Source organism: Phycicoccus avicenniae, from assembly GCF_050496545.1.
GTDB classification, from domain to species: Bacteria; Actinomycetota; Actinomycetes; order Actinomycetales; family Dermatophilaceae; genus Phycicoccus; species Phycicoccus avicenniae_A.
In genome coordinates this window covers 1-87,023 of record NZ_JBNVZV010000019.1, presented here as the reverse complement: position 1 = coordinate 87,023, position 87,023 = coordinate 1, and the positions used below count along the sequence as shown (strand labels likewise).

Genomic DNA, 87,023 nt, shown 5'->3' with positions numbered 1-87,023 from the left:
CCGGGCGGCGGCGGGGCCCGGCCCTCGGGGGTCGGCGGTCGGGCTCAGCCGAGCCAGGCGGCGACCTTGTCCGGGTTCTCCTCGACCCACTTCTTGGCGGCGTCGTCCGGCGTCATGTTCTGGTTGGCGATCATCTCGCTGACGGCGTTCTGGTCGTCGTTGGTCCACTGGAACTTCTTGATGAGGTCCACTGCGGGAGAACCGGACTCGGCGAACTTCGTCGAGATCAGCTTGTTGAGGGCGTAGGGCGGGTAGTCGCAGGCCACCTTCTTGGCGTCGGCGTCGCAGCCCTCGGTGTACTTCGGGAGGTCCACCTTGACGAGCTTCATCTCGGAGAAGAACCACTGCGGGTCGTAGAAGTACGCGAGCAGCGGGGTCTTGTTCTTCTCGGCCTGGCGGAAGCTCGTGATGAGCGCCGCCTCGGACCCTCCGGTCACGACCTTGTAGTTCAGCTTGAGGTTCGCGACGAGCGCCTCGTCGTTCGTGACGTAGGACGGGTCGCCGTCGAGCAGCTGGCCCTTGCCGCCGGACTCGGAGGTCTTGAACAGGTCGGCGTACTTGTTGAGGTTCTCCCAGTTCGTGATGTCCGGGTACTTCTCGGCCATCCACGGCGGGACGTACCAGCCGATGATGCCCTGGTTGCCGGTGAGACCGGCGTCCTGGACCGTCTTCTGCTCGGTGATGTACTTCTTCGTGAGGTCGGCGTGACCCCAGTTCTCGACGATGGTGTCGATCGAGCCCGACGCCATGCCCTGCCAGCCGACCTCCTCCTTGACGTCGGGGTAGGTGACCTTGCAGCCGAGCTTGCTCTCGGCGACGTAGCCGATGACGTGCGCGTTGCTCACGTAGCCGGTCCACGGGTTGACGGCGATGCGCAGGTCGCCGCACTCCTTGCCACCCGCCGCCCCCGTGTTCGAGCTGCCGGACTGGTCGATGTTGCCGCCCCCGCACGCCGCGAGCGTGAGAGCGAGTGTGGTGAGGGCGGCGGCCAGCGGCAGCCGGCGGAATCCTCGGGGCATGGACTTCTCTCTCTCTGTCGGTCCGCGTCCTGACGCGGGTCGGGGTGGTGCGTGGTGACCGGGTCCGGGGCGGCCCGTCACCGTCCGTAGCGCGCGGCGGCGTACCGCGCGATGCGGTCGAGCATGATTCCCAGGGCGGTGATGGCGATGCCGGCCGCGAGGCCCTTGCCGAAGAGCTGGCCCTGTACGAAGCCCTGGACGATGAGGTAGCCGAGGCTGCCGCCGCCGACCATCCCGCCGATGACGACCATCGACAGGACGTAGAGCAGGCCCTGGTTGGTCGCGAGCACGAGCGACTCGCGGGCCATCGGCAGCTGGACCTTCGAGATCATCTGCCAGCGGGTGATGCCCGTGGAGCGGGCCGCCTCCACGGTGGGGGCCGCCACGCCGCGGACCCCGTCGGCCACGAGCTTGGTCGCGATCGGTACGGCGTACGCGACCGCGGCCATGATCGCCGTGAAGCGGCTGGCGGCGAAGAGGGCCAGCGCCGGGACGAGGTAGACGAAGGCCGGGATGGTCTGGAACCCGTCGAGGAAGGGACGGATCGCCGTGTCGGTGCGCCGGCCCCGCCCCATGGCCACGCCGAGCACCATCGCGATGAGCATGACGAGCAGCGTCGCCACGAGGGTCATCGTCAGGGTGACCATCGCGTCGTTCCAGAGGCCGGTGCCGAGGATGACGGCCTCGCACACGGCGGTGATCGCCGTGGGGCGCCAGCCGCCGAGGAGGAAGGCGACGGCGAGCAGCACGAGGGCCATGACCCACCAGGGCAGGTCGGACATCAGCGACTGGAGCGGGTTGAGGAGGACCAGGGTGATGAGGTCCTTGAAGCCGTTGGTCACGCCGGAGATGGCGTTGACGACGGCGTCGGTCAGGTCGTTGATGTGGCCACCGAGCGGCCCCGCGGTCAGCTCGCCGATCACCGGCACGCCGGACAGGTCGGGGAACTGCGAGAGCTGGAGGTAGCGGGTCGAGTAGAACGCCGCGAGGAGCGCGGGGACGAGCAGCGCACCGAGCACGAGGCGGCGACCACCCGGCGTCAGCCGCTTGCCGACCTCGCCGCGCCCGGTCTCCTCGGTGGCCCAGCGCGGCAGCTTCTCGAGGACGAGGGTGCGCCCGCCGAACACGCCGGGCGACCCGACCGCGGCGACCCGCTGGCCCGCGGGGGCCGAGCGCTCGCTGGCCGCGGTCGTCGTGCGGTCGAGCATGATCGCGATGAAGACGATCCCCAGGCCGGCGACCGAGGCCGCGCCGACGTTGAGGGTCTGGAGCGCCGAGACGACCGGCTTGCCGAGGCCCGGGCCGTTGACGAGGGCGGCGATGGTGGCCATCGAGAGCGCGGCCATCGTGCACTGGTTGATGCCGACGACGATGGTGCGCTTGGCCATCGGCAGCTGGACCTGCCGCAGCAGCTGGCCCTTCGTGACGCCGAGCGAGCGCCCGGCCTCGATCGTGTTCTCCGCCACCGAGTTCAGCCCGTGCTCGGTGATGCGCACGAGCGGCGGCAGCGCGTAGACGAGGGTGAGGACGGTGGCGCAGGCGGGGCCGATGCCGAAGAACAGCGAGATGGGCGTGAGGTAGGCGAAGGACGGCATCGTCTGCATGACGTCGAGCACCGGGGTGACCACCGCCGACGTGCGCCGGCTGCGGGACATCGCGATCCCGAGCGGCAGCCCGATGACCAGGCAGATGACGACGGCGACGAGCGTGACGATGAGCGTGTCGACGCCGTCGGTCCACAGCCCGCCGATGCCGAGGTAGAGCAGCACCGCGGTGACGAGGATCGTCGAGCGCAGCCCCGCCAGCGTGTACGTCACCCACGCGGCGAGGGCGAGGACGCCGAACCAGCCGAGGTAGTCGCCCGGCGTGACGGAGCTGAGGTGGGCCTGCAGGAAGCCGACGAAGTCGTCGAGGGCGGTGGCGATCGTCCCGAGCACGCCGTGGAAGAACCAGTTGTCCTGCCCGAGCAGCTGGACCTTGTCGCGGACCTCGTTGAACCACTCGTGGAGGCCGGTGGTGTCGGCGTTGGCGAGCGTCAGGGTCTGCTTGCCGCGCAACGTGGCCCACGCGAGCAGCCACAGCGCCAGGACGACGAGGAGCTTGCGGCCGGTGCGGCGCGAGGGCGCCGGTGCGAAGTGCGGCTGCTCCTCCTTGCTGACCTTCGGCGCCGGCGCCGGTGCCGGCTCGAGGGTGGTGGTCACGACGCGCCGGCCGGGGCGTCCGCGTGCTGCTCGACGACGACCACGCGCAGGATGTCCTCGTCGTCGACGACCCCGACGACGGTGCCGGAGGCGTCGACGACGCGCACCGGGCCGTCGGCCGCGAGCACGGCGCGGGCCGCCTCACGCACGATCGTCGAGTCGGGCAGCGCCGGGACGCCGGCGCCCTCGTCGGGGGACCCGGGCGGGCGCATGACCCACCGCAGGGTGAGGACGTGGGACTTGGGGACCTCGGCGGTGAAGTCGCGGACGTACTCGTCGGCGGGGGCGCCGATGATCTCGTCGGGCGGGCCGACCTGGACGATGGCGCCGTCGCGCATGATGAGGATCCGGTCGCCGAGCTTGAGCGCCTCGTCGAGGTCGTGGGTGATGAAGACCATCGTCTTGCCCACCTCGTGGTGCAGCCGGATGACCTCCTTCTGCATGTCTCGGCGGATCAGCGGGTCGAGGGCGCTGAACGGCTCGTCGAACATCAGGACGGCGGGGTCGCCGGCCAGCGCCCGGGCCAGGCCGACACGCTGCTGCATGCCGCCGGAGAGCTGGTCGGGGTAGTTCTGCTCGTACCCGGAGAGGCCGACGAGGTCGACCATCTCCTGCGCACGGTTCCGGCGGGGGGTCCGGTCCTCGCCGCGCACCTCGAGGCCGAAGGCGATGTTGTCGATGACCTTGCGGTGGGGGAGCAGGCCGAAGTGCTGGAAGACCATCGAGACCTTGCGCCGGCGGATCTCGCGCAGCTCCTCCTCGCCCATCGTCGTGAGGTCGTCGCCGCCGAGCAGCACCGTGCCGGCGGTCGGCTCGATGAGCCGGGTGACGAGGCGCACGAGGGTGGACTTGCCGGAGCCGGAGAGGCCCATGACGACGAACACCTCGCCGGGCGCGACGTCGAAGGAGACGTCGCGGACGCCGATGACGTGCCCGCTCTTGGCCTGCAGCTCCTGCCGGCTCAGCTCGAGGTCGGGGGTGCCGACCAGCTTCTCGGCGTTCGGCCCGAAGACCTTCCACAGCCCCCGCACCGACAGCGCGCTCGAGGAGTCGTCCGTCCGGGGCGTGCTCGCCCGGTCCACGGCCAGGTCGGTCACCGTCCACCTCCGCAGTCGTTGCGCGATGTGCAACACCATGTGTGCTGCGCAACAGAATGGACCCGAGCCCCGGTGCGGTCAAGGGTGCGGACGCCCGTTGGTCGCCGGGGCCCGTCGTGCTGAGGGGACTCTCAGCGTTCGGCGGGACCGTGGGCGAGGCGCCCGGAGATCTCGGCGGTCGCCGCCGCCACGAGGGGGGCCAGCTGGGCGAGCCGGGCCTCGCCGAAGCGGAAGGTGGGGCCGGAGACGCTGACCGAGGCCACGACGTCGCCGTGGGCGTCGCGCACCGGTGCCGCCAGGGCGGTGAGCCCGACGTCCAGCTCGTCGGTGGCCACCGCCCAGCCGCGGGCGCGCACCTCGGCGAGCTCGGCGTCGAGGGCGGCGCGGTCGGTGACGGTGGCGGGCGTGTATCGCACGAGCTCGCCGAGCAGGCGCCCGAGCTCGGGCTCGGCGAGCTCGCTGACGAGCACCTTGCCGTTGCTCGTGGCGTGCAGCGGGATGTGCTGGCCGACCCAGTTGTACGACGTCAGGGTGGAGCCGCCGGAGACCTGGTCGACGTAGAGCGCGGCACCGCCGGAGAGGACCGCGAGGTTGACCGTCTCGCCGGTCTCCGAGGCCAGCCGGCGCACGACCGGGCGGGCCTCCTGGACGAGGTCGAGCCGGGCGTTGGTGGCACCGGCGAGCTTGAGGACCCCGACCCCCAGGCGGTAGCGCCCACGCTCCTCGACCTGCTCGACGAGCCGGCGGCGCTCCAGGGCCGAGACGAGCCGGCTCGCGGTGGACTTGTGCACCCCGAGCTCGCGGGCCAGCTGGGTGATGCCCGCGGCGCCGTGCAGCGCCAGCAGCTCGAGGATGGTCACGGCGCGGTCGACCGACTGCACGGTGCTCGCCCCGTCGCGGGTGGTGGTGCGCATGGCGCAACGGTAGCGAATGGCGCAACCCCCGGTGCCGGGGGCGTCCGGGTTCAGTCGCCGAGCTCGCGGCGCCGGCGCACGACGTACTCCTCGAGCTCGGCCCGGACGGCCTCGTCGAGGGCCGGCTGCTCGTACTCCTCGAGGCGCGTGCGCCAGATCGCCGCGGCGCGGGTCGCGGTGTCCTGCGCCCCGTTCCGCATCCACCGCTCGTAGTTCTCCGACGAGTTGAGGAACGGCCGGTAGAAGCAGGTCCGGAAGCGCTCCATGGTGTGCATCGAGCCGAGGAAGTGGCCGCCGTGCCCGACCTCCTGGTGCGCGTCGAACCCGAGCGACCCCTCGTCGATCTCCAGGGGCGTGAACTCGTGCTGGAGCATCTCGACGATCTGGCAGTCGATGACGAACTTCTCGAAGCCTGCGACGAGCCCGCCCTCGAGCCAGCCGGCGCTGTGCATCACCCAGTTGGTGCCGGCGAGGAAGGTCGGCAGCAGGGTCATCAGCGCCTCGTAGCCGGCCTGGGCGTCCGGCACCTGCGAGGACGTGAGCCCGCCGCCGGTGCGGAACGGCAGCCCGAAGTGGCGGGCGATCTGGCCGGTGCACAGCAGGCCGATGCCGGACTCCGGCGTGCCGAACGTCGGTGAGCCGGACTGCATGTCGATGTTCGACAGGAAGGACCCGAAGATCACCGGGCAGCCGGGGCGGATGAGCTGGGCCAGCGTGATGCCCGACAGCGCCTCGGCGATCTGCTGGACGAGCGCGGCCGGGATGGTGACCGGCGACATCGCGCCCATGAGGATGAACGGGGTGAGCACGACCGGCTGCGCGGCGGCGGCGTACTCGAAGAGCGCGTCGAGCATCCGGTCGTCCCAGCGCAGCGGGCTGTTGCAGTTGACGAGGCTGATCGACGTCGGCGTCCTCTCGATCGCCTCGCGGCCGCCGAAGAGGATCTCGGACATCGCGATGACGTCGCGGGCGTTCTCGCCGGAGACGACGTTGCCCATGAACACCTTGTCGGTGATCGTCATGAGGGCGTAGGTCATGTCGAGGTGGCGCGAGTCGAGCGGGGTGTCGTTGGGCTCGCAGACCACGCCACCGGCGGAGTCGAGGACCGAGAACGACTGTGCGAGACGGGCGAAGTTGCGGTAGTCCTCCATCGTGCCGTCGCGCCGGGTCTCGCCCTCGCGCACGAACGGTGGGCCGTACACCGCGCCGAAGGCCATCGAGTCGCCACCGATGTGGATGCTGCGCTCGGCGTTGCGGGCCTGGACGTCGAACTCGCGCGGGGCCTTGGCCACCTGCTCGAGCATGAACTCGGGGTCGAGGAAGACGGTGTTCTCCTCGACCCGCTGGCCGGCCTGCCGGAACAGCTCGAGGGCGCGCTCGCTCATGAACTCGACGCCGATCTCGGTGACCAGGCGGCGCCAGCCGGCGTCGAGCTGGGACATCGCGTCGGCCGAGAGGATCTCGTAGCGCGGCATCCGGTTCGTGAACATGCGCGGCCTCCGGGGGCTGGACAGCGTTGACGGTGAGCGGGGTCACATCCTAGCCTCATCATGTGGACCGGCAAGGCCCACATCATGAGCACCCCGACCCGCGCCCCCGACCGCCCCAGGAGACCCCGGCCGTGAGCCCCGCCAGCGCCAGCACCGGCACCCAGTCGATCGACCGGGCCGCCGACCTCGTGGCGCGCGTCGTCCGCTCCGACGGGCCGGTCGCCACCCCGGCGCTCGCCGAGTCCACGGGCCTCGCCCGCTCCACGGCGCAGCGGCTGCTCGGTGCCCTCGAGCGGGCCGAGCTGCTCGCGCGCGACGAGGCCGGGGCGTGGTCCCCCGGACCGCTGTTCGACCTCTACGCCAGCCGCCGCGCCGACGACGAGGTGCTCGTCGCCGCCGCCGGCCCGGCGATGCGCACGCTCGGGGAGGAGACCGGCGAGACGGTCAACCTCGGGGTGCCGCGGCGCGGCACGGTCGTCCAGGTGGCCCAGGTCGACGCCGCGTACTTCCTCGGCTCGCGCGACTGGGTGGGTACCGACGTCCCGGCGCACTGCTCGGCCCTCGGGAAGGTCCTCTACGCGTACGGCGCGCTGCCCGTCCCCACCGGGGCCCTCGACGCCCCCGCCCCGGCCTCCGTCACGTCCGGCGACCGCTTGGCCGAGCAGCTCCCGGGCATCCGGCGGGCGGGCTGGGCGGCCACCGTCGACGAGCTCGAGCCGGGGCTCACCGGCATCGCCGCGCCGGTGCGCGTCCGCGGAGCCGTCGTCGCCGCGCTCGGCATCTCCGGACCGACCTCCCGTCTCTCCGACCAGATCCCGTCGACCGGCGCGCTCGTCGCCACCCAGGCCGCGGCGCTCTCCGCTCGCCTCGAGAACCACCCACAGGAAGGTGCGGCATGACCCCCGACGACATCCTCAAGGGCCTGTACGACGAGACGCTCGTCGGCAACGGCCCGGCGGTCCTCGACCTCACCCACCAGGCCCTGTCGATGGACATGCCGCCGGGCGACCTGCTCTTCGACGCGCTGATCCCGGCGCTCGAGGAGGTCGGGGCGCGCTTCGAGCGCGGTGACTTCTTCGTCCCCGAGATGCTCATCGCCGGCCGCGCGATGGCCGGCTCGATGGAGGTGCTGCGCCCGCTGCTCGCCGACACCGGCGTGCAGACCATCGGGAAGTTCCTCATGGGCACCGTCAAGGGCGACGTGCACGACATCGGGAAGAACCTCGTCAACATCATGCTCGAGGGCGCCGGCTTCGAGGTGATCGACCTCGGCGTCCAGGTGGCCCCCGAGAAGTTCGTCGCCGCCATCGACGAGCACCAGCCCGACATCGTCGGCTTCTCGGCCTTCCTCACGACGACCATGCCGATGTTCAAGGCCAACATCAACGCCCTCGAGAAGGCCGGCATGCGCGACTCCGTCATCGTCATGGTCGGCGGCGCGCCGGTCACCCAGGAGTACGCCGACGCGGTGGGGGCCGACGGCTACGCGGCCGACGCCTCGGCCACGGTCAAGCGGGCCAAGGCCCTGCTCCAGGAGCGCCGCGCGACGGTCCTCGCATGAGCGCCCCCCTGCGGCACACCGTCCTCCGGTCGGCGACCAAGGAGGTCGTCATCGGGGCCGACAAGCCCTTCTGCGTCATCGGCGAGCGGATCAACCCCACCGGGCGCCCGGTCCTCCAGGCCGCGCTGCGCGAGGGCGACCTGTCGATCATCGCCAAGGACGTCGCGGCCCAGGTGGCCGGCGGCGCCGACGTCCTCGACATCAACATGGGCGTGCCCCTCACCGACGAGGCCGAGCTGCTCGTCAAGGCCATCCAGATGGTGCAGGGCCTGACCGACCTGCCGATCTGCATCGACTCCTCGGTCGTCGAGGCGCTCGAGGCCGGCCTGTCGGTGTACCAGGGTCGGGCACTGGTGAACTCGATCACCGCCGAGGACGACCGGATGGCCGCCATCCTCCCGCTGGTCAAGAAGTACGACGCCGCGATCGTCGCGTTGCCGAACGACGAGGACGAGATCCCGATGGAGGCCGAGAAGCGCCTGGCCCTCACCGAGAAGATCGTCCGGGTGGCCACCGAGGAGTACGGCATCGCGATCGAGGACATCGTCATCGACCCCCTCGCGATGCCCATCGGCGCCGACTCCACCGTCGGTCGCACGACCCTCGAGGTCATCCGCGGCATCCGTGAGCGCTGGGGCCTGAACACCACGTGCGGCGCGTCGAACGTCAGCTTCGGGATGCCCGGGCGGCACGCGCTCAACGCCGCGTGGCTGCCGCTCGCGATGTCGGCCGGGATGACGAGCGCGATCATGGACGCCCGCACCCCGCAGATCGTCGACGCCGTGCGCGCCGCCGACCTCCTGCTCGGCAACGACGAGTGGGGCATGTCGTGGATCGCGGCCCACCGGGCCCGCCAGGCGGCGGAGGCCGCGGCCGGGACCGCGTGAGCGGGGACCGGGGGCCGGGCCAGCCGTTCGAGGACGTCGTCGAGGGGCTGCGCCGCGAGGGCCTGCTCGAGCCGCCGCCGTCGGTCGGCGAGGGCGAGGAGGTGCCGGAGGGCACCGGCCGGGTCACGTTGTCCTTCAGCCCGGCCGAGCGCACCGTCCGGGTGCCGCCGGGCGTCTCGGTGTTCGACGCCGCTTCGTGGAACGGCATCGCCGTCGACTCGACCTGCGGCGGGCACGGCACCTGCCGCAAGTGCCTCGTGCGGCTGACGCGAGGGACGTCGCCGGTCACCCGGCACGACCGGCGCACCTTCACCGACGAGCAGCTCTCCGGTGGCTGGCGGCTGGCCTGCCTCGTCAAGGCGGTGCACGACCTGTCGGTCGAGGTGCCGCCGCTGGTCACGAGGCCCAAGGCCTCGACGGTGGGTGTCGGGCGGCAGGTGATCCTCCGGCCGGCCGTGCAGAAGCGGTACGTCGAGCTGACCGAGCCGACCCTCGCCGACCAGCGCACCGACCTCGCCCGGCTCCGTGAGGCCGTCGACGACCTCACCCTCGAGCCCGACCTCCACGCCCTGCGCCGGCTCCCGAAGGTGTTGCGGGAGAGCGACTTCAAGGTGACGGCGGTCGTGGTGGACGAGGTGCTCGTCGACGTCGAGCCGGGCGACACCACCGGGCGCCGTCACGCCATCGCCTACGACCTCGGGACCACGACCGTCGTGGCCACGCTGCTCGACCTCGAGACCGGCACGCCCGTCGCGGTGGCGAGCATCCTCAACAAGCAGCAGCCCTTCGGCGGAGACGTCATCACCCGCATCAGCGCGACGATGATGGACCCCGACGCGCTGCAGCGGCTGACCACGCTGGCCCGCGAGACCCTGGCCGAGCTCGCCGGTGAGGTGTGCGAGGAGGGCGGGGTCGACCCGGCCGAGGTGTACGAGGTGGCCCTCGCGGGCAACGCCACGATGACCGCGCTGCTGCTCGGCGTCGACCCCGAGCCGCTCGGGGTCGCGCCGTTCATCCAGGTGACCGCCGACTGGCCGGTGCTGCGCGCGAGCGACCTCGGGCTGACCCTGCACCCGGGGGCGCGCGCCGTCGTCTTCCCGGCGCTCGGTGCCTACGTCGGCGGCGACATCGTGGCCGGGATGCTGGCCAGCGGCCTGGACCGCGACAAGCGGGTGCGGCTGTTCGTCGACGTCGGGACCAACTGCGAGATCGCCCTGACCGACGGCGAGCGGATCGTCACGACGGCGGCGCCGGCCGGGCCGGCCTTCGAGGGCGGCGCGATCCGCTGCGGGATGCGTGCCGCCGACGGCGCCATCGAGGTGATCCGCCTCGACCCGCGCACCGAGGATCCCTCCGCCGCAGTGACGTTGGGCGTCATCGGTGACGTCGAGGCGCGGGGGTTGTGCGGCTCGGGGCTGGTCGACGCCGTCGCCGAGCTCGCCCGGGTGGGTCTGCTCGACGCCTCCGGCCGGTTCGTGCCCGAGGAGGTCGCGGCCGAGGTCGCCCCGGCCCTCGCCGACCGGCTCACGACCGTGCGGGACGGCGAGCGGGTGTTCGTCCTGCACCGGCCGACCCCCGATGCCCCCGCGGTCGAGTCGGTGTACCTGTCCCAGCGGGACGTCCGCGAGCTCCAGTTCGCCAAGGCGGCGATCTCCACCGGCTGGACCCTGCTGCTGGAGGAGCTCGGGCTCGAGGCCTCCGAGGTGCAGCAGGTGCTGCTGGCCGGGTCGTTCGGCTCCTACCTCTCGCCGGCGTCGGCGGTCCGCATCGGGCTGGTGCCGAAGCTCTCGGTGCTGCGCATCGTCTCCGCGGGCAACGTCGCGGGGGAGGGCGCGAAGATGGTGCTGCTGTCGGCGCGCGAGCGGGCCGGCGCCGACGCGCTGCTCGAGGAGGTGGCCTATGTCGAGCTCTCGGACCGTCCCGACTTCAACGACCGCTTCGTCGACCAGCTCGCCTTCCCCGTCTGAGCGCGGGGCGCCGGGCCGGGTGGCCCTCGTCGCGTGCGGGGCGATCGCCCAGCCCGCCGCCGAGGCGGTCGACCGCAACGGGTGGCCGGTCGACGTGCACCCGCTGAACCCGTTGCTGCACAACCGCCCCGAACGCATCGCCGGTGCCGTCGAGGACCTCGTCCTGCGGCTGCGGGACGATTACGACCGCGTCGCCGTCGGGTACGCCGACTGCGGCACCTACGGTGCGCTCGACGAGGTCTGCGAGCGGCTCGGGGTCGAGCGGCTGCCCGGCCTGCACTGCTACGACCTCTTCGCCGGCCCGCGGCCCGTCGAGCGACTCACCGACGACGAGCCGGGCACGTACCTGCTCACCGACTTCCTCGTGAGGTCGTTCTCCCGCACCGTGGTCCACGAGCTGGGGCTCGACCGCCACCCCGAGCTGCGCGACGACTACTTCCGCCACTACACCCGCGTCGTCTGGCTGGTGCAGACGACCGACGAGGACGAGCGGGCCGAGCTGCGTGCCCTGGCCCAGGAGGCGGCGGACCGCATCGGCCTGCCCCTCCAGGTGCGGACCACCGGGACCGGCGGCCTCGAGCGCGCCCTCGCTGCGGTGGTGGCGCCGCGACCCTAGGGTGTCCTCCGTGCCGTTCGGAGTCACCCTCGTCGAGCTGGCCGGAGGGCTCGTTCCCCTCGTGGCCGCCGTCCTCACCCTGCTCGTGTTCCGGTGGCGCCGGCGGGACGAGGTCTTCACCGGCGTCACCCCCGGCGAGGTGCCCGGGCTCGGGTCCGGCACCGGCACCGCCCGCGTGCGTCGGGGCGTCGAGTGGGCGGGCAGCGTGGCGCCCCGGTTCCACCCGCCGGACGGCTCGACGCCCGCGCTGTCCGGCACCGTCGTCGACGGCGTGGTCCACGGCCGCGACCTGACGGCCACGCTGGTCGACCTCGCCCTGCGGGGCGCGGTGCGGCTCGAGCGCGAGGGCGAGGACTGGCGGGTCACGCGCGAGCCCGGCCCCGAGCCGCTCGCCGAGCACGAGCGGGTGCTGCTCGACGCCCTGCTCGGCGGCTCCACGTCCGTGCGCCTGGGCGAGCTGCGCCGGGCCGAGGTGGCCCACCGCTGGCGGGAGGCGGAGATCGCGGTCTACCGGGCCGTCGTCGACCGACGTTGGTACACCCGCCACCCGCGCTCGCGCAACGGCCGGGTGGCGGCCCTCGGCCTGCTCCTCGTCGTCGGGGCGGCAGTGGCCGGCGTCGCCTCCGGCATCGCGGACGACCACGTGCGCTGGGTGCCGCTCGGCGTCGGGCTGGGGCTCGGGGGAGCGCTCCTCCTGCGGCTCGGACGAGGACGCACGCCCCGGACCGCCGAGGGTTCGGCAGCCCGCATCCAGGCCCTCGGCTACGAGAAGTACCTCGCGACCGCGGAGGCGGGCCGGCTCCGGTACGAGGAGCTGGCCGGCGAGGTCCGCGCGATGCTGCCGTACGCCGTGGCCTTCGGGCTCGCCGGGCACGTCGCCGGGGTGCTCGCCGAGGCGCTGCGGGCCGCCCGGATCGCCGAGGGGGCCGAGGCCGCCCTGGAGCTGGCCGTCGACGCGGCCCTCGACCCCGGCGTGTTCGACCTCGTCACCGGGCTGGTCGACCTCACCGGGGGCCTGGACGTGGGGGACCTCGCCGACCTGGTGCCCGACGACGCGTTCTCGGCGCTGCTGGAGGGCTTCGAGGGACTGGGGTCGGCCCTCGGCGACCTGGCGGAGGGGGTCGGCGACCTGGTCCCGGGTGACGGGTGCCTCGACGGCTGCGACGTCGGCTGCCTCGACTTCTGAGCCGGTCGGCTACCCGGTGGCGAGGGCGGCGGCCATCGCGCGGGTGTGCTCGGGCGAGGAGCCGCAGCACGCGCCGATGACGTCGACCCCGAGCCCACGCAGCTCGAGGGCGTGCTCGGCCATCGCCTCCGGACCCACGGTGTAGACGAACCGGTCTCCGTCCAGCTCGGGCAGGCCCGCGTTGGACTGGGCGACGAGGAGGAGGCCGTCGGGCCGGGCCGCGGCGAGCTGCTCGGCGATGGTGCGCATCTCGTCGGGTCCGCGCCCGCAGTTCGCGCCCACGGCGTCGACACCGTCCTCGGCCAGGGTGCGCAGCGCGCCCACCGGGTCGACGCCCATCATCGTGCGCAGGTTCGTGTCGAAGGAGAGCGTGACGACCAGCGGCAGCTCCGGGGCGACCTCGCGGGCGGCGGCCACGGCCGCGCGGGCCTCGGCGAGGTCGCTCATCGTCTCGACGAGGAGGAGGTCGGCTCCGCCGTCGCGGAGCCCACGCACCTGGTCGGCGAACAGCGCGGTGGCGGCCTCGGGCGTGAGGGTGCCGAGCGGCTCGAGCAGCTCGCCCGTGGGGCCGATGTCGCCGGCCACGAGCGCCCCGTGCCGGTCGGCCACGGTGCGGGTGACGGCGGCGCCGGCGTGGTTGACCTCCGTGGCCCGCCCGGACAGCCCGTGCTGTGCGAGCCGCGGCTCGGTGGCGCCGAAGGTGTTGGTGGTGACGAGCACCGCTCCGGCGGAGGCGTACTCGTCGTGGAGCGCCGCGACGGCCTCCGGGTTCTCGAGGTTCCACGACTCGGCGCACTCGCCCATCGGCAGGCCGCGCTCCTGGAGCAGCCAGCCGTAGCCGCCGTCGAAGACGGCCGGGCGCCCGGCGAGGAGGGTGGTGAGGCGGTTGGTCACGGGTCCACGGTACGAGCCGGTGGGCGGGTCGGGATGGTCGTCCCGCCCGGCGGACGCGGCGGTGTCGAGGGCCTCAGCCCGGTGGGCGGACGCGGGCCGTGGCGGCCTCCTCGAGCATCCGCTGCCGCCACGTCTCGACGACCTCGACCTGGTTGAACGTGAAGACGTGCAGCCCCTCGATGGACAGGGCCGGGTTGGCCGAGAGGGCCGCGACCCGGCTGACGAACCGGTCCGTGGAGAACCCCGGCGCGGCGATGCGCGCGAAGACGGACTTCTGCTTGCGCAGGAAGCGCAACGACTCTCCCACACCGATCTTCGTCGCCATCCCGAGCAGCTTGGTGCGCTCCACGGGTCCCGGCACGCCGACGAGCAGGGGGAGGGTCACCCCGCGCCGCCGGATGCGCTCGCACCACGTGCCGAGGTGCTCGGCGTCGAAGGTCATGTTGGAGACGACGTGGGTGGCGTACCGGCGCTTGTCCCACATCGACTGCACGGTGACGTCGTCGTCGATCGTGGGATGGGACTCGGGGTAGCCGGTGATGCCGACGTGGGTGAAGGGGTGCGCAATGCCCTCGAGGTCCTGCAGCAGGTCCAGGGCGGAGGTGTAGTCGCCGGCGGGCGGGTCGGCGTCGCCCCCGGGCACGAACACCGCGGTGATGCCGGCCTCGGCCAGGCGGGCCACGACGTCGACGAGCTCGGCGCGGCCGGTGACCATCCGGGCCGCGAGGTGCGGGACGACGTGGTGGCCCGCGGCCGCCAGCGTCGTCGCGAGGTCGAGGGTGGCGTCCAGGCCCTTGCCCGGGGCCGCGGTGACCGTGACCGTCACCGAGGGCGGGACGTGGCGCTGCACCGCCTCGGCGATGGAGGCCGTGGGCATCACCTCGTAGCGCGCGCCCTCGAGGAGGCGGGCGGTCGCGACGGTCGGCAACTCGTTGCTCATGGGGCAACCTGTCTCGTCATACGCACCGAACGCGCCCAGCGTAGGGGTCGCGGCGACGGCGCGCCAGAGCCCGTCCACGCCGCGCCTGCGCCTCTCGCACGCGTGGCAGGCTGCCGGGATGCAGCAGCGCATCTCGTTCGTCACCCTGGCGGTCGCCGACCTCGGGCGCTCGCGCGGCTTCTACGTCGACGGGCTCGGCTGGAGGCCGGAGCTCGAGGTGGCCGGCGAGGTCGTGATGTTCGCCGCCGGCGAGACCCTCGTGCTCTCGCTCTGGGACCGCGCCGCCTTCGAGACCGAGGTCGGCGGACGCACGGTCGAGGGGCCGGGCCTGCTGCCGTTCACGCTGTCCCACAACGTCGAGACCCCCGCGCTCGTCGACGAGGTGCTGGACCTCGCGCGGGCTGCGGGGGCGGGGGTGGGGGAGGCGGCCGACCGTGAGTGGGGCGGCCGGTCGGGGTACTTCGCGGACCCGGACGGCATCCGGTGGGAGGTCGCCTGGAACCCGGGCCCGATCGGGCGACGGGTGGTCCCGGGGACCCTGCCGCGGGGCTGAGGCCCCGCGGCACGGTGGCCGGGTCGGCTCAGAGGCCGGCGGCGCGGCGCACGGGGCTGTGCAGGCCGTAGTACTCCTGCAGGTTCTCGTGGAGGATCGCGCGGATGACCGGCGCCTCCTCCGCGCCCTCGCCGCTCGCCTCCTGGGCGTCGACCGCGACGAGGAGGTCCTCGATCTCGGCCGGGGTGCGGTAGTGCGAGAGGTCCGCGCGCAGGGTGCGGATCGCGGCGCGGCGCTCGCGGCGCTCGCGGAGCTCGTCCTTGACGGTGGTCCAGAGTGCGGTGGTGTTCGTCATGCATCCAGTCTCCGGCGGGCGCACTCATGCGTCCAATGAAAACGACACATACAACGTATGCAGTATCGTCATGGGATGGACACGGACGCGCTGCGCTGGTTCCAGCTCGTCGCCGACGGCTACACCGTCACCGAGGTGAGCGACGTCTTCGGCGTCAGCCAGCCGGGCGTCTCGCGGGCGCTGGGCCGGCTGGAGGCCGAGGTGGGGACGCCCCTGCTGCACCGCCAGGGGCGGGTGCTGCGGATGACGCACGCCGGCTCGGCCTTCAAGCGCCACGTCGACGCCCTCGTCAACAGCCTCGACGACGGCCTCGCGGCGGTCGGGGAGATCGTCGACCCCGAGAGTGGCGTCGTGACCCTCGCCTACCCCCTGAGCCTCGGCAGCTGGCTCGTGCCGGGTCTGGTCGGCGCCTTCCGCGCGCGGTACCCCCGCGTCCGTGTGGTCATCGAGCGCACCGCGGTCGGCGAGGACGGCCGCGTCTCGACCCAACTGGCCGCCCGGCGGGCCGACCTCGAGCTGACGGCAGCCCGCGTCGCCGGGCAGGGGGTCGTGTGGCAGCACGTGCTCGACGAGCCGTTCGTCCTCGCGGTCGCCACCGACCACCCGCTCGCCGGGCGGGCGTCGGTCGGGCTGGCCGAGGTCGCCCGCGAACCGTTCGTCCTGCGCGCCCCGCCGTCGGGGATGCGCCAGCAGACCCTCGACCTCTGCCGCGCCGCGGGGTTCATCCCGGCCGTGGCGATGGAGGCCGAGGACCTGCCGACCATCCGCGGCTTCGTCGCCGCCGGTCTCGGCGTCTCTGTCGTGCCCGCGCAGGGGCTCTCGGTCCCGGCGACCTTCGCGCGCACCCGGCTCCTGCCGCTGACCGACAAGGGGGCGCAGCGCGAGGTGGGGCTCGCCTGGGTCGAGGGTCGCCCGCTCCTGCCCTCGGCCGAGGCGTTCCGCCGCTTCGTCCTCGCGGCGGGGCGGGGCGGGCCGGATGAGAGAATCGCCGCGACCCCCTGACCCCGCCGACGGAAGGCGCTCGATGGCGCGCTCGCGCAAGGCCCCGATCATCGCCCTGGCCAACCAGAAGGGCGGCGTCGCCAAGACCACCTCCGTCGCCTCCCTCGGCGCGGCCTTCGCCGAGGCCGGCAAGCGCGTCCTGCTCGTCGACCTCGACCCGCAGGCCTGCCTGACCTTCAGCCTCGGCATCGACCCCGACACGGTCGAGGCCTCGGTCCACGACGTCCTCGTCGGCGGCGCGGACCTCGCCGACGTCGTCCACGAGTGCGAGGACGGCGTGCACCTCGTCCCCAGCTCCATCGAGCTGGCCGGCGCGGAGGCGATCCTGCTCGGCCGGCCCGCCCGCGAGTACGTCCTCCAGTCCGCGCTCGACCCGGTGCGCCGCGACTACGACGTGATCCTCCTCGACTGCTCGCCCAGCCTCGGGGTCCTGACCCTCAACGCGCTGACCGCCGCCCAGGGGCTCATCGTCCCCATGCCCTGCGAGATGCTCAGCCACCGCGGCGTCGGCCAGCTCCTCGACACCGTCGCGGACGTCAAGAAGATCCTCAACAAGAAGCTGCGCGTCATCGGCATCCTCCCGACGCTCTACGACGGGCGCAGCACGCACGCGCGCGAGGTCCTGGAGGACGTGGGCTCGCGCTACGACCTGCCGGTGCTCTCGCCGCCCATCCCGAAGACTGTGCGCTTCGCCGAGGCGCCGGCGGTCGGGCGCTCGATCCTCGCGACGGCCCGCACCTCCAAGGGTGCGAAGGCGTACCGCGAGGTGGCCGCCGGGCTCCTCGAGCGGCTCTGAGCCGCATTCCCGGGACGGCGGTGACCCTCGCCACCGTCAAATGTTTGTCGAGAGTTTGACCGCACCCCGGGGTGCGGTTCTAGCGTGGGGTCCATGACCACCACCACCCCCGCCCTCATCGCCGACTCCGCGTCCTCCGGCTTCCGCCAGGGCACGATCGAGCGGCGCGACCTGCGCCCCGACGACATCCGCATCGCCATCGCCTTCGCCGGCATCTGCCACTCCGACATCCACACGGTGCGCGAGGAGTGGGGGCCCGCGCACTTCCCGCTCACCGTCGGCCACGAGATCGCCGGCACCGTCGTCGAGGTCGGGTCCGAGGTGACCCGCCACAGCGTCGGGGACCGCGTCGGCGTCGGCTGCCTCGTCGACTCGTGCGGCGAGTGCGAGCAGTGCAAGGACGGCATGGAGCAGTTCTGCAGCAAGCCGGCCGTCGGCACCTACAACGCCGAGGGCTACGACGGCGAGTGGACGATGGGCGGCTACTCCCAGGAGGTCGTCGTCTCCGAGCGCTTCGTCCTGCGGATCCCCGACGGCATGGAGCTCGACGTCGCCGCGCCCCTGCTCTGCGCGGGCATCACCACCTACTCGCCGCTGCACCGCTGGGGTGCCGGCACCGGCAAGCACGTCGCGATCGTCGGGGTGGGCGGCCTCGGCCACATGGGCGTGAAGATCGCCGCCGCGATGGGCGCCACCGTGACGACCATCTCGCGCAGCCACGCCAAGGCCGACGACGCGAAGTCGCTCGGCTCGAGCGCGCACATCGCCTCCACGGACTCCGGCGAGATGGAGGCCGCCAAGGGCACCTTCGACATCGTCCTCAACACGGTCAGCGCCGACATCCCGATCGCCGACTACGTCGCGTTGCTCAAGCCGGCCGGTGTCGTGGTCAACGTCGGCCTGCCGCCGGCCCCGTACGAGATCCCGCCGGGCGCGCTGATCGGCGGCAACCGGGCCGTCGCCGGCTCGCAGATCGGCGGTATCGCCGAGACCCAGGAGATGCTCGACTTCTGCGCCGAGCACGGCATCGCGGCGACCATCGAGGTCGTCGACGCCGCCGACGTGAACGAGGTGTGGGACCGCGTCGTCGACGGTGACGTCCGCTACCGCGCGGTCATCGACACGAGCACCCTGACCGGCGGCTGACCCGCCGCACGCACGACGAGGGGCCGCATCCCGGGTGGGATGCGGCCCCTCGTCGTTCACGGGTGGGGGAGGGCGTCAGCCCTGCGCGCCCTCGCCGGCCGGCTTGCCGCCGCGGGTGCGGCGCCGGTTGCGGTTGCGCCGCGGGCGGTCCTGGCCCTCGCCCGCCGGCGCCTCGGACCGGCTCTCGGAGCGCTCGCCCCGGCCGCCGTCACGACCACCACGGCCGCCGTCACGACCACCCCGGCCGGCGTCGCGCCCGCCGTCACGACCACCCCGGCCGGCGTCGCGCCCGCCGTCGCGACCGCCGCGGCCACCACGGCCCGGGCCGCGGCCGCCGGACTTGCCGGTCTCGCCGAGGTCCTCGAGCACCTCGGCGTCCAGGCCCTCGCGGGTGCGCTGCGCACGCGGCAGGCGGCCCTTGGAGCCCTCGGGGATCGAGAGGTCGGAGAAGAGGTGCGGCGAGGAGGAGTAGGTCTCCACCGGCTCCGGCATCCCCAGGTCGAGGACGCGGTTGATCATGCCCCAGCGGTGCAGGTCGTCCCAGTCGACGAAGGTGACCGCGGTGCCGGTGTTGCCGGCGCGGGCGGTGCGCCCGATGCGGTGCAGGTAGGTCTTCTCGTCCTCGGGGCACTGGTAGTTGATGACGTGCGTGACGTTCTCGACGTCGATGCCGCGGGCCGCGACGTCGGTGGCGACGAGGATGTCGACCTTGCCGTTGCGGAAGGCGCGCAGGGCCTGCTCGCGGGCGCCCTGGCCGAGGTCACCGTGGATGGCGGCGGCCGCGAAGCCGCGCTCGACGAGGTCGTCGGCCACCTTGGCGGCGGTGCGCTTGGTGCGGCTGAAGATGATGGTCAGGCCGCGGCCCTTCGCCTGGAGCATCCGGGCGAGCATCTCGACCTTGTCCATCGCGTGGGCGCGGTACACGTGCTGCTCGACGGCCTTGACGGTGTGGGCGTTCTCCTGGTCGTCGCCCATCGCGCGGATGTGCGTCGGCTGGTTCATGTAGCGGCGGGCCAGCGTGACGACGGCGCCGGGCATCGTCGCCGAGAAGAGCATCGTCTGGCGACCGGCGGGGGTCATCCCGAGGATCTTCTCGACGTCGGGGAGGAAGCCGAGGTCGAGCATCTCGTCGGCCTCGTCGAGGACCACGATGCGGGCGTTGCCGAGGTCGAGGTGGCCCTGCTGGGCGAGGTCGATGAGGCGGCCCGGGGTGCCGACGACGACCTCGACGCCCTTGCGCAGGGCCTCGATCTGCGGCTCGTACGCGCGGCCGCCGTAGACGGTGAGGACGCGGATGCCGCGCTTGGCGCCCGCCCGCTCGAGGTCACCGGCCACCTGGACGGCGAGCTCGCGGGTCGGGGCGACGGCCAGGGCCTGCGGCTTGCCGGCGGCGTGCATCGTCGCGAAGGCGTCGTCGCCGGGGGCCACGACGCGGTTGAGGATCGGGATGCCGAAGCCGAGGGTCTTGCCGGTACCGGTCTTGGCCTGGCCGATGATGTCGTGGCCGCCGAGGGCGACCGGCAGGGTCATCGCCTGGATCGGGAACGGGCTGGTGATCCCGTGGCCGGCGAGCGCGGCGACGATGTCGGCGTGGATGGGGAAGTCGGCGAAGGTCGGCTCGGGGGCGGCCGGGGCGGCTTCGTCGGTGTCGGGGGTGGTCGGGGCGTCGGCGACGTCGGTCATGGACTCTCTTCCGGATCGGCAGGCGCGCGGGACGCGCGCGAGCGCAGGAGCTGCGGGCCGATCGGGGGTCTTCGAGGGCGGGCGCGGCGTCTGCGACACCTGGCGTCCACCCGGCAAGGTCACTCGTTCTGCGTGCCGACCGGGCACCGTTGACGGAGGTCATCCTACCGTTAGGCTCCGGTTCCATGGACCAGGACCCGTCGGGGAGCCCCGCCGTCGGCACCGTCGACGCCGCCGTCGTCGACCTCCTCGGGGTCCTCGCGTACGGCGAGCTGACCGCCTTCATCCGGATGGCCGCCGACTGCGACCTCGCCCCGACCCTGTCGCTGAAGTCGCAGATGGGGCAGCTCGCGACCACGGACTACCTGCAGTACCAGCAGCTCGCCGAGCACATGCGGGGACGCGGCATCGACCCCGAGGCGGCGATGGCGCCGTTCGTGGCCCCCATCGCCTCCTTCCACGAGCGCACCCGCCCGCGCGGCTGGCTCGAGGGGCTGGTCAAGGCCTACGTCGGTGACGGCATCGCCAAGGACTTCTACCGCGAGATGTCAGGCTTCGTCGACGAGCAGACCCAGGCGGTCATGCAGAGCGCCCTCGACGACGCCGGCCACGCCGACTTCGTCGTCCAGATCGTCCGCGACTCCATCCGCACCGACCGCACGGCCGCCGGACGGCTGGCGCTGTGGGGCCGGCGGCTGCTGGGGGAGGCGCTGTCGCAGGCCCAGGCGGTGGCGGTGGAGCGCGACGCGATGGCCGCGCTGCTCGTCGGCGGCGGCGTCGACCTGGGCGAGGTCGGGCAGATGTTCACCCGACTCACCGACAACCACCAGCGCCGGATGACCCGGATGGGGCTGGACTCCTGAGGGTCCTGCGCGACCCGGTCCCGACACGACGAGGCCCCCGCCGGACGGCGGGGGCCTCGCGTGCTCGACAGGTGGTGCGGGGGGTCAGCGGGTGACGGTGCGCCCGCGACCGGCGGTGACGCGCTCGTAGCCGACGATGAGGACGGCCGCGACGATGACCGAGACGAGCCAGCGGATCCAGTCGACGCCGTTGGTGGTCTGGACGCCGAGCAGGCCCGCGAGGAACCAGCCGATGACGGCACCGAGGATGCCGAGCACGATGGTCACGAGGAAGCTGATGTTCTGGCGGCCCGGCAGGACGAGGCGGGCCAGGACGCCGATGATGATGCCGGCGACGATCGAACCGATGATGGACACGAGTGGCTCCTTCCCGGGGCCGGTCGGGCCCCGGTGCGTACCGGTTCCGGTGCCGCGGCGGGTGGCCGTGGCGCGGGCGCCGGGGAACCGGCGCAGGTCCGACGCTAGACCCTCGACGAAGGTTAGGCAGACGTTAGACGCACGCGAGTTTCACCGGGGATCGCCGCAGGTCAGCGTCGGTGCGTCAGGGGGTGGCGCCGAAGCCGACCTTGCCCTTCTCGGACTCGCCGACCTGGACCCACGCGACGGCGCGGCCCGGGACGAGCACGGAGCGGCCCTTGGTGTCGGTGAGCCGGAGCACGGCGTCGGGGGAGGCGAGCGCGGCGTCGACGGCGGCGGCCACCTCGGTGGCGTCGGCGTCGGTCTCGACGGTGAGCTCGCGGGCGACGTTCTGGACGCCGATGGTGACCTCCACGGGGCACACACCTTTCGTTCTGGGGCCACGGTGGTGTCCGTGGCGGGGACGGGATCTCGCGCTCAGGCTAACGGGCGCCGCCCGGTCGCTGTTCCGGTGCTCGGGCGTGTTCGCCGAGGGCTCAGCGGTGCGGTGCAGCGTGCGGCTCAGCCGCCGACCTTCGGGAAGGACCCGAGCCCGCGCCAGGCGAGCAGGCTGATGATGCGCGCCGCCTCGCCCTCGGGGATGTCGCCGTCCTGGGCCAGCCAGTGGCGGGCGGCCACCTGGGCCATGCCGGCCAGGGCCGAGCCGAGGAGGAGGGCGCGCTCGTCGTCGACACCGGTGTCCTCGGCGATGACCTCGCTGATCGCCTCGGCGCAGGCGAGCTCGACGGCGTCGAGGCGGGCCCGGACTTGGGGCACGCTCGTGAGGTCGGACTCGAAGACCATCCGGAAGGCGGCGTCCTCGCGGCTGACGAAGTCGAAGTAGGCGGCGACCGTGGCGCGCACCCGCTGCTCGTTGTCGCCGCCGGTGTGCTCGAGCGCCTTGCGCACGAGGTCCTCGAGGGTCTCGCAGTGCGTGTCGAGGAGGGCGAGGTAGAGGTCGAGCTTGCCGGGGAAGTGCTGGTAGAGCACCGGCTTGGAGACGCCGGCGCGCTCGGCGATCTCGTCCATCGCGGCGGAGTGGTACCCCGACTGCACGAAGACGGCCTGGGCGGCCTCGAGCAGCTGGGCGCGCCGCTCGCTGCGGGGCATGCGCGGGCTGCGGGCGGTCGTGGTCGGGCTGCTCATGGGTCCTCCGGCTCGTGGCGTCGCCGGTCATCCTACGGACGGGTAGCCCTGAACCGGTGGGCGCGACGCACCGCGGTGTTAGGTTCCGGGACATGGCACGACCTCCGCTGGTGCCGCCCGGCCCGGAGCTCACCGCGGCCGAGCGCACCCGGTTCGCCCGCCACCTCCTCCTGCCCGACCTCGGCGTCGGCGGCCAACGCCGGCTGCGTGCGGCACGGGTGCTCGTGGTCGGGGCAGGGGGGTTGGGCTCGCCGGCCCTGCTGTACCTGGCGGCCGCCGGGGTGGGGACGATCGGCGTGGTCGACGACGACGTCGTCGAGGCGACGAACCTCCAGCGGCAGGTCGTGCACGGGGTGGCCGACGTGGGACGGGACAAGGTCGACTCCGCCGCGGAGGCGCTGGCGGCGATCTCCCCGGACACCGTCGTCGTCCGGCACCGCGAGCGGCTCGACACGGTGAACGCACTGTCGGTGCTCGCCGACTACGACCTCGTCCTCGACGGCGCCGACAACTTCCCGACGCGCTACCTCGTCGGTGACGCCTGCGCCCGGCTCGGGGTGCCGCACGTGTGGGGGTCCGTGTACCGGTTCGACGGGCAGGTCTCGGTGTGGTGGGCGGGGGAGGGGCCCTGCTACGCGTGCGTCTTCCCGTCGCAGCCGCCGGCCGGTGCCGTGCCGTCGTGCGCGGTGGGCGGCGTGCTCGGGGCGGTGTGCGCGTCGGTGGGGTCGGTGATGGCCACCGAGGCGGTCAAGCTGGTGACGGGGGTCGGGGAGGTGCTCGTCGGCCGGCTGCTCGTGCACGACGCGCTGCGCCAGACGTGGGATGCCGTGCCGGTGCGGCGCGACCCGGGATGCCCGGTGTGCGGCTCGGGGGCGGACGTGTCGCGTCCCCTGGGCTGGGCGACCGAGCGTGGCGCCGATGGCTCCGATGCCGTTGTCGCAGAGCCGAACCGGCCGAGCATCGACGTCGTCGAGCTGGCGCGGCTGCTGGGGGAGCGGGACGGCGGTGGGTCGTCGTTCACGCTGTTGGATGTCCGGGAGCCGGGGGAGCGGGATGTGGCGGCCATCCCGGGGTCGGTGCTGCTGCCGGTCGGCGCCGTGCGTGCGGGCGAGGACGTGCCGGGTTCTGCCGGAACGGTGTACGTGCACTGCAAGGCCGGTGGCCGGTCGGCCGAGGCGGTGGACCTGTTGCGCGCCAAGGGGATCGATGCGGTGGACGTGACCGGGGGCATCCTCGCGTGGTCGCGCGACGTCGACCCGTCGGTGCCGACGTACTGAGGCGGTGGGTGTCGATGGGGGCTGACGTGTCGCGGTTCGTCGAGGCGCAGGAGTCCGGAGGGACGTACGCGTCGGCCTTGGTCGAGCTGCGTGCCGGCGAGAAGCGTTCGCACTGGATGTGGTTCGTGTTCCCGCAGGTGTCCGGGCTGGGGCGCAGCCCGACCGCGGTGCACTACGGAGTTGACGGGTTGGGGGAGGCGCGGGCGTACCTGGCGCACCCGGTGCTCGGGCCGCGGCTGGTCGAGTGCTGCGAGGCGCTGCTCGCTCTGGACGGGTCGGACCCCGTAGCGGTGCTCGGCGGCATCGACGCGGTCAAGCTCCGCTCCTCGATGACCCTCTTCGCGCAGGCGGCCGGGGAGGGGTCGGACGGGCCGTTCCGTGCCGTGCTGGAGCAGTACTTCGCCGGCGAGGAGGACCCGGCCACGGTGGCGCTGCTGGCGGGTTGAGCCGGTCCCGGCGACCGGCGTGGGCTGCGCGACGGTGGTCGTGGCGGGGACGTCCAATTGCTCCCGATACTGGGCCAAAGAGTCTGTCGTGCAGTCGAATCGGTCTGTGGAAACTCTTGCCGATCGAACGGATGTTCGGTAGGATGAGGCATGGACAGGGGGACGATCTCGAGCCGCATCGCGGCACTCCGATCGGAGTGCGCGCGGTTGGGTCGTGAGCTGGTCGAGTCCGGTCACGGGTTGTCGTCGGAGGACGCGTTCGAGCTCGCCGGGGAGGCGCAGGGGTTGGCGAACGTGGCTGATGCGTTGGTGGCGGTGAGCGCGGCGTGGGGTGCGCGGTTCGAGACGCGGCTCTCGGGGGATGGTCCGGCGGAGCGGGTGCACCCGGTGGGGTTCGTGGACCAGATGTCTGGGGTGATGTTCTGCCTGGAGGCCGGCCTGACCGAGGGCGTGGCGGGGCGGAAGGTGACGTTGGGGGCGGTACTCGGGCAGCGATTCCCTCGTACGCGTGACCTGTTGGTCGAGGGCGCGGTGGGCACGATCGCGGCACAGAAGGTCGTCGACGCGTGCGCCGGTCTGGATGTGGAGGCGTGCGGGCGGGTGGATGCCGAGCTCGCGCCCCGGCTGGCTTCTCTGGACCCGGCCCGGGTGATGTCGGAGGCGCGGCGGGTCGCGACGCGGGTGGCGGCGGACCAGGTCGCGGCGCACTTGGCGTTGACGAAGACGGGTCGGCGGGTGGAGGTGTGCCCCGGCGCGGACGGGTTGACGGAGTGGTTCGCCTCGCTCCCGACCGCGACCTCGGCGGCCATGTGGTCGGCCGTGGAGTCCCTCGCCGGGGAGTACCGCGAGGTCGACGACTCGCTGTCGGTGCCGGAGTCCCGCGCCGATGCCCTGACCGACCTGGTGCTGCGGAACGTGACCGTGTCCGCGCAGGTCACCCTCGGGGTGCCGGTCGTCACCGACCGTCCGGCTCCGGAGCCGGCCACGGGTGAGCGGTTCCGGGTCGACTGGGACGACGACGACACCCTCATCGACCACACCACCGGTGTCGAGACCCGGTACGGCGACCTCGACCCTGCGACCCGTGAGGAGCTCTCCTGGGTCGAGGAGCCGGCCGAGGAGGACTGGAGCGACCGCGCCGACCTCATGGCCGAGGTCAGCCCCGGGTTCGCCGTCTCCGGCACCCACCTCCCGAACCTCGGCTGGGTCGACCCCGCCACCCTGGCCAACCTGCTCAGGCTCCTCCCGATGGACGTCGCCAGGGCGGTGCTCGAGGCCGAGACCGGCACCCTGGCCTCCCTGACCACCAGCGCGTACAAGCCCACGAAAGCCATCACCGACTTCGTCAAGACGAGAGACGGGACCTGCCGCATGTGGGGCTGCACGAGGCCCGCCGAACACTGCGACCTCGACCACGTCCGAGCCTGGCCCGACGGCGAAACCACGCCCACCGGCCTCGAGAACCTGTGCCGGCGGCACCACCGCTTCAAGCAGCAAGGCCGCTGGCGGCCCGTCATGTCACCCGACGGCACCATCACCTGGCACGGCCCGAACGGCCGCGTCCGCACCACCGAACCCCAGCACCGCACCGAGCGTCAGCGCCGCGTGGCGGGGTGACGTTGCCCGGACGGCGCAGAACATCCACCTTGTGCCCACCGCCCGCCGGTGCCACGCTCCCCTTCGTGGGGGAGCTCCTGGTCGCGCAGGCCATCTGGCTGCTGGGTCAGGACGAGCAGTGGATGCGACCGCGCGCAGGGACGATGCCGGTCGTGGCCGCCGCCGCTGCCGTGCTCGACGTCATCGGGTCGGGGGCGGCGCGATGGGACGAGGGGGGCGGTGGCATCGCGGTCGACACCGGTTCGGTGCCGGCGCGAGAGGGGCTGCTCGGCTGCTGGACGGAGCGCCTGGCTCGTGCGGCCGCGACCGGTCCGCTGCCGGTCATCCATTCCGTCGACGCCGTGAGCCCCGACGTCTGGGAGCTGCTCGGTGCCGACCTGGCCGCCGCGGGGCTCACCGAGGACGTGCCCAGGGCGTTGGCTCGGTGGCGGCCACCGAGGCGCCGGCCACGTCCGGAGCCCAGCCGGCGGGTTCGGACGCGGTTGCTGGACGTCGTCCACGGTCGGCGTGAGGGCACGGAATGGGATGAGGGCGTCCTCGCGGTCGCATCCTGCGCGGGGGTGCTGGAGCACGTCCTGAGCGGGAGCGCCTTCACGGACACGAGCGTCCTGGTGCCGGTGGAGCGGTACCTGAGCCGCAGCGACCTCGTCCCGCGCCTCGAACCCGCGCTCTCCTACCTGACGAGCATCGGCCCCGTCCTCGGGAGCCACGGTGAGGGCGCGAGCTAGGCCGGCGCCGGCGGGGCCCTGCCACCAGGGGCCGGTGCCGTCGAGCCCGCCGCCGCACGAGGTCCTGCAGGCCTTCGGGTTGCGCGAGGAGCCGCAACGTCTGGCCGGCGGGCAGGGGCAGAGCTGGCGCTGCGGCGAGGAGGACCCGGCCACCTTCGCTCTCCTCTGATCCCGTTCGAGGTATCCCGCTGTCACGAGACGGAGGCCGGATACCTCGACCCGAGCCCAGTGACTTGTGGTTCGAGGTGAAAGAGGACCCTGAGAAGGCCCGACATCACCTCGACCCGGCTGCGCGGCGCCCGGCCGTCGTGCCGGGTGTCCCCGCCGCGTGGTGGAATCGCGTCGTGCTCGTCCTCCGTCGTCCCGCCCCCGGTCCGACGGCCGTGCCGGAGCTCGATGCGGCACAGCGGGCGGCGGTCGACGCCACGGACCCGGTCGTCCGGGTGCTCGGCGCGCCCGGCACCGGCACGAGCACGGTCGCGGTCGAGCGGGTCGTCCGCGCGGTGGTGCAGGACGGCCTCCCCGCCGACTCCTGCCTCCTGCTCGCCCCCACCCGGCTCGCCGCCGCCCGCCTCCGCGACGTCGTCACCGTGCGGCTCGGCGGCACGACCACCACGCCGCTCGCCCGCACCCACCAGTCCTTCGGGTTCGGCCTGCTCCGCGAGGCCGCCGCGCTCGAGGGTGGTGACACCCCCCGGCTGCTCAGCGGCCCGGAGCAGGACGTCATCCTCCGCGAGCTCCTCGCCGGGCACGCCTCCGGCGACACCCCCGCGCCCCCGTGGCCGGAGTCGGTGCGGCTCGCCCTGCCCACCCGCGGCTTCCGTTCCGAGCTGCGCGACCTCCTGATGCGTGCCCTCGAGCTCGGACTCACCCCCGCCGACCTCGAGGCGCTCGCCCTCCACCACGACCGCCCCGAGTGGACCGCGGGCGCCGCCGTGCTGCGCGAGTACGAGGACGTCACCGCGCTCGGGGCGCCCGGCGCGTTCGACCCCGCCGCCATCCTCACCGCCGCCGCCGACCTCCTCGAGACCGACGACGCCGCGCTCGACCGGCTCCGGCGCCGCCTGCGCCTCGTGGTCGTCGACGACGCCCAGGAGCTGACGCCCGCCGGGCTGCGGCTGCTCCAGGTCGTGGTCGGAGGGACGGGTGTCCCGCTCGTGCTCCTCGGCGACCCGGACGCCGCCACCCAGACCTTCCGCGGCGCGGACCCCCGGCTCTTCGTCACCGCCTGGCCGGACGCGAGCGCCCACGTACTCACCACCGGGTACCGTTGCGCCACACCGGTCTCCGCGGCTGCTGCTCGTGTGGTCGGGCACGTCGGTGTCGTCGGTGGGGCAGCGCACCGCGCCCCCGCACCGGTCGCCCCCGACCGGACCGGAAGCGCCGAGGCGCACCTCCTGCGCACGGTTGCGCAGGAGGGGGCGTTCGTCGCCGGGCTGCTGCGCGAGGCGCACCTGTTCCAGGGGGTGCCGTGGTCGCGGATGGCGGTCATCGTGCGCGGTGGCTCGCGCACCGCCACGCTCCGGCGGTCGCTGCGCTCGGCCGGCGTCCCGCTCGACACCGCCGTCGCCGACCTCCCGGTGCGCGACGAGGTCGCCGTGCGGCCTTTCCTCGCGCTCCTCGCGAGCGCCCTCGACCTCCTCGCGGGCGCCGACGAGCTCGACCCCGAGGTCGTCGTCGACGCCCTCACCTCCCCGCTCGGTGGCGCCGACTCCGTGGGGCTGCGCCGCCTCCGGCGCTCGTTGCGCCGCCTCGAGCTCGACTCCGGCGGAGGGCGACCCAGCGACGCCCTGCTCGCCGAGGCCGTACTCACCCCCGCCGCCCTCGACCACGTCGGACCCGAGGCGATGCCCGCCCGCCGGGTCCATCGCGTCCTCGCCGCCGCCGTCGAGGGGCTGCGCGACGGCGACGGCGTCGAGGAGGTCCTCTGGTCGATGTGGAGCGCCTCCGGCCTGGCCGGGCCGTGGCGGGAGGCCGCGCTGGCCGGGGGGCCCGCCGGTGCGCGCGCCGACCGCGACCTCGACGCCGTCCTCGGGCTCTTCGAGGCCGCCGGGCGCTACGCCGACCGGCTGCCCGGCTCCACCCCGGCCGCCTTCCTCGACCACCTCCTGGGGCAGGACGTCGCCGGCGACACCCTGGGGGCGCGCTCCGAGCAGGGCGAGTCCGTGGCCCTGCTCACCCCGGCGGCCGCCGCCGGCCTCGAGTGGGACCTCGTCGTCGTCTCCGGTGTACAGGAGGGGGTCTGGCCCGACCTGCGCCTGCGCGGCTCGCTCCTCGGCTCCGCCGACCTCGTCGACGCCGTCACGGGCCACGACACCACGCCGAGGGCTGCGCGGGCCCGGGTCCGCCACGACGAGACGCGTCTCTTCCACGTCGCCGTCACCCGTCCCAGGCATCGCCTCGTCGTCACCGCGGTCCGCAGCGAGGACGAGCAGCCCTCGCCCTACCTCGACGTCGTCGACCCCCGCCCCGACGCCCGCCCGTTCACCGACGTCCCGCGCCCGATGACGTTGCCCGGCCTCGTCGGCGAGCTGCGGCGCACCCTCCTCGACCCCGACCCTGCGGCGCGGGGCGCGGCCGTCACCACCCTCGCGCGGCTGGCCCGCGAGGGCGTCGCCGGGGCCGACCCCGGCCAGTGGTGGGCCCTGCGCGGTACCACCGACGACCGCCCGCGCCGGGCCGCCGACGTGCCGGTCCGCGTCTCGCCGTCGATGGTCGACCGCTTCGGCCAGTGCGGCCTCCAGTGGGTGCTGCGGGCGAGCGGCGGCGACGGTCCCTCGATGGGCGCCCAGGACATCGGCACGCTCGTGCACGAGATCGCGCACGACCTCGGTGACGCCGACGCCGCCGCGTACGCCGCAGAGCTCGAGAAGCGTTGGGGCAGGCTCGGGTTGCCTCCGGGTTGGCTGTCCCGCCGCGACCTCGCGCGAGCCACCGCGATGACCGACCGGCTCGCCAGCTACCACCGCGAGGCCGAGGCGTCGGGCTGGCGGCGGGCCGCCTCCGAGCAGGCGATGCGGGTCGCGCTCGGGCGGGCCGTCGTCGGCGGCACCGTCGACCGCATCGAGGTCGGCCCCGGCGGCACAGTGCGGGTCGTCGACCTCAAGACCGGCTCCCGCAAGCCCACCAGGGACGACCTCGCCCGCCACGGCCAGCTCGGGGCCTACCAGCTGGCCGTCGAGGCCGGCGCCTTCGCCGAGCACGGCACGGGCTCCGGCGGAGCCGGGCTGCTCCAGCTCGGCCGGGCCGCCAACAAGGGGACGACCCTGCAGGTGCAGGTGCCGCTCGCCGACGACCCCGAGGACCCGGCGTGGGCCCGCGACCTCCTCGAGCGCACGGCCGAGGGGATGGCCGCGGCCACCTTCACCGCCCTGCCGGCGCGCGAGGTCTGCGGCACCTGCCAGGTCAAGGACTCGTGCCCGGCGCAGCCCGAGGGGAGGCGGGTGTGAGCACCGTTGCCGCACAGCGCTGGTCGGCCGTCGACCTCGCCCACGCCCTCGGCCAGTCCTACGCCCCCACCCCGGAGCAGGCGGCGGTCATCGAGGCGCCCCTCGACCCGCTGCTCGTCGTGGCGGGCGCCGGGTCGGGCAAGACCGAGACGATGGCCGCCCGCGTCGTCTGGCTGGTCGCGAACGGCCTCGTCCGACCCGACGAGGTGCTCGGCCTGACCTTCACCCGCAAGGCCGCGGGCGAGCTCTCCGAGCGCCTCGCCGCACGGCTCACCACGCTGCGCGAGGCCGGGCTGTGGGCCCCCGACCCCGAGGACGGCGCAGCGGTCCTCGACGACGCCCCGACCGTGTCGACCTACCACGCGTACGCCGGGCGGATCGTGCGCGAGCACGGCCTGCGCCTCGGGGTCGAGCCCGAGAGCCGGCTGCTCACCGAGGCCGCCGCGTGGCAGTTCGCCCACGAGGCGGTCGTCTCCTGGGACGGCCCGATGGACGAGGTCGACAAGGCCGAGTCGACCGTCACGACCGCCGTCGTCGACCTCTCCGGCGAGATGGCCGAGCACCTCGTCGGGCCCGAGCGGCTCGGCGCGCACCTCGACGAGGTGGTCGCCACCCTCGAGGCCCTGACCAAGCCGGACGGGTCCCGCAAGCGCGCCAACCCGATGCGCGAGGTCGTCGGTGTGCTGCGTCAACGCGCGGCCGTCGTCCCGCTGGTCGAGGCCTACCACGCGCTCAAGCGGTCCCGCGACGCGATGGACTTCGCCGACCAGATGGCCCTCGCGGCCCGGCTGGCCACGACGGTGCCGCAGGTCGGGGTGGCCGAGCGCCGGCGTTTCCGGGCGGTCTTCCTCGACGAGTTCCAGGACACCTCCGAGGCCCAGCTCCAGCTGCTGCGCGCGCTCTTCGTCGCCCCGGGGGAACCGGTGCCGGTGACGGCCGTCGGCGACCCGCACCAGTCGATCTACGGCTGGCGCGGTGCCTCCTCGACCACCCTCGACCGCTTCCGCACCGACTTCGCCGACCCCGACCCCGCGCGGGTCCTCCACCTGTCGACGAGCTGGCGCAACGACCGCGCGGTCCTGGCCGCCGCCAACGTCGTCGCCGGGCCGTTGGCGGCCACCTCGCGGGTCGAGGTCCGCGAGCTCGCCGAGCGTGCCGGCGCCGGGCCCGGCCACGTCGCCACCGCCCGCCTCGGCACCCTCGAGGACGAGGCCCGCCACGTCGTCGACTGGGTCACGCGCCGGATGGCCCGCCCCGGTCGCTCGACGGCAGCGGTCCTGTGCCGCAAGCGGTCCCAGTTCGACCCGGTCGTCGAGGCGCTCGAGGCGGCCGGTGTGCCGTTCGAGGTCGTCGGTCTCGGTGGGCTCCTGCACACCCCGGAGGTCGCCGACCTCGTCGCGCTCCTCCACGTCGTCCAGGACCCCACGCGCGGGGACCGCCTGATGCGCCTGCTGACCGGGCCGTCGTGCCGCCTCGGCGCCGCCGACCTCGACGGACTGGGGGAGTGGTCCCGGGTCCGGCAGCGGGTGCGCCGCCCGGCCCGCGGGGCCGACCTCGCCCCCGACGCCAGCGAGCAGGCGAGCATCGTCGAGGCGCTCGACGACCTCCCGCCGGCTGCGTGGGTCGGTGACGACGGGCAGCGACTTTCGCCCACGGCCCTGACCCGCCTGGCCGGGCTCGGTGCCACCGTGCGCCGGCTGCGCTCGCTCACCGGGCTCGGCCTCCCCGAGCTCGTCGCGGAGGCCGAGGTGGCGCTCGGGCTCGACATCGAGGTGCTGGCCCGGCCCGGGTACACACCGGGTGCGGCCCGCGCGCACCTCGACGCCTTCGCCGACGTCGCCGCCACCTTCGGGGCCAGCGCGGACCGCTCGAGCCTCGGCGGCTTCCTCGCCTGGCTCGAGGCGGCCGTCGACGAGGAGCGTGGCCTCGACCTCGGCTGGGTCGAGGCCCGACCCGACGCGGTCCAGGTGATGACCGTGCACGCGGCCAAGGGGCTCGAGTGGGACGTCGTGGCCGTGCCGGGGCTCGTCGAGTCCTCGTTCCCGGCGCACTCGGCGACCCAGGGCAAGGTCGTCGGCGACTCCTGGGGCCATGCCGAGCCGAACGACAAGGCGTGGCTGGTCGGCCTCGCCACGCTGCCCTACGACCTGCGCGGGGATCGCGAGGGCCTGCCCCGCTTCGGGTGGTCCGACGCGCACGACTGGGACTCGGTGGCGCTCGCGCACGAGCGGTTCACCCGGGCGGCCGCCGAGCACGGCATCGCCGAGGAGCGCCGGCTGGCCTACGTCGCCACGACCCGCGCCCGTGCCGACCTGCTGCTCACCGCGCACGTGTGGGGCACCGCCTCCACGCCGCGGGTGACCTCGCGGTTCCTCGAGGAGGTCCGCGCCGCCCTGCCGACCGTGCCCGGCCCGTGGGTCGACCTGCCGCCGGTCGACGACGGCGCCCCGCAGAACCCCCGCACCGCGCAGACCGTCGCCGTCAGCTGGCCGACCCTCGACCACGTCGAGCGCCGCGAGCGGCTCCTCGGCCCGGCGCGTGCGGTGGCCGAGGCCGCGGCCGCGCCCGTCACGACCGAGGGCACCGGGCGCTGGGAGGTCGAGGTGGCGATGCTCCTCGACGAGCGGGCCCGCCGCCGCTCGGGTGCCGACGTCGACGTGCCGCTGCCCCCGCACCTCTCGACCTCGGCCCTGGTCTCGCTGGCCGAGGACGCCGAGGCCTTCACCGAGCGGTTGCGCCGCCCGATGCCGCAGCCGCCGGCCCTCGCGGCCCGGCGGGGCACCGCCTTCCACGCCTGGGTCGAGGAGCACTACGCGCGGGCCGCCATCGTCGACGTCGACACCCTGCCCGGTTTCGCCGATGACGGCGACGAGCCGGGGGGCGACCTCGCCGGGCTGCGCACGGCCTTCCTCGCCTCCGAGTGGGCCGCCCGCACCCCCGTCGAGGTCGAGACGAGCGTCGAGACGGTCCTCGACGGCATCGCGGTGCGCGGGCGCATCGACGCGGTCTTCGAGGACCGGGGCGCCGACGGCGAGCCGGTGTGGACGGTCGTGGACTGGAAGACGGGCGCCCCGGCCACCGGTGCGCGCGGGCGGGCCCGGGCCCTGCAGCTCGCGGCCTACCGGCTGGCGTGGGCCCGGCTGCGCGGGGTGGCGCCGGAGCGCGTGCGCGGCGCCTTCTTCCATGCCGCGACGGGGGAGACGGTGTGGCCGGACCTCCCGGACGAGGAGGAGGTCAGCCGAGTCCTCGGCGCGGCTCGCTGAGCCCGTCGTCGCTGAGCCCGTCGTCGGTGTCGTCCTCGGCGCCGTCGCCCTCGACCTCGTCGGTCGCGGGCTCCGGCTCCGGCTCCGGCTCGGACCCGGTGGTCTCGACCTCGAGCCAGGCCGGCGGCGCGGGCCTGGCCACCTCGGGCAGTGGCTCGTCGTCGTCGTCCTCGTCGACCACCAGCGCCGGCGGCGGGGTGGGCCGGGTGCGCACGGTGACGGGCGCCAGCGAGGTCCGGCGGTAGTCGTCGTCGGACTCCTCGGCCGCGTGCACCGTGTCGTCGAGGCGGCGCAGCTGGGTGGCGAGCACCTCGACGGCCGCGACGTCCTTGCGGGTCAGGGCGTCCATCAGCCGGGTGAGCATCCGGAGCTCGGCGTACAGCCGGGCCCGCACGAGGAGGTTGGCGTCGGGCCGCTCGACGCGGGCGTGGGCGTAGGCCTCGAGGACGGTCTCGACGGCGTCGGGTTCGGCCTCGGAGACCAGCGCCGCGAAGTCGTCCGCAGGATCGGCGACCTTGGCGTCCTCCCAGCCGGTGACCGCCTTGACGCGGCCGGTCGAGGCGTCACGCTCGTCGTCGAAGACTGCGAGCACCTCCTCGCCGGTGAGGTCGCCGTGGGTCGGCACCGCGGCGAAGCGCCACAGCGTGACGTCCTCGAGGGCCTTCTCCCAGCGGGCCAGCAGCGAGGTCGGCACGCGCCCGGTCTCCGCCGCGCGGTCGAGCTCGGTGAGCCGGCGGGTGCGGTACGCGTCGGCGTCGTAGGAGGGGAGCCCGGCCTCCTCGAAGAGCGCCGGGTCGGTGTTGTGCAGCGCGGCCAGCGCGCGGCCGAGCTCGGCGGCCAGCCCCGGCCCGGGAGGGAGCGCCGCCAGCTCGAGCGGGTGGCCCGGCAGGAAGGGGTAGACGGCCGCCCGGCCCCCGGACCCCAGCGCGACGAAGCCCTTGGGGGCGGGGACGGCGAACGGCAGCCGGCGCGCGAGCAGGCCGAGGAGGGCGACGGCGCGGTCCATCTCGGCCCCGGCGACGTCGGTGCGCGGCGCGCGGACCACCCAGCGGCGGTGCTCGCGGTCCTGGACGAAGGCGACGTCGAAGTGCTGGCCCGGCAGGGTCGGGAGCGCCTCGACGCTCACCGGGTCCAGGCCCGGCACGGCGGCGCTGGCCAGCGCCGCGAGGAAGGAGGGGCTGCGGTCCACGACCCCACGGTATGCCGTGCGCGCCGCCTAGGCTGGGAGCCGTGCCCCGAGCCGAGCATTCTCTTCCCGACGTCGCCCTGACCCGCCGCTCGCTGGACCGCCGCAGCGACCTGCGCGAGGACCCGGCGCTCCTCACGACCCTCCTCGCCGACCCGGCCACCCGGGTCTTCCGGCTGCGGGGGGACGGCGCCGAGGTCGTCGTCGGCACCGGCGGGGCCGATGGTTCCGACGGCACGACCCGGGTCGTCCTGGCCACGCCCGAGCCCGCCGACGCCGACCACCTCGTGGTCTACCTCGGGGAGGCCGGCGGGGTGCACCACCTCGGCGTGGCCGAGGACCTGCCCGAGGGGAGCGCGCCGCCCGAGGGCCACCGCACGCTGCGGCAGGTCGGGGCGACCCTCGACGACGTCGGCGCCTCGGTCTTCGCGACCACCCTCGCCCTGGCCAACTGGCACCGGGCCCACGGCTTCTGCCCGCGCTGCGGCAGCCCCACCGAACCGGTGCTCGCCGGATGGGTGCGCCGGTGCCGCGCCGACGGCAGCGAGCACTACCCGCGCACCGACGTGGCGGTCATCATGGCCGTCGTCGACGACGACGGCCGGCTGCTGATGGCCCGCGGCCGCGGCTTCACGACGAAGGGGATGTCGGTGCTGGCGGGGTTCGTCGAGCCCGGGGAGACCCTCGCCGCCGCCGTGGCCCGTGAGGTCCACGAGGAGGTCGGGGTCGAGGTCGAGGACGTCACCTACCTCGGCGACCAGCCCTGGCCCTTCCCGTCCGGGCTGATGGTCGGGTTCACCGCCCGCGCCCGCGGCACCGAGCTGCGCCTGCAGGACTCCGAGATCGCCGAGGCGCGCTGGTGGTCGCGCGAGGAGCTCATGGCCGCCGTCGCCGACGGCTCGCTCGTGGTGCCGGGCGGCATCTCCATCGCCCGGCGGATCGTCGAGCACTGGTTCGGCGGGCCGGTGGCGGCCCCGGAGGTCGTCGACTTCCGGCGCCGGTCCTGACCGCGCCCGGCCCCGGTCAGCCGAGGCGCTCGCGGACCTCGGCGAGCGAGGGGTTCGTGGCGGCCGAGCCGTCCGGGAAGAGCACGGTGGGCACGGTCTGGTTGCCCCCGTTGACGAGCATCACGTAGTCCGCGGCGTCCGGCTTGCGCTCGATGTCGACCTCGGTGAAGGCGATGCCCTCCCGCTCGAGCTGGGACTTCAGCCGGCGGCAGTAGCCGCACCACGTCGTGGTGAACATCGTGACGGTGCCGGCGGCGGGGGCGCTGAGGGTGCTCATGCCCCCTCAACAGCGGGAGCGCCGCGGCCCTTCCCGGCCGTCGGCGCCGTCGGTGCCGCGACCTAGGATCGTCGTGATGTCCACCCTCCCCGTCCACCCCGGCGCCGACGATGTGCTCGACGCGCTCGACCCCGAGCAGCGCGAGGTCGCCGCGCACCCGGTCGGGCCCATGTGCGTGCTCGCCGGTGCCGGCACGGGCAAGACGCGCGCCATCACGCACCGCATCGCCTACGGGGTGCTCTCCGGCGCCTTCCAGCCGCAGCGGGTGCTCGCCGTCACCTTCACGGCCCGGGCCGCGGGTGAGATGCGCACCCGGCTGCGCGACCTCGGTGTCGGCGGGGTGCAGGCCCGCACCTTCCACGCGGCCGCGCTGCGCCAGCTGCACTACTTCTGGCCCCAGGCCATCGGTGGCGCCGCACCCGAGGTCATGCCGCACAAGGCCGGGGCGGTCGCCGAGGCCGGCGGCCGGCTGCGGCTGCGCCTCGACTCCCCGGCGGTGCGCGACCTCGCCTCCGAGATCGAGTGGGCCAAGGTCTCGATGCTCACCCCCGACACCTACGCGGCAGGGGCGGCCCGGGCCCGCCGCGAGCCGCCGGCCGGGCTCGACGCCACGGCGATGGCCCGGCTGATGGCCGAGTACGAGGAGGTCAAGACCGGCCGGGGCGTCATCGACTTCGAGGACGTCCTGCTCCTCACGGCCGGCATCCTCGGCGAGCACGAGCAGGTCGCACGGGCGGTCCGCGGCCAGTACCGGCACTTCGTCGTCGACGAGTACCAGGACGTCAACCGGCTGCAGCAGACGCTCCTCGACCGGTGGCTCGGCGGCCGCGACGACGTCTGCGTCGTCGGTGACCCCGCCCAGACCATCTACAGCTTCACCGGCGCCTCGCCCCAGCACCTGCTGGGGTTCCGGTCCACGCACCCGCAGGCCCGCGTCGTCGAGCTGGTCCGCAACTACCGCTCCACGCCCCAGGTGGTCGGGCTGGCCAACCTGGTGCTCCGCAGCCCCGGTGGCGGACGACGGGCCGGCTCCGTCGAGCTGCGGGCCCAGCGCGACGACGGCGTCGCGCCCGAGCTGCTCGTGGCCGACGACGACCCCGCCGAGGCCGAGCAGGTGGCGACCCGCATCGCCGACCTCGTCGGGTCCGGCCACCCGCCGGCCGAGATCGCCGTGCTGTTCCGCACGAACGGGCAGAGCGAGCAGTTCGAGTCCGCGCTCGCCGAGCGCGGCATCCCCTACCTCGTCCGCGGCGGCGAGCGGTTCTTCTCCCGCCGCGAGGTCCGCGACGCCGTCGTCCTGATGCGCGGCGCCGCCCGCTCCGACGACGGCGAGGTCGCCCTTCCCGACCTCGTCCGCGACGTGCTGCTCGGGGCGGGGTGGAGCCGTGAGGCGCCGACGTCCGGGGGAGCGGCCCGCGAGCGGTGGGAGTCCCTCTCGGCGCTCGCGTCCCTCGCCGACGACGTCGCCGCCCTCGACCCCGAGGCCCGGATGCCCGCCTTCGTCCGCGAGCTCGACGAGCGCGCCGCGGCCCAGCACGCGCCCACCGTGCAGGGCGTCACCCTCGCCTCGCTGCACGCCGCGAAGGGCCTGGAGTGGGGCACCGTCTTCCTCGTCGGGTGCTCCGACGGGCTGCTGCCCATCACGATGGCCGACACCCCCGAGGAGGTCGAGGAGGAGCGCCGGCTGCTCTACGTCGGCCTGACCCGCGCCCGCGACCGCCTCGTCATCAGCTACAGCCGCGCGCGCACGCCGGGGGCCAAGGGCACCCGGCGCCCGTCGCGCTTCCTCGACGGCACCGAGTCCGTCCTCGGCGCGGCGGCCCGCAGCCAGCCGCGCCGGAAGAAGGCGTCGGCGAAGGAGCGGGCGTCGCTGCCCACCGTGTGCCGCGTCTGTGGTGGCCCGCTCGCGACGGCCAAGGAGCGCACGATCGGGCGCTGCACCACCTGCCCGCCGTCGATGGACGAGCAGCTCTTCGAGGAGCTGCGCGCCTGGCGCCTCGAGACCGCCCGCGAGCTCGACGTCCCGGCGTTCGTCGTGTTCACCGACGCCACGCTGACCGCCATCGCCGAGCGCGAGCCCGCCGACACCCGCGAGCTGTCGCGCATCACCGGGGTCGGTCCGGCCAAGCTCGAGCGCTTCGGCGCGCCCGTCCTCGAGATTGTCAAGAATTTTTCCGAGGCACAGAACGGTTGAGCCGCAACGGAGTTCATCCTCCTGACGGCGCAGGTTCACCGACCCGCCACCGTTAATCCGTTGCCGCCGCTTCGGCGGCGGTCCTACAGTGTCGGGGAACACCTCGCGTGCCCACCCGGGCACGGACCACGACCGAGACCGCGAAGGAGGGTTGGAGACATGGACACGACGCAGTCGACGAACGGCATGCCGGCGATGGCCGCTGCCCGCACGACCCTCCTCGATGCCGTCTGGTACGGCTCCACCACGGCCCACGCGGTCGATCGAGGTCGGGTCCAGGGGCGCACTGTCTCCGCTGCCGCCTTCGGCGCGCGTGAGGCCGTCGTGGCCGGCGTGAAGACCGGCATCGCCACCGCCCCGTCCACGGGAGACGTCCGCCTCGAGGGGCCACCTGTCTAGCACCAGGTAGCCACCACCTCGAGGCCGCGGATCCCCCCAGGGATCCGCGGCCTTTCTCGTATTTCCCCCGGGCCCACCGGCCTCCACAGACCAGTACACGCGAGGACCACCAGATGAGCACCACGACCGAGCGGCGCGACCCGCACCGCCCCCCGAGTACCACCCTGCGCCACACCCGGCGCGCGACGAACGGAGGTGACACCCCCATGCAGCTGACCGACCTTCTCGACCTGCACGACACGGCCGTCATCGACGGTGAGGGGATCCCCTGCCGCGAGAACGACGCCGAGCTGTGGTTCGCGGACACCCCCGAGGGCGTCGAGTTCGCCAAGGCGCTCTGCCGGACCTGCCCGGTCCGGGAGACCTGCCTGGCGGGCGCCCTCGACCGCCGCGAGCCGTGGGGCGTCTGGGGCGGGGAGTACTTCGTCCAGGGAGCCGTCGTGGCGCGCAAGCGTCCGCGTGGCCGTCCCCGCAAGACCGAGGTCGCCGCCTGAGCGGCGTTGCGACACACCAGAACACACGACAGGAGAACGACATGTACCACCGCCGGATGCAGCGCGTCCGTCGCGTCGTGCACCAGCGCAGCGTCCACGAGGCGCAGCGTCGGGAGCGCGAGGCGGCCAACCGCGAGCAGATGCGCGCGGTCGTCCACGCCATCGTCCGATGAGCGTGCGGCCCGCAGAGCGCACCGCCCCCGACACCGCGTCGGGGGCGGTGCCCGTTCCACCCCTGCGCGAGCGGGACTTCTGGCGCGCCGTCGCCGCGAGCGTGCTGGCTACGCTGGCCCCATGGCCGCGCTGACGATCGCCCAGGACCCCGCCGCCGACCAGGTGCTCTCCGAGGACCCGTTCGCGCTCCTCACCGGCATGCTCCTGGACCAGCAGTTCCCGATGGAGCGGGCCTTCGCCGGGCCGGCCAAGGTCCTCGAGCGCTTCGGCACCCTCGACCCCTCGGCCGTCGCCGACGCCGACCCCGAGGCGTTCGCCGACCTGTGCGCCACCCCGCCCGCCGTCCACCGCTACGGCCGCTCGATGGCCGGGCGCATCCAGGCCCTGGCCGTCGTCGTCCGCGACGAGTACGACGGCGACGCGAGCCGGCTCTGGACCACGGCCACGAGCGGCCGCGAGCTCGTCGCCCGGCTCAAGGCGCTCCCCGGGTTCGGCGACCAGAAGGCGCGCATCTTCGCCGCCCTGCTCGGCAAGCAGCTCGGCGTGCGGCCCGAGGGCTGGCAGGAGGCGTGCGGCGCCTACGCCGAGGAGGGGTCCTTCCGCAGCGTCGCCGACGTCGTCGACCCCGACTCGCTGCAGAAGGTCCGCGACTTCAAGAAGTCGGCCAAGGCCGCCGCGAAGGCCAAGGCCTGAGGATGCCCGGGGCGCCCGCCGCCGACGCGGCGATGGTCTGCGCCACCTGCGGCGCCACCCCGACCCCCGAGGAGGCGGCCACCGCTGCGCTCACCTGGAGCCGCGGCACCGAGAACGGGCGCGAGGTCTGGACCTGCGCCGCGTGCAGCCGCCGGCACTTGCGCAGCATCGAGGGCAAGCTCGACTCCGCGTGGTGGTGACTCAGGCGCTGGGGTCCGGTGGGATGCGCGACTCGTCGACGCCGGGGAGGTAGGCGCAGACCATCTCGCGCAGCGGCACGGTGCCGCCGACCTGGCTGAGGACGCCGATGCCGCCGAGCCACACCCGGTGGATGAGCAGGTACTCGGGCGGCAGGTTGAGCTTGAGGCCGATGAGGAACTGCGGGCGGCGTGGGTCCTGGATCTGGGCGGCGGCCCCGCGCAGCCAGGCGCGGGTCGGGGTGAACTGCTCGTGGAGGATCGGCTCGACGAGCGGCTGGAGGTACTCGACGAGCCCCTCGGGGTCGATCTCGATGCCCGGCCGGATGAACCCGGCGCGGCGCAGCACCCGGACCAGCCCCTCGCCGTCGCCGGCCAGGGCGTTCGTGAGGATGCCGCCCATCTCCGGCGGCATGCCGCCGGGGAGGCGGTTGACCGCGCCGAAGTCGAGGACGCCGAGCCGGCCGTCCGGCGTGATGCGGAAGTTGCCGGGGTGCGGGTCGGCGTGGAGGAGCCGGGCCCGGGTGGGCGCGCGGAGCTGGAACTCGAGGTAGAGCGAGGCGGCCTCGTCGCGCTGCTCCTGGGTGCCGTCGGCGATGATCCGCGCCAGCGGCGTGCCCTCGACCCACTCGCTGACGAGCACCTGCGGGGACTCGACGAGGACGTCGGGCACGAGCACGTCCTCGTCGTCGCGGAAGGCGCGGGCGAAGTGCCGCTGGTGGCGGGCCTCGAGGGAGTAGTCGAGCTCCTCGGACATCCGCGCCCGCAGCTCGTCCATGATCGGCTTGACGTCGATGCCGGGCACCAGCGAGCCGGCCATCCGGGCCACCCGCGAGATCTGGGCGAGGTCGGAGAGCAGCGCCTTGCCCGCCCCGGGGTACTGGATCTTCACGGCGACCTCGCGCCCGTCGCGCCACACGCCCCGGTGGACCTGCCCGATGGACGCCGCCGCGGCCGGGACGTCGTCGAACTCGACGAGCTTGGTGCTGGCCCAGCGCGGCCCGAGCTCCTCGGCGAGGATGGCGTGCACCCGGTCGGCGCCCATCGGCGGGCCGGACTCCTGGAGGCGCGTCAGCGTCGCCCGGTAGGGGCCCGCGAGGTCCTCGGGCATCGCGGCCTCCATGACCGACAGGGCCTGCCCGAACTTCATCGCCCCGCCCTTGAGCTGGCCGAGGACGGAGAACAGCTGCTCGGCGGTGCGGGCCTGGAGCTCGGCGGCGACGGCCTCGGCGGGCTTGCCGCCGACCCGCTTGCCGACCCCGAGCGCCGCGCGTCCGGCGTGCCCCAGGGGCAGGCCGGCGAGCCGGGCCGCGCGCGCGATCGAGGACCCGGGGATGTCTCGTTCGCGCTCGCTCACCCCGCCATTCTCACCGACGCGCACCCGCACCCGGGACGGGAGGTCCAGACCCTGTGCAGGACCGTCGTGGCCCCGGGGCCGACCTCGGTGGAGACGGCGCCCAGCGAGAGGTCGCCCGCGAGCGCCGCGAGGACGGTGACGGCCGCGACCGCCGAGGCGAGGACCACCGCCGAGGGGTCGGCCGTGCGTGGGCCCGGCGGTGGCACGCCGGACCCGACGCAGGCGAGGCAGGGCGTGCGGTGCGGCACCACCAGCGGGCCGACGACGACGGTGCCGTCGCCGCCGGTCACCGGGAGGACCGGGACGCGGGCGGCGTGCCAGGGGGCGCCGAGCGAGGGAGCCGTCAGCCACGCCGGACGGCGGTCCTCGCAGACGAGCAGGACGACCGAGGGCCCCTGCTCGCCACCGGCCAGGGCGAGCTCGGCGGCATCGGCGGCGTGGGCCCCGGTCCGCAGCGGCACCCGGCAGCGGCGCAGCTGGGCGCCGACCTCGTCGGCGAGCCGGCCCCACCCGTCGACCACCACCGGTCCGCGCACCGTGTCCACCCGTGCCTCCTCGCTCGGCTGCGGGTCATCCTGCCCCCGAGGCCGCCGCCCGCGCGGCCGTCGTCCACAGCCCCCGGGCGCGCGGGTGCCCGGACGACCGCGCCGTCACCGTGGTGGCGCGGAAGCTGGCTGGTGACGGGGATGCATCCCCGTCCTCGATGACTTTCCGTGTCATCACCGTGACGACGCGGAAACCCATCACGCCCCGGACGCGCGGACGGCCCCGGACCACGAGGGTCCGGGGCCGTCCGCTGCCGCTCGGGGGCTCAGGCCTTCCCGAGGATGCGGTTGAGGTTCGTGCCGCAGACGGGGCACTGGCCCTTGGCCATGCGGCGCCCGTTCTCGGAGACGACGACCTTCCCCTCGGCCTCGCGCTTCTCCTTGCACTTGACGCAGTAGAACTCGCCCTTGTAGGTCTCGTCAGCCATCGACGCTCTCCTTGTCGCCGGCGTCGGGGGTCCCGGGTGCCGGAAAGAGGTGCCGCCCGGAGGCGGTCTGGACGCTCACACCCTAGCCACGCCGCAGGTCAGCGGCCCGTGGCCACGCGGGCGCACGCGGGAATCCTCGCCCAGCGCGCCCCACCCGAACCACGGGTCACATCCGTCCCGGAGGGCCTAGAGTCGGGGTGTGGGACGGCCGGACGTGGAGGTCCGCCGCAGCCGCAGACGCCGCCGCACGGTGAGCGCCTACCGGGACGGCGGGCGCACCGTCGTGCTCATCCCCGCCTCCTTCTCGGCCGCCGAGGAGGCCCGCTGGGTGGACCGGATGCTCGCCAGCCTCGAGCGCGGCGAGCGGCGCCGCCCGGTCAGCGACGAGGCCCTGGCCGCACGCGCCGCCCGGCTCTCCACCCGCTACCTCGGCGGGCACGCGCGCCCGCAGAGCGTCCGGTGGGTCTCGACGATGGACAAGCGCTGGGCCTCCTGCACCCCCGCCGAGGGCACGATCCGGGTCTCGGACCGGCTGCGCGAGGTCCCCGAGCACGTCCTGGACTACGTGCTCCTCCACGAGCTCGCGCACCTGCTCGTCAGCGGCCACGGCCCGGCGTTCTGGCGGCTGCTGGCCTCCTACCCGCGCCTCGAGCGCTCGCGGGGGTTCCTCGACGGGCTGGCGCACGCGTCGGGGATGCCGACCTCAGAGGAGCCCGAGGGCCCGGCGGGCGAGCTCGACGAGGGGTGAGAGCTCGGCCCGGGTCCCCTCGGGCAGCGCGTCCACGGGCCACCAGCGCACGTCGAGCGACTCCTCGCTCGTCACCGGCTCGGCACCCTCCGGCGCGACCGCGGCGAAGCGCACGTCGAGGTGCTCGCGGCAGTGGCCGAAGTCGCCGTCGAGGACGTGCCGGTCGAGCTGGACCGGGTCGGGCAGCGGCTCGAGCCCGGCGATGCCGGACTCCTCGCGCCCCTCACGGCGGGCCGCGGCCCACAGCGAGGTGTCGCCGACCTCGAGGTGCCCGCCGAACTGGAACCACTGGCGGGCGCGGCGGTGGTGGGTCAGCAGCACGCGCTCGCCCGCGGTGTCGAGCACGAGGCACGAGGCGGTGAGGTGCTCGGGCGGGCCGGCCTTGGCCACGCCCTCGGGGTGGGAGGCGAGGAAGGACAGGTAGGCGCGACGCAGCTGCTCCTGACCGGCGTCGGGCGCGCTCCAGGCGCCGAGGACGCGGGCGGCGTCGGCGTGCAGGTGGGCGAAGGAGCGGGCGACCTCGGCTGCCCGGGTCACCGCTCTCCCTCGTCGCGCAGCAGCGCGTCGAGCTCGGCGTCCAGGTCGTCGCGGGCCGGCTCGGCGGTGCGCTCGACGTAGCCCAGCGGGTCGTCGAGGTCGGCCGTCGAGGGCGCGAGGTCGGGGTGGCGCCAGGCGCCGTCGCGCGCGCCCGGGCCGCCGGAGTCCTCGAGGGCGCGGAACAGGTTGGCGGCGTCGCGCAGCCGGCGGGGCCGCAGCTCGAGGCCGACCAGCGAGCCGAAGGCCTTCTCGGCCGGGCCGCCGGCGGCCCGGCGGCGCCGCACGGCCTCACCGAGGGCGCCGGCCGCGGGCAGGTGCTCGGCGACCGCACGTTCGGTGACGACGTCGACCCAGCCCTCGACGAGCGCGAGCAGCGTCTCGAGCCGGGCGAGCGCCGCGACCTGCGCGGGGGAGTGGGTGGGCGCGAAGAGCCGCCCCTGCAGGGCCTCCTGGACGGCAGCGGGGTCGGAGGGGTCGATCGAGCGGACCGCCTCCTCGATGCCGTCGGTGTCGATGGTGATGTCCGAGGCGTAGTCGCGGACCGCGGCGAGCAGCCCGGCCGACAGCCACGGCACCGACGTGAAGAGCCGCACGCGGGCGACCTCGCGGACCGCGAGGTACAGCCGCGCCTGCGGCTCGTCGACCTCGAGGCCGGCGGCGAGCTCGCGCAGGGCGGCGGGCATCAGCACGACGTCGGGGGCGGTGACGAGGGGGAGCGAGACCTCGCACCCGGAGACCACCTCGCCCGCGAGCTGCCCGACACCCTGGCCGAGCTGGAGGGAGAACATCGAGCCGTGCATGCGGCGCAGCATCGGGCCGGCCTGGTCGAGCATCCCGGACATGCCCTCGGGCAGCGCGCCCTCGGGGAGGTCGGCGAGCTGGCGGCCCATCGCCTCGGTGACGGCGTCGGTGACGCCCTCGGCGACCGGCTCGACGAGACCGGTCCACACGGGCATCGTCGCCTCGACCCACTCGGCCCGGCTCCACGCGGTGCCGCGCAGCGTCGGGGCCGACAGGTCGGTGACGGCGTCGAGCCACAGGCCGGCGACCTGGACCGCCTCGGCGGCGGCCCGCTTGTCGGCCTCGGCGGCCAAGGCGTCCCCGGCGGCGGCCACCGTCTTGCGGGCGGTGTCGGTGGCCAGGGCGGCGTCGACGGTGGTGTCCCCGGCGGGTGCCGCGAACATCGCCTGCACCTGCCCCATCACCATCTGGAGCATCTGCGGGTCGACCTTGTCCAGGCCCATGCCGCGGACCATCGCGGCGAGCTGCGGGTCGATCTCGCCGCCGCCGGTCAGGCCGCGCAGCACCTGCTCGAGCTCCGGGGGGAGGTCGGGGGTCTCGTCGTCGTCGGCGTGGTCGGTCACGGCCGGTCTCCTGCGGTTCGGGTGAGAGGATGTGGTCCTGTCGTACCCAACCACGGTCGCGCGGGAATCGTTCCGGTGACCGCCCCCGGAGGAACACCTGTGCCCACCGATGACGCCGCGGTCGCGCTCGTCGCCGTCCGTGACGAGCCGCTGTCCGTCGACGAGGCGCTCGCCGCCGTCCGGCACCCCGTCTGCGGGGGCGTCGCCCTGTTCGTGGGCGTCGTGCGCGACCACGACCACGGCGACTCCGTGACCGGGCTCGAGTACTCCGCGCACCCCACCGCGGAGGAGACGATGCGAGCCGTCTGCGACGAGGTCCTCGCCTCCTCCGACGCCGTGCGCCTCGCCGCCGTCCACCGCACCGGCACCCTCGCCGTCGGCGACCTCGCCGTCGTCGTCGCCGCGGCCGCACCGCACCGCGGGCAGGCCTTCGACGCCTGCCGCGCGGTCATCGACACCCTCAAGGCCCGCACCCCCATCTGGAAGCACCAGCAGCTCGGCGACGGCTCCAGCGAGTGGGTGGGGCTGCCGTGAGCGGCGCCCCGGGGGGCCTGCGCCTCCACGAGGACGTCCCGCCGGCCGACCCCCGTCCCGCCGGCCGCCCCGGACGGCTCGCCGCCGGGCTGCTGACCACCACCTTCCTCCTCGTCGTGCTCGCGGCCGGGCTCTCGTTCGTGGGGCTGCCGTACGTCGTCCTCTCGCCGGGGCCGGCCACCAACGTGCTCGGCGACCTCGACGGTAAGCCGGTGCTCGCGATCTCCGGCACGAAGACGTACCCGACCGAGGGGGCGCTGGACTTCACCACCGTCGCCTTCGAGGGCGGCCCCGGCCGCAAGGTCACGGTGTACGACCTCGCCGAGGCCTGGCTGCGCGACGACGTCGAGACCGCCCCCGAGCGCTACTACTTCCCCGAGGACACCTCGGAGGAGGACGTCGAGGCCGAGAACGCCGAGATGATGAACGAGTCCCAGGTCGTCGCTGCCGCCACCGCGCTGCGCGCCCTGGGGCGGACCGTGGGCACCACGGTCACCGTGGCCGACGTGCCGAAGGGCGGTCCGGCGGACGGCATCCTGGCGAAGGGCGACGTCGTCGTGAGCATCGACGGCACGGCCACCACCGACTCCGCCGAGGTCCGGGCCGCGGTGCAGGAGCACGCGCCCGGCGAGCAGGTGCGCATCGTCGTGCGCCGCGACGGTGCCGAGAAGGCCCTCACGGTCCGGGCCGGGAACGCCGACGGCCGGGCCGTCGTCGGCATCCTCCTGCGCACCGACTACGACCTCCCCGTCGACGTCACGCTCAACACCGGGCAGGTCGGGGGGCCCTCTGCCGGACTGATGTTCACGCTCGCCATCTACGACCGGCTGACGCCCGGCTCCCTCACCGGGGGCCAGCGCATCGCCGGCACCGGCACCATCGCCGACGACGGCAGCGTCGGCCCGATCAGCGGGATCCGGCAGAAGCTCGTCGGCGCCCACGAGGCCGGTGCGCGCTGGTTCCTCTCGCCGGCCCAGGACTGCGCCGACGCGGTCGGGCACGTCCCCGACGGCATGACGCTGCTCAGGGTCTCGACGTTCGCGGAGGCGCGCACCGCCGTCGAGGGCATCGCCAAGGGCGACACCGACGGCCTGCCGACCTGCGGCTGAGGCGCGTTCAGTCGAACGTCGCCCGCAGGGCGTGGACGATGCCGGGCGCGATGTCCTCGCCGAGGGCGACCTGGTCGTCGCTGTCGTGGGCGCGCTGACGCAGCAGGCAACGGGCCGCGCCGTCGCGGGTGACGGCGACGACGAGGCGGACGTCGGAGCGGTCCGGGTGCTCGGCGACCGCGCGGCGCGCCTCGTCGGGGTCCTCCGGGAGGTCGCGCTCGGCCGCGGGCGGAAGCACGACGCGCTCGACCGCCAGGGCGCAGCCGGTGACCTGCTCGGGCCACGCGATGCGCGCCAGCAGGTCCTCGATGTCGTCGGCGTCGGGGAGGTCCTCCTGCTCGACGGCCGAGAGCGCGCCGGCCACGGCGTCGTGGGCCGCGAGCCCCTCGGCGAGCTGCGGCTCGCGCACCACGAGGTCGGCCGTCGGGACGAGGGCGAAGAGCCGCACCGGCTGGTCCCACCCGGACCTCGAGACGTGCCGCTCGGTGTCGAGGGCGGCGAGGGTCAGGGGGTCGGTGACGGGGCGCGGTTCGTGGCTCACGCCCCCATGGTGCCCGAGGGGACGATCGGCCCCGTCCGCGCGTTCAGGACGGCGAGGTAGGTTGACCTCCACCGCCGCACGACGACCCCGCCTGACGGGACGAGGAGAGCTGTGAGTCGCTCCGACTGGTTCGACGGACCCGACGGCCCGGGCGAGGGATCGCCGCGCCCCGCCGGTGGAGCCGGGGGAGGTGCGGGCGGCGTGCTGCGGCGTCGTCGCGGTCCGCTGCTGCCCACCGCGCTCGTGCTCATCGGGCTCGCCGTCGTCGGGGGCATCGCCGCCGACATCCTCACCGACGTCTGGTGGTACGACTCCGTCGGCTTCCGCGGGGTCTTCGTCAAGGAGCTGCTCGCCAAGACCGGCATCTTCGTGGTCGCCGGCCTGCTCACCGGTGGAGCCGTCGCGGTCTCGCTCGTCGTGGCCTACCGCACCCGCCCCATCTACGTCCCGGTCACCCCGGCCCAGCAGGTGCTCGAGCAGTACCGACAGGCCATCGAGCCGCTGCGCCGCGTGGCCGTCATCGGCATCCCGGTCGTCCTCGGTCTGCTCGCGGGCTCGGGGTCGATGGGTGCGTGGAAGACGTTCCTGCTGTGGGCCAACGGAGTTCCGTTCGGCACCAAGGACCCGCAGTTCGGGCTCGACGTCGGGTTCTTCGTCTTCACCCTGCCGTGGCTGAACTTCCTCGTCAGCTTCCTCACCGTCGTGCTCGTCCTGGCGTTCCTCGCCGGCGGCTTCACGCACTACGTCTACGGCGGGCTGCAGCTGCCGGGCCGCGGCCCGTCCACGCGCGCGGCCTACGTGCACCTCGGCATCCTCGGTGCCCTCCTGGCCCTGACGCGCGCCGCCTCCTACTGGCTCGACCGGTACTCGCTGTCGAACCAGAAGGGCTCTCTGCTCACCGGCATCACCTACACCGACGCCAACGCGGTGCTGCCGACCAAGGCGATCCTGGCCGTCGCGGCCCTGATGTGCGCCGCGTTCTTCCTCGCCGCGATCTGGAGCCGCAGCTGGCGGCTGCCGGTCATCGGCGTCGGGCTGCTCGTGGTGACGGCGGTCGTCGCCGGCACCATCTACCCGGCGCTCATCCAGTCCCTGCGCGTGCGGCCGTCCGAGCGCTCGCTCGAGGCCACGTACATCGACCGCAACATCAAGGCCACGAGCTCGGCGTTCGGGCTGGACCGGGTCGAGCGCATCGAGAACGTCGTGCCCGCGCAGGAGCCGTCCGAGGACACCCTGCGCACCGGCGCCGAGGCCATCCCCGGCGTGCGCGTCATCGACCCCAACGTCGTCGCCCCGACCTTCCGCCAGCTCGAGGGGGAGCGCGACTTCTACGCGTTCCCGGACACCCTCGACGTCGACCGCTACACGATCGACGGCAAGGTCAACGACGCCGTCGTCGCCGTCCGCGAGATGAACCTCGACGGTCTGCCGGACGGTCAGCGCAACTGGCTCAACGACCACACCGTCTACACGCACGGGTACGGCTTCTACGCCGCGTACGGCAACCAGCGCAGCCCGCAGGGCGACCCGGTCTTCTTCGAGGGCGGCTCGCGGAACAACCTGGGGGAGTACGAGCCCCGCATCTACTTCGGTGAGCTGTCGCCGAGCTACTCCGTGGTCGGGGGGCCGTCGGGCGGTGAGACGCGGGAGTACGACCGTCCGGGCAGCTCCGAGGGCTCGTCGGTGAAGAACACCTACACGGGGGAGGGCGGCGTCCCCGTCGGCTCGTTCATGCGCCGGCTCGCCTACGCCGTCAAGTACCGCGAGGCGAACTTCCTTCTCTCCGACGCGCTCAACTCGGACTCGCGCATCCTCGACCACCGCAGCCCCAAGGAGCGGGTCGAGCGGGTAGCGCCGTGGCTGCAGCTCGACGGCAACGTCTACCCGGCGGTCGTCGGCGGGCGGGTGAAGTGGATCGTCGACGGCTTCACGACGTCGAGCAACTTCCCGAACAGCCGTCTGCTCGAGCTGTCCGAGGCCACCTCGGACTCGGTGGCGCAGCGCTCCAACGTCGTGCAGGTCCGCACCGGCGAGGTCAACTACATCCGCAACGCCGTCAAGGCAACCGTCGACGCCTACGACGGCTCGGTCCAGCTGTACGGCTGGGACATGAACGACCCGATGCTCAAGGCCTGGACCAAGGCGTTCCCGGGGTCGGTCCAGCCGCTGTCCTCGATCTCCGGCGAGCTGATGGCCCACATCCGCTACCCGCAGGACCTCATCAAGGTCCAGCGCGACCTGCTCAACGAGTACCACGTCACCCGGCCGGACGACTTCTACACCGGCAACGACCGCTGGCGCGTGCCGCGCGACCCGTCGCTGGCGACGCAGGACATCCCGGTGGTCTTCCAGTCGATCGCGCTGCCGGGGGAGGAGGCGCCGGCCTTCTCCATCACCTCGCCCTTCGTGCCCGCCAGCAACAACGAGGGCGGCCGCGAGATCCTCCGCGGCCTGCTCGCCGTCGATGCCGATGCGGGGTCGACCGCCGGGAAGCCGGCGGAGAACTTCGGCAAGCTGCGTCTGGTCGAGTACTCCTCGAACCAGGCGCCGTCCGGCCCGGGTCAGGTGCGCAACCAGATCCAGAACTCGACGGCCCGCTCGCAGAACACCGCCGAGCCGCTCAACCTCGCGCAGTACATCACCAGCAACTCCGGCGAGGGCAAGACGCTGACCTTCGGCAACCTGCTGACGTTCCCGCTCGGCGGGCGGACGTTCTACGTCCAGCCGATCTACGTCCAGGCCTCCGGTGGCTCGGGGTCCTTCCCGCAGAACAAGGTGACCGTCGCCGTGTACGGCACCAACGTCGCGTGGGGCGACACGCTCACCCAGGCCATCACGGGCCTCTTCGGCGAGGGCTCGGGCGACGGCGGCGGCGGAGGCGGGGGTGACGGCGGCGGGGGCACCCCGACCCCGGAGACCTCCCTCGAGCAGCAGCTCGCCGCGGCGATCACCGAGATCCAGGCGGCGTACGCGGACGGCCAGGAGGCGCTCACCAAGCGCGACTTCGCCGCGTACGGCCAGGCCCAGGCCCGGCTCGAGCAGGCCATCCAGGAGGCCAACGACCTCGCGGCCCGGCTCGGGACGGCGGCGCCCACGCCGTCGCCGAGTGCCTCGCCGAGCCCGTCACCCTCCCCGTCGGCGGCGACGACGGCCAGCCCGGGGTAGCCGATTTGGCGGCGGCCGCCCGCGTCGCGTAACCTCGGGGACATACCGAGCACGGCCGCAAGGACGTGACTCACTCGACGCGGGGTGGAGCAGCTCGGTAGCTCGCCGGGCTCATAACCCGGAGGTCGCAGGTTCAAATCCTGCCCCCGCTACTGAATGACGAAGGCCCTGAACCGGCGAAGCCGGTCAGGGCCTTCGTCGTGGGCGGGATGCCGGGAGCGCGAACGAGCGGGCGACGAAGGAGCCCGCGCGTGAGCGCGGAGTCCTGCCCCGCGACCAGCACCTCAAGAAGAACCAGGAGCCGAGCGACGTCCTGCCCCGCGGCCAGCACGGCGAGTACCGCGGCCCCCGCTCCGTGCGAGATGCGCGCCTCCGCACCCCACCGCACCCTGACCCCCGCACCTCGTACGCACCCCGGCCCGCGACTCCCGTCACACCGGCGTGTCGGCGGAATCACCGCGCCGGGTGCTCCCGTTGGACTCGACGTGACCACCACCCCCACCGGCCGCAAGCACCGCCTCGTCGTCATCGGCTCCGGCTTCGGAGGGCTCTTCGGCACCCGCGCCCTGCGTCGGCGCGACGACGTCGAGATCACCCTCGTGGCCCGCACCGCCCAGCACCTGTTCCAGCCGCTGCTCTACCAGGTGGCGACGGGCATCCTCTCCGAGGGCGAGATCGCCCCCAGCACCCGCGAGGTGCTCGCCCGCCAGAAGAATGCCCGCGTCATCCTCGGCGACGTCACACACATCGACCTCGAGGCGCGCACCGTCACCTCCGCGCTGCTCGGCACCGAGACCGTCACCGAGTACGACTCCCTCCTCGTCGCCGCCGGGGCCGGCCAGTCCTGGTTCGGGCACGACGAGTTCGCCGAGTTCGCGCCGGGCATGAAGTCGGTCGACGACGCCCTCGAGCTGCGGGGGCGCATCTTCGGCGCCTTCGAGCTCGCGGAGATCGCGACGGACGACGAGGACGCGCGCCGCGCCCTCACGTTCGTCGTTGTCGGCGCCGGCCCGACCGGGGTCGAGATGGCCGGCCAGATCGCCGAGCTCGCGAGCCGCACGCTCAAGCACGACTTCCGGCGCATCGACCCCACCCAGGCCCACGTCATCCTCCTCGACGGCGCCGACGAGGTGCTGCCGTCCTTCGGCGAGCGGCTCGGGGGAGCGGCCCGCCGCCGGCTGCAGGAGATGGGCGTCGACGTCCGGATCGGCTCGATGGTGACCGACGTCGACGAGACCGGCCTGACCTACAAGGACCCTCAGGGCCACGTGGTCCGGGTCGAGGCGCTCACGAAGATGTGGGCCGCCGGCGTCCAGGCGAGCCCGCTCGGCCGGCAGCTCGCCGAGCAGTCCGACGCCGAGCTCGACCGTGCCGGCCGGGTCAAGGTCAACCCTGACCTGACCCTCCCCGGCCACCCCGAGGTGTTCGTCGTCGGCGACATGATCGCCCTCGACGACCTCCCGGGTGTCGCGCAGGTCGCCATCCAGGGGGCGCGGTTCGCCGCCAAGGAGCTGACCCACCGCCTCGACGGCAAGCCCTCGCAGGAGCGGTTCACCTACCGCGACAAGGGGTCGATGGCGACGGTCTCGCGCTTCAGCGCCGTGGCCTCCATCGGGCGCCTCCGCTTCCACGGCTTCATCGCCTGGCTGCTGTGGCTCGGCGTGCACATCGTCTACATCATCGGGTTCAAGAACCGGGTGACGACGTTGCTGCACTGGGCGGTCAGCTTCCTCGGCCGGGGCCGGGCCGAGCGCGTGGCCACCGAGCAGCAGGTCTTCGCGCGCCGGGCCATCAAGGCGGCCGACGACCTGCGCGACGTCGGCTGAGGCCCGCTTCCGCGACGGAGCCGCCACCCGGACCGTAGGGTGACCGCCATGCCGCTCGACTACCCGATCCACCGGCGCACGCTGCCGAACGGCCTGCGCGTCGTCGTCTCGCCCGACCACACCGTCCCGAACGTGACGGTCAACCTCTGGGTCGGCGTGGGGTCACGGCACGAGCAGGCGGGCCGCACCGGCTTCGCGCACCTCTTCGAGCACCTGATGTTCCAGGGCTCGCGCGGCGTGCGCAGCGGCGAGCACTTCGAGGCGCTGATGGCCGAGGGCGGCCGGCTCAACGCGACGACGTGGTTCGACCGCACGAACTACTTCGAGACCGTGCCCACCGGTGCGCTCGAGCTGGCCCTCTGGCTCGAGGCCGACCGGCACGGCCACCTCCTCGACGCCGTCACCCAGGAGAACCTCGACAACCAGCGCGACGTCGTCAAGGAGGAGAAGCGTCAGCGTTACGACAACCAGCCGTACGGCAACGCGCTCATCGACGTCTACGCCGCGGTCTTCCCCGAGGGCCACCCGTACCACCACCCGACCATCGGCTCGATGGAGGACCTCGACGCCGCGAGCGTCGAGGACGTGCACGAGTTCTTCCGGCTCCACTACGCCCCGGACAACACGGTCGTCACGCTCTGCGGCGACGTCGGGGCCGAGGCCGGCTTCGCCCTCGTGGAGAGGCACTTCGGCGCCCTCGACGCCCGCGCCGCCGAGCGCCGCCCGGCCCTCCCGCAGCTCGAGCCGCTCACCGAGCCGGTGCGGGTCGAGCGCCGCGAGCAGGTGCCCAACGACCGGCTCCACGTCGCGTTCCGGCTGCCCGTCGACGAGACCGACGAGCTGCTCGCGGCCACGGTCGCCCTCGACTGCCTCGGAGGGCTGTCCAGCTCGCGGCTGGTCCGCCGCATGGTGCGCCGCGAGCAGTCGGCCGTCGGGGCGCACGCCACGGCGTGGGGGTTCGTCGACGGCGTCTCGCTCGGCTTCGTCGTCATCGACGTCGCGCCCGGCGCCGACCCGGCCGCCCTCGAGACCGCTCTCGTCGAGGAGCTCGAGCGGCTGGCTGCGGAGGGGCCGACCGCCGAGGAGCTCGAGGCATCGGTCGCGCAGTCCGAGCGCGCGTGGCTCTCGGCGCTGGCCTCGCAGGAGGAGCGGGCCGACATGCTCAGCCGCAACGCACTCCTCCACGACGACCCGGCCGTCGTCAACCACCACCTCGACCGCGTGCGCGCGGTCACCGCCGAGGACGTGGTCGCGGCCACCCGTCGGTGGCTGCGGCCGGAGAGCCGGGCGGTGGTCGCCTACCTCGTCGCGGACGCCGCGGGCGAGGAGGCCGTCGCGTGAGCCGCCCCGTCGTCCTGCCGCCGGCCCCCTGGACCTTCCCCGCCGCCACCGAGCACCGCCTCCCCAACGGCCTGCGCGTCCTGCTGCACGACCTGCCCGGCCAGTACGTCGTCTCGATGCGCCTCGTCGTCCCGACGTCGCTGGCCACCGAGGAGCGGGCCGTCGAGGGCGTGTCCTCGATGATGGCCCGCCTGCTCGACGAGGGCACCGAGGACCACGACCCCGAGGAGTTCGCCGAGCTGCTCGAGCGCCACGGGATGGCCCTCGGGGCAGGGGTCTCCGACGGTGGGCTGCTGGTCGACGTCGACGTGCCGCAGTCCCACCTGGCCACCGCGACCCGGCTCCTCACCGATGCCCTGGCGAAGCCCGTCTTCCCCGAGGACGAGGTGCGTCGCATCCTGCGCAGCCGGCTCGCCGAGATCGAGCAGGAGCGCGCGTCGGGTGCCCACCGCGCCGCGCGAGAGACGGCCCGCACACAGTGGGACGCCTCCGACCGCGCCTCCCGTCCCGCGGCCGGCACCGTCGAGACGGTCTCGGCGATGACCCGCGAGGACATGGTCGCCCGGCACGCCCGCACCGTCGGCCCGCAGGGGGCGACGCTCGTCGTCGCCGGTGACCTCTCGGGCGTCCCCGCCCTCGACCTCGTCGCGGCGTCCCTGGGGGAGTGGACCGCACCCGACCACGTCGCGCCGCCGGCCGCGCTCGCCCCGGTGCCCGCACCCGACCGCGCCCGCGTGGTCGTCGTCGACCGGCCCGGCGCGGTGCAGACCGAGATGGTCGTCTCCTGCCCCGGCCCCGACCGCTCCACCCCGCACGGATGGGCGCCGCACCCGGTGCTCTCGTTCGTCGTCGGCGGCTCGCCCAACGCCCGCATCGACGCCGTCCTCCGCGAGGAGAAGGGCTACACCTACGGCGTCCGGGCCTCCTTCCGGCCGCGCGTGGCCGGTGGCTCGTTCGTCACGTCGGGCTCGGTGCGCTCGGAGGTGACCGGCGAGGCGGTCGGCATCCTGCTCGACATCCTCGACGGCGCGCGGGAGGGGTTCTCCGACACCGAGCTGCGCACGGGCGTCGACTACGTCGCGAAGACCGCGCCGGGTCGGTACGCCACGGCCGACACGGTCGCCGACGAGACGGCGGCGCTGGCGCTGGAGGGGCTGCCCCTCGACTTCACGACCCGCAACCTCGCCGCCGTCTCCGCCCTCACGCGTGACGACCTCGACGCCGCGTACCGGCGCACGGTCACGGGGGAGTGGACCGTCGTGCTCGTCGGGGACGCGGCGAGCATCGTCCCCGACCTCGAGGGCCGGGTGCCGGGCCCGGTGACCACCGTTGCCCGCTGACCCCGTCGGGGCGTCCTCGCTCGTCATGCCGTCGCCGATCGGGCGGCTGGAGCTCCTCGCCCGGGACGGGGCGCTCGTCGGCATCCGCTTCGACGCGGCATCGGACGGCACGCCCGGCACGCGGCGCGAGGGCACGGACGTCCTGCGGGAGGCCCGGATCCAGCTGGGCGAGTACTTCGAGGGGCGGCGTCGGGTCTTCGACCTGCCCCTGCGGCCGGTCGGCACCGCGTTCCAGCAGCGGGTGTGGACCGCTCTGGCCGACGTCCCGTGGGGCACCACGACCACCTACGGCGCGCTGGCCCGGCTGCTCGGCCTGCCCGCCGGCGCCTCGCGCGCGGTCGGCGCGGCCAACGGCGCCAACCCGCTGCCGGTCGTGCTGCCGTGCCACCGCGTCGTCGGGTCCGACGGCACGCTGACCGGCTACGCGGGCGGTCTGGAGCGCAAGGCCCTGCTGCTCCGCCTCGAGGGCGTGGCCACCGCGGCGGACCAGGACGCCCTGTTCTGACGGTGTGTCAGTCGCCGGAGGGGACCACCGAGGGGCGCCCGCCGCCGGCGAGCCGGGCCAGCACCTCGTCGTGGAGGATGCCGTTGGTGGCCAGGGCGTTGCCCCCGAACGGGCCGTCGACGCCGTCCACCGAGGTGAAGCGACCCCCCGCCTCGGTGACGATGGGGACGAGCGCGGCCATGTCGTAGACGGCGAGGTCGGGCTCGGCGGCGATGTCGACCGCCCCCTCGGCCAGCAGCATGTAGGACCAGAAGTCACCGAAGGCGCGCTCGCGCCAGCAGGTGCGGGCCAGGGCGAGGACGGCGTCCATCCGGCCGATGTCGGCCCACGAGGTGGTGCTCGACAACGAGAGCGAGGCGTCCTCGAGCCGGGAGACGCCCGAGACGTGGAGGCGCTTGGCGCTGGTGAGGCTGCGGCCGGCCCACGCCCCGCTGCCGAGCGTGGCCCACCACCGGCGCCCCAGCGCCGGCGCGGCGACCAGACCGAGCACCGGGACGCCGTCGTCGACCAGGGCGATGAGGGTGGCCCAGACCGGCACGCCGCGGACGAAGTTGTGGGTGCCGTCGATGGGGTCGATGACCCACTGGCGCGGGCTGGACCCGGTGGGGGGCAGCTCCTCGCCGACGACGGCGTCGCGCGGGCGGGTGCGCTTGAGCTGGGAGCGGACCAGCTCCTCGGCGTCGCGGTCGGCGTCGCTGACGAGGGTGAGGTCGGGCTTGGTCTCGACCCGCAGGTCCTCCGCGCGGAAGCGTTCGATCGTGATCCGCTCGACCGCGTCGGCCAGGACGTGGGCGAGGCGGAGGTCGTCGTCGTAGCCGGGCACGAGCCTCACCGTAGCCGCTCGCGCCGAAGATCTTCCGGCGTCGGGGACGAGTCGGTCGCACTTCGGTCACAATCGGGTATCGGCCGCTCACGGAACTTCCCTCGGGGCGGTTCGTGGTGTTGTGTGGACCGCGCACGCCGGAGGGCGCTGCCAATCGAGGTGCACCCGACCGGGGCAGCTCAGGGTTATGGCCACTCGACACCGGGTGGCGACCACTTCACACAGGAGGACATCCATGCGAGGAACTGCTCGCACGGTCGCTGTTGCGGCCATGTCCGCAGTCGCTCTTCTCGCTGCCGGTTGTGGCAGCGGGGACAGTGGTGGCGGCGAGAGCTCGGCGGCGGGTGGCAAGACGGGTGGCGAGATCACCGTCCGTGGCTGCAACCCGGAGAACCCGCTCGTCCCCAGCAACACGACGGAGACCTGCGGTGGCAACGTCATCGACGCGATCTTCTCGAAGCTGGTCCACTACGACGCGGAGACCGCCAAGCCCGAGAACGACCTCGCGGAGTCCATCGAGACGACGGACAACCAGAACTTCACGGTCAAGCTGAAGACCGGCCGCAAGTTCCACGACGGCACCGACATCAAGGCCAAGAACTTCGTCGACGCCTGGAACTACGCCGCCTACGCCCCCAACGGCCAGAGCAGCGGCTACTTCATGGAGCCCATCGAGGGCTTCGGCGACCTCCAGTGCACCGGTGAGGGCGACGACCCGTGCGCCGGCGCCGGCGTCGCGAAGGCCAAGGAGCTGACCGGCCTCAAGGTCGTCGACGACACGACCTTCACGATCAAGACCTCCGAGAAGGTCTCGAACCTCCCGGTCCGTCTCGGCTACTCGGCGTTCTCGCCGCTCCCCGACGTGTTCTTCACCGACCCGAAGGCCTTCGGCGACAAGCCGGTCGGCTCGGGTCCGTACAAGCTGGACGCGTGGAACAAGGAGCAGTCGATCGTCCTGTCCAAGTTCGCCGACTACAGCGGTGACTTCGGCGGCAAGGTCGACAAGATCACGTTCAAGATCTACCAGCAGTCCGACGCGGCGTACAACGACGTGATCGCGAACAACCTGGACATCACGGACGAGATCCCGACCAGCGCGCTGATCGGTGAGAAGTACAAGCAGGACCTCCCGGACCGCAACGCGGAGAAGGAGACCGGTGTCATCCAGACGGTCACCTTCGCGCCGACCAAGGTCGACCCGAACTACGCGGACCCGAAGATCCGTCACGCCATCTCCATGGCGATCGACCGCGACACCATCGTCAAGCAGATCTTCAACAACACCCGCAAGCCGGCCACCGGCTGGGTCTCCCCGGTCGTCGACGGCTACAAGGCCGACCAGTGCGGTGAGTTCTGCAAGTACGACGCGGCCAAGGCCAAGGCCCTCCTCCAGGAGGCCGGCGGCTTCAAGGGCGGCAAGATGACCCTGTCCTACAACGCGGACGCCGCGCACAAGGACTGGACCGAGGCCACCTGCAACAGCATCAAGCAGGCCCTGGGCGTCGAGTGCGTCGCCACCGGTGTCGTCGACTTCGCGACCTTCCGGACGCAGATCGGCGACCGCAAGATGAAGGGCATGTTCCGCACCGGCTGGCAGATGGACTACCCGTCGATCGAGAACTTCCTCGCCCCGATCTTCAAGACCGGCGCGTCCTCGAACGATGGCGACTACTCCAACCCGGAGTTCGACAAGCTCCTCGGTGAGGCGGCTGCCGAGCAGGACGCCGCTGCGGCCAACACGAAGTACCAGCAGGCCGAGGCGCTCCTCGCGACCGACATGCCGGCGATCCCCATGTGGTACGGCAAGACCACCATGGGCTGGTCGGACAAGGTCACCGGGGTGAAGATCACCGCCTTCGGCACCATCGACTTCACGTCGGTGGCGGTCAAGTGACCTGAGGAACCGTCAGGTCCCTCTCCACGCGTCGTCGGCCTGTCAGCAGCTGCTGGCAGGCCGACGGCCGTGTCCGGGCCGGGGTGCGCGAGGATGCCGGGTCCCGCTGCTACCACCGTCCGGATGCATGGTCTAGGTTCATCCCCGGTACCCCAACCCGACGCTGTCGTCCCACCACGGACGAGGTGTCCCGAGTCCTCAGGAGGTGACGATGGGCACGTACATCATCCGACGGATCCTCCAGATGATCCCGGTGGTTCTCGGCGCCACGTTCCTCATCTTCGCGATGGTCTTCGCCCTACCGGGTGACCCCGTCGCGGGCAAGTGCGGAGAGCGCCCCTGCTCGGCGGCCTTCCGCGCCGCGTACATCCAGAAGTACAACCTCGACAAGCCGCTGCCGGTCCAGTACGGCAAGTACCTCGTCAACCTCGCCAAGGGCGACCTCGGCGAGACCTCGAACGGCATCCCCGTCACCGAGCAGCTCAAGCTGCGCGTCCCCGTCACCGGGAAGCTCGCGCTGCTGGCCGTGCTCATCGAGACGGGGGTCGGCATCCTCGCCGGCGTCCTCACAGGCATCAGACGCGGAGGCTTCCTCGACAACCTCGTCCTGGTCTCCACGCTGGTGCTGATCTCGATCCCCATCTTCGTCGTCGGCAACCTCGCCCAGTACTGGCTCGGGGTCAAGGCCGGGTGGTTCCCGGTCACGGTGACCTCGGCGAACCCGACGGTCTACGAGCTGCTGCTGCCGGCCATGGTGCTCGGCTCCATCTCGGTGGCCTACGTCGCGCGGCTCATGCGCACCAACCTCGTCGAGAACCTGCGCGCCGACTACGTGCGCACGGCGGTCGCCAAGGGCCTGACCAAGCGTCGTGCCATCGGCCTGCACGCCCTGCGCAACTCGCTCATCCCCGTCGTCACCTTCATCGGGTTCGACTTCGGGGCCCTGCTCGCGGGCGCGGTCGTCACCGAGGGCATCTTCAACATCCCGGGCATCGGCGGCTACGTGTTCCGCGCGATCCGGGTCCGTGACGGCGCCTCGGTCGTCGGCGCGGTGACGCTGCTCGTCATCGTCTACCTCGTCGTCAACCTGCTCGTCGACCTCCTGTACGGCCTGCTCGACCCGAGGATCAGCCATGAGTGACGCCGCCATCGCCGAGACCACCGCCGCGGCCCCGACCGCCCCCGAGGGTGGCGACGCCGGGCCCGCACGCTCGCTCGCGTCCGACGCCTGGCGGGCCATGCGCAAGAACCCGTTGTTCTGGGTCTCCTCCGCGCTGATCTTCGTGTTCCTCCTCATGGCCGCCTGGCCGAGCCTGTTCACGAGCACCGACCCGACCGAGGCGATCCTGCGCGAGGCGCGGATCACCCCGGGCGCCGATGCCTGGTTCGGCCGCGACGGCCAGGGCTACGACATCTACGCCCGCTGCATCTACGGCGCACGTGCCTCGATCCTCGTCGGCCTGCTGACGACCATCGGCACCACGCTCGTCGGCGGCATCATCGGGGTCTTCGCCGGCTACGCCGGCGGCTGGACCGACACCCTGCTCTCGCGCATCGGTGACGTGTTCTTCGCGATCCCGCTGCTGCTCGGTGCGGTGCTGGTCCTCGTGACCCTGCCGGCCACGGACAACTACTACCTGATCGTCCTCAAGGTCGTGCTGGCCCTCGTCGTGCTCGGCTGGCCGAGCATGGCGCGCCTGATGCGCAGCAGCGTCATCCAGGTCAAGCCGAACGACTACGTCCAGGCGGCGCGCGCCCTCGGTGCCAGCCCCTGGCGGGTGGTGCGCTCGCACATCGTGCCGAACGCGCTGGCCCCGATGATCGTCGTCGCGACGATCAACCTCGGTGCCTACATCTCGGCCGAGGCGACGCTGTCCTACCTGGGCATCGGCCTGCAGCCCCCGACCGTGTCGTGGGGTGTCGACATCAGCTCGGCCGTGACCGCGCTGCGCTCCGCGCCGCACGTGCTCTTCTTCCCGAGCCTGTTCCTGTCCCTCGCGGTCCTCGCGTTCATCATGCTCGGTGACGTGGTCCGTGACGCCCTCGACCCGAAGAACCGGTGAAGGAGACGTCATGACGGTTCAGGACACCACGCGGACCGACGACGGCCGCGTCCGCTACGAGCCCCAGGACGGGGTGCTGCTCGAGGTCGACGACCTCTTCGTCGAGTTCCACACCTCCGACGGCATCGCCACCGCCATCAACGGCGTCTCCTTCGAGCTGCGCCAGGGCGAGTCCCTGGCCATCCTCGGGGAGTCCGGGTCGGGCAAGTCGGTGACCGCCCAGGCGATCATGGGCATCCTCGACATGCCGCCGGCGGTCATCCCCTCGGGGCACATCCGCTACTGCGGCCAGGACCTGCTGACCATGCCGGAGGACCAGCGGCGCAAGACGCGTGGCCCGGAGATCTCGATGATCTTCCAGGACGCGCTGTCCTCGCTGAACCCGGTCTTCCCGGTCGGCTGGCAGATCGCCGAGATGTTCCGCGTCCACCGCGGGACGAACAAGTCCGACGCGCTGCAGCAGGCGATCCGGCTCATGGAGCGGGTGCAGATCCCGGCCGCTCGCGAGCGCGTCAAGGCCTACCCGCACCAGTTCTCCGGCGGCATGCGCCAGCGCATCATGATCGCGATGGCCATCGCGCTCGACCCGGCGGTGCTCATCGCCGACGAGCCGACCACCGCCCTCGACGTCACGGTGCAGGCGCAGATCATGTCCCTCCTGCAGGAGCTGCAGGAGGAGCGCCAGATGGGGCTCATCCTCATCACCCACGACCTCGGCGTCGTCGCCGACGTCGCGGACCGCATCACGGTGATGTACGCCGGGCGGCTGGTCGAGAAGGCCGACGTCGACGCGCTGTACGCCTCTCCCGCACACCCGTACACGCGCGGGCTGCTCGAGTCGATCCCGCGCCTGGACCAGAAGGGCCAGACCCTCGCGGCGATCGGCGGGCTCCCGCCGAACCTCATGCGCATCCCGTCGGGCTGCGCGTTCAACCCGCGCTGCCGCATGGCCCGGGACGTCTGCCGCACCGACCGTCCCGAGCTGCGGGAGGTCGCACCGGGCCGGTTCTCGGCCTGCCACTTCGCCGAGGAGGTCGTCGATGCCTGAGGTCGTCCTCAGCGCCCAGAACCTGGTCAAGCACTACCCCATCAAGAAGGGGGTGCTGCGGCGGACCGTCGGGGCGGTCAAGGCCGTCGACGGCGTCAGCTTCGACCTGCACAAGGGTGAGACGCTCGGCATCGTCGGTGAGTCCGGCTGTGGCAAGTCCACGCTCGGCCGGCTGCTCATGCGTCTCGAGGAGCCCACCGACGGCAAGGTGTTCTTCGAGGGCGCGGACTGGTCCGGTGCCTCGCCGAAGGAGACCCGCCGGCTGCGGCGCAACATCCAGATCGTCTTCCAGGACCCGTACACCTCGCTCAACCCGCGGATGACGGTCGGCGACATCATCGGTGAGCCGTTCGAGATCCACCCGGACGCCGTGCCGAAGGCCGGTCGCCGGGCGCGGGTCCAGGAGCTCCTCGAGCTCGTCGGGCTCAACCCCGAGCACATCCACCGCTACCCGCACCAGTTCTCGGGTGGTCAGCGTCAGCGCATCGGCATCGCGCGCGGCATCGCGCTCAACCCCCGGGTGCTCATCTGTGACGAGCCGGTCTCGGCGCTGGACGTGTCCGTCCAGGCCCAGGTCGTCAACCTCATGGAGAAGCTCCAGGACGAGCTCGGCCTCGCGTACGTCTTCATCGCCCACGACCTCTCCGTCGTGCGCCACATCTCGGACCGGGTCGGGGTCATGTACCTCGGCCGGATGGCCGAGCTCGGCGAGGAGGACGAGGTCTACTCGCGGCCGACGCACCCGTACACGCAGGCGCTGCTGTCGGCCGTGCCGGTGCCCGACCCGACCCTGCGGGGCAAGCGCGAGCAGATCGTGCTCGTCGGTGACGTGCCGTCGCCGGCGAACCCGCCGACGGGGTGCCGCTTCCACACGCGGTGCTGGAAGGCGCAGGACACCTGCAAGACGCTCGAGCCCGAGCTCGAGCTGCGCCCGGACGGCCACGGAGAGCACCTGTCGGCGTGCCACTTCGCCGAGCCGCGGCTCATCGTCGAGACGGTCGACGTCACCGACGTCGAGCCCGACGAGCGCTTCGTCTCGAGCGAGACCGACGACCTCGTCGACGTCGGTGCCGGTCTGGGCACCGAGGGCGGTGGCGAGGACGTCGACAGCGGCCAGGCCGAGGACCGGTCTCGGCCCGCGGCCACCGAGGACGCCGTCCGGCCGTCGGACCCGACCCGCGTGGTCGAGGACACCACCGACAACCCGCGCTGACCCCGCGCCACGACGGCCGCGGGTGGGGACCTCAGTCCTCGCCCGCGGCCGTTCGCGTGCGCAGGAGGCGTCGCAGCGACTCCAGGCGCGCGGGACCCGCCGGCCCGGCGGCCCCGCTCGCCACGTACTCGTCGAGGGCGCACTCCTCCTCGTCGTGGGTGCATCCGCGCGGGCACTGCTCGGTGCCCGGTTCGAGGTCGGGGAAGTGGGTGACGATGCGGGCCGGGTCGACGTGGGCGAGGCCGAAGGAGCGCACACCCGGGGTGTCGACGACCCAGCCGTCGTCGTCGGGGAGGGGCAGGGCCACCGCGGAGGTCGAGGTGTGCCGACCGCGGCCGGTGACGTCGTTGACGACGCCGACGGCCCGCAGCGCGTCCGGCACGAGGGCGTTGACCAGGGTCGACTTGCCCACCCCCGAGTGCCCGACCAGCACGCTGACCCGGCCGGCGAGGGCGTCACGCACGGCGTCCAGGCCCTCGATGGTGCCGCCGGGGCCGCGCGAGGTGACGACGTTCGGGACCGAGAGGGGGGCGTACTGCGCGAGGAAGGGGGCGGGGTCGGTGAGGTCGGCCTTGGTGAGCAGCAGCAGCGGCTCCATCCCGGCGTCGTACGCGGCGACGATGCAGCGGTCGATGAGGCGGGGCCGGGGCTCGGGGTTGGTGAGCGCCGAGACGACGACGAGCTGGTCGGCGTTGGCGACGAGCACGCGCTCGACGGGGTCGGTGTCGTCGGCGGTGCGGCGCAGCAGGGTGGCACGCGGGGAGACCCGCACGATCCGGGCCAGGCTGCCCTCGGCGCCGGTGGTGTCCCCGACCAGGTGCACCTCGTCACCGACGACGATGCCCTTGCGGCCCAGCTCGCGGGCGCGCATCGCGGTGACGTCGACGGGGCCGGCGTCGGTGGGCACCAGGACGCGGTAGCGGCCGCGGTCGACACCGAGCACGCGCCCGAGCACGGCGTCGGCGTGCGCGGGGCGCTCCTTGGTGCGGGGGCGCGAGCCACGCCGGTTGGGACGGATGCGGACGTCGGACTCGTCGTAGTCGCGCGCTGACCTCGCCATCAGGCGTCCGCGGTGACCCGCTCGTGGAGCATGCGGTCCCAGAGCCCGGTGAAGTCGGGCATCGTCTTGGCGACGGTGCCGACGTCCTCGACGAGGACGCCAGGGACGGCGAGCCCCAGCACGGCAGCGGCCATCACCATGCGATGGTCGTGGTAGGTACGGAACTGGTTGCCGTGCAACGGCTTCGGGACGATGCGCAGGCCGTCATCGGTCTCGTCCACCTCGGCGCCGAGACCGGTCAGCTCGGTGCGCAGCGCGGCGAGGCGGTCGGTCTCGTGACCGCGGATGTGCGCGACGCCGCGGATGACGCTGGGGGAGTCGGCGAGCGCGCAGAGCGCCGCGACGACGGGGGTCAGCTCGCTGGAGTCGTGGAGGTCGACGTCGACGCCGCCGATGCCGTCGCCACCGGTGACGGTCAGCCCGGAGCGGTCGAGGACCACCTCGGCGCCCATCATGTCGAGGACGTCGCGGACGAAGTCGCCTCCCTGGGTCGTGTACTGCGGCCAGCCGGGGACGTGCACCGAACCGCCGGTGACCAGGGCCGCCGCGAGGAACTGCGCCGCGTTGGAGAGGTCGGGCTCGACCTGCACGTCGAGGGCGTTGACCTCGCTGGGCTCGACCCGCCAGGTGTGCGCGTCACCGTCGTCGACGACCACGCCGGCGTCGCGCAGCGTCTCGACGGTCATCTCGATGTGCGGCAGGCTCGGAAGGGCCTTGCCGTCGTGGCGCACGGTGACGCCCTCGTCGAAGCGCGCGGCCGAGAGCAGCAGGCCGGAGACGAACTGGGACGAGGCCGAGGCGTCGATGGTGACCGTGCCGCCGCGGACCGCGCCACGACCGTGCACCGTGAACGGCAGGCCGCCGCGGCCCTCGTCCTCGACCCGCACCCCGAGGGTGCGCAGGGCCTCCAGGACGGGGGCCATCGGGCGCCGGCGCGCGCCCTCGTCGCCGTCGAAGCGGACCGGGCCGTCGGCGAGGCCGGCGAGCGGGGGCACGAAGCGCATGACGTTGCCGGCGAGCCCGCAGTCGACGGCGCCGCCGCCGGTGAGCGCGGCCGGCGTGACGAGCCAGTCGCCGTCGTCGACGTCCTCCACGACGACGCCCAGCGACCGCAGCGCCCCGGCCATGAGGAGGGTGTCGCGCGAGCGGAGCGGAGCCCGCAGCCGGGAGACGTCGGCCGCGACGGCCGCGAGGACGAGGTAGCGGTTGGTGAGGGACTTGCTGCCGGGGAGGACGACGCGGGCGCGGACCGGCCCCTCGGCGGTGGGGGCGGACCAGTCAGGAGAAGGCATGCTGCGCCTGGGCCGCCTTCAGCTTCGCCTCGGTGGTCGCCTCGTGGACGACGTGGCGCGCCTCGCGCCGCGTCGTGCGGGCCGCGCGCTGGACGCTCTCGCCGGCGAGGTGCGCCCGGTAGGCCAGGCCCGGCTTGCCCTCGGTGTCGACGGCGGCGAGGAGGAGGCCGCCGAGCAGGCCGAGGTTCTTGAGGAAGTGGACGCGCTGCTGCGCGCGGACGTCTGCGTCCTCTTCGCGCCAGTAGCGGTGTGCCGCAACGGTGGTCGGTACCAGCGTGCCCGCGAGGACGACGGCCGACAGGCGGGGGAAGCGGCCGAGCGCGAGCAGCCCGCCGGCGGCGACCATCGCGACACCGTTGGCGCGCACGAGCATCTCGGTGTCGTCGGGGAGGCCGAGCAGCGGGGCGACCTTCTCGACGACCGGACGTGCCGTGTCGGACTTGGCCGACGGGTGCTTCAGCTGGTCGACACCGCCGACGACGAACATCGACGCGAGCAGGGGTCGGGCGATGCGGCGCACCACGGACATCCGGTACCTCCGGGTCGGGGTCTCTGCTGGTCAGGACCTCCCTGCCTACCGTAGTTGCTCGCGGTGGCCCTGCGTAGCCTGAGCACCATGTGTGGGCGCTACGCCGCGACGGCCAACCCGGACGAGCTCGTCCTCGAGTTCGAGGTCGAGGAGGACCGCACGGCCGAGCCGGCGCGCAGCGTCCTCGTCAACCCCCAGGACCCGCCGCCCGGCACGCCCGACCACAACATGGCGCCGACCAAGCAGGCACCGGTCGTCCTGGCGCGGGCGCCGCGCGAGGACCGTGACGCCGAGCCGACCCGGCAGCTGCGGCTGCTCACGTGGGGCCTCGTGCCGAGCTGGAGCAAGGACGCCAAGGGCGGGGTGCGCATGATCAACGCCCGCGTCGAGTCGGTGCGCGAGAAGCCGGCGTTCGCCCGCGCCCTGGCCGCCCGGCGCTGCCTCGTCCCGGCCCGCGGGTGGTTCGAGTGGCAGGCCTCCCCGACGGCCCTCGATGCCAAGGGCAAGCCCCGCAAGCAGCCGTTCTTCACCGAGCGGGCCGACGGCGCGAGCGTCGCGATGGCCGGCCTCTACGAGTTCTGGCGCGACCGCGCCGCCGACCCCGACGACCCGCTCGCCTGGCTGACCACCTTCACCGTCATCACGGGTGAGGCCGAGCCGGGGCTGGACCGCATCCACGAGCGGCAGCCTCTGGTCCTCGAGCGCGAGGACTGGGAGCGGTGGCTGGACCCGCACGCGGGCGCGGAGGAGGTCGCGGACCTGCTCGCGCCGCACGCCCCCGGTCGCTTCACCGCCCACCCGGTGTCTCGTGCGGTGAACGGCAGCCGGGCCAACGGGCCGCAGCTGCTCGACCCCGTGCCGGTGGAGGAGCTCGTGGGGGTCGTCGACCCGATGACCGGCGAGGTCCTCGGCGGATGAGCGAGGTCGAGCGGCTCGTCGACACCCCGCACGGCCCGGCGCGCACGACGACGACCTCGCCCGTGGGTGACGCCGCGGGGACGCTGGTCCTCGGCCACGGCGCGGGCGGGCTGCGGTGGACCCTCGACGTGCTCGCCGTCCGCGACATGGTGGTGGGGGCCGGCTGGCGGGTGGTGCTTGTCGACCAGCCGTGGCGCGTGGCCGAGCGCCGGCTCGGGCCGCGGCCGCCGGTCCTCGACGAGGCGTGGCTGCCGGTGCTCTCGGACGTCGTCGGTCGCAGCGGGGGAGGGCGGCTGGTGACCGGCGGTCGGAGCGCGGGGGCGCGGGTGGCCTGCCGGACCGCCGAGGCGGTGGGGGCGGACGCCGTGCTGTGCCTCTCGTTCCCGCTGCACCCGCCGGGGAAGCCGGAGGCCTCGCGGGCGCCCGAGCTGGCCCAGCCGGGGGCAGTGGGCATCCCGGTCCACGTCGTCCAGGGCAGCACCGACCCGTTCGGGACGCCTGCCGAGGTGGAGGCGGTGCTGCCGCCGCATGTGACGCTCGACGTCGTGCCGGGGCCGCACTCGCTGGGGCGGGTCGCGGACCGCGTGGCCGCTGCGGTGCTGCGGCGGCTTGCCCCCGGGGAATGAGACGCCACGCCCGGGGCGTTCACCTGCACGTCCCGACCCTCGACCGAAGGCGCTGCTCGTGTTCGTCCTCGACACCTCGTCCCGTCCGCGGGCCCGGCTAGGCTGGGAGGCGATGACCACCCCACCCACGCCCCTCGAGACCACCCCGGACTCCGAGGTCGACGTCGCCACCGAGACCACCGCCGAGCGTCAGGCCCGGTTCGAGCGCGAGGCCCTCCCGCTCATCGACCAGCTGTACGCCGCCGCGATGCGCACCACGCGCAACCCGGCCGACGCCGAGGACCTCCTCCAGGAGACCTACGCCAAGGCCTACGCCGCGTTCCACCAGTACCGGCCGGGCACGAACCTCAAGGCGTGGATGTACCGCATCCTCACCAACACGTACATCAACACGTACCGCAAGAAGCAGCGCGAGCCCCAGCAGTCGGACGCCTCGGACGTCGAGGACTACCAGCTGGCGCGGGCCGAGTCGCACACCTCCGCCGGGCTGAAGTCCGCCGAGGCGCAGGCGCTCGAGCACCTCCCCGACAACGAGGTGACCCGGGCGCTCCAGGAGCTCCCCGAGGACTTCCGCATGGCCGTCTACCTCGCCGACGTCGAGGGCTTCGCGTACAAGGAGATCGCCGAGATCATGGGCACCCCCATCGGCACCGTGATGTCGCGCCTGCACCGTGGCCGCCGCCAGCTGCGCTCGCTGCTCACCGGGTACGCGCGCGAGCGCGGCCTCGTCGCGGCGGAGGAGGAGTGATGGGTCAGCACACCGAGCACCAGCACGAGGGCCACACGGACTGTTCCGAGGTCCTCCACCACATCTACGAGTACCTCGACGGCGAGATGAGCCCCGACGAGGTCAAGCGCGTCGCCACGCACCTCGCCGAGTGCCGCCCGTGCCTCGCGGAGCACGATCTCGACGCCGCGGTGAAGGCGGTCGTCAAGCGCTCGTGCAGCGAGGCGCGCACCCCGGAGGCGATCCGCCTCCAGGTGGTCCAGCGGATCACCACGGTGCGCCTCGACCTCGAGGACTGAGCCGGAACGGGGCCTTTTCATCCCCTGACCGGAGAGCGACACACGGAGGCCCCGTGGTGCAGGTGCACCACGGGGCCTCCGTCGTCAGGCCGGCTCAGGCGTTGGGCTTACGGCCGTGGTTGGCCTTGTTGCCCTTGCGGGAGCGGCGCTTGCGGGCACGCTTGCTCATGTGATCCTCCTCGCGGTCGTGCTCCCGGAATCACGACACGGGAGGCACTTGGTGTCCGTGTGATTGTCGCACACCGCACCGCATGGAAGAATTCGCCCTGTCCGCAGCCGCCCCGGAGAGCCAAGGCCGCGGACATCTCACCCTCTGGAAGGAAATCTCATGCGCACCATTCGTACTCTCGCTGCTGCCGCTCTCCTCGCCGCTCTCGTCACGGTGGGGGCCACTTCCGCGTCCGCAGCCCCTCAGGACCTGAAGTCGACCAGCACCGCCCAGCTGGGTTGGGGCTACGGCGGCTGACCCCGTCGGTCAGTGACGCCGGTGAGGAACCGTCGAGAGGGGGGTGGCGCGAGCGCGACGACCTTCTACCTCGCAGTAGTCGTCGTCGCCGCCGTCGTCCTCGCCGCGGTTGCGACCCGGGTCCGGCCCATCTCGGCCGGTCCGGATCTCATCGCCGTCCTCGCCCTCGCGCTGCTCGCGGTCGCCTACCCCCGTGTGGTGGTGGGCGACCGCGTGCAGCTGGCGATCTCGAGCATCGTCATGCTCGCCGCCCAGGCCGTGGTCGGTCCGGCGGCCGTCGCCCTCGTGGGGGCGGTCGTCGGGCCGTTCCAGGGCAGCACGTGGCAGGGCCGGGTGTTCAACTCGGCGCAGTTCTCCTTCTTCGGCTGCCTCGGTGGTCTGGCCTTCCTCGGAGCCGGGGGCAGCCTGGACCCGGCCGACCTGAGCGGGGTGGGCGCGGTCGTCGTGCACCTCGCCATCCCGATGATCGTCGCTGACGTCGTCCAGGTGCTGGCCAACGCGGTCCTCCTCTCCGGCATGCTGCGCGTCGCCATGGGTATCCCCGTTCGCCTCCAGATCGGGCTTCTCCTGCGCAGCACGGGCGCCGCCGCCCTCGGCTACGGCGTCATCGCCTTCATCCTCGTCGTCCTCTGGATCCCCGCCCAGCTCGGCCCCTTCGCCGCTCTCATGGTCCTCGCTCCGTTGCTCGTGGCGCACTGGGCGTACAGCCAGCACGCGGAGGAGGTGCAGGGACAGCAGCGGGTGCTCGAGGTCCTCGTGGCTGCGGTCGAAGCGAAAGCGCCGCACCTCGTCGGCCACAGCGCGCGCGTCGCCGAGCTCAGCGGCCACATGGCCGAACGCCTCGGCCTGACTCCCCAGCAGGTGGCCGACACCCGGATGGCGGGCATGCTCCACGACGTCGGCCAGACGAGCCTCCCCACCCGAGTCGTGCGCGAGCTCGACCTCACCGGCTCGGTCATCGGTGCCGACTACCCCGCGGCCGGCGCCGACCTCCTGGGAGACCTCACCTTCCTCCACGGGGCCCTCGCACCCATCCGCGACCACCGGACGACGCCCACGACGACGAGTGAGGACTCGCTCCCGACCCGGATCGTGGCGGTCGCGGATTCCTGGGACCTCCTGACCCAGGTGGGCGCGCCTGGGCAGCGGCTGCACGCACCCGCCGAGGCCCGCGAGGCCCTGGCCGCTCGGCCGAGTATCGGTGATGACCTCCTACGGGCCCTCGACCACGCGTTGTCCCGCAACCCGGCCGACGAGGCGGTGTCGTGACGCCGTTCGTCCGTCGGCCACAGGCGCTGGGGTCCTGGGCGGTCGTCCTCGTCGGGGTGCTCGCCGTCACCACAGGTCTCCTGGGGGCCGGCAACCTCCTGCCGACGCTCGTGCGGACCCATGGGCACACCCTTCTCCTGGTGGTCGCGATCGTCGCGGTCGGCGAGCTCCTGCGCATCCGGATGCCGAGTGGTCGCGAGACCGCGCCGCTGTCCTCGGCGGCGGCCCTCGCGGTGGTCTTCCTCGGGAGGATCCAGGGAGAGCCGACGTTCGCCCTCGAGTCCGGGCTCGTCGTGCTCGTCGTCGCCGCCGGACTGGCAGGTGCCGCGGTCGTCCGCCGTCTCCGGCACGAGCGGGTCGGGGCGCCGGCCCTCGCCGCACGGGTGGTCGGGGTCTGGGTCGCGGCCGGCCTCGCACGCGGGCTCGGCCCCTCCGACGGCACCCTGTGGGCGGCCCAGCTGGACAGCACGGCCAGCCAGGCACTCGTGGCGCTCGGGATGGTGGCCGTGGCCGTCGTCGGGCTGCTCACCGAGCTGGTGCTCGTCGCCGGGATCCGGGCCGAGCAGCAGCGCACACCATGGCTCGCGGCCGTGCGCGACGAGGTCGGGGAAGCGGCTCCCCTCACCCTGGCCGTCGTCGTGACCGGGCCGATGGTCGCTCTCCTGGCGCCGGTCCTCGGGCTGCTGTCGCTGCCCGTGGCCCTCGTGCCGCTGGCGATGGCCTACTCGGCCGTCCGCCAGTACGCCCGCAACCGCGAGACCAACCGCCAGCTGATCGGGACGCTGTCGCACCTCACCGAGCACGGTGGGTACACCCCGGTGCACCATGCCGAGAGGGTCGCGGAGCTGTCGCTGCGCGTCGGCCGCGTGCTGGGTCTCGGCGACCGGCAGCTGCGGAGCCTCGAGTACGCGGCCCTGCTGCACGACCTCGGGCAGATCTCGCTGCTCGATCCCATCCCCGACGGCGCGACGGTGCTCGCCGCACCGGCGGACCAGCGCGACATCGCCGAGGAGGGAGCACGCATCATCCGGAGGGCCGAGACGCTCGACGACGTCGCGCGCTTCGTCGAGACCCAGACCACGGCCTACCGGCTGGTGCGCGAGCTGGGAGAGCCGGTGCCTCTGGAGAGCCGCATCATCAAGTGCGCCAACGCCTTCGACGACCTGACGTCCGGCTCGTCCGACCCGGTGCTCGTCAATGCGGCGATGGAACGCATCCACCTCGGCCTGGGGTACGAGTACGACCCCGATGTCGTCGACGCCCTGACCCGCGTCGTCGAGGACGCCACCGTCGGCCGGGTCGACGACCGCTCGTCGGCCGCCCGATAGAGTGCCGTACCCCGCCTCGCCGACCCGAAGGACCCCGTGGACCGCCTGACGCCCGTCGTGTTCAACGACGCCTGGGGTTCGCACGTGGCCATCGCGAGCCTGCAGGGGCGCAGCATCCCGGCGGCCGAGCCGGAGTCCGAGCTGTGGATGGGCGCCCACGAGAGCGGACCGGCCGGCACCGACCGTCCCGAGGGTTCCGACCTCGCAGCCGTCGTGGCCGCCGACCCGGCCCGCGAGCTCGGGGCGGCGTGCGTCGAGCGACACGGCGAGCGGCTGCCCTTCCTCCTCAAGGTGCTGGCGCCCGGGCGGGCCATCTCGATCCAGGCGCACCCGAGTGCGGAGCAGGCCCGGACGCTGCGGGAGAGCACGGGTGACGCCGTGTACGTCGACGACTCGGCCAAGCCCGAGCTGCTCCTGGCCATCGCCCCCTTCGAGGTCTTCGTCGGGATGCGCGACGCCGAGGAGGTCGCGGCCATCGCGACTCGCCTCGACGTGCCGGCCCTCAGCCGGGCCGTCGAGGGGGCTCGCGGTGCCGATGACCCGGCGCACGCGGTGCTCGCAGCGGTGCTCGCGACGCCGGCCGCCGAGGTGGCCGCGTTCACCCGCGAGGTCGTCGTCGGGTGCGTGCGGCTCTCCGAGGACGACGACGAGATCGGTTCCGCCGCAGCGGCCGTCGTGGCGGTGGCCGAGGAGCACCCGGACGACATCGGGCTGGTCGTGTTGCTGCTCATGCACCACCGCGTGCTCCGACCGGGGGAGTACATCGACGTCGCGGCCGGCGTGCTGCACTCGTACGTCCGGGGGCTCGGCATCGAGGTGCTCGCCAACTCGGACAACGTGGTTCGCGCGGGTCTGACCTCGAAGGAGGTCAACGTCCCCGAGCTGCTGCGCATCGTCGACCCGTCGGCCGACGGCGTCGCCGGCAGGGGAGTGGCGCTCGCCGAGGGCGTGGAGTCCTACCCGAGCGCGTCCGACCGCTTCCTGCTGCACCGGGTCGTGCCTGGTCGCGAGCTGCCGGGCGGCGCCGGGCCCCGACTGGTCTTCTGCCTGCGCGGGGACGTGCGGCTGGGCTCGGCGCGCGGTGAGCTGCGGCTCGGCGACGTGGAGTCGGCCTTCCTCCCGGCGGACGAGGGTGCTGTGCACCTCGAGGGTCGGGGCGAGGTCTACGTCGTCACCGTCCCCGGTCTCTGACCCGTTCTCGTCGACGCTCAGCGTCTATTACGGACACCTGTAACCTCCTGCGTCACAGCGGTTTTGGGTCCTGTTGCCTCTTCTCTTTCGAACGCCTGTCCGGTAGGATCGGGGGTACGAGGGGAGGGGGAGCCGATGACCACCACGACAAGTCCGCAGGAGGTCCTGGCCGTTGCCGACCAGGCGCTCGGCGTGCTGTCGGGCCTTCCCTCGCGGGCGGTGGCCGGTGCCTCGCGCGAGGAGTGGTGTGCTGCCCTGGCGGCCCTGCAACAGGTCGTGGACGTGGCGACCGCGGTGCAGGACGAGACGATCGTGGCGGTGGCGGCGCTGGAGCCGCAGTGGGCCGAGGACGGCACGCTGGTGGAGGTCCGTGAGCCGTTCGGGCACGTCGCGCTCGATGCCCCGGCGATCGTGTCGGGGGTGCTGAACGTGTCCGCGGTGCACGCCGAGCGGCGGGTGCGGGATGCGGTGCGTCGGGCTGCGGACGGTGCGGAGGGGTCGGCGTCGTGCACCGGGCTGGGTGGGCTGCACGCCGCGATGCGCCAGGGCCGGTTGGACGGGTACCCGGCGCAGGTGGTGGCGTACGAGCTGGAGGAGGTCCCCGCCCCGGTGGCCGAGACGGTGGTGGCCTCGCTGCAGGAGTGGTTCGAGGTCGAGGACGGTAGCCACCTGCGCCGGCGGACCCGGCGGCTGCTGGCGAGGATCAGCCCGGACCTGCTGCGCCAGCGGGCGGTCCGGGCGCGGGAGGCCTCCGGGTTGCGGCGGTGGGTCGACGAGCCCGGGGTCGACACGTGGCTGGGCACGTTCCCGTCGGAGGAGGCGTGCACCGCGTGGGCCGCGATCGACGCCCTGGCCCAGCAGTACGTCGCCGACGGGGTCTGCCCGCGGATCGACCGGGCCCGGGCCAAGGCCCTGACCGACCTCGTCACCGGCAACGCCACCATCGACGTCCAGGTCGTCCTGACCACCCCGGCCGACCCCGGCGCCGCCCCCGCATCCGCCGAGGACGGCAGGGTCATCGGCCTGGCGGTCACCGCCGACGACCTGTCCGACGGCGCGGCCGCCGGGTTCGCGATCACTGCCGCGGACCCGTCCGAGAACGCGGCTGCCGAGGTCGCCGGCCGGGCGGCCACCGACCTCGTCCAGGTCGACACGGGCCGCGCCGGTGAGCCGCTGCTCGTCGAGCGCGGCTGGCTCGACCGCGCTGTCGCCGCCACCGCCGTCACCGGGCGCGACCGGCTCGGCCGGCCGCGGATCCTGCCCTGCGACAACGGCACCGGCGCACCCGTCGACCCCGACGAGGACCTCACCACCAGCGCCTACCGGCCCAGCCCACGCCTCGCCGCGTTCGTCCGGGCCCGGGACCGGCACTGCCGCTTCCCCGGCTGCACCGTCGCCGCCCGCTACTGCGACCTCGACCACGTCAGACCGTTCCCGGCCGGCCCGACCAGCGCCGCGAACCTGGCTTGCCTGTGCCGGCGCCACCACCGCATCAAGCAACGCCCCGGCTGGCGAGCCGTCCTCCACCCCGACGCCACGATGACCTGGACCGACCCCACCGGACGCACCCGCACCAGCCATCCGCCCGACCAGCTCCACCCGATCGCCCTCCCCGACGCCGGGACCGACCCACCCCCGCCGGAACCCGGCAACCCCTCCTTGGCGCTGCCCGACGGACCCCACTCCACACTCGAGCACCACCTCGAACACACCGACCCCGCCGGCACGTGGACCTGCCGCGTCCACATCACCCGACCCCGCACCCCGATGACCCTCGACGCCCTCCCGAGACACGCGCGCCGGCGACCACGGCTCCGGCAGGACGACCGACCGCCGTTCTGACGCATCGTGGGAGCGCTTCCCGGGTGAAGCGCGGTCTCGTTGCCCGGCACCACACACGACGACGGCGGGTGCCCCATGGAGACACCCGCCGTCGGCGAGGAGCGTTGTGGCTCAGGCCTTCTTGGTCTCCTTGAAGATCGCGTCGATCTCGTCGATCTTCGCGAGCAGCTCGTCGGCCTTGGCGGCGTCGAACTCGCCCTTGGTGCCCGAGGCGCCCGCCAGCTTCGTCGCCTCGTTGACGAGGGTGTGCAGCTGGGGGAACTTCTCGAAGTGCGGGGGCTTGAAGTAGTCGGTCCAGAGCACCCAGAGGTGGTGCTTGACGAGCTCAGAGCGCTGCTCCTTGATGATCGTCGCGCGGACGCGGAAGTCGGGGTCGTCGTTGTCCGCGACCTTGGCGATGATCGCCTTGACCGACTCGGCCTCGATGCGGGCCTGGGCGGGGTCGTAGACACCGCACGGGAGGTCGCAGTGGGCCGAGACCTCGGTGATGCGGAACAGGGACAGCATGTGTCACTCCTCGGGGGTGCGGGCGAAGCGGTCCTCCTCAACCTACCCCAGCGCCCGCCACACGCGGCCCGCGACCACCGCCACGACGTCCTCGCTGGTCAGGGACCCGACGTCGAAGCTCGTGACCCCCTCGGCGGGGTTGTCCGAGTCCACCCACCAGCGGTCCGGGGCGTCCGGGTCCGGCCCGGTGAGGCGCTTGACGGACAGCGGCCGCGGCCGGCCCGCGGCATCGGGCGGGAGCCGCACGACGTGCGCCCGCCCCGGGCGCGGACGCATCCCGCGGACGACGAGCAGGATGTCGCCGTCGCGGTAGGTCGGGAGCATCGAGCGCCCGCGGACCCGCACGAGGGCGGGCGCACGTCGCAGGGGCACGCGCCCGATCGTGCCACCCGCGCGACGTGCGTCACACCGCGACCCGGGCGCACGGCCACGGCGCTGTGCCATGATGAGGCCTTCCGGCGGACACCCCCGCCCCGCGTGAACCGAGTGACACCCTTCCTCGGTCCGCCCCGCACCACCCCTTCCTCACGCACGCCGCGTCGTCGGCGTCGCCCCGTCGTCCCCCGAGGAGACATCGTGTCCGCGTCCCCCGTCCTGCCGTCCTTCGACCCCGAGAGCCCGGTGTTCCGCGCTCACGAGGGCGGGAAGCTGGGCGTACACGCGACGCAACCGCTGCGGGGCCGGGAGGACCTCTCCCTCCTCTACACGCCGGGCGTGGCCGAGGTCTCGCTCGCGATCGCCGCCGACCCCACCCTCTCCACCCGCTACACGGCGCGCGGCAACACGGTGGCGGTCATCAGCGACGGCACCGCCGTGCTCGGACTCGGCGACATCGGACCGCTCGGTGCCATGCCGGTGATGGAGGGAAAGGCGGTGCTGTTCAAGCACTTCGCCGACATCGATGCGGTCCCGGTCGTCATGGAGACCGGCACCGTCGAGGAGCTGGTCGAGGCCATCGTCCGGATCGCGCCGAGCTACGGCGGCATCAACCTCGAGGACATCTCCGCGCCCCGGTGCTTCGACATCGAGGAGCAGCTGAAGGACCGTCTCGACATCCCCGTCTTCCACGACGACCAGCACGGCACCGCCATCGTCGTCCTCGCCGGCCTGCACAACGCCGTCCGCGTCCTCGACCGGCGGCTCGAGGACCTGCGCGTCGTCGTCGCCGGGGCCGGGGCGGCCGGCGTCGCCGTGACCCGCCTGCTCCAGAGGGCCGGCGTGCGCGACGTCGTCGTCTGCGACTCCCGCGGCGTGATCCACCCCTCGCGCCAGGACCTCTCGGGCCACAAGAAGCTGCTCGCGGCCTCGACCAACCCGCGTGGCCTCGCGGGCACCCTGGCCACCGCTCTCGACGGCGCCGACTGCTACGTCGGGGTGTCCGGCGGCACCGTGCCCGAGGAGCAGGTGGCCTCGATGGCGCCCGGTGGCATCGTCTTCGCGCTGGCCAACCCCACCCCCGAGGTGCACCCGGACGTCGCGCACCGCCACGCGGCGGTCGTGGCCACGGGGCGCTCGGACTTCCCGAACCAGATCAACAACGTCCTCGCCTTCCCCGGCATCTTCCGGGGAGCCCTGGACGCCGGCGCGACCCGCATCACCGAGGCGATGAAGCTGGCCGCGGCGCGGGCGATCGCCGACATGGTGCCCGAGCCGACGGCTGAGTGCATCGTGCCCTCGGTGTTCGAGCCGGGGGTGGCCGACGCCGTGGCCGACGCGGTCCGGCGACTGGCCCCCACGGCGTCCGGCAGGGTGTCGCGCGGCGGTGACTAGGCTGGCGGTCGCCATGACCGTCGACCCCGCCGCCCCCTCGACCGCTCCCGCACCGGTGCGGCTGCTCACCGTGTGCACGGGCAACGTCTGCCGCTCGCCGTACGCCGCGGCGCTGCTTGCGGACGGGCTGGGCTGGGCGCGACCCGGTGTCTTCGAGGTGTCGAGCGCCGGTACGCACGCCCTCGTCGGCCGTCCGGTCGACCCCGGCTCGCGGACGCTCCTGGAGGCCAAGGAGGTCGGCGTACCCTCCGCCCTCGCCCGGACGGTCTCGCCACAGCTGCTCACCGAGCAGGCGCTCGTGCTGGTGATGTCGCCGACGCACCGCGAGGTCGTCCTGGAGGAGGCCCCCGCCGTCGTGCGCCGGACCATCGGCCTGCTCGACCTCGCCGCGGCGCTGCGCGAGGTCGGGGAGTCCTACGACTGGCCGGACCTGCTCGCCGACGTCGGGGCCAAGGAGGTGCGGGCCCGGTGGCGCGCCCTGCCCGAGGTGCTCGGTGCCCTGCGGGCCCTCCCGGAGCGCGTCACCCGCGTCGAGGACCCCTACGGGCGGGACGCGGCCGCGTTCGGGCGGATGGCCGACCAGCTCGACTCCGCGGTGCGCGGGATCGTGCGCTGGGAGGCTCAGTTCCGCCGCTGAGCGAGCTCGTCGGCGAACGCGCGGCAGGCCTCCGCAGTGGGCAGCAGGCCGGTGTCGCGCGCCTCGAGCAGCGAGGGGGCCGCGGCGTCCTTCGGGGAGAGCAGCGGCTCGATGCCCGCCGGCAGCTCGAGGCCGATCGCCGGGTCGAGCGGGTGCACGCCGTGCTCGCCGGTGGGGTTGTAGGCGGCCGTGCACAGGTACATCGCGGTGGTGTCGTCCTCGAGCGCGCAGAACGCGTGGCCCAGCCCTTCGGAGAGCCAGACCGCACGACGGTCGACGGCGTCGAGGGTCACGGCCTCCCACTGCCCGAACGTCGGAGACCCCACCCGGATGTCGACGACGTAGTCGACGAGCGAGCCGGTGAGGGCGGTGACGTACTTGCCCTGGCCGGGCGGGACGTCGGCGAAGTGGACACCGCGCACCGTGCCGCGCGCGGAGACCGAGATGTTGGTCTGGACGACGTCGGGGCGGTGGCCGAGGTGCTCGGCCAGCCGGTCGCCGCGGAAGGACTCGAGGAAGACGCCGCGGTCGTCGGGGAACTGGCGGGGCGTGACGACGAACGCGCCGTCGATGCCGAGCGGGCGGATCTCCATCAGCGCGAACCCCGCCCACGCGCCAAGCAGCTGTGCAGGTAGGCGCCGTAGCCGGACTTGGCCAGCTCGTCGCCGAGGCTCCGGAACGTGTCGTCGTCGATCCAGCCTGCGCGCCAGGCGATCTCCTCGACGCAGCCGATCTTGTGGCCCTGGCGAGCCTCGACGACGTGGACGAACTGGCTGGCGTCCATCAGCCCCTCGAAGGTGCCGGTGTCGAGCCAGGCGGTGCCGCGCGGGAGGACGGTGACGGTGAGGTCGCCGCGCTGCAGGTAGGCGTCGTTGACCGCGGTGATCTCGAGCTCGCCGCGCGCGCTGGGCGTGAGGGTGCGGGCGATCTCGACGACGTCGTTGTCGTAGAAGTACAGCCCCGGGACCGCGAAGTCGCTCTTCGGCTGCTGCGGCTTCTCCTCGATGGACAGGACCGTGCCGTCGTCGGCGAACTCGACGACGCCGTAGGCCGTGGGCTCGGCGACGTGGTAGGCGAAGATGTGCCCGCCGCGGACGTCGGTGAGCCGGCGCAGCGCCGTCCCGAGCCCGCTGCCGTGGAAGATGTTGTCGCCGAGGACGAGGGCGACCGAGTCCTCGCCGATGAAGTCGGCGCCGATGACGAACGCCTGGGCCAGGCCCTCGGGCTTCGGCTGCACCGCGTAGCTCAGCTCGATGCCCCAGCGGGAGCCGTCGCCGAGCAGCCGGCGGAACTGGTCGGCGTCCTCCGGGGTGGTGATCACGAGGATCTCGCGGATGCCGGCCATCATCAGCGTCGACAGCGGGTAGTAGATCATCGGCTTGTCGTAGATCGGCATGAGCTGCTTGGAGATGCCCAGGGTGATGGGGTGCAGCCGCGTGCCGGACCCTCCGGCGAGGACGATGCCCTTCATGGGGCCCGAGCGTATCGGTCGGGCCTTCCGGGGCGCACAGTAGCCTTGCGCGCATGAAGGTTCTCGTCACCGGAGGAGCCGGCTTCATCGGCAGCAACTTCGTGCACCGCACGCTCGCCACGCGTCCCGGGACGGAGGTGACCGTCCTCGACGCCCTGACCTACGCCGGGTCGCTGTCCTCGCTCGACGGCGTGCGCGACCGGGTGGAGTTCGTCGAGGGCGACGTCGCCGACGAGTCGGTCGTCGAGCCCCTCGTCGCCGCCGCCGACGTCGTCGTCCACTTCGCCGCCGAGTCGCACAACGACAACTCCCTCGCCGACCCGAGCCCCTTCATCCGCACGAACATCGTCGGCACCTTCACCCTCCTCGAGGCCGCGCGCCGGCACGACGTGCGCTACCACCACGTCTCCACCGACGAGGTCTACGGCGACCTCGAGCTGGACGACCCGAAGAAGTTCACCGAGGACACCCCCTACACCCCGAGCTCGCCCTACTCCGCGAGCAAGGCGGGCTCGGACCACCTCGTCCGGGCCTGGGTGCGCTCCTTCGGCCTGCGGGCCACGATCTCGAACTGCTCGAACAACTACGGCCCGCGCCAGCACGTCGAGAAGTTCATCCCGCGCCAGATCACCAACCTCATCGACGGCGTGCGACCCAAGCTCTACGGCGACGGCCTGAACGTCCGCGACTGGATCCACGTCGACGACCACAACGACGCCGTCTGGACCATCGTCGAGAAGGGCGCGGCGGGGGAGACCTACCTCATCGGTGCTGACGGCGAGGTGAACAACCGCGACGTCGTGCGGATGGTCCTCGAGCTGATGGGGCGCGACCCCGACGACTACGACCACGTCACCGACCGCGCCGGCCACGACCGCCGCTACGCCATCGAGGCCGGCAAGCTGCGCCAGGAGCTCGGCTGGACGCCGCGCTACGACACCTTCCGCGACGGCCTCGCCGCGACCATCGAGTGGTACCGCGACAACGAGGCGTGGTGGCGTCCGCAGAAGGACGCCACCGAGGCGAAGTACGCCCGCACGCAACAGGTCCTGAGCCGCTGATGGCGCGCTGGCTGGTCGTCGGCGCCGCCGGGATGCTCGGCACCGACCTCGTCGAGGTGCTGCGCGCCCACGGGCACGAGGTCGAGGGCCTGGACCTGCCCGCGATCGACGTCCTCGACCCCGCGTCGTGCGCGGACGCCGTCGCGGGCTCCGACGTCGTCGTCAACTGCGCCGCGTACACGGCCGTCGACGCGGCCGAGACCGACGAGGCGACGGCCTTCGCCGTCAACGCCGTCGGGGCCGCGAACCTCGCCCGGGCGGTGGCGGCCGGTGAGGGGTCGCTCGTGCACGTCTCCACGGACTACGTCGTCGCGGGGGAGGGGAGCACGCCGTGGCCCGCCGACTCCGTCGTCGCGCCGGCCTCCGCCTACGGGCGGACCAAGGCGGCCGGTGAGTGGGCCGTGCGCGCCGAGTGTCCCCGCACCTGGGTGGTCCGCACCGCGTGGCTCTACGGGGTGCACGGGAAGAGCATCCCCTCCACCGTCGCCCGCCTCGCCCGCGAGCGCGACACCTTCGGGTTCGTCGCCGACCAGGTCGGCCAGCCGACGTGGACGGTCGACCTCGCCGAGGGCATCGTCCGCATCGTCGACGCGGGTGCGCCGCACGGGATCTGGCACGGCACGAACGCCGGCGAGACCTCGTGGCACGGCCTGGCGCAGGCGGTCCTCGAGGAGCTGGGGATGGACCCCGCCCGCGTGTCGCCCATCGCGACCTCCGACTACCCGGCGCCCGCGCCGCGGCCCGCCTACAGCGTCCTGGACCACGGGATGTGGGCGGCGGCGGGCATCGAGCCGTTGCCGCACTGGCGTGACGCACTGCACCGTGCCGCGCCCGTCCTCTTCGAGGAGCACGCCGGTTAGGGTCGGGGGATGCTCGCCGCCTTCGCGAAGTCCCAGTCCGCCGACGACCCGCTGAGCGGTCTCGAGGTCGCCGAGCGCCCCGACCCGGTCGCGCCCGACGGCTGGACGACGGTCCGCCTGCGCACCGCGGCGCTCAACCACCACGACGTCTGGTCGCTGCGGGGCGTCGGGCTCCCCGCCGACCGCCTGCCCATGGTGCTCGGCTGCGACGGCGCCGGCGTGACCGAGGACGGTGACGAGGTGCTGGTCCACTCGGTCATCGCCTCGCCGGGGTGGACCGGTGACGAGACCCTCGACCCGCGGCGCAGCCTGCTGTCCGAGGTCCACGACGGCACGCTCGCCGAGGTCGTCGCCGTGCCTCGGCAGAACCTCGTCCCCAAGCCGGCCGAGCTGTCGTGGGAGCACGCCGCCTGCCTGCCCACCGCCTGGCTGACCGCCTACCGGATGCTCTTCACGAACGCCGGCGTGCAGCCCGGCGCCACCGTCCTCGTCCAGGGCGCCGCCGGCGGCGTGGCCACGGCTGCCGTCCAGCTCGGGTCGGCGGCGGGCCTGCGGGTCTGGGTGACCAGCCGTGACGAGGCCAAGGGCGAGGCCGCCGTCGCACTCGGCGCCGACCGCGCGTTCGGGTCGGGCGAGCGCCTGCCCGAGCGTGTCGACGCCGTCCTGGAGACGGTCGGCGCCGCCACCTGGTCGCACAGCATCAACAGCCTGCGCCCGGGCGGGACGGTCGTCATCTCCGGCGCCACCTCGGGCGACGCCCCGGCCAAGGCCGAGCTGACCAAGATCTTCTTCAAGCAGCTGCGCGTCGTCGGCTCCACGATGGGCAGCCGCGACGAGCTCGAGCGGCTCGCCCGCTTCGTCGTCGACCGCGGCATCGAGCCCCTCGTCGACTCCACGATGCCGCTGGCCGACGCCCGCGACGGGTTCGCCCGGATGGTCGAGGGTCAGGTCACCGGCAAGGTCGTCTTCACGGTCTGAGAGCCGCCGCCACCGCCGCGACCCCCGCCGCCGAGGTGCCGCAGCACCCACCGACCAGCCGTGCCCCGCGCTCGACCCAGCCACGCACGGCGCCCTCCGAGAACACCGGAGTGCCGGCGTCGGTCCACGTCTTGCCCTCCGGGTCGTAGGCCGCCCCGCTGTTGGGGTACACGACGAAGGGCCCGGGCCCGGGGGCCGACTCGAGGAGCTCGTCGACGAGGGTCGGGGCGGTGCAGTTCAGCCCGGTCGCGATGCAGTCGGCACCACCGATGGTTACGGCCTCGGCGAAGGGGGCACCCCCGGCGAGCCGGCCACCCGGACCGGCGGTGAACGAGAGCCAGTGCGGCACACCGGGAGCCATCTCGGCGAGCAGCTCGACGAGGACCTCGCCCTCCGCGAGCTCGGGCAGGGTCTCGCAGGCGACGAGGTCGGGGCCCGCGGCCAGCAGCGGCTCGAGGCGCCGGGCGTGGAACTCCCGCAGAGCGGCCCGCTCGACCTCCGGGTACCCGGTGTACTCCGAGCCGTCGGCGCGGTGCGCGCCGTACGGCCCGACCGAGGCCGCCACGAGCGCCCGTCCACCGGCCGCCTCGCGCGCGAGCCGGACGGAGGCCGCGAGGTCGGTGTCGCAGTTCGTCTCGGTGCGTCCCGCGGCGAGGTAGCCGGCGTGCGACATCTGGTACGACGCGGAGATGACCACCTGCGCCCCGGCGTCGACGAACGCGCGGTGGGCGGCCACCACCTCCTCCGGCTGCTCGCGGACGAGGCGTGCAGACCACAACGAGGTCGACAGGTCGTGCCCGCGCTCCTCGAGGGCCGTGGACAGCCCGCCGTCGAGGACGACCGGCCCGGCATCCATCAGGGAACGAACCGGGCTGTCGCTCAACCGATCTGGAGCCACTCGGTCCACCCGTTGTGCAGCACCAGCCAGGCGATGAGCCCGTAGCCGGCCTGCCCCGGGTGGTTCCGCACACCCGACGCGGCGAGGTCGGTGCGCCACTGGTCGTGGCCGAGCAGCGGGGCGTAGCAGTCGACGAAGGGGACGCCGCGGCGGGCGCAGACGTCGGCCTGGGCGTCGACGAGCACCTCGAGCCGGGCGTTCATCTCGTCGTCGTCCGACGGCGGGGGGCTGACGACGAAGGTGGCGACACCCTGGCTGGCGGCGTCGTCGAGGAGGTTGGCGAGGTTGAGACGGTGCCGCGCGAGGGTGACCCCCCGGGCGATGTCGTTGCCGCCGCAGGAGATGACCAGCCGGCGCTCGGTGCGCCCGGCCCAGCGGCGCGGGACCTCGGAGGCCCAGCGCTCGAGCAGCTCGGCGGAGGTGTCACCGCGCACGCCGAGGTTGTAGGCGGTGACGGTGACCTCGGGGTGGTGCGTGCGGCCGACGACGCGCGTCACCCAGCCCTGGCCCTTGGGGTCGCCGACGCCGGCGACCAGCGAGGCCCCGAGGAAGACGAGCGCGAGGTCGCGCGGGCCGTCGGGGACGACGACCGCCTCCGCGCTGGGGCGGAACTCGATCGAGGACGTCGTGTCGTCCCCGGTCTGCTCGTCGGCCATGGCCTCCCTCACTCGTCCTCGTCGTCCAGGCGCGCCAGCCAGGTGGCCAGCCGCTCCACGGGTACCTCGAACTCCGGGTTGAGGTCGACGAACGTCCTCAGCTGCTCGGCGAGCCAGTCGAGGGTGACCTCCTCGTCCCCCCGCCGCGCCTGGAGCTCCTCGATCCCGCGGTCGGTGAAGTACACGCCGCGAGCCTACCGGCGGCCCCGCCTCACCTGTCGAAGGCGCGGGCGACGAGGTCGGCCTGCTCCGCCTGGTGCTGCTTGGTGGAGCCGGCGGCCGGCGAGGCCGACGGCGGCCGGGAGACGACGCGCAGGCGACGCTCCTCGCCGTGGGCGGCCAGCGACTCGGGGAGGTTGAGCGCCAGGAACGGCCAGCCGCCCTGGTTCTGCGGCTCGTCCTGGACGATCACGACCTCGGCCTCCGGGTAGTCCGAGAGGGCCTTGGCCAGCTCGGCACCGGGCAGCGGGTAGTACTGCTCGAGCCGGAGGATGGCGGTCGAGGTGTCCTTGCGCTTCTCGCGCTCGGCCTCGAGGTCGTAGACGACCTTGCCCGCAGCGATCAGGACGCGGTCGACCGTGCCCTCGGTGGCGCCGGCGCGGTCGGGGAGCACCGGGCGGAAGGTGCCGGTGGTGAAGTCCTCGGCGGCGCTGGCCGCGGCCTTGAGGCGGAGCATCGACTTCGGGGTGAAGACGATGAGCGGCTTGCGCGGACGGGCGTAGGCCTGCCGGCGCAGCAGGTGGAAGTACGACGCCGGCGTCGAGGGGTAGGCGACGGTCATGTTGCCCTCGGCGCACATCGTGAGGAAGCGCTCGATGCGGGCCGAGGAGTGGTCCGGGCCCTGGCCCTCGTAGCCGTGGGGGAGGAGCAGGACGACCGACGAGCGCTGGCCCCACTTCTGCTCGCTGGCGACGATGAACTCGTCGATGATCGTCTGCGCTCCGTTGAAGAAGTCGCCGAACTGCGCCTCCCAGAGCACGAGGGCGTCGGGGCGCTCGACGGAGTACCCGTACTCGAAGCCCATCGCCGCGAACTCGGAGAGCAGGCTGTCGTAGACCCAGAACTTGGCCTGGCCCTGGCCGAGGTAGAGCAGCGGGGTCCACTCGGACGCGTTCTGCTTGTCGATGAGGACCGCGTGCCGCTGCACGAAGGTGCCGCGGCGGCTGTCCTGCCCGGCGAGCCGCACCGGCGTGCCCTCGATGAGGAGGGAGCCGAAGGCGAGCAGCTCGGCGGTGCCCCAGTCGACGCCGCCGTCGCGGGTGCTGGCCGCGCGCTTGTCGAGCATCTGGCGCAGCTTGGGGTGGACCGTGAAGCCGTCCGGCGGGGTCACGAAGGCGTCGCCGATGTGGTGCAGCGTCTCGGTGCTGATCGCGGTGTCGGTGGCGGAGTGCGTGGTGCGGTCGGCGAACGGCGCCTGCGCGGCCGGGGGCTCGAGCCCGGAGCCGCCGTCGCGGCGGCCGGACTCGGCGTCGGACTCGGCCGACTTCAGCGCCGCCTTGGTCTCGACGAAGACCCGCTCGAGCTGCTGCTGGTAGTCGCGCAGCGCGGCCTCGGCGTCGTCGACGGTGATGTCACCGCGACCGATGAGCGCCTCGGTGTACAGCTTGCGGACGCTGCGCTTGGCCTCGATGAGGTTGTACATCAGCGGCTGGGTCATCGAGGGGTCGTCGCCCTCGTTGTGACCGCGGCGGCGGTAGCAGACCATGTCGATGACGACGTCCTTGTGGAACTCCTTGCGGAACTCGTAGGCGAGCTCGGCGACGCGCACGCACGCCTCCGGGTCGTCGCCGTTCACGTGGAAGATCGGGGCCTGGATCATCCGCGCGACGTCGGTGGAGTACGTCGAGGAGCGCGAGCTGCTCGGGGAGGTCGTGAACCCGACCTGGTTGTTGATGACGACGTGCACGGTTCCGCCGGTGCGGTACCCGCGCAGCTGCGAGAGGTTGAGCGTCTCCGCGACCACGCCCTGCCCCGCGAACGCGGCGTCGCCGTGCATCAGCACGGGCAGGACCGTGAAGTCCTCGCCGGCGAGGTTGAGGCGGTCCTGCTTGGCGCGCACGATGCCCTCGAGCACCGGGTTGACGGCTTCCAGGTGCGAGGGGTTGGCCGCGAGGTAGACCTTCGTCGTCGCGCCGGACTCGGCGGTGAACTCGCCCTCGGTGCCGAGGTGGTACTTGACGTCACCGGAGCCCTGGACCGACTTGGGGTCCTGCTTGCCCTCGAACTCGCGGAAGATCTGGCCGTAGGACTTGCCGGCGATGTTGGCCAGCACGTTCAGCCGGCCGCGGTGCGGCATGCCGATGCAGACCTCGTCGAGCTCGTCCTCGGCGGCGCGGGAGAGGATGCGGTCCATCAGTGCGATGACGGACTCGCCGCCCTCGAGCGAGAAGCGCTTCTGCCCGACGAACTTGGTCTGGAGGAAGGTCTCGAAGGCCTCGGCGGCGTTGAGGCGGCGCAGGATCCGCAGCTGCTCCTCGCGCGTGGTCTTCGCGTAGCCGACCTCGATCTTGGCCTGGATCCAGCGGCGCTGCTCGGGGTCCTGGATGTGCATGTACTCGACGCCGATGGTGCGGCAGTAGGAGTCGCGCAGCACGCCGAGGATCTTGCGCAGCTTGAGGAACGGGTGCCCGCCGAACCCGCCGGTCGCGAAGGAGCGGTCGAGGTCCCACAGCGTGAGGCCGTGGTTGGTGATGTCGAGGTCCGGGTGGCGCCGCTGCTTGTACTCGAGCGGGTCGGTGTCGGCCATGAGGTGCCCGCGCACGCGGTAGGCGTGGATGAGCTCCTGGACGCGCGCGACCTTGTTGATGTCCTCGTCGTGCGTGGCCGAGACGTCCTGCACCCAGCGGATCGGCTCGTAGGGGATGCGCAGGCTCTCGAAGATCTCGTCGTAGAAGCCCTGCTCGCCGAGGAGCAGGCCGTGGACGATGCGCAGGAAGTCGCCGGACTGGGCGCCCTGGATGATCCGGTGGTCGTAGGTGCTGGTCAGCGTGAGGATCTTGCTGACGGCGTTGCGGTCGAGGGTCTCGGCGCTGGCGCCCTGCCACTCGGCGGGGTACTCCATCGCCCCGACGCCGATGATCGCGCCCTGGCCGGCCATGAGGCGCGGCACCGAGTGCACGGTGCCGATGGTGCCGGGGTTGGTGAGCGAGATCGAGGTGCCCTGGAAGTCCTCGACGGTCAGCTTGCCGCCGCGGGCCTTCTTGACGACGTCCTCGTAGGCGGTCCAGAAGTGCGCGAAGTCCATCGTCTCGGCGGCCTTGATCGACGGCACCAGCAGCTGGCGGGTGCCGTCGGGCTTGGCGAGGTCGATGGCCAGGCCGAGGTTGACGTGGGCCGGCGTGACGAGCACCGGCTTGCCCTTCTCGTCGTGCCCGAAGCCGTTGTTCATCTCCGGCATCACGGCGAGGGCCTTGACGAGGGCGTAGCCGATGACGTGCGTGAAGCTGACCTTGCCGCCGCGGCTGCGCGCGAGGTGGTTGTTGATGACGATCCGGTTGTCCACGAGCAGCTTCGCGGGGACGGCGCGCACCGAGGTGGCGGTGGGGACCTCGAGGGAGGCCTCCATGTTCGTCACGACGCGGGCGCCGGCGCCGCGGATCGGCTGGCGGGTGGACTCCTCGAGGGGGCCGGACTGCTTGGGGGCCTGGGGCTCGCGGGGGGTGGGCGCGGCGGCCTTGGCCTCGGCCGCCTTCTCCTCGGTCGGCTTCGCGGGCGCCGGCTCGCTCTTGGCCTCGGGCGTCTTCGGCGCGGCCGCCTTCGTCTCGGGCGCGGGCTCCTTGGGCGCGGGCTGGGCCTTCGGGGCCGGCGTCTCCGGCTGGGCCGCCTTCTCGGTGGCGGGGGGAGCGGAACCGCCGTTGCTCGACCCGTTGCCGGAGGAGCTCGACGGTGCGTGCTGCCCCTCACCCGGCACGTAGTCCTCGAAGAAGCTCCACCACGCCTTGTCGACGCTGTTCTTGTCCCGCGTGTACTGCTCGAACAGCTCGTCGACCAGCCACTCGTTGGGTCCGAAGGCGGTCAGGGGGTCGCTGGACGGGGACTGCTCGGCCACGGGCTATGCGCCTCTTTCGTCGGCTCGTCTGGGGGCGTCGTGGGGGTTGACGTCCAGCCTATTACGCGCAGGTTGCGCCCGCGTCACCGCACGCCGAGTGGTCCCGAACGCGCGGGGGGGGGGGGGGGGGGGGGGGGGGGGGGGGGGGGGGGGGGG

At 73.4% G+C, this 87,023-nt stretch carries 84 protein-coding genes and 1 tRNA gene; 52 read left to right on the top strand and 33 right to left on the bottom strand.

The window, feature by feature from the left end; all coding sequences use genetic code 11:
* Window positions 1-44 precede the first annotated feature (44 nt).
* The 5 genes from ACQZ2A_RS15520 to ACQZ2A_RS15500 all read right to left on the bottom strand — a co-directional run bounded on the left by ACQZ2A_RS15520 (window position 45) and on the right by ACQZ2A_RS15500 (window position 6,721).
* Window positions 45-1,019, bottom strand: coding sequence for an ABC transporter substrate-binding protein (locus tag ACQZ2A_RS15520; RefSeq protein ID WP_430212889.1), 975 nt, complete (start codon window positions 1,017-1,019; stop codon window positions 45-47).
* A gap of 77 nt (window positions 1,020-1,096) precedes the next feature.
* Window positions 1,097-3,220, bottom strand: coding sequence for an ABC transporter permease (locus ACQZ2A_RS15515; RefSeq protein WP_430212886.1), 2,124 nt, complete (start codon window positions 3,218-3,220; stop codon window positions 1,097-1,099).
* The gene (locus tag ACQZ2A_RS15510; RefSeq protein ID WP_430212883.1) at window positions 3,217-4,317 is read right to left on the bottom strand and encodes a quaternary amine ABC transporter ATP-binding protein; all 1,101 of its coding nucleotides are present in this window, start codon (window positions 4,315-4,317) and stop codon (window positions 3,217-3,219) included. The genes ACQZ2A_RS15515 and ACQZ2A_RS15510 overlap by 4 nt, the downstream gene beginning before the upstream one ends.
* A gap of 131 nt (window positions 4,318-4,448) precedes the next feature.
* Window positions 4,449-5,231, bottom strand: a complete 783-nt coding sequence (locus ACQZ2A_RS15505; protein WP_430212880.1) for an IclR family transcriptional regulator — start codon at window positions 5,229-5,231, stop codon at window positions 4,449-4,451.
* A gap of 50 nt (window positions 5,232-5,281) precedes the next feature.
* Complete coding sequence (locus ACQZ2A_RS15500) at window positions 5,282-6,721, bottom strand: trimethylamine methyltransferase family protein (protein ID WP_430212878.1); 1,440 nt, start codon at window positions 6,719-6,721, stop codon at window positions 5,282-5,284.
* 131 nt (window positions 6,722-6,852) lie between these two features.
* On the opposite strand from ACQZ2A_RS15500, the gene ACQZ2A_RS15495 reads away from it, so the two are divergent.
* From ACQZ2A_RS15495 to ACQZ2A_RS15470, 6 genes are read left to right on the top strand one after another with little or no spacing between them, the layout of a single operon-like run.
* The gene (locus tag ACQZ2A_RS15495) at window positions 6,853-7,620 is read left to right on the top strand and encodes an IclR family transcriptional regulator (RefSeq protein WP_430212875.1); all 768 of its coding nucleotides are present in this window, start codon (window positions 6,853-6,855) and stop codon (window positions 7,618-7,620) included.
* The gene (locus ACQZ2A_RS15490) at window positions 7,617-8,282 is read left to right on the top strand and encodes a corrinoid protein (protein WP_430212872.1); all 666 of its coding nucleotides are present in this window, start codon (window positions 7,617-7,619) and stop codon (window positions 8,280-8,282) included. The genes ACQZ2A_RS15495 and ACQZ2A_RS15490 overlap by 4 nt, the downstream gene beginning before the upstream one ends.
* Window positions 8,279-9,169 (top strand): dihydropteroate synthase, encoded by an 891-nt coding sequence (locus ACQZ2A_RS15485; protein WP_430212869.1) that lies wholly within the window; start codon window positions 8,279-8,281, stop codon window positions 9,167-9,169. The genes ACQZ2A_RS15490 and ACQZ2A_RS15485 overlap by 4 nt, the downstream gene beginning before the upstream one ends.
* On the top strand, window positions 9,166-11,136 hold the full coding sequence (locus tag ACQZ2A_RS15480; RefSeq protein ID WP_430212867.1) for an ASKHA domain-containing protein: 1,971 nt from the start codon (window positions 9,166-9,168) through the stop codon (window positions 11,134-11,136). Before ACQZ2A_RS15485 ends, ACQZ2A_RS15480 begins: the two co-directional genes overlap by 4 nt.
* 19 nt (window positions 11,137-11,155) lie before the next feature.
* A complete protein-coding gene (locus ACQZ2A_RS15475; protein ID WP_430212865.1) occupies window positions 11,156-11,752 on the top strand; it encodes a DUF1638 domain-containing protein in 597 nt (198 codons plus the stop codon).
* 10 nt (window positions 11,753-11,762) lie between these two features.
* Window positions 11,763-12,938 (top strand): DUF2207 family protein, encoded by a 1,176-nt coding sequence (locus tag ACQZ2A_RS15470; RefSeq protein ID WP_430212863.1) that lies wholly within the window; start codon window positions 11,763-11,765, stop codon window positions 12,936-12,938.
* 9 nt (window positions 12,939-12,947) lie between these two features.
* On the opposite strand, the gene ACQZ2A_RS15465 is transcribed toward ACQZ2A_RS15470, so the two are convergent.
* Window positions 12,948-13,832, bottom strand: coding sequence for a homocysteine S-methyltransferase family protein (locus tag ACQZ2A_RS15465; protein WP_430212860.1), 885 nt, complete (start codon window positions 13,830-13,832; stop codon window positions 12,948-12,950).
* Window positions 13,833-13,905: 73 nt separating this feature from the next.
* Window positions 13,906-14,772, bottom strand: coding sequence for a methylenetetrahydrofolate reductase (locus ACQZ2A_RS15460; RefSeq protein ID WP_430212857.1), 867 nt, complete (start codon window positions 14,770-14,772; stop codon window positions 13,906-13,908).
* Between the two features lie 118 nt (window positions 14,773-14,890).
* Between ACQZ2A_RS15460 and ACQZ2A_RS15455 the strand changes: the two genes are divergently transcribed.
* A complete protein-coding gene (locus tag ACQZ2A_RS15455; protein WP_430212854.1) occupies window positions 14,891-15,325 on the top strand; it encodes a VOC family protein in 435 nt (144 codons plus the stop codon).
* Window positions 15,326-15,353: 28 nt separating this feature from the next.
* On the opposite strand, the gene ACQZ2A_RS15450 is transcribed toward ACQZ2A_RS15455, so the two are convergent.
* Window positions 15,354-15,620 (bottom strand): hypothetical protein, encoded by a 267-nt coding sequence (locus ACQZ2A_RS15450; RefSeq protein WP_430212851.1) that lies wholly within the window; start codon window positions 15,618-15,620, stop codon window positions 15,354-15,356.
* A 75-nt stretch (window positions 15,621-15,695) separates the two neighbouring features.
* Between ACQZ2A_RS15450 and ACQZ2A_RS15445 the strand changes: the two genes are divergently transcribed.
* From ACQZ2A_RS15445 to ACQZ2A_RS15435, 3 genes are all read left to right on the top strand, one after another.
* Window positions 15,696-16,622 (top strand): LysR family transcriptional regulator, encoded by a 927-nt coding sequence (locus ACQZ2A_RS15445; protein WP_430212848.1) that lies wholly within the window; start codon window positions 15,696-15,698, stop codon window positions 16,620-16,622.
* A 22-nt stretch (window positions 16,623-16,644) separates the two neighbouring features.
* Window positions 16,645-17,418 (top strand): ParA family protein, encoded by a 774-nt coding sequence (locus tag ACQZ2A_RS15440; protein WP_430212845.1) that lies wholly within the window; start codon window positions 16,645-16,647, stop codon window positions 17,416-17,418.
* Window positions 17,419-17,511: 93 nt separating this feature from the next.
* Window positions 17,512-18,564, top strand: coding sequence for an NAD(P)-dependent alcohol dehydrogenase (locus tag ACQZ2A_RS15435; protein ID WP_430212842.1), 1,053 nt, complete (start codon window positions 17,512-17,514; stop codon window positions 18,562-18,564).
* Window positions 18,565-18,639: 75 nt separating this feature from the next.
* Here the strand turns inward: ACQZ2A_RS15435 and ACQZ2A_RS15430 are convergent, their stop codons facing one another.
* Window positions 18,640-20,247, bottom strand: a complete 1,608-nt coding sequence (locus tag ACQZ2A_RS15430; protein WP_430212839.1) for a DEAD/DEAH box helicase — start codon at window positions 20,245-20,247, stop codon at window positions 18,640-18,642.
* Between the two features lie 185 nt (window positions 20,248-20,432).
* On the opposite strand from ACQZ2A_RS15430, the gene ACQZ2A_RS15425 reads away from it, so the two are divergent.
* Entirely contained in the window at window positions 20,433-21,110 is a 678-nt protein-coding gene (locus ACQZ2A_RS15425) for a ferritin-like fold-containing protein (RefSeq protein ID WP_430212837.1), read from the top strand.
* Between the two features lie 84 nt (window positions 21,111-21,194).
* Here ACQZ2A_RS15425 and ACQZ2A_RS15420 read toward each other — a convergent pair whose 3' ends face one another.
* The 3 genes from ACQZ2A_RS15420 to ACQZ2A_RS15410 form a co-directional block, all read right to left on the bottom strand.
* Window positions 21,195-21,467: a GlsB/YeaQ/YmgE family stress response membrane protein gene (locus tag ACQZ2A_RS15420; RefSeq protein WP_430212834.1), complete on the bottom strand. Its 273-nt coding sequence runs from the start codon at window positions 21,465-21,467 to the stop codon at window positions 21,195-21,197.
* A 184-nt stretch (window positions 21,468-21,651) separates the two neighbouring features.
* Window positions 21,652-21,882: a DUF3107 domain-containing protein gene (locus tag ACQZ2A_RS15415; RefSeq protein WP_430212831.1), complete on the bottom strand. Its 231-nt coding sequence runs from the start codon at window positions 21,880-21,882 to the stop codon at window positions 21,652-21,654.
* A gap of 146 nt (window positions 21,883-22,028) precedes the next feature.
* Window positions 22,029-22,652 (bottom strand): TetR/AcrR family transcriptional regulator, encoded by a 624-nt coding sequence (locus tag ACQZ2A_RS15410; protein ID WP_430212828.1) that lies wholly within the window; start codon window positions 22,650-22,652, stop codon window positions 22,029-22,031.
* Window positions 22,653-22,744: 92 nt separating this feature from the next.
* Between ACQZ2A_RS15410 and moeB the strand changes: the two genes are divergently transcribed.
* The 7 genes from moeB (at window position 22,745) to ACQZ2A_RS15375 (ending at window position 33,432) form a co-directional block, all read left to right on the top strand.
* The gene (gene moeB, locus ACQZ2A_RS15405) at window positions 22,745-23,929 is read left to right on the top strand and encodes a molybdopterin-synthase adenylyltransferase MoeB (RefSeq protein ID WP_430212826.1); all 1,185 of its coding nucleotides are present in this window, start codon (window positions 22,745-22,747) and stop codon (window positions 23,927-23,929) included.
* Between the two features lie 14 nt (window positions 23,930-23,943).
* Window positions 23,944-24,375 carry a DUF1810 domain-containing protein gene (locus tag ACQZ2A_RS15400; protein WP_430212824.1) on the top strand — a complete coding sequence of 144 codons (432 nt, stop codon included), beginning with the start codon at window positions 23,944-23,946 and terminating at the stop codon, window positions 24,373-24,375.
* 150 nt (window positions 24,376-24,525) lie between these two features.
* Entirely contained in the window at window positions 24,526-25,992 is a 1,467-nt protein-coding gene (locus tag ACQZ2A_RS15395) for a DUF222 domain-containing protein (protein ID WP_430212822.1), read from the top strand.
* 65 nt (window positions 25,993-26,057) lie between these two features.
* Window positions 26,058-26,720, top strand: coding sequence for a GPP34 family phosphoprotein (locus ACQZ2A_RS15390; protein WP_430212820.1), 663 nt, complete (start codon window positions 26,058-26,060; stop codon window positions 26,718-26,720).
* Window positions 26,721-26,754: 34 nt separating this feature from the next.
* Window positions 26,755-26,889: a hypothetical protein gene (locus ACQZ2A_RS15385; protein WP_430212818.1), complete on the top strand. Its 135-nt coding sequence runs from the start codon at window positions 26,755-26,757 to the stop codon at window positions 26,887-26,889.
* Window positions 26,890-27,064: 175 nt separating this feature from the next.
* Window positions 27,065-30,169 carry a PD-(D/E)XK nuclease family protein gene (locus ACQZ2A_RS15380; RefSeq protein ID WP_430212815.1) on the top strand — a complete coding sequence of 1,035 codons (3,105 nt, stop codon included), beginning with the start codon at window positions 27,065-27,067 and terminating at the stop codon, window positions 30,167-30,169.
* Complete coding sequence (locus ACQZ2A_RS15375; protein WP_430212812.1) at window positions 30,166-33,432, top strand: ATP-dependent helicase; 3,267 nt, start codon at window positions 30,166-30,168, stop codon at window positions 33,430-33,432. Before ACQZ2A_RS15380 ends, ACQZ2A_RS15375 begins: the two co-directional genes overlap by 4 nt.
* On the opposite strand, the gene ACQZ2A_RS15370 is transcribed toward ACQZ2A_RS15375, so the two are convergent.
* The gene (locus ACQZ2A_RS15370) at window positions 33,404-34,621 is read right to left on the bottom strand and encodes a phosphotransferase (RefSeq protein ID WP_430212809.1); all 1,218 of its coding nucleotides are present in this window, start codon (window positions 34,619-34,621) and stop codon (window positions 33,404-33,406) included. The genes ACQZ2A_RS15375 and ACQZ2A_RS15370 overlap by 29 nt on opposite strands.
* A gap of 41 nt (window positions 34,622-34,662) precedes the next feature.
* On the opposite strand from ACQZ2A_RS15370, the gene nudC reads away from it, so the two are divergent.
* Window positions 34,663-35,625 (top strand): NAD(+) diphosphatase, encoded by a 963-nt coding sequence (gene nudC / locus ACQZ2A_RS15365; protein WP_430212806.1) that lies wholly within the window; start codon window positions 34,663-34,665, stop codon window positions 35,623-35,625.
* Window positions 35,626-35,641: 16 nt separating this feature from the next.
* Here the strand turns inward: nudC and ACQZ2A_RS15360 are convergent, their stop codons facing one another.
* Window positions 35,642-35,902 carry a mycoredoxin gene (locus ACQZ2A_RS15360; protein ID WP_430212803.1) on the bottom strand — a complete coding sequence of 87 codons (261 nt, stop codon included), beginning with the start codon at window positions 35,900-35,902 and terminating at the stop codon, window positions 35,642-35,644.
* 76 nt (window positions 35,903-35,978) lie between these two features.
* On the opposite strand from ACQZ2A_RS15360, the gene ACQZ2A_RS15355 reads away from it, so the two are divergent.
* The 6 genes from ACQZ2A_RS15355 to ACQZ2A_RS15330 all read left to right on the top strand — a co-directional run bounded on the left by ACQZ2A_RS15355 (window position 35,979) and on the right by ACQZ2A_RS15330 (window position 40,056).
* On the top strand, window positions 35,979-38,096 hold the full coding sequence (locus tag ACQZ2A_RS15355; RefSeq protein ID WP_430212800.1) for an ATP-dependent DNA helicase UvrD2: 2,118 nt from the start codon (window positions 35,979-35,981) through the stop codon (window positions 38,094-38,096).
* Window positions 38,097-38,255: 159 nt separating this feature from the next.
* Window positions 38,256-38,495: a hypothetical protein gene (locus ACQZ2A_RS15350; RefSeq protein WP_430212797.1), complete on the top strand. Its 240-nt coding sequence runs from the start codon at window positions 38,256-38,258 to the stop codon at window positions 38,493-38,495.
* Window positions 38,496-38,701: 206 nt separating this feature from the next.
* Window positions 38,702-38,989, top strand: a complete 288-nt coding sequence (locus ACQZ2A_RS15345; protein ID WP_430212893.1) for a WhiB family transcriptional regulator — start codon at window positions 38,702-38,704, stop codon at window positions 38,987-38,989.
* Window positions 38,990-39,030: 41 nt separating this feature from the next.
* Window positions 39,031-39,162, top strand: a complete 132-nt coding sequence (locus ACQZ2A_RS15340; protein WP_430212795.1) for a hypothetical protein — start codon at window positions 39,031-39,033, stop codon at window positions 39,160-39,162.
* 121 nt (window positions 39,163-39,283) lie between these two features.
* Window positions 39,284-39,856, top strand: coding sequence for an HhH-GPD-type base excision DNA repair protein (locus ACQZ2A_RS15335; RefSeq protein ID WP_430212793.1), 573 nt, complete (start codon window positions 39,284-39,286; stop codon window positions 39,854-39,856).
* Between the two features lie 2 nt (window positions 39,857-39,858).
* Window positions 39,859-40,056, top strand: coding sequence for a hypothetical protein (locus ACQZ2A_RS15330; protein ID WP_430212791.1), 198 nt, complete (start codon window positions 39,859-39,861; stop codon window positions 40,054-40,056).
* 1 nt (window position 40,057) lies between these two features.
* Here the strand turns inward: ACQZ2A_RS15330 and ACQZ2A_RS15325 are convergent, their stop codons facing one another.
* The 3 genes from ACQZ2A_RS15325 to ACQZ2A_RS15315 all read right to left on the bottom strand — a co-directional run bounded on the left by ACQZ2A_RS15325 (window position 40,058) and on the right by ACQZ2A_RS15315 (window position 42,383).
* Entirely contained in the window at window positions 40,058-41,410 is a 1,353-nt protein-coding gene (locus tag ACQZ2A_RS15325) for an ABC1 kinase family protein (RefSeq protein WP_430212789.1), read from the bottom strand.
* Window positions 41,407-41,955 (bottom strand): hypothetical protein, encoded by a 549-nt coding sequence (locus ACQZ2A_RS15320; RefSeq protein ID WP_430212786.1) that lies wholly within the window; start codon window positions 41,953-41,955, stop codon window positions 41,407-41,409. Before ACQZ2A_RS15320 ends, ACQZ2A_RS15325 begins: the two co-directional genes overlap by 4 nt.
* A gap of 266 nt (window positions 41,956-42,221) precedes the next feature.
* Entirely contained in the window at window positions 42,222-42,383 is a 162-nt protein-coding gene (locus ACQZ2A_RS15315) for a DUF5679 domain-containing protein (RefSeq protein ID WP_013493366.1), read from the bottom strand.
* Window positions 42,384-42,582: 199 nt separating this feature from the next.
* Here ACQZ2A_RS15315 and ACQZ2A_RS15310 point away from each other — a divergent pair, with 199 nt between their 5' ends.
* Window positions 42,583-43,131 (top strand): M48 metallopeptidase family protein, encoded by a 549-nt coding sequence (locus ACQZ2A_RS15310; RefSeq protein WP_430212783.1) that lies wholly within the window; start codon window positions 42,583-42,585, stop codon window positions 43,129-43,131.
* Here ACQZ2A_RS15310 and ACQZ2A_RS15305 read toward each other — a convergent pair.
* The gene (locus ACQZ2A_RS15305) at window positions 43,087-43,668 is read right to left on the bottom strand and encodes an NUDIX hydrolase (protein WP_430212780.1); all 582 of its coding nucleotides are present in this window, start codon (window positions 43,666-43,668) and stop codon (window positions 43,087-43,089) included. The genes ACQZ2A_RS15310 and ACQZ2A_RS15305 overlap by 45 nt on opposite strands.
* Window positions 43,665-45,032, bottom strand: a complete 1,368-nt coding sequence (locus tag ACQZ2A_RS15300) for a zinc-dependent metalloprotease (protein ID WP_430212778.1) — start codon at window positions 45,030-45,032, stop codon at window positions 43,665-43,667. The genes ACQZ2A_RS15305 and ACQZ2A_RS15300 overlap by 4 nt, the downstream gene beginning before the upstream one ends.
* Before the next feature lie 99 nt (window positions 45,033-45,131).
* Here ACQZ2A_RS15300 and ACQZ2A_RS15295 point away from each other — a divergent pair, with 99 nt between their 5' ends.
* Window positions 45,132-45,566: a molybdenum cofactor biosynthesis protein MoaE gene (locus ACQZ2A_RS15295; protein ID WP_430212775.1), complete on the top strand. Its 435-nt coding sequence runs from the start codon at window positions 45,132-45,134 to the stop codon at window positions 45,564-45,566.
* A complete protein-coding gene (locus tag ACQZ2A_RS15290; RefSeq protein WP_430212772.1) occupies window positions 45,563-46,675 on the top strand; it encodes a YlbL family protein in 1,113 nt (370 codons plus the stop codon). Before ACQZ2A_RS15295 ends, ACQZ2A_RS15290 begins: the two co-directional genes overlap by 4 nt.
* A gap of 7 nt (window positions 46,676-46,682) precedes the next feature.
* On the opposite strand, the gene ACQZ2A_RS15285 is transcribed toward ACQZ2A_RS15290, so the two are convergent.
* A complete protein-coding gene (locus ACQZ2A_RS15285) occupies window positions 46,683-47,216 on the bottom strand; it encodes a PPA1309 family protein (RefSeq protein WP_430212770.1) in 534 nt (177 codons plus the stop codon).
* A 111-nt stretch (window positions 47,217-47,327) separates the two neighbouring features.
* Here ACQZ2A_RS15285 and ACQZ2A_RS15280 point away from each other — a divergent pair, with 111 nt between their 5' ends.
* From ACQZ2A_RS15280 to ACQZ2A_RS15255, 6 genes are all read left to right on the top strand, one after another.
* Complete coding sequence (locus ACQZ2A_RS15280; protein WP_430212767.1) at window positions 47,328-50,381, top strand: UPF0182 family protein; 3,054 nt, start codon at window positions 47,328-47,330, stop codon at window positions 50,379-50,381.
* Window positions 50,382-50,459: 78 nt separating this feature from the next.
* A tRNA-Met gene (locus ACQZ2A_RS15275) sits at window positions 50,460-50,533 on the top strand.
* Window positions 50,534-50,866: 333 nt separating this feature from the next.
* Window positions 50,867-52,207, top strand: coding sequence for an NAD(P)/FAD-dependent oxidoreductase (locus tag ACQZ2A_RS15270; protein WP_430212764.1), 1,341 nt, complete (start codon window positions 50,867-50,869; stop codon window positions 52,205-52,207).
* A gap of 48 nt (window positions 52,208-52,255) precedes the next feature.
* The gene (locus ACQZ2A_RS15265) at window positions 52,256-53,548 is read left to right on the top strand and encodes a M16 family metallopeptidase (protein WP_430212762.1); all 1,293 of its coding nucleotides are present in this window, start codon (window positions 52,256-52,258) and stop codon (window positions 53,546-53,548) included.
* The gene (locus ACQZ2A_RS15260) at window positions 53,545-54,888 is read left to right on the top strand and encodes a M16 family metallopeptidase (RefSeq protein WP_430212759.1); all 1,344 of its coding nucleotides are present in this window, start codon (window positions 53,545-53,547) and stop codon (window positions 54,886-54,888) included. The genes ACQZ2A_RS15265 and ACQZ2A_RS15260 overlap by 4 nt, the downstream gene beginning before the upstream one ends.
* Window positions 54,878-55,393, top strand: coding sequence for a methylated-DNA--[protein]-cysteine S-methyltransferase (locus ACQZ2A_RS15255; RefSeq protein WP_430212757.1), 516 nt, complete (start codon window positions 54,878-54,880; stop codon window positions 55,391-55,393). Before ACQZ2A_RS15260 ends, ACQZ2A_RS15255 begins: the two co-directional genes overlap by 11 nt.
* Window positions 55,394-55,400: 7 nt before the next feature.
* Here the strand turns inward: ACQZ2A_RS15255 and hisN are convergent, their stop codons facing one another.
* A complete protein-coding gene (hisN, locus tag ACQZ2A_RS15250) occupies window positions 55,401-56,216 on the bottom strand; it encodes a histidinol-phosphatase (protein WP_430212754.1) in 816 nt (271 codons plus the stop codon).
* Window positions 56,217-56,487: 271 nt separating this feature from the next.
* Between hisN and ACQZ2A_RS15245 the strand changes: the two genes are divergently transcribed.
* The 5 genes from ACQZ2A_RS15245 to ACQZ2A_RS15225 all read left to right on the top strand — a co-directional run bounded on the left by ACQZ2A_RS15245 (window position 56,488) and on the right by ACQZ2A_RS15225 (window position 62,434).
* Window positions 56,488-58,110, top strand: a complete 1,623-nt coding sequence (locus ACQZ2A_RS15245; RefSeq protein WP_430212752.1) for a peptide ABC transporter substrate-binding protein — start codon at window positions 56,488-56,490, stop codon at window positions 58,108-58,110.
* Between the two features lie 211 nt (window positions 58,111-58,321).
* The gene (locus tag ACQZ2A_RS15240) at window positions 58,322-59,251 is read left to right on the top strand and encodes an ABC transporter permease (protein WP_430212749.1); all 930 of its coding nucleotides are present in this window, start codon (window positions 58,322-58,324) and stop codon (window positions 59,249-59,251) included.
* On the top strand, window positions 59,244-60,173 hold the full coding sequence (locus ACQZ2A_RS15235; protein ID WP_430212746.1) for an ABC transporter permease: 930 nt from the start codon (window positions 59,244-59,246) through the stop codon (window positions 60,171-60,173). Before ACQZ2A_RS15240 ends, ACQZ2A_RS15235 begins: the two co-directional genes overlap by 8 nt.
* Window positions 60,174-60,183: 10 nt before the next feature.
* Window positions 60,184-61,221, top strand: a complete 1,038-nt coding sequence (locus ACQZ2A_RS15230) for an ABC transporter ATP-binding protein (protein WP_430212743.1) — start codon at window positions 60,184-60,186, stop codon at window positions 61,219-61,221.
* Entirely contained in the window at window positions 61,214-62,434 is a 1,221-nt protein-coding gene (locus tag ACQZ2A_RS15225) for an ABC transporter ATP-binding protein (RefSeq protein WP_430212741.1), read from the top strand. The genes ACQZ2A_RS15230 and ACQZ2A_RS15225 overlap by 8 nt, the downstream gene beginning before the upstream one ends.
* A gap of 31 nt (window positions 62,435-62,465) precedes the next feature.
* On the opposite strand, the gene rsgA is transcribed toward ACQZ2A_RS15225, so the two are convergent.
* Genes rsgA through ACQZ2A_RS15210 form a run of 3 tightly spaced genes read right to left on the bottom strand, consistent with a single transcriptional unit; the run spans window position 62,466 to window position 65,315 of the window.
* A complete protein-coding gene (gene rsgA, locus ACQZ2A_RS15220) occupies window positions 62,466-63,494 on the bottom strand; it encodes a ribosome small subunit-dependent GTPase A (protein ID WP_430212738.1) in 1,029 nt (342 codons plus the stop codon).
* Entirely contained in the window at window positions 63,494-64,786 is a 1,293-nt protein-coding gene (aroA, locus tag ACQZ2A_RS15215) for a 3-phosphoshikimate 1-carboxyvinyltransferase (protein WP_430212735.1), read from the bottom strand. The genes rsgA and aroA overlap by 1 nt, the downstream gene beginning before the upstream one ends.
* A complete protein-coding gene (locus ACQZ2A_RS15210) occupies window positions 64,773-65,315 on the bottom strand; it encodes a DoxX family protein (protein WP_430212732.1) in 543 nt (180 codons plus the stop codon). The genes aroA and ACQZ2A_RS15210 overlap by 14 nt, the downstream gene beginning before the upstream one ends.
* Before the next feature lie 87 nt (window positions 65,316-65,402).
* Between ACQZ2A_RS15210 and ACQZ2A_RS15205 the strand changes: the two genes are divergently transcribed.
* The 4 genes from ACQZ2A_RS15205 (at window position 65,403) to rsrA (ending at window position 67,885) form a co-directional block, all read left to right on the top strand.
* Window positions 65,403-66,233: an SOS response-associated peptidase gene (locus ACQZ2A_RS15205; RefSeq protein ID WP_430212730.1), complete on the top strand. Its 831-nt coding sequence runs from the start codon at window positions 65,403-65,405 to the stop codon at window positions 66,231-66,233.
* Complete coding sequence (locus tag ACQZ2A_RS15200; protein WP_430212728.1) at window positions 66,230-66,859, top strand: alpha/beta hydrolase family protein; 630 nt, start codon at window positions 66,230-66,232, stop codon at window positions 66,857-66,859. Before ACQZ2A_RS15205 ends, ACQZ2A_RS15200 begins: the two co-directional genes overlap by 4 nt.
* Before the next feature lie 112 nt (window positions 66,860-66,971).
* Window positions 66,972-67,607, top strand: coding sequence for a sigma-70 family RNA polymerase sigma factor (locus tag ACQZ2A_RS15195; RefSeq protein WP_430212725.1), 636 nt, complete (start codon window positions 66,972-66,974; stop codon window positions 67,605-67,607).
* Entirely contained in the window at window positions 67,607-67,885 is a 279-nt protein-coding gene (gene rsrA / locus ACQZ2A_RS15190; protein WP_430212722.1) for a mycothiol system anti-sigma-R factor, read from the top strand. The genes ACQZ2A_RS15195 and rsrA overlap by 1 nt, the downstream gene beginning before the upstream one ends.
* Window positions 67,886-67,979: 94 nt before the next feature.
* On the opposite strand, the gene ACQZ2A_RS15185 is transcribed toward rsrA, so the two are convergent.
* Window positions 67,980-68,054, bottom strand: a complete 75-nt coding sequence (locus tag ACQZ2A_RS15185; protein WP_009775747.1) for a 50S ribosomal protein bL37 — start codon at window positions 68,052-68,054, stop codon at window positions 67,980-67,982.
* Window positions 68,055-68,372: 318 nt separating this feature from the next.
* Between ACQZ2A_RS15185 and ACQZ2A_RS15180 the strand changes: the two genes are divergently transcribed.
* The 4 genes from ACQZ2A_RS15180 to ACQZ2A_RS15165 all read left to right on the top strand — a co-directional run bounded on the left by ACQZ2A_RS15180 (window position 68,373) and on the right by ACQZ2A_RS15165 (window position 73,981).
* The gene (locus ACQZ2A_RS15180; RefSeq protein ID WP_430212720.1) at window positions 68,373-69,620 is read left to right on the top strand and encodes an HD-GYP domain-containing protein; all 1,248 of its coding nucleotides are present in this window, start codon (window positions 68,373-68,375) and stop codon (window positions 69,618-69,620) included.
* Entirely contained in the window at window positions 69,617-70,948 is a 1,332-nt protein-coding gene (locus ACQZ2A_RS15175) for an HD-GYP domain-containing protein (RefSeq protein ID WP_430212717.1), read from the top strand. The genes ACQZ2A_RS15180 and ACQZ2A_RS15175 overlap by 4 nt, the downstream gene beginning before the upstream one ends.
* Window positions 70,949-70,984: 36 nt before the next feature.
* Window positions 70,985-72,139 (top strand): mannose-6-phosphate isomerase, class I, encoded by a 1,155-nt coding sequence (manA, locus tag ACQZ2A_RS15170; protein ID WP_430212714.1) that lies wholly within the window; start codon window positions 70,985-70,987, stop codon window positions 72,137-72,139.
* Window positions 72,140-72,274: 135 nt separating this feature from the next.
* Window positions 72,275-73,981 carry an HNH endonuclease signature motif containing protein gene (locus ACQZ2A_RS15165; protein ID WP_430212712.1) on the top strand — a complete coding sequence of 569 codons (1,707 nt, stop codon included), beginning with the start codon at window positions 72,275-72,277 and terminating at the stop codon, window positions 73,979-73,981.
* A gap of 111 nt (window positions 73,982-74,092) precedes the next feature.
* Here ACQZ2A_RS15165 and sodN read toward each other — a convergent pair whose 3' ends face one another.
* Both sodN and ACQZ2A_RS15155 read right to left on the bottom strand, forming a co-directional pair.
* Complete coding sequence (gene sodN / locus ACQZ2A_RS15160; RefSeq protein ID WP_430212709.1) at window positions 74,093-74,488, bottom strand: superoxide dismutase, Ni; 396 nt, start codon at window positions 74,486-74,488, stop codon at window positions 74,093-74,095.
* A gap of 42 nt (window positions 74,489-74,530) precedes the next feature.
* The gene (locus ACQZ2A_RS15155) at window positions 74,531-74,860 is read right to left on the bottom strand and encodes a S24 family peptidase (RefSeq protein ID WP_430212707.1); all 330 of its coding nucleotides are present in this window, start codon (window positions 74,858-74,860) and stop codon (window positions 74,531-74,533) included.
* 204 nt (window positions 74,861-75,064) lie between these two features.
* Between ACQZ2A_RS15155 and ACQZ2A_RS15150 the strand changes: the two genes are divergently transcribed.
* Both ACQZ2A_RS15150 and ACQZ2A_RS15145 read left to right on the top strand, forming a co-directional pair.
* On the top strand, window positions 75,065-76,258 hold the full coding sequence (locus tag ACQZ2A_RS15150) for an NAD(P)-dependent malic enzyme (protein ID WP_430212705.1): 1,194 nt from the start codon (window positions 75,065-75,067) through the stop codon (window positions 76,256-76,258).
* Window positions 76,259-76,271: 13 nt separating this feature from the next.
* On the top strand, window positions 76,272-76,895 hold the full coding sequence (locus ACQZ2A_RS15145; protein ID WP_430212703.1) for a hypothetical protein: 624 nt from the start codon (window positions 76,272-76,274) through the stop codon (window positions 76,893-76,895).
* On the opposite strand, the gene ACQZ2A_RS15140 is transcribed toward ACQZ2A_RS15145, so the two are convergent.
* Together ACQZ2A_RS15140 and rfbA are read right to left on the bottom strand one after the other, a co-directional pair.
* The gene (locus ACQZ2A_RS15140; protein ID WP_430212701.1) at window positions 76,880-77,488 is read right to left on the bottom strand and encodes a dTDP-4-dehydrorhamnose 3,5-epimerase family protein; all 609 of its coding nucleotides are present in this window, start codon (window positions 77,486-77,488) and stop codon (window positions 76,880-76,882) included. The genes ACQZ2A_RS15145 and ACQZ2A_RS15140 overlap by 16 nt on opposite strands.
* Window positions 77,488-78,366, bottom strand: coding sequence for a glucose-1-phosphate thymidylyltransferase RfbA (gene rfbA, locus ACQZ2A_RS15135; protein WP_430212699.1), 879 nt, complete (start codon window positions 78,364-78,366; stop codon window positions 77,488-77,490). The genes ACQZ2A_RS15140 and rfbA overlap by 1 nt, the downstream gene beginning before the upstream one ends.
* Window positions 78,367-78,419: 53 nt before the next feature.
* Between rfbA and rfbB the strand changes: the two genes are divergently transcribed.
* Genes rfbB through ACQZ2A_RS15120 form a run of 3 tightly spaced genes read left to right on the top strand, consistent with a single transcriptional unit; the run spans window position 78,420 to window position 81,265 of the window.
* Complete coding sequence (rfbB, locus tag ACQZ2A_RS15130; RefSeq protein WP_430212697.1) at window positions 78,420-79,427, top strand: dTDP-glucose 4,6-dehydratase; 1,008 nt, start codon at window positions 78,420-78,422, stop codon at window positions 79,425-79,427.
* Window positions 79,427-80,287: a dTDP-4-dehydrorhamnose reductase gene (rfbD, locus tag ACQZ2A_RS15125; RefSeq protein ID WP_430212695.1), complete on the top strand. Its 861-nt coding sequence runs from the start codon at window positions 79,427-79,429 to the stop codon at window positions 80,285-80,287. Before rfbB ends, rfbD begins: the two co-directional genes overlap by 1 nt.
* Window positions 80,288-80,296: 9 nt before the next feature.
* A complete protein-coding gene (locus tag ACQZ2A_RS15120) occupies window positions 80,297-81,265 on the top strand; it encodes a zinc-binding dehydrogenase (RefSeq protein WP_430212692.1) in 969 nt (322 codons plus the stop codon).
* On the opposite strand, the gene mmuM is transcribed toward ACQZ2A_RS15120, so the two are convergent.
* From mmuM to ACQZ2A_RS15100, 4 genes are read right to left on the bottom strand one after another with little or no spacing between them, the layout of a single operon-like run.
* On the bottom strand, window positions 81,255-82,121 hold the full coding sequence (gene mmuM / locus ACQZ2A_RS15115) for a homocysteine S-methyltransferase (RefSeq protein ID WP_430212690.1): 867 nt from the start codon (window positions 82,119-82,121) through the stop codon (window positions 81,255-81,257). The genes ACQZ2A_RS15120 and mmuM overlap by 11 nt on opposite strands.
* A 23-nt stretch (window positions 82,122-82,144) precedes the next feature.
* Window positions 82,145-82,819, bottom strand: a complete 675-nt coding sequence (locus ACQZ2A_RS15110; RefSeq protein ID WP_430212688.1) for a GDSL-type esterase/lipase family protein — start codon at window positions 82,817-82,819, stop codon at window positions 82,145-82,147.
* Window positions 82,820-82,827: 8 nt separating this feature from the next.
* Window positions 82,828-83,004: a DUF6104 family protein gene (locus ACQZ2A_RS15105; RefSeq protein WP_204131145.1), complete on the bottom strand. Its 177-nt coding sequence runs from the start codon at window positions 83,002-83,004 to the stop codon at window positions 82,828-82,830.
* 26 nt (window positions 83,005-83,030) lie between these two features.
* The gene (locus tag ACQZ2A_RS15100) at window positions 83,031-86,867 is read right to left on the bottom strand and encodes a multifunctional oxoglutarate decarboxylase/oxoglutarate dehydrogenase thiamine pyrophosphate-binding subunit/dihydrolipoyllysine-residue succinyltransferase subunit (RefSeq protein ID WP_430212684.1); all 3,837 of its coding nucleotides are present in this window, start codon (window positions 86,865-86,867) and stop codon (window positions 83,031-83,033) included.
* Window positions 86,868-87,023 lie beyond the last annotated feature (156 nt).

Excerpts from the sequence above, each read along its gene's own strand:
- ACQZ2A_RS15520 (WP_430212889.1), bottom strand. The coding sequence starts at position 1,019 with ATGCCCCGAGGATTCCGCCGGCTGCCGCTGGCCGCCGCCCTCACCACA.
- ACQZ2A_RS15505 (WP_430212880.1), bottom strand. The coding sequence starts at position 5,231 with ATGCGCACCACCACCCGCGACGGGGCGAGCACCGTGCAGTCGGTCGAC.
- ACQZ2A_RS15500 (WP_430212878.1), bottom strand. The coding sequence starts at position 6,721 with ATGTTCACGAACCGGATGCCGCGCTACGAGATCCTCTCGGCCGACGCG.
- ACQZ2A_RS15490 (WP_430212872.1), top strand. The coding sequence starts at position 7,617 with ATGACCCCCGACGACATCCTCAAGGGCCTGTACGACGAGACGCTCGTC.
- ACQZ2A_RS15485 (WP_430212869.1), top strand. The coding sequence starts at position 8,279 with ATGAGCGCCCCCCTGCGGCACACCGTCCTCCGGTCGGCGACCAAGGAG.
- ACQZ2A_RS15460 (WP_430212857.1), bottom strand. The coding sequence starts at position 14,772 with ATGAGCAACGAGTTGCCGACCGTCGCGACCGCCCGCCTCCTCGAGGGC.
- ACQZ2A_RS15455 (WP_430212854.1), top strand. The coding sequence starts at position 14,891 with ATGCAGCAGCGCATCTCGTTCGTCACCCTGGCGGTCGCCGACCTCGGG.
- ACQZ2A_RS15450 (WP_430212851.1), bottom strand. The coding sequence starts at position 15,620 with ATGACGAACACCACCGCACTCTGGACCACCGTCAAGGACGAGCTCCGC.
- ACQZ2A_RS15445 (WP_430212848.1), top strand. The coding sequence starts at position 15,696 with ATGGACACGGACGCGCTGCGCTGGTTCCAGCTCGTCGCCGACGGCTAC.
- ACQZ2A_RS15440 (WP_430212845.1), top strand. The coding sequence starts at position 16,645 with ATGGCGCGCTCGCGCAAGGCCCCGATCATCGCCCTGGCCAACCAGAAG.
- ACQZ2A_RS15435 (WP_430212842.1), top strand. The coding sequence starts at position 17,512 with ATGACCACCACCACCCCCGCCCTCATCGCCGACTCCGCGTCCTCCGGC.
- ACQZ2A_RS15430 (WP_430212839.1), bottom strand. The coding sequence starts at position 20,247 with ATGACCGACGTCGCCGACGCCCCGACCACCCCCGACACCGACGAAGCC.
- ACQZ2A_RS15425 (WP_430212837.1), top strand. The coding sequence starts at position 20,433 with ATGGACCAGGACCCGTCGGGGAGCCCCGCCGTCGGCACCGTCGACGCC.
- ACQZ2A_RS15410 (WP_430212828.1), bottom strand. The coding sequence starts at position 22,652 with ATGAGCAGCCCGACCACGACCGCCCGCAGCCCGCGCATGCCCCGCAGC.
- moeB (WP_430212826.1), top strand. The coding sequence starts at position 22,745 with ATGGCACGACCTCCGCTGGTGCCGCCCGGCCCGGAGCTCACCGCGGCC.
- ACQZ2A_RS15400 (WP_430212824.1), top strand. The coding sequence starts at position 23,944 with ATGGGGGCTGACGTGTCGCGGTTCGTCGAGGCGCAGGAGTCCGGAGGG.
- ACQZ2A_RS15395 (WP_430212822.1), top strand. The coding sequence starts at position 24,526 with ATGGACAGGGGGACGATCTCGAGCCGCATCGCGGCACTCCGATCGGAG.
- ACQZ2A_RS15360 (WP_430212803.1), bottom strand. The coding sequence starts at position 35,902 with ATGAGCACCCTCAGCGCCCCCGCCGCCGGCACCGTCACGATGTTCACC.
- ACQZ2A_RS15355 (WP_430212800.1), top strand. The coding sequence starts at position 35,979 with ATGTCCACCCTCCCCGTCCACCCCGGCGCCGACGATGTGCTCGACGCG.
- ACQZ2A_RS15350 (WP_430212797.1), top strand. The coding sequence starts at position 38,256 with ATGGACACGACGCAGTCGACGAACGGCATGCCGGCGATGGCCGCTGCC.
- ACQZ2A_RS15345 (WP_430212893.1), top strand. The coding sequence starts at position 38,702 with ATGCAGCTGACCGACCTTCTCGACCTGCACGACACGGCCGTCATCGAC.
- ACQZ2A_RS15340 (WP_430212795.1), top strand. The coding sequence starts at position 39,031 with ATGTACCACCGCCGGATGCAGCGCGTCCGTCGCGTCGTGCACCAGCGC.
- ACQZ2A_RS15335 (WP_430212793.1), top strand. The coding sequence starts at position 39,284 with ATGGCCGCGCTGACGATCGCCCAGGACCCCGCCGCCGACCAGGTGCTC.
- ACQZ2A_RS15330 (WP_430212791.1), top strand. The coding sequence starts at position 39,859 with ATGCCCGGGGCGCCCGCCGCCGACGCGGCGATGGTCTGCGCCACCTGC.
- ACQZ2A_RS15315 (WP_013493366.1), bottom strand. The coding sequence starts at position 42,383 with ATGGCTGACGAGACCTACAAGGGCGAGTTCTACTGCGTCAAGTGCAAG.
- ACQZ2A_RS15265 (WP_430212762.1), top strand. The coding sequence starts at position 52,256 with ATGCCGCTCGACTACCCGATCCACCGGCGCACGCTGCCGAACGGCCTG.
- ACQZ2A_RS15245 (WP_430212752.1), top strand. The coding sequence starts at position 56,488 with ATGTCCGCAGTCGCTCTTCTCGCTGCCGGTTGTGGCAGCGGGGACAGT.
- ACQZ2A_RS15240 (WP_430212749.1), top strand. The coding sequence starts at position 58,322 with ATGGGCACGTACATCATCCGACGGATCCTCCAGATGATCCCGGTGGTT.
- ACQZ2A_RS15235 (WP_430212746.1), top strand. The coding sequence starts at position 59,244 with ATGAGTGACGCCGCCATCGCCGAGACCACCGCCGCGGCCCCGACCGCC.
- ACQZ2A_RS15230 (WP_430212743.1), top strand. The coding sequence starts at position 60,184 with ATGACGGTTCAGGACACCACGCGGACCGACGACGGCCGCGTCCGCTAC.
- ACQZ2A_RS15225 (WP_430212741.1), top strand. The coding sequence starts at position 61,214 with ATGCCTGAGGTCGTCCTCAGCGCCCAGAACCTGGTCAAGCACTACCCC.
- rsgA (WP_430212738.1), bottom strand. The coding sequence starts at position 63,494 with ATGGCGAGGTCAGCGCGCGACTACGACGAGTCCGACGTCCGCATCCGT.
- aroA (WP_430212735.1), bottom strand. The coding sequence starts at position 64,786 with ATGCCTTCTCCTGACTGGTCCGCCCCCACCGCCGAGGGGCCGGTCCGC.
- ACQZ2A_RS15210 (WP_430212732.1), bottom strand. The coding sequence starts at position 65,315 with ATGTCCGTGGTGCGCCGCATCGCCCGACCCCTGCTCGCGTCGATGTTC.
- ACQZ2A_RS15205 (WP_430212730.1), top strand. The coding sequence starts at position 65,403 with ATGTGTGGGCGCTACGCCGCGACGGCCAACCCGGACGAGCTCGTCCTC.
- ACQZ2A_RS15200 (WP_430212728.1), top strand. The coding sequence starts at position 66,230 with ATGAGCGAGGTCGAGCGGCTCGTCGACACCCCGCACGGCCCGGCGCGC.
- ACQZ2A_RS15195 (WP_430212725.1), top strand. The coding sequence starts at position 66,972 with ATGACCACCCCACCCACGCCCCTCGAGACCACCCCGGACTCCGAGGTC.
- rsrA (WP_430212722.1), top strand. The coding sequence starts at position 67,607 with ATGGGTCAGCACACCGAGCACCAGCACGAGGGCCACACGGACTGTTCC.
- ACQZ2A_RS15165 (WP_430212712.1), top strand. The coding sequence starts at position 72,275 with ATGACCACCACGACAAGTCCGCAGGAGGTCCTGGCCGTTGCCGACCAG.
- sodN (WP_430212709.1), bottom strand. The coding sequence starts at position 74,488 with ATGCTGTCCCTGTTCCGCATCACCGAGGTCTCGGCCCACTGCGACCTC.
- ACQZ2A_RS15145 (WP_430212703.1), top strand. The coding sequence starts at position 76,272 with ATGACCGTCGACCCCGCCGCCCCCTCGACCGCTCCCGCACCGGTGCGG.
- ACQZ2A_RS15140 (WP_430212701.1), bottom strand. The coding sequence starts at position 77,488 with ATGGAGATCCGCCCGCTCGGCATCGACGGCGCGTTCGTCGTCACGCCC.
- rfbA (WP_430212699.1), bottom strand. The coding sequence starts at position 78,366 with ATGAAGGGCATCGTCCTCGCCGGAGGGTCCGGCACGCGGCTGCACCCC.
- rfbB (WP_430212697.1), top strand. The coding sequence starts at position 78,420 with ATGAAGGTTCTCGTCACCGGAGGAGCCGGCTTCATCGGCAGCAACTTC.
- rfbD (WP_430212695.1), top strand. The coding sequence starts at position 79,427 with ATGGCGCGCTGGCTGGTCGTCGGCGCCGCCGGGATGCTCGGCACCGAC.
- ACQZ2A_RS15120 (WP_430212692.1), top strand. The coding sequence starts at position 80,297 with ATGCTCGCCGCCTTCGCGAAGTCCCAGTCCGCCGACGACCCGCTGAGC.
- mmuM (WP_430212690.1), bottom strand. The coding sequence starts at position 82,121 with ATGGATGCCGGGCCGGTCGTCCTCGACGGCGGGCTGTCCACGGCCCTC.
- ACQZ2A_RS15110 (WP_430212688.1), bottom strand. The coding sequence starts at position 82,819 with ATGGCCGACGAGCAGACCGGGGACGACACGACGTCCTCGATCGAGTTC.